Consider the following 111,271-nt stretch of genomic DNA (forward strand, 5'->3'; position numbering starts at 1 on the left):
CTCTCCCGGAACAGCCGCTGTTGCACCCCTCAGTGGTGCCGCTCTCCCCCTCACACCTGAGGCACGGACAGCGCTCCCGGCGTGCTACGGCCCTCGCGCTGCGTCCGCCGCTCTCGCTGCCCGAACGGAGTGACGCCCCGCGGCTTGTACACCGCAAGGATCATGGCGAGCAGCAGCACGACCAGCGCAAGTACGGAGTGCAGCACAGGTGAGAAGTTGCGCACCGAGGACAGCTCGGCATCCGGGTCGGCTGCCATGTGCGCCATCGACCTGAAGGTCTCCATGTAGATCAGCAGTACGACGGTGGCAACCGCGTTGATCAGAAGTTTGAACAGCACCCAGTAGTGCCGGAAGAGGCCCCAGGGCGTACCCAGCGACTGGACGATGCCGGTGAGCAGCGCGGCGAAGGACAGGGGGACAAGGGCGTACCAGGCGGCCGGCTCCATCACGAGGTACACCCCGCGTACCGTCGCCGGGTCCTGGCTGGTCAGGCCGATCACGGACAGGGCGAGAAAGGCAAGGACCGCGCCAAGCCAGCCGACCGAGGACGTGACGTGCACGATGAGAGCCACCTTGCGCAGGCGAGGCGGCATCGTCATCCGGTGCCCCCTGCGGCCGGTCCGGCGGATGCAGTGACGCCGACGAGCGGCGCCTGCCCGCCGAAGTGACGGCCCGGACCGTGGTTGCCCGGGATCAGCAGCATGACCACGACGAGAAGGACCACGACCAGCGCGACAAGCCCGGACACCTTCACCCAGCGCGGCACTCCCCCACTCGGGCCGCTGACGGAAGCCTCACCGGTCTTGTCGCGAGCGTCCGGCTCCTGGGACGAATCCACCACGAGGGGTTCTCCTTGTCTCGCCCAGGCCTGGGCGGCGTGCCGTGTGGAGGACCCCAGATTTATCGATACACATTGTCGCTGTCAAACCATAGTGCCGCACAGTCGGCATCGCGTACGCTTTCCGCGTGCCGAAGCTGTGGAACGAGACGATCGAGGCGCACCGCCGGGACGTGCGCGACGCCATCCTGGACAGCACCGCCGCCCTGGCGACTGAGAAGGGCCCGCTGTCAGTGACGATGTCGCAGATTGCGGAGAAGGTCGGTATCGGGCGGGCCACGCTGTACAAGTACTTCCCGGACGTCGAAGCGATCCTGCACGCCTGGCACGCGCGCGTGATCGCCGGTCACCTCGCCCAACTGACGGAAGTCCGGGACCGCACCGACGGACCCGGTGCCCGCCTCGAAGCGGTGCTGGAGGCCTACGCCCTCATCACCCACGAATCGCACGGCCACCACGACACGGACCTCGGCGCGTTCCTGCACCAGGACAGTGGCAACCACCTGGCCCACGCGCACCAGCACCTTCACCACATGGTCCAAGAGCTGGTGACAGAGGCAGCTGGGGTAGGAGACGTCAGGGGCGACATCCCGCCGGCCGAGCTCACGCGCTTCTGCCTGAGCGCCCTCGCAGCAGCACGAACCCTGCCGTCCGAGGCCGCCGTGCGGCGCCTGGTCACGGTCACCCTCACCGGTATGCGCCCTCCACAGCACTGAGGCCTCCAGGGGAACTCCCTTCTGGTGAACGCCTCTTGGCTCGACTACGTACTGAAGGCATCCGTAGACGGCAGCCAGAGGACGACGCACGTCGACGTGCTCGCGCATACGGCGCGGGGCGATTGCCGGTCGACGCGGAGGGCACCAATGGGAAGTCCCGCTATGACCTGGACGCTGGCGGCGGTGGCCGCACTCGTGGCCGTCGTGAGCGCAGCCCGACTGGCCGCTGCCGACAGCGGAGAGGCCCGGTTCGCCGCCGGAGGCGACGTCCTCATGGCCGGCGGCATGGCTGCGATGTTTCTGCCCGCGACGGCCGCCAGTTTCGGGGACCACAGCCTGCGGTGGGTGGCGGCGTTCGCCGCCGTGGGCCTCGGTGGCGTGGTCCTGGCCATACGCCACGCTCGGCTGCACGGCTGGCGGCACGGCCGCCGCTGGGCGCATCACATCATCGGCAGTGCCGCCATGGTCATCATGACGCTGGCCATGCCGGGCAGCGACTCCGGGCCGGTCCTGGCTCTGAGCGGGCACTCGATGGCCGGCACGGGGCATGGGCAGGGGCACAAGCACGGATCCGCCGGGACAGTCCACGGCCACGAGATGGCGGGCATGGCCGGGGACGCGGGCAGCACTGGCCACTCCTCGGGGATGACCGCCCACGACATGACGACCGGCGCCGCCCAAAGCGCCGCCGCGGGAGGATCGGCCTCTGCGTGGCGTGTGGTAGTGATCGCATTGGCCGTGTACTTCCTGCTCTCGATCGTCGCGTCCGTATGGGCGCGGCTCGTCGGCACCGACCGGCGGGCGGGTGCGGGCCGCGGTACAGGCAGGGGCCGCTGGGCGCGGCACCTGCTCGCCCTGCCCGACGCGATCGTGGTGTTCGTCGCATCCCTGGCCCTCTCCGTCTGGGACAAGGCCCGCCGGGGAAGGACCAAGCGCCGGACACATGCGGCGGAGGGAAACCGGAGCCGCCGTCGCCCTCCCGGCACGTCACCGGGCGCGGCCCTGTCGGCCCACATCGGCATGGGCGGCACCATGTGCACCATGCTCGTCATGATGGCCGCGTGACCCCCGTCGCCCCCCGGCATGACGGCCGGCGGTGTCGTCCTTCTCCGCCCAGACGGCGCCTGACCGCTGCCAACAACCTCATCTCGGTTTGGGCGCAAGGCATGGCGGCCGCGGCCTCCGCGAGGATGCATGGACGTGCCGACCCACGTGCGCGGTCTTGCCGGCGGGTCTGTGCGACGAGTTGTCCCGCGTCGTGCCCGCCCGTCGGGGCTGCCGATGGCGTACTCGGCAGGGCAAGCCTCTGTACCGCCTCGTTTCGTAACATGAGTGCTGTGACAGCCCATGCACAGCACCACCGCGCGCCATCACCCCCGAGGTGGTGGCCGGCGCTGCTGGTGCTCGGGCTGCTGGCCGGCTTGTTCGGCATGCACAGCCTCGCACCGGGCGGGACAACCGCCGCCACCGGTCATCACTGCGCCCACTCCTCCGCCGCGCATCATACGGACCCGGTGGTTCTGACCGCGGAATCCGTCTGCCATGGCGACGGTGACGGCCGCGGGCACGCGGAGCATGCCGATGCGACGTGTTCCTCCGGTGCCGTGAGCGCAGGCCCGGTCCTTCCCGCGCCGACGCTCGACCTCAGCGGTCCGGCAGCGGAACTGGCGGGCAGCCACTTGTCCATGGCGGCCGAACCGGAGGGTGGTCGCGCGCCTCCATCGCTCGCCGAGTTGCAACTCCTGCGGATATAGGCCGAGGGCCAACCGTATCCGTCGCTGTCGCGGGTAACGCGGCCGGCGGTCGTACGGCCCTTCGCCATGTCCCGCGCACTTCGCGCACGCCCTCTCACACATCGCAGGAGTTCCCGCATGACCAGCACCCGTTCCCTGATCCGCCGCGCCGCGCTCGGCACGGCGGCCGTCACCGCTGCTTTCGTCCTCACCGCCTGTGGCAGCGACGACGGCAGCTCCGACTCCGGCTCCGCGGCCAAGGAGTCGGCCTCAGCGAGCACTGAGGCCACCGCCGAGGCACACAACGACCAGGACGTGTCCTTCGCACAGGGCATGATCCCGCACCACCAGCAGGCCATCCAGATGGCCCAGATGGCCGAGAGCCGCGCGTCCTCCAGCGAGGTCAAGGACCTGGCCGCGCGCATCGAGAAGGCGCAGGATCCGGAGATCAGGACCATGTCCGGGTGGCTGAAGGCGTGGGGGGAGGACGTGCCCTCGTCCATGCCCGGGATGGACCACGGAGATTCCGACGCCTCCGGCATGCCCGGGATGATGGGCACCGAGGACATGGACGAGCTGATGGACGCGTCCGGCAAGGGCTTCGACTCGATGTTCCTGACCATGATGGTCGAGCACCACGAGGGCGCCGTGGACATGGCCACCACCGAGAAGGAGAAGGGCCAGTACGGGCCGGCCAAGAAGATGGCCGACGACATCATCACCGCGCAGAACGCCGAGATCGAGGAGATGAACAAGCTCCTCGGCAAGAGCTGACGACACCCGCATCGGGGGTTGGGGCCTGCATCCGCGCAGCCCAGCCCCTGTGCGGGCACGTCCTGCGCCGATTCCTGAGTCCTGCTCGCCACTCCTCCTCGCGCCTCACCGAGAGATCCCCAGCATGGGGATTCCTTCCCGCGCGGCCACTGCCATCACCGCGGCCGTCCTCGCGGCCGTACTGGCCGCGTGCTCTCCCAGCTACGACACCTCGTCCGACACGGCTTCGCCCGACGCTTCCGGCAGCCTCGCCGTCAGCCACGTCCATGGCCTGGGTATCGACCCGGCCGACGGACGCCTGTACGTCGCCACCCACGAAGGCGTCATCGCCGTGGCCGACAACGGTACCGCCGAGCGGGTCGGTGACACGGCCGACTACATGGGCTTCACCGTCATCGGCCCGAAGACCTTCCTCGGCAGCGGCCACCCGGCCGAGGGCAGCGGCGGCCACGGCAACCGCGGCCTGATCCGGTCCACCGACACCGGCAGGACCTGGAAGACCCTCTCGCTGGGCGGCACCACCGACTTCCACTCCCTGGAGTACGCGAACGACACCGTCTACGGCTACGACAGCACCCGCGGCGTGCTGCGGGCGGGCGGCCCCAGGCCCTGACCGCCGTCGACGCCAAGCGCATCCTGGCCGCGCCTCAGGACGGCGTGTACGAATCCCGCGATGGCGGCAGGACGTTCAGCGGACGCCTGCCCGTGTCCACCACGGTCGGGCACTGAACGCCGGGGAATGCGGCATCAGGGTCTTTCCATGCCGAGGCCGCTGAGGGCCATGAGCGCAGGGTCTATGCGAAGAGCTGGAAGAACGGGGGGAAGGTTCCGAGGATCCCGAGGGCGATGAGCACGAGGCTGATGAGGAGGGCGCGCACGGTTTCGAACGGCTTGTTGCGCAGTGCGGCATGCAGGACGGCCCAGGCCAGCAGCCACACGACGACGGCCAGGATGGCCTTGCCGGACAGTGGGCCGACCGAGTCGCTCCACTCCAAGCCGTCGTGCACCGCCGTGCTGGCCTCGGTGAGCGTGGTGAGGACGCCCAGTGCGGTGCATCCCACGCCTGCGGCGATGATCGCTGCCGAGATCGGCCCCTCCACCTTCTCGCTACGGGGAAAGTCCTCTTCCCGTCCGCCTCCGGACGGTGTTGCCGCGTTCTTGGCTTCCATGTCGGCGGTCTCCTTTCAGAGTCTGGTCACAGGACGGGTTCCACCTTGGTGATGAAGGCGCCGAATGCCCCGGCCACCGCCGCGAAGGCGAAGGCGAGGACGAACAGGGTGATGGTGGTACGGCGGACCCGGTTGTGCCGGATCAGGCCGGGGCCGTAGTACCAGACGATGAAGACGACGGCGGTGGCCAGGATCGGGCTGAGCCAGGCGATGTGCTCCTTCCACTCCATGCCGAACTCGTGCCAGTCCGCCGTGTCCGGATCGGCGAGCAACTGTGACCTGGGGCTGTCCGGGGTCCTCTCCCGGTACCAGGGATAGACGACCCAGGTGCCGGTGATCACGGTCGCCCATGCCGCCACCGCCATGGCGGTGACACCGATCCGCACCCGCCGCATCCGCTCCACCACTCCCACGCGCGTCATCAGGGCGGGCTTGAGGCTGTACAGCTCGGCGAGCCCGCCGGCGAAGGCGAGCAGGAAGGCGGCGCCGAGGATCATGCCGTGGACGAGGGTCCACCACTCGCGCTCGGTGAAGTTCACAGCCCATCTCCTCGCTTCGGCACTGATGGAAAAGTGGCAATTTGCTCAAATGAGAGAGCAGTGATGACGTTATCGCCATGGTTCAGCTCAGCTGTGCGGGCGCGCCGCGACTACCGTGAGAAGAGGCGGGCCACCGTTGCGCCAGGCCGGCCGACTCCCCCGGAGGGAGGCCCCGGTGTCACCCCGTAACCCAGACCAGGGGCGGCGTACGGCGATGAGGGCCCAGAACCACGTGTCGCGCGCCCTGCAGGTTCGTCGGGCTGAAGGTGAAGTTCTCGATCACAATTCTTGTCCCGCCAGGGACGACACTGCGGGGTTGTTACTGTCACCGTTCGAGCAGCCGACCAGGGTGAGCAGAGCACAGACGTTTCCCATGGCGAGTGCGGTGCGGCCCCGGTGTGGCGAGGTGAGTGACATGCGGGGCCGGCCTTTCGATTCGAGGTTGTCGTCGGCTGGGTGCAGCCGGAGGCGGGCTGGGCGTACTCAGGTTCGCCGTACTTGGGGGCGCCCGCCACGGCGCTACCGCCAACCGCCTTGCGGTTCATCTGAAGGACAACCCGAAGCCGTCGTGGGTGCGGGGGTGTCATCGGGGGGTGGAGGTGCGGCGGAACAGGACGGCCGCTGCGGTGGTGAGGGCGGCCAGCCATGCGAGGGCGATCAGTAGGGGGCCGGTTTCGTCGAAGGTGGGGGTGAGAGCGGCGTCGATCACGACCCGGCTGGCGCCGTAGCCGGGCAGTGCGTGGGCCCAGCCGGGCGGGGCGGAGCGGAGCATCGGGCTTTGTTCGATGCCGAGGTCGATGAAGGGCAGCAGGAAGGCGATGAGTACGCCGCCGACCCGGCCGAAGAGCGGGCCGAGCAGGACGCCGATGAGGGCGTAGGTGAGCGCGATCAGGACGCTTGCGGCGATGTACAGGCTCCATTGGCGGGCATCGAAGACGGTGGCGGTGACGGCGAGGGACGCGGCGGTCACCAGCAGCCCGCCGAGTGCGACGACGGCCAGGCGGGAGGCGAGCAGCGTCAGGGGGCGGAAGCCCGCGAGGGCCAGGCGCCGGTCTCCGGAGCGGGCGTCCAGCACGGTGAACAGCCCGGCCAGCGTGGCCAGGGAGGCGATGGCGATCGGGGCCATGACGCCACCGTGGATGTCGGGCAGCCACGCCTCCTGGGAGAGGGTGCGGCCGCTTTCACGCACGGTCAGGGTGGTGGACTCCTGGGGGGTGGTGGCCACCGCGAGGAGAACGAAGACGACGGGTACGGCGATGAGCAGCGCCCACAGCACCCGGTTGCGGGCCGCTTCCCGCAGCCCCGTCCGCACCCCGACGGACAGTTGTCCCGCAGCTGACCCGGGCCGGGTGCGGTGGCGGGACCGGGCGGTGCGGCTGGCGGCAGTGATCACTGTCCAGCTGATCACCATGGCGGTTGCAGCCCAGGCCAGGGCCCAGCCGAGATCTCCGATGCGTCCGCTGTGCCGGGAGGGCAGCTCCACCATCCACAGGGTCACGAAATGCGTCGGCAGGACACGGGTCACCGGACTGTCGGCCGCGCGCAGCACGGGGCCGAAGAACACATCGAGGATCCACACGAACAGCACCAGCACGGTGCCGTTGACCGGGCTGCTGACCAGGGTGCCGACCAGTGCCCCGATCGCCAGGTAGATCACCGCGTACATCAGCGTTCCGGCCAGGACCCGCCCCGGATCGTCACCGATTCCGGTGCGCGCCGTCAGAGCGAGCAGGGCCGCCGCTGTGGCGATCAGCGCCAGGCCCAGGCCGGTCGTCAGGCGGGCTGCCACCAGCCGTGCAGGGGTGAGCCCGGCCAGGACCAGGCGGCGGTCGGCGGCGCGGGCGGCGCGCATCTGGAAGTACATGGCGATCGCGGCGATGAACCCCGCGGCCCATCCGGCCGTGGCGGTCTGCAGGGCCGGCCCGCCGGGGCCGCCGAGCAGTTCGGCCGCGTCAGCCAAGGGGCGGGCGGCCATCACGACGAACACCACCGGCACCAGGATGAGCACCAGCAGGTTCACGGGGGTGCGGGCGGCCTCGGCCAGGAAGCGCCGTTCGAACAGCGTGGTCGTCATCGGCGCACCGCCCGTCCGTCCCGCAGCTGAATGATCCGGTCGAAGCGTTCTTCGTCGGTAACGAAGTGACTGATGATCAGCACTGAGCGTCCCGTCCGGCGGCGTTCGCCGACCAGCTCCCAGAATCTCAGGTAGGTGTCGAAGTCGAACCCGGCGTACGGCTCGTCCAGCAGCAGCACCTCCGGGTCGGCCAGCAGCGCCAGGGCCAGGTTCAGCTTGGAGCGGGTCCCGCCGGACAGGCGGTCGGTGCGCGTGGGGGCGTACCGCTCGAACCCCAACGCTTCATAGAGCTTCCGGCGAGCGCGGCGCTCGACCTGGTCGGTCAGACCGTAGGCGCGGCCGAAGAGTTCGAAGTGTTCGTCGCAGGTGAGGCGTTCGTAGACGACCGGCTCCTGCGGACAGTAGCCCAGCCGTCCGCTGCGGGTCACCGTGCCGGCGTCGGCGGACAGGGCCCCGACCAGGATCTTCATCAGGGTGCTCTTGCCGGACCCGTTCTCCCCGACCAGGCCGACCACCTCGCCGGGGGCGAGCGCCAGGTCAACCCCTTGCAGCACCCGCACCTGCCGCTGGGCGGGCCACACACCGCGCCGGTAGGATTTCTCTATCCCGGCCGCCACCAGTACCGCCCGGTCGTCAGGTGGCCCGTCGTCACGACGGGCGCCGGCTTCGTTCATGTGTGACCTCCGGACCGGATGACCTCGCCGCCCCTTCACAGACCGGGGGCGCCCCACAGCGGGAACCAGCGGCTCAGGTCCTGCTCGATGCGCAGGTCGTCCTTGATCACTGCCTTGACCTGCAGTTCCAGCGGGTTGTCGCGTTTCTCGCCGGGCAGCGGCGCGAAGGGGTAGAAGGTGCCGCGTTTGTAGAGGTAGACCAACGCCATGGGGCGCAGCTCGGCGTCGCGGAAGGAGACCAGGGAGCACAGCAGTTGCGGTCCGAAGCCACTGTCCTGCAGCGCGGTGTTCACCGCGTGCAGATCGCCCACCAGCGCGGGCAGGTTGTCGGGATCCCGGCGAGAGAGCAGCCATGAGTACCCGTAGTCGTCACGACTGAACTCCACCGGTGCACCAGCCCGTTCGGAGTCCGCGTCCAGCAGGGCCCGTACCTCCTGCTGGACTTGTGCGAAGGCCCCGCCCTCGACGGAGGCGAAGCACACCGAGCCCGCACCGGTCGGGGTGAGACCGATGGCCGCCTGGAGCGTGATCGCCGCCGAAGGCAGGCCGAAGAGTTGGTCCAGGTCGGGCTTGACCGGCTTGGACCGGCCGAGCAGGGAATCCAGGAAGCCCACGGGTTCTCAGCTCCTTCTCATGACGTCCGGCTGCCCGGTTCGCCCAGCTCGGCGGAGATCTCCGCGAGGGCCTCCAAGCGGCGTTCCAGGCTGGGGTGGGTGGAGAACAGGTTGGCCACCACGGTCCCGGGGCCGAGGGCGGGGGTGAAGAAGAACGCGTTGAACGCCTGGGCGGTGCGCAGGTCCTGGCTGGGGATACGGGCGATGTCCCCGCTGACCTTGGTGAGAGCCGAGGCCAGCGCGGAGGGCTTCGCGGTCAGCATGGCTGCGGCGCGGTCGGCGGCCAGTTCGCGGTAGCGGGAGAGCGCTCGGATGAGCAGGAAGCTCAGCGCGTAGACGAGCGCCGAGACCGCCATGACCGCTGCGAGTGCGGCGGCGGTGTTCTGGTCCCGATTGCGTCCGCCGAACAACTGGGAGTAGAAGGCGAAGCGGACGACGAGTCCCGCGATCACCCCCAGGAACGAGGCGATGGTGATCACCGCCACGTCACGGTGCGCGACATGGGAGAGTTCGTGGGCGAGGACGCCTTCGAGTTCCTCGGCCGTCAGGCGGCGCTGCAGTCCGGTGGTGACGCAGACTACGGCGTGGTCGGCGTTGCGGCCGGTGGCGAACGCGTTCGGCAGGTCCAGCTCGGAGAGGGCAACCTGGGGTTTGGGCATGTCCGCGGTGGCACACAGCCGGTCGATGACGCCGTGCAGTTGGGGTTGTTCCTCGGCTGTGACGAGTCGGCCGCGCATCGCGTAGAGGGCGATCCGGTCCGAATACCAGTACTGCGCGGCCAGCAGCCCGGCGGCGATGACGACCACCAGGACAACGGACTTGAGCAGCACGATCAGCGCGGCGATGAACGCCACGTACACCAGCCCGAGCAGGAACATCGTGGCCACCATGCGGGTGGTCAGCTGCCGGTCGGGCTCAAAGCGGCTGCGCATCGCGTCCTCATCCCGGGATCAGGCCCTCGTCGGACAGCAGTTCGCGTACTTGCGTGAGGCTGGTGTCTCCTCGCGCGGGTCCTCGGCCCGGTCCAGCGCCTTGTTGGCCTTGATCCGGAACAGGGCGGCGATGCGGTGAGTGATGCTGGTCATGACAACAGCCTTCCTTTCGCCTCTCCGACTCTGGGTGATAGGGGAGAGACCGGCCGGGCCGTCTGCGCGAACCTGCGCGACGGCACCTGCCATCGCGGCTCACAGCACCGACCATGGTTCTTCCATTGTCGGGGCACACTCCCGGCCTGGCAGCTCCACCCGCCCCGGCCGGTGCGTGCCTCGGGCCGGTCACGGCATCCTCCCGGCCGCTGCCGCGCCCTGCGCGGCGCGGGTATCACGCAGAGTTGTCGTAGACGATGCCCGCCAGGATCAGCGCCCCGGCCAACGATGCGATCACAGCCGCCATGGGCACTCGCCCCCCTTCCCGGGCCGGGCGGTCAGGGCCGCCCGGGCCCGGTGTGGTGGTCGTGCTTGCGCAGCGGGTCCTCATCCCGCTCGTCACGGTGCTGGTCGTGTGCGCCGTGCATGCCCTGGCCGTGCATGCCCTTCATCATGAAGAACATCATCAGCGGGCAGGCAGCGACGAGGGCGAGCCAGACGAGGCTTTCCAGCGATACGCCGACGGTCAGGGCGCCGACGACGACGATCGCAGCGGCGAGAGCGTACATGCCGTAGTTGCGCTTGTCGTTCATGACGGGCCTCCTTCAGGGGGCCGAGGCCACGGGGTGCGGCCGTGTTCAGGGTCGGGTGAGAGGGCCGGCGTGTATCGCGTTCAGGCGACGCCGGTACTCCTCTTCGTCGATCTCCCCGCAGGCGAACCGCTCGCTGAGGATCTGCTGCGGTGTGGGTGCGGCGGGGGTGTGGGTGTGTTCGTGGGACCGGTTGGCGGCACGGAAGACCAGGACAAGTGCTGTGATGATCAGCGCCCAGAACAGGAGCATGCCGATCGACATCCCGAACCAGCCCCACCCGCTGACGTCGTGGTCGTACCAGAACATCATCGCCACTCACCTGCTTCGGCTCTTGTCGGCGGCTGGTACGGGCGCGGAGCCCGCCGTCCGGGGCGAGCTGCTGCTGCCCTCACCTCCATTGTTGTCCCTAACAGGTGGCGCACTTGGGCCGGACGGTCCAGGACCGGCGGGCCGTTCAGCCCCTACCCGGCAGGGGTACAGAAGCGCAGGCTGGACAGTGACCCGCCGAGGGAGGCGAGAAGACCATGGGTGCCGTCGACGTCGCAGTGATCCTGGCCTCGACCGTGCTGGTCGCTGTGCTCGGCTGGTTCTTCTTCGGAACCCGCCGGGCCGGCGCCGCCCGCCTGGAAGGCGGCGTGCAGCGGGTAGAGGTGACAGTGCGGGGCGGCTACAGCCCCGACCTGATCAAAGTCCGTGAGGGGACACCTGTGGAGCTGGTCTTCGACCGGCAGGAGGCCGGCGAGTGCACCTCCCGTGTCGTCTTCCCCGATCTCAAGGTTGGGGCCGGGCTGCCGGCACACGCACGAACCACCGTGCGGCTGAACCCGGACCGGCCGGGCTCCTTCGGTTTCGCCTGCGGCATGAACATGATCCACGGCACGCTGCTCGTCGAACCCGCAGAGGGCTCCGCACCGCCCACCCCGGACGGCGCCGGCACCACGGCTACCCCTCCTCCTGCTCCTCCGACCGGCGGGCCACCTCCGGATGAGGAGCGCACGGCGGCCGAGGCGGAGGCCGCGGACGCCGCCGAACGACAGACGGAAATCAAGGACCTCACCCGCCGGGTACTGCTCGGCGCAGTGCTCACCGCCCCGGTGCTGTTCGCCGTGATGGCGCACGAACTCTTCGGTGCGGACTGGGTGCCGGAATGGATGCTGAACCACTGGCTGCAGCTGGCGCTGATCACACCGGTGATGTTCTACACCGGGTGGCCGATCCATGTGACGGGCTGGCTGACCCTGCGCCACCGCGCCGCCGACATGAACTCCCTGATCACCCTCGGGACGAGTGCCGCCTACGGCTACAGCCTCCTGGTCACCCTCGCCCCCGGCCTGCTGCCCGAGGCCGTGCGCGAGGTCTATTACGAGGCCGTCGGCGTGATCCTGACCCTGATCCTGCTCGGACGGTTGCTGGAGGCGCGCGCGAAGGCCGGCACCGGCGAGGCCATTCGCGCCCTGCTGGGCCTGCAGGCGCGCACCGCACGAGTGGTGCGCGACGGCGCCGAGTCCGAGATACCCATCGAGGACGTCGTGGTCGGGGACGAGATCGTCATCCGTCCCGGAGAGAAGATCCCCGTCGACGCCGAGGTGCTCTCCGGCTCCTCCGCGGTCGACGAGTCGATGGTCACCGGCGAGCCCATGCCGGTGACCAAGCACGCCGGGGACACGGCCATCGGGGCCACCGTCAACGGCACCGGCTCGCTACGGGTGCGGGCGGCCAAGGTCGGCTCCGACACGATGCTCGCCCAGATCATCCGCCTCGTTCAGCAGGCCCAGGCGTCCAAGGCCCCCATCCAGCGGCTCGCCGACGCCGTGTCCGCATACTTCGTGCCCGCGGTCATCGCCATCGCGATCGGCACCTTCGCCGTCTGGTTCACCCTCGGACCGTCGCCCGCGCTGACCCTGGCGCTGGTGTCGGCGGTCGCGGTGCTGATCATCGCCTGCCCGTGCGCGCTCGGCCTCGCCACCCCCCTGTCGGTGATGGTCGGCACCGGCAAGGGCGCCCAGGCCGGCATCCTGATCCGCTCCGCCGAAGCCCTGGAAACCGCACACAAGCTGGACACCGTGGTCCTGGACAAGACCGGCACCGTCACCGAGGGCAAGCCCGTCCTGACCGACATCCACACCGCCGACGGATTCGACGAATCAGAACTGCTGCGCCTGGTGGCCGCCGCGGAGACCGACAGCGAACACCCCCTCGCCCAGGCCATCGTCACCGGCGTCCGCGACCGCGGCCTTCGCCCACCGACGGCGACCGGCTTCGACTCGGTCACCGGCAAAGGCGTCCAGGCCACCGTCGACGGACGCGCCGTCCTGGTCGGCACCGCCCGGCTGCTGGGCGACGTCGGCATCGACACCACCGCCCTGACCCCCGTCGCCGCCCGCCTGTCGGCCGAGGGCAGGACCCCCGTGCTCGCCGCGGTGGACGGACGTCCCGCCGGTGTTCTGGCCGTCGCCGACACCGTCAAGGACGACTCCACCGCCGCCATCGCCGCCCTCCAGCGCCTGGGCATCGACGTCGTCATCATCACCGGAGACAACGCCCGCACCGCTGCCGCGATCGCCGCCCAGGTCGGCGTGGACCGGGTGCTGGCCGAGGTGTTGCCCGAGCACAAGGCCGACGAGATCCGCCGCCTGCAGGGCGAGGGCCGCACCGTCGGCATGGTCGGCGACGGCATCAACGACGCACCCGCCCTGGCCGCCGCCGACGTCGGCCTGGCCATCGGCACCGGCACCGACGTGGCCATCGAGGCCGCCGACATCACCCTGATCTCCGGATCCCTGAGCGGCGTGGTCACGGCGATCCGGCTGTCGCGGGCGACGATGCGCAACATCCGGCAGAACCTGTTCTTCGCCCTGGTCTACAACGCCGTCGGCGTCCCCCTCGCCGCAGGCGCCCTGTACCCGCTGTGGGGCCTGCGCCTGAGCCCCATCATCGCCGCCGCGGCCATGGCGCTCAGCTCCCTGTCGGTCGTCACCAACGCCTCCCGGCTGCGCCGCTGGCACCCCCAGCCGCTGCCCGACGCCCAACTCGATGGCGTCCGGCCCCGGGTCGAGACCTTCGCCGACCGTGCCCCGGCCGAGAGCACGGCCGCCATGGCGGAGCCCGGCCATCACCCTGCCCCAAGGAGCGACGGCGACAGCATGGTCGCGGACCCCGTGTGCGGCATGCAGGTGGACAAGGCGACCGCCGCCGAACACCGGCAAACCGAGCACGGCACCTACTACTTCTGCTCCGCCCAGTGCGCCGCCACGTTCGATGGCGACCCGGACCTCTATACGGCCCCCACTTCCGGCGGTATGCAAGAGGGAGGCGAACCCCGATGACCACGACTCCAGCCACCCCTCGCCACGCGCACGAACGGCACACCGAGGCACCCGGTTACGCCGACAACAAGGCCGACCACCTGGCTCGCCTGCACAAGATCGAAGGCCAGATACGGGGCATCTCCCGCATGGTCACCGACGACCGCTACTGCATCGATGTCCTCACCCAGATCAGCGCCGCCGGCCACGCCCTGCAGGAAGTCGCCCTGGGCCTCCTCGACGACCACGTCCGCGGCTGCGTCACCGACGCCGCCCGCACCGACACGGTCCACGCTGAGGAGAAATTCGTAGAACTCAACGCCACCTTGCGCCGTGCACTGCGTCTGTAGCCCGCGTCATCATGGGTGTTCGCACCTCGCCACTGCCCAGTCGCCCATCTACCCCCAATGCTTAAACGGGTAGGCGATCATCGTGCCGACGGCCAGCAGCAGCGCAGCAAGCGTCGGCGGCCCGCGCGAGCAGCCACAGCCCGACCCTGGACTCCGGTACGGGCACGGCGGTGGCCGGCAGCAGAGGCAGGAAGGCCAGGCCCATGACCGCCAACCCACGCACGAGCGCCTGCCCGGGCTCGTACCGTTCCTTGCACCACGCCGTGAGCCGCGTCTGACCGATGATCGTGCTCAGCCCGGAAACAGCAAAGAGCACCGCGACCGCCGCCGTGCCGAACTCCCCGCCCCCGCCGAGCCGGCGCACCTCCAGCGGCAGCGCCCGTTAGACCTGGAAGGACAGGACGTACGAGCCGATCATGGCGACGGAGAAGAACAGGAACGGCCGGTTGGCGAGGATGCCGCGCCACTGGGCGAGCACACCCTGACCGCCGTCGCTCCCTTGCCGCTTGGTGTCGTGGGCCCGCCGGGCCGGCAGCGCACGGATCTGTACGACGCTCAGCAGCGTGAAGATGCCAGCCGCCACCAGGCAGGTGACACGGAAGTCCACCCCGGTCAGCACCATGCCCACCAGCGGGCCCAGCAGGATGCCCGCCTGGTAGAACACGTTGAACAACGCGAACGCCTCGACCCTGCGCTCCCCCGCGTCGGCCGCGAGGTACGCCCGTACGGCCGGGTTGAACAGCGCACCGGCCAGCCCTGTGGCCGCGGAGGCGGCGAGCAGTGCGGGAAGGGAGTCGACGAGCCCGAGCGTGGCGAAGCCGAGGGTGCGCAGCACGCAGCCGGCGACGATCATCGGCTTGTAGCCCAGCCGGTCGGCGAGCGTACCGCCGACCAGGAACATGCCCTGCTGGCTGAAGTTCCGTACGCCAAGGACGAGTCCCACGATCCAGCCGGCCAGGCCAAGCGTGCACCGGGTCCAGCGGGTGACCTCCTTCTCGTCCAAGCGGCCGATCAGCTCCGGTTCGGGCGCCGGAGGCGAGTCCAGCAGGCCGTGGGCAGCGCAGTAGTCGTCGTCGTAGACCGTTCCCAGGTAATGCTGCGGGCCGTCGGGGAAGATCGCGACGATCCGTGCGTCCGCGGGCATCGTCTGGGCCAGCCAGCCGGCCACCAGCGCGGAAAAAATTGCCTCTGACCTGCGGAAATGCAGAGCGGCAGACGAGTCGGGCTGTACGCCGGGTTCTGTTCCCCGGTTCCCTCGCGGGAGCCGGGGCGACGGCCATCCATCTAGGGCCGGTGTTGCCACCGGCCTCGTGCGGTCTACCCGCGGACTCGGGCGGGCAGCCCTCGAACGTCCGCGCAGAGACGCTTCCGAAGAGGCGTCTCCTCTTGACCTTGCTCCGGGTGGGGTTTACCGAGCTGCCCAGGTCACCCTGGGCACTGGTGGTCTCTTACACCACCGTTTCACCCTTACCGAGGACCGAGGTCCCCGGCGGTCTGCTTTCTGTGGCACTGTCCCGCGGGTCACCCCGGGTGGCTGTTGGCCACCACCCTGCCCTGTGGAGCCCGGACGTTCCTCGGGAAGCCCCCTAGGGGGACTCCACGCGGCCGTCCGCCCGGCTCGTCTGCCGTGTCGACCATGGTACCCGGCGCGGCACCGGCTTCGGTGCGGCGGCCGTGGCCAGGACCGAGCCCGCCAGGATCAGGGTGAAGGCGGCCAGCACCGTCCCGGTCAGGCGTTCGTCCAGGAAGACGGCTCCCGCCGCCACGGCCACCGCCGGGTTGACGTACGTGATCACCGACGCGCGGGTCGGGCCGACCTCCTTGATCAGTTCCAGGAAGGCCACGAAGGCGATCGCCGTGCAGACGATGCCCAGGGCGGCCAGGGCGGCGAGGGTTTCGGCCGCGGGGAGGGCCGCCGGGCGGGTCGCGATCGCCGCGGGGGCGTACACCAGGGCGGCCAGGGCCAGGCAGGGCGTGATGAGGTGCAGGGTCGGGACGTCCTTGAGGTGGCGGCCGGCGATCAGGGGCGCCGTGGCGTAGCCGACGGCCGTCAGCAGTACCTCCGCCAGGGAGAAGGCGTCACCGCCGGTCAGGTGGGGGACGGTGAGCACGGCCACGCCGCCGAGGCCGAGGGCGAGGCCGCAGACGCGGCGGGCGCCCAGGGACTCGGCCGCGCCGAAGAAGCGTGACACCAGGACGGCGGTGATCGGTACGCCCGCTATCAGCAGTCCCGCGGTGGAGCTGGACAGGTGGCGTTCGGCGTCGGTCAGGGTGTACCAGGGCCCGACGATCTCGATGACCGCGAACGCCAGCATCGGCTTCCAGTGCCTGCGCAGGGTGCGGGCGAGGCCCGGCCGGCGCAGGGCGAAGGGGAGCAGGAGGACGGCGCCGAGCGCGCACCGCGCGAACACCACCGTCGACGGGGACAGCTCGTCCACCGCCACCTTGATCAGCAGATAGGGGACGCCCCAGACGACTCCCATCAGGGAGAACAGCAACCAGCCGCGTGCAGTCATGCGGTGAGTGTCGGCCGGTTCAGCGTGCGGCGTCTTGAACGCTGTTGCGGTACGCCGCCGGGGTCACCCCGAGCACCCGCCGGAACCAGCGGGTGAGGTGCGCCTGGTCGGCGAATCCGACGAGGCCGGCCACCTCGGCGGGGCGCAGGCCGGCCTCCAGCAGGCCGCGGGCCCGGGTCACCCGGTACTGGGCGAGCCAGGCGTACGGCGGCACGCCCATCGTCGTACGGAACGCGCGCAGCAGTTGGTACCGGGACAGGCCGAGGCCGGCGGCCAGGGCGGCGAGGGAGGGCGGGTCGAGCAGTTCGTCGGCGAGGCGGTCGCGGACGGCCCGGGCGATGTGCCCGGCGCCGGGCACGGTGTCGTCGCTCGCGCGGGCCGTGGAGTGGCGGCGGGCGAGGGCGGTCAGCAGCCAGGGCAGCCGGGACTCCGCCTCGAGCGGGTCGGGGCAGGCGCTGACGTCGGTGTGGGCGAGGCGGAGGGCGGCCGCGAGCTCCGGGTCGTCGAGCACGGCGTCGCGGAAGTGCGGGACGCCGGGGCCGAGGGTGCCCTCGGTGAGGAGGGCGGAGTCGGCGTACAGGGCGCGGTAGGCATAGCCGTCGGGGGCGGCGGGGCCGCCGGTGTGCATCTCGCCGGGTTCCAGGACGACGATCGAGCCGGGGCCGGAGTGGATCCGGCTCCCTCGGTAGGCAATGACCTCCAGGCCGCCGACGGTCACGCCGATGGTGAACTCGTCGTGGGCGTGGGGCGCGTACTGGTGCCGGCTGAAGCGGGCGGTGAGCAGGTCGACCGGGGGCCCGCAGCGGCCGAGCCGCGCCCTGGCCCAGCGGGCCTGTTCCCGTACGTCCGCGTCCGCGTCTCCGTCTGCGTCTGCCTCTGCGCTCATTCCTCGCACCCCCGCCCCACAGGGGGGCACGCCCCCAGCCACCGGGAGCAACCCCCGCCCACAGGGGATCAGAGGAAGTCGCCGGTGTCCAGGTCGAAGGCGAAGGGCTCGGCGCCCGTCACGGGCGGGGCTGCTCCCTTGACCCTGCCGCGACGTCAACGTCTCTACTGGTCCCATGCGGATCGGAGAACTCGCCGACGCCGTCGGCGTCACCACGCGGACCGTGCGGCACTACCACCATCTGGGGCTGTTGCCCGAGCCGGAGCGGCTGGCGAACGGGTACCGGGACTACACCCTGCGGCACGCCGTCGTGCTGGCGCGCATCAGGCGGCTGACGGAGCTGGGGCTCGGGCTCGCGGAGGTGCGCGACGTCCTCGCGGAGGACGCCGGGAAGGACCTCGTCGAGGTGCTGACGGAGCTGGACGAGGATCTGGCGCGGCAGGAGGCGGCGATCCACGACCGGCGGGCGCGGCTGCGGGCCCTGCTGGGGACGGAGGGCGGACTGACCGCCGAGGGGCCGGTCTCCCCGGAACTGGCCGCGCTGTTCCGGGAGATGGCGGACCTCTCCGACTCCCCGATGGCCGCCAGGGACCGGGAGATGCTCGCACTCCTGGAGACCGCGGCGCCCGCGCAGGAGCGGCAGCGGCTGATGGAGCTGCTGAGCGCTGCCCTGGAGGCGCCGGGCGGGGTGGAGCGGGCGCTCACCGCCTACGCACTGCTGGACGCGCTCGCCGACGCCGACCCGGACGACCCGCGGGTGGAGGAGGCCGCCCGCGCCCTCGCCGGGTGCGTTCCGCCCGAGCTGGTGCCCGAGGTGCCGGGCCTCGACCGGGACCGCAGCTTCCTGCGGGCCTTCTACGCCGACTTCCCTCCGGCCCAGGCGGAGGCGATCCGCCGGACGCTGCGGATCGTCACGGAGGGACGCTCGTGAGGGGGTTGGGGGTGGTCTCGGATCTCGTGCGGCACGAGGTGCGGCTTCTGGTGAGCCTGGGGCTGTGGATCGTCCGGCGTGCGCCCGTCCAACCCGCCGGGGGCAGGGCCTTCGGGTACGCGAGGGGGCAGGGGGCGACGACGTTCGCGTTGGCGTTCGTGTGCGCGGTCGAGACCGCGGCGATGTCCGTGCTGCTGAGCGACTGGCCCACGGTGCACGCGGTGGTGTTCGTCCTGGACGCGTACACCGTCGTCTTCGTCGTCGCGCTGCACGCCGCCGGCGTCGTCCGCCCCCATGTCCTGGACGCGGGTGCGCTGCGGATCCGGCGGGGCGTGCACGTCGACCTGCGGGTGCCACCGGCGCGGATCGCCTCCGTCCGCCGTGAGCTGCGCATGACCCACGAGCGGGCCGAGGGCGAGCTCGACCTCGCCGTGGGGTCGCGGACGACCGTCACGCTGGAGCTGGCCGAGCCCGTCACGCACGTCACCCTTCTCGGGGGCCGCCGGGCGGTGCGCGTGGTCCGCTTCCACGCCGACGACCCGGACACCCTGGTCAGGGCGGTCGCGGAACTCACCCGGGAGCGCGAAGGGAGCGCCTCCGCTTGACCGGGCTCCGCCGTACGCTGTTCGGCGGAGCTCTACCGAAGGAGTACGTGTGCTTGTCCTGCTGCCGCCGTCCGAAGGCAAGGCCGCTTCCGGCCGCGGTGCCCCGCTGAAGCTCGAGTCGCTGTCGCTGCCGGGGCTGACCGACGCCCGGGAGGCCGTGCTCGCCGAGCTCGTGGAGCTGTGCGCCGGTGACGAGGACAAGGCGCGCGAGGTGCTCGGACTGAGCGAAGGGCTGCGGGGCGAGGTCCCGAAGAACGCGGAGCTGCGCACGGCCGGGGCACGGCCCGCCGGGGAGATCTACACGGGCGTGCTCTACGACGCCCTCGACCTGGCCTCCCTCGACGCCGCCGCGAAACGGCGCGCGGCCCGGTCCCTGCTGGTGTTCTCGGGGTTGTGGGGTGCCGTCCGGATCACCGACCGGATCCCGTCCTACCGCTGCTCGATGGGTGTGAAGCTGCCCGGTCTCGGCGCGCTGGGCGCGCACTGGCGGGCGCCGATGGCCTCGGTGCTGCCCGAGGCCGCCGGTGACGGACTGGTGCTGGACCTGCGGTCGGCGGCGTACGCGGCGGCCTGGAGGCCCAAGGGCGCGGTGGCCGGGCGGACGGCGACCGTGCGGGTGCTGCACGCGCCGACCCGGAAGGTGGTCAGCCACTTCAACAAGGCGACCAAGGGGCGGATCGTCCGGAGCCTGCTGTCGGACGGGGTGGCCCCCAAGGACCCGGCCGGGCTGGTCGAGGCGCTGCGGGACCTGGGGTACGTGGTGGAGGCCGAGGCGCCGGCCCGGACGGGGGCGGCGTGGGCACTGGACGTGCTGGTGACGGAGGTGCACTGACGCACCGGCCTCCTGGCACCGGCTTCCTGCTACGGCGCGAGGGCTCACCCGTTGCAGGATGCGCAATGACCTTTGCTGCATGCGCGTCGTGGGCGGCAGGATCTGCGGCATGAGTCTCCCCCTGCCCGCTCAGCCGCTCCCCTCGGTTCTGGACCTCGCCCCGGTCGTGCCCGTCGTCGTGGTCGAGGACGCCGCCGACGCCGTGCCGCTGGCCCGGGCGCTGGTCGCCGGGGGGCTCCCCGCGATCGAGGTGACGCTGCGGACGCCTGCCGCGCTGGACGCGATCCGGGCCGTGGCCGGTGCCGTGCCGGGGGCGGTGGTCGGGGCCGGGACGGTGATCACGCCGGGGCAGCCGGCCGAGGCGGTGGCGGCCGGGGCACGGTTCCTGGTGAGCCCGGGGTGGACGGACGCACTGGTGGCGGCGATGCGGGCGTCGGGGGTGGCGTTCCTGCCGGGGGTGTCGACGGCGTCGGAGGTGGTGGCGCTGCTGGAGCGCGGGGTGCGGGAGATGAAGTTCTTCCCGGCGCAGGCCGCGGGCGGCACGGCCTTCCTGCGGTCGCTCGCCGGACCACTGCCGCAGGCCCGCTTCTGCCCGACCGGCGGGATCGGCCCGGACTGCGCCCCGGACTATCTGGCGCTGCCCAACGTCGGCTGCGTCGGCGGGAGCTGGATGCTCCCCGCGGATGCGGTGGCGGGCCGGGACTGGGCCCGGGTCGAGCGGCTGGCGCGTGCGGCGGCGGGGCTCAGCGCAGGTGCGAGGTGTCGTTGAAGAGCCGGACGCTGGCGTTGCCGTCGGAGTAGTACGCCACGGCCGACAGCGAGGCCGCGGACAGCTCCATGCGGAACAGCGACTCGGGCGGGGCGCCCAGGGCCAGCCGTACGAGGGTCTTGATCGGCGTGACGTGGGTGACGAGCAGGACCGTGCGCCCCGCGTACGCCGCGATCAGCTTGTCCCGGGCGGCGGCGACCCGGGTGGCGGTGGCCGCGAAGCTCTCGCCGCCGCCGGTGGGTTCGGCGCCGGGGTCGGACAGCCAGGTGTTCAGGTCCTCGGGGTGGCGTGCGCGGACCTCGCCGAAGGAGAGGCCCTCCCAGGCGCCGAAGTCGGTCTCGCGCAGCCCGTCGTCCACGGTCACGTCGAGGCCGAGGCGGGCGGCGACGATGCCGGCGGTCTCGCGGGTGCGGGCGAGGGGGGAGGACACGATCGCCTGGACCGTGCCGCGCCGGGCGAGGGCGGCCGCGACCCTCTCGGCCTGCTCGCGGCCGACGCCGGAGAGGGAGGGGTCGCTGCCGCCGCTGCCGGAGAAACGCTTCTGGGGGGTCAGCGGGGTCTCACCGTGCCGCAGCAGGACGAAGGTGGCCGGCGGGCCCATGTCGGCGGGGGCCCATCCCGCACGGGGCGTGGCCACGGCCTGCGCGGCCCGCACATCGGCGTTCGCCCGCCCGGTGCCGTCCGCGGCGGCCCCCTGCGGCGTACCGGCCCCGGCGGCCCCGGGCACGTCCGTGACCGCGGCCGCACGAGTCGCGGGCGCCGTCGGTCCGCTCGCGAGGTCCGCCGTGGACGCCGGGGCCGTCCACCGCTCCCCCCGGCTTCCCGCGTCCATCGCCTCGTTGGCCAGCCGGTCCGCGTGCTGGTTGCGGTCGCGCGGGATCCACTCGTAGGTCACCCGGTCCGGCGGGAACACGCGCGCCGCCTCGGCCGCCAGCGGCTTCATGTCGGGGTGCTTGATCTTCCAGCGGCCGGTCATCTGCTCGACGACCAGCTTGGAGTCCATCCGGACGTGCACCGCGGCCTCCGGGTCCAGCTCGCGCGCGGCGCGCAGCCCGGCCAGCAGGCCCCGGTACTCGGCGACGTTGTTGGTGGCGACGCCGAGGTACTCGGCCGTCTCCAGCAGCGTCTCCCCGGTCGCCGCGTCACTGACCACGGCCCCGTACCCCGCGGGCCCCGGGTTGCCCCGTGAGCCGCCGTCCGCCTCGACGATGAACTCCCGCACCGGTGACCGACCGCCCCTACAGCCCCGACTCGGACGTGCGCACCAGGATGCGGCGGCAGTTCTCGCAGCGGACCACCGTCTCGGGCGCGGCCTTGCGGATCTCGTTCAGCTCGGTGATGGCGAGCTCCTGGCGGCAGCCCTGGCAGGTGCGGGCGTACAGCTTGGCCGCGCCGACGCCGCCCTGCTGCTCGCGCAGCTTCTCGTAGAGCTTCAGCAGGTCGGCGGGCACGGACCCGGCGACGACCTCCCGCTCCTTGGTGACCGAGGCGGCCTCGCCGTCGATCTCCTCGAGGGCCGCGTCCCGCCGGGCGGTGGCGTCGTCGATCTTCGACTGGACGGAGGAGACCCGGTCGGTGAGTTCTCCGACCCGCTCCTGCGCGGACTCGCGGCGCTCCATGACCTCCAGGACGACGTCCTCCAGGTCGCCCTGCCGCTTGGCGAGCGAGGCGATCTCCCGCTGGAGGTTCTCCAGGTCCTTGGGCGAGGAGACGGCACCGGAGTCGAGGCGCTTCTGGTCGCGGGCGGCGCGCTGGCGCACCTGGTCGACGTCCTGCTCGGCCTTGGTCTGCTCGCGGGCGCAGTCGCTCTCCTCGGTCTGCGCGGCGACGAGCAGGTCGCGCAGCTGGGTGAGGTCCTTCGTCAGCGACTCGATCTCGGCGTGCTCGGGGAGCGAGCGGCGCTTGTGCGCGAGCTGCTGGAGGCGGACGTCGAGGTCCTGGACGTCGAGGAGTCGGATCTGGTCGGCGGGCGCGGCGTTCAGTTGGGGGCTCCAGATGGATCGGTGGCGGAGGAGGCCGCGTGGGCGGTCCAGGGGTCGGTGACCGTCCGGGAGACGTGGACCCTCAGGTCCCATCCGTGGCGGTCGGAGATCTCGTCGAGCTGGGCTGCGGCCAGCTCGCACCAGGGCCACTCGGTGGCCCAGTGCGCCGCGTCGAGCAGCGCGAGGGGACTGTGGGCGACGGCTTCGGAGGCCGGGTGGTGACGCAGGTCCGCGGTGAGGAAGGCGTCCACACCGGCGGCGCGTACGGCGTCGAAGAGGCTGTCGCCGGAGCCGCCGCTGACGGCGACCGTGCGCACCGGCGCCTCGGGGTCGCCGGCGACGCGGATGCCCTGCGCGGTGGCGGGCAGCCGGGCGGCGGCCCGGGCGGCCAGGTCACGGACGGTCAGCGGGTGGTCGAGTTCGCACACACGGCCGAGGCCGCGGCGGCCCTCGGGGTCGGTGGGGTCCGGCACCAGGGGGCCCACGACCCTCAGGTCGAGCGCGCCCGCCAGCGCGTCGCTGACGCCCGGGTCCGCCGTGTCGGCGTTGGTGTGGGCGACGTGCAGGGCGATGTCGTTCTTGATGAGGGTGTGCACCACGCGGCCCTTGAAGGTGGAGGCCGCGACCGTGGTGGTGCCGCGCAGGTACAGCGGGTGGTGGGTGACCAGCAGGTCGGCGCCCAGCTTCACCGCCTCGTCGACGATCTCCCGCACCGGGTCGACGGCGAACAGGACCCGGGTGACCTCTTGGTCCGGATCGCCCACGACGGTGCCGACCGCGTCCCAGGGCTCGGCCCGTTCGGCGGGCCACAGGTTCTCCAGCGCGGCGATGACTTCAGACAGACGGGGCACGGGTGCAAGGCTACCTGGCTGTTCGGCGCCGCAGCACCGGCTCGGTCCACCGGGACGGGTGCCGGGGCCCGGCCAGCACACGCGCCCCGGCTCCCTCAGGCGAATCGTTCCTGGAACACCCTTATGTGTGAAGTGGGCTCCCGCCGGTCCCCGGTCTCCGGGTACGAAAACTACGGTCTTCGCCGGAGGTGACCGAACGATGACGGTCTGTTCCATCGAACCTGCCACGGAACACGCGGACACAGCCGCTGCGGCGGGCTGCACCATCACCGCGGACGGCTCCTACGCCGCCCGCCTCGCCCTCACCACCGGACCCGGTGGTCCGGCTGGCTCCGGCGGGGCCCGCTTCCCGGAGCGCTGGACCCTGGACGGCCCCGAGCCGTACGCCGTGCCGCTGCCCGGGAACCGGCCCGAGGAACCCGGGACCGAGGTGCAGCCGATGGGCGACGGGCGGGTTCTCATCCACCGGGTGGCGGACGGACGGCACGCCTTCTCGCTGCTGTACCCGACGGGTCCGGGCACCGGTGAGCTGCCGCTGGGCACGGTCGAGTGCCCGGACGAGGACACCCGGCTGCGGCTGCTGCCCCCCGCACCCGGGGGCGAGCGGGCGTACGCGCTGGCCGTGGGACCGCGGTCGACGGCGGTGTGGCTGGTGGCGGGCGGCGGCTGCGGCCCCGAACACCTGACCGAGATCCCTGGTCGCTGTTCGGGCGGGGTGTGGCTGGACCACGTGGGCCGGATGCTGGCCGTGGACCGGGAGACGGGCGGGCGGACCAAGGCGGTCGTGGTGGACCTGGAGCGCGGCGGCGAGGTGTCCCCCCTGCTGCAGATCGCCGCCGAGAGCGACGACCGGGTCCTGCTCGCCGCCCCGGACAGCGGGCTGCTGCTGGTGCGCTCGGACGCGCCCTCGCCGGGGCACGACCGGTTGGGCTGGGGGGTGCTGGGCAGCACGCTGCCGGTGCGCTTCCCGGAGTGCCTGCGGCTGCCGGACTGCCGGGTCACGCCGTTCGCCGTCCAGCCGGGGCAGGTCCTGACGCCGGAGGGGTGCGCGGTGGCGCTGCGCATCGACGGCCCGGCGGGCACCTGGCTCGGGGTGTGGCGGCCGGCCGAGCGCCGGGTGCACCATCTCCCCGCGCCCGAGGGTTGGTTGACCGGCACCGGGCTGTGGACGGCGGACGGGGTGCTGCGACTGCCGTACGCCACCCGGTCGGTGCCGTGCGGCGTGGCGCGGCTGATCCCGCCGGCGCAGCAGGGACAGCCGGAGGCGGAGGGCGGCGGCGCCCGGCACGGGACGGGGACGGAGGAGCCGGCGGAACCGGAACTCCCGGATCCCGGCGGGCCGGAGGACTCCCCCACGGCCCGTCCGGTGCCGCTCCAACAGGCGCCTTTGGGACAGCTTGTAACGAAGTAGTGGCGGTTGGCGTGGCCGCCTGGATTCGGCCCGTGGTGCACCGGTTACACTCGCCCGGCTGTACGAAAGATCATGTTTACGGGGTGAATTCCTTCCGATGAGCGACACCATGACGAACCAGCCGCAGAGCGCCGAAGGCGGACGGGCCGCGCCCGGGCACGGCAGGCACCGGGGACCGGTCTCCACGCAGGACGCCGAGACGGCCCCGCGGGGCCGGCACCGCCGACCGGCGCAGGAGAACGAGCCTGCGGAAGCGGCCGCCTGACGACACGTCAGACGCGCCACTCGGCGACCGCAACCGGCCCCGCCCGTCGACGACGGGCGGGGCCGTCCGCGTTCAGCGGGGCCGTCCGCGTTCAGCGGGGCCGTCCGCGTTCAGGCGTGCGCGACGACGGTGCCGGCGAGGACGGGAGCGTCCCCCCTGTCGACGGCGGTCACGGTCACGCGCACCTCGTCGGGCCCACGCCACATGCCGACGCGCAGGGTCTCGCCCGGGTACACGATCCCGGCGAACCGGGCGGTGCAGGAACGGACGCGGGTGACGTCGCCGCCGAGCAGGGTGTCGACGACCGCCTTCAGGGTCATGCCGTAGGTGCACAGGCCGTGCAGGACGGGCCGCTCGAAACCGGCGCGCCCGGCGAAGCCGGGGTCGGCGTGCAGCGGGTTCCAGTCGCCGCAGAGGCGGTAGAGCAGGGCCTGGTCCTCCCGGGTCGTCCGCTCGACGGTCCGGTCCGGCGCCCCGGTGGGTTGCTCGTGCCGCGCGGACGGGCCCCGGTCGCCGCCCCAGCCGCCCTCGCCGCGCACGTGGATCCACGCGTCGGTGGTCCACAGCGGGCCCGCGGCGTCCGCTGCCTCGGTGCGCATCACGAGGAGGGCCGCCTCGCCCTTGTCGTACGCGGCGGTGATGCGGTCGGTGAGGGTGGCGGTGCCCTCGGCGGGGACGGGGCGGTGCAGGGTGAGCGACTGGCCGCCGTGCAGGACGCGGGCCAGGTCGACCTCGACGCCGGGCATGGACAGCGCGCCGATCACCCCGGGGGCTCCGCCACCCGCCACGGTGGCGAAGCTCGGCAGGACGTGCAGCCGGGACTCCAGGGTGTAGCGCAGTTCACCGGGGTCGGTGGCGGGGCGGCCCGCGCCGATGCCCAGGTGGTAGAGCAGGACGTCCTTCCGGTCCCAGGAGATCTCCTCGGTCCGGGGTGCGGCGGAGAGGGCCTTGGCGGCGTCGATGGGCATCGGTCTCCTGATCGCCGGAAGCACTTGGCGTCGAGGCTGCCACAGGGAAAGGCAGGGGTAGGGCACCGGGGCAACGGGGCGGCACCGGAGGGCGCCGCGGCGAACCACGATCCCGAAAGCAACGGAAGGAGCGACGGGCACCTACCGGGTGCACGCGCACCCCTGCGGCCTACGCTGCTGTCGTGAACGAAATGCCCCGCGAGTACCGGCCCGCCGGATCCGTCCGGGTTCTGCTCGCGGAGGGACGGGGGGTGGGGCGCGGGGCGCTCGCCGTGCTGCTGGGGATGGAGCCCGGGCTCGAGGTCGTGGCCCAGGTGACGGAGGCCGACGCGCTCGTGGACGCGGTGCTCGTCAACCGCCCCGACGTCGCCCTCCTGGACGTCGAACTGCCGGGCCGGAGCGGCGCGGACGGCCGGGACGGCCTGGACGCCGCCGCCGAGCTGCGCGAGCAGGCGCCCGGCTGCCGGGTGCTGATCCTCACCACGTTCGCCCGCCCCGGCCACCTGCGCCGGGCCCTGGCTGCCGGGGTCGCCGGTTTCCTGGTGAAGGACGGCCCCGTGGGGGAGCTGGCGGCCGCGATCCACCGGGTGCTGACCGGGGAGACGGTGATCGACCCGGTACTCGCCGCGGCCGATCCCGGCACGACGCCCGCCCCGCTCACCGTCCCGGACGACGCGGTGGAGGCGAACGGCCGGGAACCGGCCTGACGCCGGTCGGGTGTCGCGGCGCACCCGCCCCTCCCGCGCCGCGCCCCCAAGCCGCCTACCGCCCCAACACCCGAACGCCGGCTGAACCCCCTACGCCCCTACGCCCCTACGCCACCCTCCCGCCGGAACAGTGCTGTCCACAGGAAGCCCTCGCCGAAGGCCGGCGCGTCCTCGGATTCGTCGCGCATGCGGCGCAGTTCGACCTCCGTCAGGTCGGTGAAGATGCCGCGCAGGGAGTCGTCGGTGTAGGCGAGACCGCCGTGCAGACCGGCTCCGACTCCCCGGTAGAAGGCTGCGTCGGGCAGTTCGGAGCCCATGGCGCCGGCCGCGAAGCAGGTGAGGGCGAACCGGCCGCCCGGTGCGAGGACCCGGTCCAGCAGGGCGAGGTAGCTGATGCGGCGGTGCGGGGGCAGGTGGTGGAAGCAGCCGGAGTCGTAGACGAGGTCGTAGGGGCCGGTGAGTTCCGTGCACGTGAGGGCGAAGGCGTCCCCGCAGTGGAAGCGGACGCCCCGCGTCCCGGTGGTGGCGGCCCGCTCCCGCGCCCAGTCGACCGCTGCCGGGGAGAGGTCGACCGCGTCGACCTCGAATCCGCGTGCCGCCAGGTACAGCGCGTTGCGTCCGGGGCCGCAGCCCAGGTCGAGCGCGCGGCCCGACGCGGGGAGCAGTCCTCGGTCGAGGTAGGACACGAGGTTCTCGTCGGGTTTGGCCACGAAGAACGGCACCGGCCGGGAGCGGTCGGCATAGAAGTCGTCCCACCAGCCCGCGCCGCGCTCCGTCCAGCGATCGGCCTCCGGTGCGAACAGGCCGTCCAGCAGGCTGAGCACGTCGTCGACGGTGCGCACGTTCCGGTCCATCCGAAACCCCCTTCCGTGTCCCCCGAGCGTAGCCGTGAGGGCAACGAAAGCCCAGGTCAGAGCGGGTTCACGGGTGCGGCGGGAGGTGATGGGCGGGCCACTGGACCGCCCGCGCCGACCCGCGAGGGGCACCACACCGACCCCACGGGGAACTGCCCTTCCACACCCCGTCCCAGGCCGTCAGGGCCCTCCTGGGCCGCACGCGGGCCGCGGTTTCTCCGCGCGTTCCGCAGTGCCCCCGCCTCCACTGCTCCCCGCTTCTTCTGCTCCCCGCCTCTCCTCGCGCCCCGGCACTCTCCTCGCTTCTCCGTGCTTGTCCGTGCCTCATCCGTGCTTGTCCGTGCTTCTCCGTGCCCGGGCTCAGTGACCCCCGGCCGCCTTCCGCGGCAGCCACACCCACATCAGCACCGCCCCGACGCCCAGCACGACGGCTCCGGTGCGGAAGGCCAGCGCGTACCCCTCGGTGAGCGCCTCCGGGGTGGCACGGCCGCCCGTACGGGCCGCCGCGATGGTGGACATGACCGCGAGCCCGAGCGAACCGCCCATCGTGCGGGAGGTGTTGACCAGGCCGGAGACCAGACCGGCTTCCTGCGGCGCGGCGCCGGAGGTGGCGAGCGCGGCCAGCGGGGTGGCGGCCAGGCCGCCGCCGAGCATCATCAGGATGCCCGGGAAGAGGATCGCGGTGGGATACGTCCCGTCCGCGCTCATCGTCGACTGCCAGCCGAAGCCGGCCACCGCGATCAGGGTGCCGAGCACGGCCACGGCGCGCGGCCCGGCCGAGCGCATCAGGCGGGGCGCGAGCTGGGAGCCGATGATCACGGCGAGCGAGCTGGGCACCAGCGCGAGTCCGGCCTCCAGGGCGGAGTAGCCGAGGACGTTCTGCGCGTACAGGGTCATGAAGAACCACATGCAGAACATCGCGGCCCCGCACAGGAACATCGCCACGTTCGCCGACGACACCGCCCGTAGCCGCAGCAGCCCCAGCGGCATCAGCGGGGCCCTGGTCCGCGCCTCGACGAGCAGGAACAGCGCGACGAGAGCGGCTCCGGCGAGCAGCGGCACGAGGGTGGCCGTCGCGGTCCAGCCCTCGGCCTCGGTCTGCGAGATGCCGAAGGCCAGAGTGGCGAGGCCGGCCGTCACCAGGAACGCGCCGGGCAGGTCGAGCCGTCGGCCGTCGCCCGCACGGCTCTCGGCGAGCCACAGAACCGCCCCGGCGAGCACGACGGCGCCGATCGGTACGTTGATCAGCAGCACCCAGCGCCAGGACAACACGTCCACCAGCGCGCCGCCGACGAATCCGCCGGCGGCGCCGCCGCCCGCGCCGACCGCGGTCCAGGTGGCGATGGCCCGGGCGCGGGCCGCGCCCTCGGGCACGGAGGCGGTGACGATGGTCAGCGTGGAGGGCGCGAGCACGGCGGCGCCGAGGCCCTGCACCGCCCGCGCGAGCAGCAGCTGCCAGCCCTCCTGGGCGAGGCCGCCGCCGAGCGAGGCGACGGTGAACAGCCCGAGGCCGACGAGGAACATGCGCTTGCGCCCGTAGAGGTCGCCGGCGCGTCCGCCGAGCAGCATGAAGCCGGCGAAGGCGATGGCGTAGGCGTTCACCACCCATTGAAGGCCCTGCTCGCCGAGCCCGAGGCCGGTGCGCATCGACGGCAGCGCGACATTGACCACGGAGACGTCGAGCACGACGAGGAACTGCCCGGCGCACGCGAGCGCGACCAGCAGCCAGGCGGGTGGTGCGCCGCGACGGGTTGTTCGGTGGGCGGTGTCCTGGGCTTCGAGCATGAGCGTCATGCTCTCAACAGCCGGGCGCGCCTCGCACGGGGATTCCGAGCGGCGGCTCGCTGCTGCCGCGCCCCGGCGCCACCAGGTGTTACTCCCCGGTACCCCCGGTCGTCCGCCCGCCCGGGGGTAGGGCAGCATAGGACCGGTCGGAGTCCCGGACGCACGTACGGCCGTACGGTGCCGCGCGTACGTCTCCGCGCTCCCGGCCCCGCACAGGGCGGGACCCACGGCCCAGGAACCCAGCGAAAAGGCAGGCCCCCATGCCCCCGGCACCCGCGCCCGAGATCCTCGCCGCGTTCGAGGCGGCCAAGGGCTTCATGCCCGTGGACGAGGGCCTGGCCCTCTACGCGGCGGCCGTGGAGGCGGGGCGGCTCGGCCTGCCGCTGCTGGAGGTCGGCACGTACTGCGGCCGCTCCACGATCCTGCTGGCCGACGCCGCACGCGCGGCGGGGGTCACCGCGCTCACCGTGGACCACCACCGGGGCAGTGAGGAGCAGCAGCCCGGCTGGGAGTACCACGACCCGGAGACGGTGGACCCGGAGCTGGGCCTGATGGACACCCTGCCGGCCTTCCGCCGCACCCTGCACGGCGCGGGCCTGGAGGACCACGTGGTCGCCCTGGTCGGCCGCTCCCCCGTGGTCGCGTCCCTGTGGAACTCCCCGCTGGCCCTGGTCTTCGTCGACGGCGGCCACACCGACGAACACGCCACCGCCGACTACGAGGGCTGGGCCCCGCACGTCGCCGAGAACGGCCTCCTGGTCATCCACGACGTCTTCCCGGACCCGGTGGACGAGTTCACCGGCCAGGCCCCCTACCGGGTCTACCTCCGCGCCCTCGCCTCCGGCGCCTTCACCGAGACCTCGGCCACGGGCTCCCTGCGGGTCCTGCGCCGCACCGGGGCCGGCACCTGACAGCGCCGTCGACGGCTCGGCCCGCCTTCTTCCGGGGCTTGCACCCCGTGGTCCGGAAGGCCTCGTCGCTCGCAGAGACGGTCACGGTCGTCGGTCCGGCGGTGTTGGCGTTGGCGATGGCGATGGCGATGGCGATGGCGATGGCGATGGCGATGGCGATGATCTCGTCGAGTTCGCCCGAGGTCCCGCTGAGCCGCGCCCAGTAGCAGTTCGGGAAGGCCAAGTCCTCGGGGCTGTCGGTGCGGTACGTACCCGGCCCGATGTCCTCGCCGAAGAGGTGGGTCCCGTCGCCGGGGACCTCATCCGTGGACCCCTGCTGGACGTTCCACTCGCCGGCGGTCTCTCGTCCCTCGGCCGGCGCGGAGGTCGCGGTGGCGTCACGGCGGCCCCCAGCGGCCCGAGGCGTCATGACCGTTCATGGGTTCGGCGTGCGCCGACTCGGGTCGGCTCGCACGGCGGCGAGGGCCGCTGGCGTCCGGCGCGGGAACCCGGTCGGGGTGAGCGGGCCGGTGGATCGTGGCGTGGCCGCTAGGGTGGCACCGTGTCGTACACAGGACCGGACGTCGATCCGCCCCGGCCGCGTCGGTCGCGGCGTCCCGTGGTCGTGGCGTTGGCCGCGCTGGTGCCGGGGGCGCTGCTCGGGTGGGCGGCGTACGCGGCCGTGGGCGGGGCGGGCGACGACCGGGGCGGTGCGGCACGGGCGTCCGCGTCGGGGGTGTCCCGGGCGCCGGGGTCCGTGAGCGCCTCGCCGTCGCGCGGGGACGACGACGGCAGACCGAGCGCCTCCCCGGGCACCGGCGGCTCCTCCTCCGCGGCCCCTCCCTCCGCTTCCGGGCCGCTCGAGGGGAAGGTCGTGGTCATCGACCCGGGGCACAACCCGGGCAACGTCCGGCACACCGACGAGATCAACCGTCAGGTCGACGTCGGAACCCACCGCAAGGAGTGCGACACCACCGGAACGTCCACCAACGACGGTTACACCGAGGCGGAGTTCACGCTGGACCTCGCCCACCGGATGCGCGAACTGCTGCGGAAGCAGGGCGCCACGGTGCGGTTGACGCAGGACGCGGACCGGCCGTTCGGCCCGTGCGTGGACGAGCGGGCGCGCATCGGCAACAGGGCGAAGGCCGATGCGGTGGTCTCCCTGCACGCCGACGGCTCGGGCGCAGGCAACCGCGGCTTCCACGTGATCCTGCCCGCCGCGGTGAACGCGGGCGCCGCCGACACCCGGCCCGTCGTCGGGCCCTCCCGCGACCTCGGCGAGCGCATCGCGGGCCACTTCGTGCGCGTCACCGGCACTCCCCCCTCCAACTACGTGGGTGACGGCACCGGACTCGTCACGCGCCGGGACCTGGGCGGTCTCAATCTGTCAACGGTTCCCAAGGTGTTCGTCGAGTGCGGCAACATGCGCGATAGCAAGGACGCGGCGCTGCTGACCAGCGGTGCCTGGCGGCAGAAAGCGGCGCTGGGGATCTCCGAGGGAATCGTGAGCTTCCTGCGCGGGTAGAGGATCGGCACCTTGATCCCGGCGGACAGCCCGAGTGTGCGGACGATAGTGTCGTCCCCACGACGAGGGGCCACCCCCGCGCTTCACACCGGGCCCGAGGGCGACATGGTGACAGCGAGCCTCTACCGACGACGAGACGACCTACGAAGGACCTGAAGTGAATATCCGCTCCCTCACTCGAGGCGACGGCGTGGTGATCGGAGCAGCGGTGTTGCTGTTCATCGCGTCGTTCCTCGACCTCTACTCGTTCGACGGCGCTTCGGACGACGCCGACATCCCCAGCCTGTGGGGCAGCGGGCCGGTCGTGCTCGGTGTCGTCCTCGCGGGCATCATCGGCGCCGCACTCGTCGTCGTGGCTCGGGGGCTGCCGCAGCCCAAGAAGCTCGCGGGTCTCGAGCTCGGTCAGTTCGGCGTCGCCTTCACCGTCTTCGCCGCCTGGTGCGCACTCGGCAACATCTTCGACCCACTCGGCGGCTTCGACAACGACGGGAGCGGCTTCGCCGACCGGATCGGCGCGGGCACGGGCCTCATCATCGCCCTCATCGCCACGCTGGTCATGGCCGCCGCCGCCATCGCCACCCCCCTGGTCCCCGCCCTCAAGGGCTCCCTGATGCCGGCCGCCCGCCCCGCGGCCCCGCAGCCCTACGGCGCCCAGCCGCCCGGCGGTTACGGCTACCCGGGTGCGCAGCAGCCGGCCGGCTTCGGCGGCCAGCCCCAGCCGGGGCAGCAGCAGGGCCAGCCCGGCCAGCCCTTCTCGGGTCAGCCGCAGGGACAGCCGCAGGGGCAGCCGGCCCAGCCGCCCGCCGGTGACTTCTCGCCGTTCTGGTTCGCGGTGCCGGTGCCCCGGCCGCTGTTCCCGGAGGACGGCTCGCCGACGCCGATCGCCGAACTCGCCCCCGGCACCTGGTACCTGGCGGTCGAGCAGCGCGGCGCGGCGCTCGTCGCCCAGACCCAGGACGGACGCCGCGGTGTGCTCCAGGACACCTCGGGGATCCAGCGCGGCTGACCCAGCGCCGCTTCGTCACGGCCCCTCGCCCTCCGGGCGGGGGGCCGTTGTCGTGCAACGACACTCCCCGCCCGGAAGCACTCCCCTGTGCGGTGTGGCGGTCCGCGGAGCAGCCCGGCTAATTTACACAGGACCCGGTGTTAAATACCAACTCTGATTGGTATTACTCTTCCGGCAAGACGGGACCCCACTCCTCGGGCGTCCGATCTTGAGAAGGGCATGACACATGGGAGCATCAACGACCGGGGGACCGTCCCCCGCGAAGACCGGGGGCAGAGCCCCGGGAGGCGGCGGCACGCCCCCCGGAGGCAGGCGGACACGGATGATCGCCAAGGGCTGGGTCCAGGCGGCGATCCTCGTCACCCTCGGCGGGTTCTTCGTCCTGGGTTTCCTGGCGTTCCGGACCTACGAGGCCCAGCCGCCCATCCCCGACCGCACGGTCACCGCCTCCGGCGAGGTGGTCTTCACCGGTGAGGACGTCCGCGACGGTCAGAAGGTGTTCCTGCGCACCGGCCTGATGCAGTACGGCTCGATCTACGGCCACGGCGCGTACCTGGGCCCGGACTTCACGGCCGACTACCTCAACCGCAGCGCCACGATGGTGCGCAAGTCCTACGGCGGCGAGAAGTCGGCCGACGCCTCCGAGCGCACCGTCGAGGACTACCGCACCAACCGCTACGACGACAGCACCGGGACCCTGGTGTGGAGCGACGCCCAGGCCGCCGCCTTCACCGAGCTGACCGAGCACTACGCCGACATCCTCGGCCGCCCGGACGGCAAGCAGGGCCTCAGGCCGGACGCGATCACCGACCCCGGGGAGATCCACGACGTCACGGCCTACTTCGCCTGGACCGCCTGGACCGCGGCGGCCGAACGCCCCGGCCACGACTACTCGTACACCAACAACTGGCCCTCCGAGCCCCTGGTCGACAACGAGCCCACCGGCCACACCGTCACCTGGAGCGTGCTGTCGCTGATCTTCCTGCTGGTCGGGGCCGGCGCCCTGTTCGCCGCCTTCGGCCGCTGGAACTTCCTCGGCTGGCACCACCGCGACCACCGCGAACTGCGCTTCCACTCCCCCGACCGGGTCCGGCTCACCCCGGCGCAGCGCACCACCGCCTGGTTCTTCCTGGTGATGGCCGGACTGTTCCTCGTCCAGGTGCTCCTCGGCTCGGCCGCCCAGCACTACCGGGCGGACCTCGGCAGCTTCTTCGGCATCCCGCTCGACCGCTGGCTGCCGTACAACCTGGCCCGCACCTGGCACACCCAGCTGTCGATCTTCTGGGTGGTGACCTCCTTCCTCGCGATCGGCATCTTCATCGCCCCGCTGATCGCCCGCGGCTGGGAGCCCCGCAAGCAGGCCCTGCTGAGCCGGCTGCTGCTGGGCGCGCTGGTCGTCGTGGTCGTCGGCAGCCTGCTGGGCGAGCTGGCCGGACAGCGCGGCTGGCTCGGCGACCTGTGGGCCGTGCTGGGCAACCAGGGCTGGGAGTACCTGGACCTCGGGCGGCTGTGGCAGGTCCTGCTGACCGTCGGCATGATGATCTGGGTCGCCATCCTCTTCCGCGGACTGCGCCGCAGGCTCCAGCAGGAGAGCGTCGCCAACATGCCGTGGCTGTTCTTCCTGGCCGCGCTCGCCCTGCCCGCGTTCTACGCCGTCGGACTGCTGGCCACTCCCGACACGCAGTTCACCGCCGCCGACTTCTGGCGCTTCATCGTGGTGCACCTGTGGGTCGAGGACTTCCTGGAGCTGTTCACCACCGCCACCGTCGCCTACCTCTTCGTGCTGCTGGGCGTCGTCCGCGAGCGCGTGGCGCTGTCGGTCATCTTCCTCGACATCGTGCTGTACGGCGCGGGCGGGGTGATCGGCACCATGCACCACCTGTACTTCTCGGGCGAGCCCGCCGAACACCTCGCGCTCGGCGCGACGTTCTCCGCCCTCGAGGTGGTGCCGCTGCTCTTCCTCACCGTGGAGGCGTGGGGCTTCCTCCAGATCGGCGCCCGCCGGCACAGCCCGTCCGGCACCCCGTTCCCGCACCGATGGGCCGTCATGTTCCTGGCCGCGGTGGGCTTCTGGAACTTCCTGGGCGCCGGGGTGTTCGGCTTCCTGGTCAACCTGCCGATCGTGTCGTACTACGAGATGGGCACGGGCCTGACGGCCAACCACGCGCACGCCGCGATGATGGGGGTCTACGGCATGCTCGCCATCGGTTTCGCGGTGTTCGCGCTGCGCTACCTCATCCCCGAGGACAAGTGGTCGGACCGCTGGCCCCGGATGGCGTTCTGGTCGCTCAACCTCGGCCTCGCCTGGATGTCGTTCGCGACCCTGCTGCCCAGCGGCGCCCTCCAGCTCTACAAGGTCGTCGAGAGCGGCTACGCGGACGCCCGCAGCCTCGGTTACCTCCAGGGCGACACCAACGTGTTCCTGGAATGGCTGCGTCTGCCCGGTGACGTGGTGTTCCTGGTCGGCGGCGTACTGCCGCTGCTGTGGATGACCTGGCTCGGTGTGCGCCACCGCATCGGCCGCACCAGACAGCCCGGGGACGCCGAGCTGACCCTGCTGTTCACCGAGGTGGACGACGACGAGACGCCCAAGACCGGCGAGGAGTCCGAGGCGGTGGCCCCGTGAGCGGGGAGACCCTGCTCGCCGCCGGGTACGTGACGGTCCTCCTGCTGGTGGTGATCGGCCTGGACGTCTACGGCCGGCAGAGCACCGGTGCCTGGGAGTCGCGTATCTTCACCGGGTACCACCGGGCGGTACGGCAGACGCCGCGGCGGGTCGGCCCCGACGAGTGGCCGCACTCGGAGGTGCACCGCTTCCACCGGGCCGTCTCGCTGTTCGTCTCCGTGGTCGCGATCGTGCTGGCGGGCGCGGAGGCGGTCCGCCACCACGCGCCGGCGGAGGTCGCCCTGCTCGCGGCCGTGGCCGTCCCGCACGGGGTGCTGCTGGCCCTGCTGGGCCGCAGGCTGCGCCGGGCCAAGGTCTCGCCGCCGGAGTAGGCAGACCTCCGGCCCGCACCGTAGGGGTTAGAGACAGAACTTCCTGTTTCTAACCCCTACAGCTGTATCATCCCCGTATGACCCCACGGCGACAGCTCACCGACCCCGGCACCGGCGCCACGGCACAGCGGGGGCGGCGCGCCGCCGTCCTCCAGGTGCTGCGGGAGGCGGACGGCCCGGTGGGCGTCGCCGAGGTCGCCGAGCACGTCGGCATTCATCTCAACACGGCCCGCTTCCACCTGGACGCGCTCGTCGCCGAGGGGACGGCGGCCCGGGGGACCGCGCCGCGCGACGAGCCGGGGCGTCCGAAGGTGGTCTACTCGGCCGTAGCCGGTGAAGGGCCGGACGGCTCCCGCAGTTTCCGGCTGCTCTCCGACATCCTGCTCGGGGTGGTCTCCGCCTCGGTGGAGGACCCGGTGGCCGCCGCGACCCGGGCCGGCCGCTCGTGGGGCGCCTATCTGACCGACGCTCCCGCACCCACCGAGCGCGTCGGCGCGGAGGAGGGGGAACGCCGGCTGGTGGCACTGCTGGAGGACGTCGGCTTCGTCACCGAGGTCGAGGACGCGGAGACGGGGGACGCGGAGGCCGGGAGCGAGCAGGGCGGGGACGTGCGCGCCGGGGACGTGCAGAGCGTGGGCGCACACGGCGGGGGCGCCCCGGGCGGGGACGTACGGGCCGGGAGCGCGCAGGGCGGTGCCGGTCGGCGGCTGCGGCTGCACCACTGCCCGTTCCGTGAGGTGGCCGAGCGCCGCCCGGACATCGTGTGCGCGATCCACCTGGGCCTGATGCAGGGCACGGTGGAGACCCTGCGGGCCCCGCTCGCCGCGGAGAGCCTCCAGCCCTTCGTCACGCCGCACGTGTGCGTGGCGACCCTGCGCCGCACCGGAGCCGCCTGAGGGTTCGCCGGAGCCTCCCGAGGGCCCGCCGGGGCCCCGGGCCGGGCGGGTGTCAGCGGCCGGCGGGCTCCTGGGCCCCGGCGGACTCGGCGGACTCGGCGGCCCCCGCGGGCGCGTCGTTCCGTGCGGGCGCGTCGTTCCTCGCGAACTGCCCGTTCGTGAAGGGCTCGGGCGCGGCCGGGAGTTCCTCCGTCTCCTGCGGCGCCCGCCGCGTCTCCTCGGTGATGCGGGCGATCAGCCCGTCGAGGACCCGTTCCGCCTGCTCCGGGTCGAAGTCCTCCCCCAGCCGCTTGCGCACCCCGTCGTCGCTGAGCAGATGGTGCACGGTCGGGGTCACGCCGTGCCGGGCGAGGCAGTTGCGGGCGCACTGGAGCACGCATCCGTCGATGGCGACGACCGGGCGGTCGCTGCGGGCCTTGCGCACCAGGCTCGGTACGTCCCCGCCCACACCCGCGATGCACGACATCTCGGCGATGCCGCGCCGGTCGAGCTGGACGGCGATCCAGTTGGTCATCTGGGCCGCGCTCGAACAACCCGAGCAGGAGTAGACGAGCGGTAGATCACGGCGGCGTTTCAATGGGGGGCCTCGCTCACAACGGCAGGGATCGCACGGTGCGTACCCGGCGAGCCTAGGCCGGTGCCCCGACGGGCGCTTGGGCCCATCGGGGCACCGGCCAGGGCCGTTCGGCACCGGTCAGCGCACCCGGAACACTCCGTGCGCACCGCGCTCGGCGTCGGTCATGGCATGGGTGACGAACGGGTAGGTCCCCGCCTCCGGGAAGGACATCTCGACGAAACCGCCCGACGCGGGGGCCAGGTCGAGGACCTGGGCGCCACCGCGCTCGGCACCGCCCGGCCGCAGGTCGTAGGCGCCCTCGCGGAAGACCGTGTCGAACTGGCCGCCCACCACGTGGAAGGCGCTGGACACGTTCGGTCCCGCCGTCAGCACCCAGATCCGCACCCGTTCACCCGTCCTCGCGGTCAGCGGGTCGTGGTCGTACTGGTTGGCGTAGCCGTTGAAGGCGACCATGTCGGGCTCCTTGGCGTTCACCTTGTCCGGGTCGGCCGTGCCGTTCTGCTCACCCAGGTAGAACTCGGACTGCACCAGCACGTATTCACGGTCCACCTTCGGCAGGTCGGGCGGGTCGATGATCACCGCGCCGAACATGCCGTTGGCGATGTGCAGGGACATCGGCATGGTCGAGCAGTGGTACATCCACACGCCGCTGCGGGTGGCCTTGAACCGGTACGTCAGTGACTCGCCGGGCTGGATGGTGCGCATCGGCCGGTCCGGGGCGAGCGCTCCGGCGTGGAAGTCGACGGAGTGACCGATCGTCCCGTCGTTGACGAGGGTGATCTCGAAGGTGTCGCCGACCCGGCCGCGCAGGACGGGCCCGGGTGCCGTCCCGTTGAAGGTCCACAGCGTCTGCCGCACCCCTGGGGCGACCTCCGCCTCGGCCTCCTTCACGGTGAACGTCTTCCTGTGCAGCCGGGGGCCGGACCCCTCGGCCGCGGGCGGGAGTGCGGCGTCGCGGGCGGTGAAGCCGTCGGCCGGCTCGGCCATCGGGTCGAAGGCGTCCGCGGCGGACGTTCCGGTGCCCTTGTCCGCGGCCCGGCCGTGGTCGTGGGCGGTCCCGTGCTCCCTGTCCGATCCGGCGGCGTCCGCCGGGTCCGAGTCCTTGCCCGATCCGGCGGCGTCCGCGCCGGTGGCGCGTACCGCGAAGACCATTCCCATCTGCCGGTGGCCGACCACCGAGCACCAGCCCGACAGGTCCCGGCCGACGACCCCCGCGTCCAGCGTGCCGCGCCTGCCGGGGCTGAGCCGGTCGGTGCGGGCGCCGCTGTCGAGGACCAGGTCGTGCGTGTCGGTGCCGGTGTTGTGCAGCTTGAGCACCAGGCGGTCGCCGGCGGGGACGTCGACGGAGGCCGGGGAGAAGCGCATGCCGCGGACCGTCACGTCCACCGTGGTGGTCCGGCCGGTGGGCTTCACTTCGCCCACGCCGTCCGCGCTCGTGGCGGCGGACCGTTCCAGGACGGGCAGCGACCGCACGTCCACCGCTCCGCCCCCCGCGACCGCGAGCACCACGACCGCGAGCCCGAGGGCCACACCGCCGAGCACCCGGTGCGGGGCCGGCGCCGTCTCGGCGGCGGGTGCCGGGACCGGGGCGGGCGCGGTGTCCCCGCGGGCCGCCCTGCGGCGGTCGCGCAGGCCCCGTACGACCGTGAGCAGGAGCAGGACGAGGAAGTACAGCAGCATCACCAGCAGGAGCAGCGAGCACACCACCCGGACCATGGACGGCACCGGGAGCACGCACAGCAGCAGTGCCGCGTTGGTGATGGCAAGCCGGGCGGGCCAGGCGCGTTCGAGTCCCGCGGTGGCGGCGCGCACGGCCGTGGGGCCACCACCGAGGACCACGGGGACGAGGAAGCTGAGCGCACCGAGCAGCACCTGGGCGATCCAGCCGGCGGCGAGCGGGGCGGTGAGCAGCGAGGTGCGCTCGGCCACCGTGATCCAGGAGGTCGTGGACAGGAGGATGCCGGCCAGGACGGTCAGGGATCCGGTGAGCCAGAGGCAGCCCGCGGCCACCGACCAGGCGGCGAAGGAGCGCGGCGTCTTCGCGCGGGCCTCGCGCAGCCAGGGCCGCCCGGCGACCACGAGTCCGGCGGCGTAGACGGCCACGCCGGGCGCGGCCAGCGGCGGCGGGGCGAGCAGGGCGGCGGCGACGGCCGCGGCGAGCCCGCCGAGCAGGACGGGCAGCGCGGTGCGGCCCGCCCGTTCGGCGCCGTCCGCCACCCGGGTGCGCAGCATCGTCGGCCACAGGGTGATGAGCGTTCCGGCGACGGTCAGGCCGACCCAGCCGAGCAGGTTGATCATCTCGTGGGCCAGCAGCAGGCGGTCGGGGAGGTCGCCGGTCAGGTCGCCGCGGGCCATCAGGACGCCGAGGCCGGCGCCGACGGGCAGCAGGGCGGAGGCGGCTATGTAGTAGCGCACGGTCATGGAGAACCGGCCGGGCAGCGCCCGGCGCAGCAGCCGGACCAGCCACACGGCGTGGGCGGTGACGGCCGCGGCGACCAGGCAGCCGCCCACGAGGACCACGTGCCACCGGTCGACGAGCATGCCGCCGATGACGGCGACGGCACCGGCGTTCAGACAGACCAGCCGCAGCGCGGCCGGGGCGCCGCGGTTCGCCTCCGGCAGCCGCAGCACGGACGCGGCGAAGTGCCCGGACCAGATGACGACCGCATTCGTGACCGCGCCGAGCAGCAGCACGTGCACGAGCAGCCAGAAGGCGTGCGGGAGGAAGTGGTGGGCGGTGGCGACCGCGGCGAACAGCCCGAGCCAGGCGACCACGACCGCGTTCACGCCGAGGTGCCAGAGGGTGCGCGGGGAACGCCCGGGAGGCTTGGGGGCGGGGCCGCTCGCCGTGGGCGGGGACAGGTGCGTGGTCACCGGGGGTTCCTCGGGGTGTCGGAGACGGAGGCGGATGACGCGGGGGCAGGGGCGGCGGTCTCGCCGCGGGTGGGCGCGGATGCCTCACCGGAGGCAGGCTCCGAGGCAGCGCCGCGGGCGGGCGCGGAGGCACCACCGGGGGCCGGGGACGGGGACCCGGCAGGGGCCCCGGCATCGGACCCGGGCGTCGGCGCGGCGGCAGGCGCGGGCTCCCCGGCGAACGCGGACTGCTCAGCAGGCGCGGGCTCGCCTACGGACGCCGACTCCCCTGCGGACGCGGTGCGGGTCGGCCGGGTGGAGGCGGGGCCCGGCGTCCGCACTGTGTGGCGGGTGGCGGCAACGGACGTCGCCGCCGCCGTCAGGACGAACAGCAGGACGGCGGCGATGTTCAGTGCCCCGCCGAGCTGCCACGCCCCCCTGACGTCGCGCAGGTCGCCGATCAGCACGCGGACGGCCAGGGAGAGGTGCAGCAGCCAGGCCGCGACCGCCAGCCCCGGGTGGTAGGGCAGGGGGCGGCGCAGCACGGCGGGCAGGATCACCGGGGCGTGCGCCATGATCATCGACATCACGAAGCCGAGGAAGACGCAGTGCACCACGGCGTCGTAACCGGTGCCCTCGGTGACCGGTCCGTCGAGCAGCCACAGGATGCCCGCGAGGCCCAGCCAGGCGTATCCGGCGAGCAGGCAGGCCGCGGTGAAGCGGGGCAGCCCGGTGGCGCGCAGCAGCCGACGGGCGACGTCGTGGACGACGAGCCAGGCGACGAGGGCGAGCAGGGCGGCGCCGAGGAGCAGCGTGCCCGGGGCGGGCCACATCAGGGTGGTGACGACACCCGTGAGAACGGCCGCGACGCACGCCAGGAAGGTCGGTTCGGCCGCGGGGGTCAGGGCACCCACCCGGGCGAGTTCCAGCCGCTCCCCCGCGATGGTCAGGACGAGGAACGCGACCAGCCAGGGCAGCATCCGCGGGACGTCGAGGCCGCCCAGCCACAGCAGTGCCGCACCGAGGGCCGCCACGGCGCCGGCGCCCTGGGCGAGCAGGGCGGCGCTCGGCTGCCGCTGCCAGAAGCGCAGGTACAGGGCGACCAGCGCGGCGGATCCGGCGACGAGCAGCAGCCGCGGCACGACCGGACCGACCGGGGTGAGCAGGAGCAGGCCCCCCGTGCCGAGGAGGGCGGGGGCGAGGAAGGGCAGGCGCCCGCCGAGGGCGACGGCGCGTTCGAGGGCCACCAGGGTGCCGGCGAAACCGAGGACCAGCAGGACCCCGTGCACCGCGGGGAGCCGTTCACTGGTGACCGGGGCGGGCAGCCCGAGCAGCTGGAGCGCGGCGTCGAGCCCGGCGAGCAGGCAGAGTCCGGCGGCCATCAGCAGCGGCGCCCGCCGCGCACCCGCACGCCGAGCGGCGGCCCGGCCGGCGACGGGGGTCACCGGTCCTCCCCGGACGCGGCGCGGCCGGGACGCCCGGCGGTCCCCGGACCGGTGCCGGCGTCGCCGGCCCGCACGTCGGAGCCCCGCACGTCCCGGACCCCCGTGTCCAGGTGGAGCCGGCACGCGTCCGGGTCGGCGAAGGGCAGCAGTTCGATGTCCTGGGGCGTCTCGCCGAGCGCGGCGAGGCTCGCGCGGGCCAGGCCCTCGTGGACGCCGCAGATGACGCCGGGGTGTTCGCGGGCCGTCTCGACGAAGGGGCAGCGCCGCAGCCGCACCCGGCGGGCGTCCGGGTCCGCCTCGGGCGCGAAACCGATCTCCTCGAGGAGTTCCAGCAGCCGGGCGCGGGCCAGTCGCGGATCCGCCGTCGGCTCCCGGCCGGCGGTGAGCACGCGCCCCCAGTCCTCGCCCGCGGCGAGGGCGTCCGCGCGCGGATCGGTGCTGGAGCGGGCGATCTGGGCGGCGAGCACGGCGGCGAGCCCGGCGTATTCGCGGGCCGGGGACTCCTGCGGCGGTCGGGCCCGGTAGCGCCAGGCGGGACGGCCGCGCCCCGAGGGCGCCGACCGTTCGCGCACCGCGAGACCGTCGTCCACCAGGGCGTCCAGGTGCTCCCGGACGGTGTTGACGTGCAGCGCGCACACCTGCGCGAGCGCGGTGGCGGTCACGGGGGCGGCCTGGCCGCGCAGATACTGGAGGACACCGCGGCGCTGCCGGGACAGCGGTACGCGGTTCGATCCGCTGCCGGGAAGCGGCCCGTTATTTTCCACGGTCATGCCCGTACTATATTGCAGGTATCGGCCCGGTCCGACCGGGACGGGCCGTCTACTGCTGGAAGGACGTCCCCCCATGAGCACCCTGACCATCGCATCGGACCCCCAGGACGCGGCGGCCGCCGAAGCCGTCGAGGCCCACCACACCCAGCTCGCGGGTGAGCTGGCAGGGCGGGTGGCCATGCTGATCGCGGCCGCCGAGCGCGACCCGGCCGCCGCCGGGGCCGTCCGTTCCGGACTGGTCGAGTTCTGCGACCGCGACCTCGTCCCGCACGCCGCGGCCGAGGAGGAGACCCTCTACCCCGTCGCCCGCGACCTGCCCGAGGCCCGGCTGCTGATCGACGGCATGCTCGGCGAGCATCGCCGGCTGATCGCGCTGGTCGAGGCGTTGCGCGGGGCGAACTCCGCCGTGCAGGCGGCGGCCGACGGCCGGGCGCTGCAGGTGCTGTTCGAGGAGCACCTGGAGAAGGAGAACAAGCTGATCCTGCCGCTGCTGGCCGGCTCCGCGGACATCTCCCTCGCCGGTCTCCTCGCGGGCATGCACGAACTGCTCGGCCATGAGCACGGCGAGGAGGGCACGGCCGGGTCCGGCGGCGGCTGCGGCGGCTCCTGCGGCTGCGGCGGCTCGGACGAGACCGACGTGCCCGAGCTGGACGTGCGGGACGTCCCGCACTCGCTGCGGCACGCCACGGTCTTCGGCGCGATCGCCGCCGTGCCCTCCGGGCGGGCCATGATCCTGGTCGCGCCGCACGACCCGCTGCCCCTGCTGGCCCAGATCGAGGACCGCCACCCCGGCGCGTTCGCGGTCGAGTACCTTCAGCGCGGCCCGGAGGCGTGGCGCCTGCTGCTCACCCACCGCTGACCGCGGCGGACCGGCGACGACGGCCGCGCGGGCGCTCCTGGGAGGGCGGTGCACCGCCCAACTCCCGCGGGCGCCCGGGCCCTTACGGGTTTCGACCGGGGATCGGCGGCAACCCGCAGGGTATGTCCCCTCGATATCACAGCGGCGCCAGCCAGGCGGGACGCGTGGTCGCGATCATCGCCGACGTCATGGCCCTGATCCTGGGCCTGTGGATCCTGATGTACCTCCTGGACGCCAACCGCGCCAACGACTTCGTGCAGTTCGTCCACGACACGGCACGCTGGCTCGCGGGCTGGTCCCACGACCTGTTCACCTTCGACGAGGCCTGGGCCCGGGTGGTCGCCGGCTACGGACTGGCCGCGGTGGTCTACCTGTTCGTGGGCCACGCCGTCGCGGGCCGCCTGCACCGGCACTGAGCAGCGGGCCGCCCGCACCGGCACCGGGCAGCCGCCGGACCCGCCGGTTCAGTCGCAGCAGTCCGGGTCCAGTCCGGTCGGCAGGTGCTCCCCGCCGAACACGGCGCAGGTGGCCTCGTGCCCGCCGAGCGCGGCCACCGCGAGCAGCAGGGAGCCCGCCGTCCACGTGGTGAGCTCGCGCGGCCAGACCGCGTCGTCGTCGAAGACGTAGCCCGTCCAGTACAGACCGGACTCCGGGTCCCGCAGGTGCTGGATCGACTGGAGTATCTCCAGCGCGCGGTCGGACTCGCCCATCGCCCACAGCGCCAGGGCGAGTTCGGCGGACTCGCCGCCGGTCACCCACGGGTTGGGAACCACACAGCGCACCCCGAGCCCGGGCACGACGAAGCGCTCCCAGCCCTCCTCGATACGGGACTTGGCCTCGGCGCCGGTCAGCGCACCGCCGAGCACCGGGTAGTACCAGTCCATCGAGTAGCGGTCCTTGTCCAGGAACCGCTCCGGGTGCCGCCGGATCGCGTGCCGCAGCGCACCCGCCGCCAACTCCCAGTCCGGCTGGGGCTCTTCGCGCTGCTCGGCAAGGGCGAGCGCGCAGCGCAGCGCGTGGTGGACGGAGGAGGAGCCGGTGAGCAGCGCGTCCGCCGTGGCGGTGCCGTCGTCGTCGCGCCGCCAGCCGATCTGCCCGCCCGGCTGCTGGAGCCGCAGCACGAACTCCACCGCCGCGTACACGGTGGGCCACATGCGGTCCAGGAACGTGTCGTCCCCGGTGGACAGGTAGTGGTGCCACACGCCCACGGCGATGTAGGCGACGAAGTTGGTCTCCCGGCCGCGGTCGGTGACGTCGGCGAAGTCCCCGTCGGCGTAGGCCGCGTACCAGGAACCGTCCTCGTTCTGGTGCCGGGCGAGCCACAGGTAGGCCCGTTCGGCGGCCTCGTGCTCTCCCGCGGTGTCCAGGGCCATCGCGGCCTCGGTGTGGTCCCACGGGTCGAGGTGGTGACCGCGGAACCACGGGATCGCGCCGTCCACCCGCTGCACGCGGAGGATCCCCGCGACGGTCGCGGCGGCCTGCTCGGCGGTGAGGACCCCGGGCAGGACGAGGTGTTCCGTCCGGGGAGTGGTCACGTGGCGTCCGCCTCGGCCTCGGCACGCGGCAGGTGCGGCTTGGTCGCGTACGCCACGAAGCTCTTGCCGATCAGCGGGTTCAGCGCCCGCTCGGCGACCCGGGTGGCCAGCGGCTTCTTCATGATGTCCCAGACCAGCAGCTTGTGGTACGCCCGCACCGGCAGCGCCTTGTCGTTGTCCACGCCGAACGCGCACTTCAGCCACCAGTACGGCGAGTGCAGCGCGTGCGCGTGGTGCGTGCCGTAGGGGCGCAGACCGGCCTCGCGGATCCTGGCCAGCAGCTCGTCCGCCCGGTAGATGCGGATGTGCCCGCCCTCGACCTCGTGGTAGGCGTCGGACAGGGTCCAGCAGACCTTCTCGGGGCCGTAGCGCGGCACGGTGATCGCGATCCGGCCGCCGGGCTTGAGCACGCGGACCATCTCGGCGAGGACGCCCTTGTCGTCCGGGATGTGCTCCATCACCTCGGAGATGATGACCACGTCGAAGGACTCGTCGGGGAAGGGCAGCGCCAGGGCGTCGCCCTCCATGGCGGTGGCGGTGGCCCCGGCGGGCGCCTCACCGGCCTCCTTCATCGCGGCGAACCACTTGGCGACCTCGCGGATCTCCTCGCCGTTCTGGTCCAGCGCCACGACCCGCGCGCCGCGCCGGTAGCACTCGAACGCGTGCCGGCCGGCCCCGCAGCCGAGGTCCAGGACACGGTCGCCCGGGGCGAGCGGGAACCGGGAGAAGTCGACGGTCAGCACGTGGCCCTGCTTTCGGGAGAGACGGCTTCGGGGTGGGGGGAGGCTGCTGTGGTGGCACCGAGGACGGCCACGTCCTCGGTGGCGGCCGTGGAGCGGCCGGGCGGTGGGGGCGCGGACCGGCCGGGGGCGGCCGGCGCGGGGCCGCCGGGCGGGGTGGGTGCGGAGCGGGTCATCGCCTCGCGGTAGTGGGCCACCGTGCCCTCCGCGGCCCGGGCCCAGGTGAAGCGCTGCAGGACCCGCTCGCGGCCCGCCGCGCCCAGCCGCGCCCGCAGCTCCGGGTCGCCCAGCAGCCGGCCCAGCGCGGCGGCCAGTGCCCCCGCGTCGCCGGGCGGCACCGCCAGGCACGTCTCGCCGTCGCGGCCGGCGACCTCAGGGATGGCGCCGCCGGTGGTGGCGACCAGCGGCGTGCCCGTGGCCATCGCCTCGGCCGCCGGGAGCGAGAAGCCCTCGTACAGCGACGGCACGCACGCGACCTGCGCCGAGCGCACGAGGTCGACCAGTGCCGCGTCCGAGATGCCCTTCACGAACTCGACGGCGCCCTCGAGCCCGTACCGCTCCACCGCCTGCGCGACCGGGCCCTCCCCGGGCCGCTTGCCGACGACGACGAGGTGGGCGTCCGGGTGCTCCACGCGGACCTTCGCCAGCGCCTCGACGAGGAAGACCAGGCCCTTGAGCGGCACGTCCGCGCTGGACGTGGTCACGATCCGGCCGGGCACGACGGGCACCGAGGGGTCCGGTGAGAACAGGTCGGTGTCGGCGCCGATGTGGACCACGTGCACGCGGTCCCGGCGTACGCCGAGGTGGTCGGTGATCTCCTGGCGGGAGGTGCCGGAGACGGTGAGCACGGACGGCAGGCGGCGCGCCACCCGCTTCTGCATCCGCGTGAAGGCGTACCAGCGGCGCACGGAGCAGCGCCGCTTCCAGTTCCCGGCCGCGTCCAGCTCCAGCTGCCGGTCCACGGTGATCGGGTGGTGGATGGTGGTCACCAGGGGCGCGCCGAGGTCGCCCAGCAGCCCGTAGCCGAGCGTCTGGTTGTCGTGCACGACGTCGAACTCGCCGCGCCGGGCGCGCAGATGGCGCCGGGCGCGCAGGGAGAAGGTGAGCGGTTCGGGGAAGCCGCCGGTCCACATGGTGGCGACCTCGAGCGCGTCGATCCAGTCGCGGTACTCCTCGCGCCGCGGGGTGCGGAAGGGGTCCGGCTGGCGGTAGAGGTCGAGGCTGGGCAGTTCGGTGAGGCCCAGTCCGCCGAGGCCCTCGTCGAGGACGGGGTACGGCTGGGATCCGATGACCTCGACGCGGTGCCCGAGCCGGGCGAGTTCACGCGAGAGGTGGCGTACGTAGACGCCCTGGCCACCGCAGAACGGGTTTCCCTTATAGGTGAGGAGTGCGATGCGGAGCGGTCGCAAGCCGTCGGCGGCGGGACCCTCCGGGGGCCCGGCCTGACTGGCCTCAGCGGTCACCCTGGGCCCCCTTCTCCCTGCACTGTCCCGCGAGGTTACGCCGGGACGCTAATGTAGAACAAGTTTCAGAGTTGATCGTTCAGGAGCATCCGAATCTACCGGCAGGTAGGGGTGCTGTGAGCAGTGGATCAGGTGATTCACGCCACGGCGGGCGGCGTGCCATGCTGTCCGGTCATCCACCCTCACCGACTGTCACGGAACGGGACCCATGCCTGCGGAAGCCAGCAGCCACAAGGCACCTTCCCCGGCCTCCCCGCTCACCGAGCGGCAGGAGGCACGTCGGCGCCGCATCCTGCACGCGACCGCCCAGCTGGCCGGCCGCGGCGGTTTCGACGCGGTGCAGATGCGCGAGGTCGCGGAGTCCTCCCAGGTGGCGCTCGGCACCCTCTACCGCTACTTCCCGTCCAAGATCCATCTCCTGGTCGCCACCATGCAGGACCAGCTCGAGCACCTGCACACCACGCTGCGGAGGAAACCACCGGCCGGCGAGACGGCGGCCGAGCGGGTCGCCGGGACCCTGATGCGGGCGTTCCGGGCACTCCAGCGCGAACCGCACCTGGCCGACGCGATGGTCCGCGCCCTGACGTTCGCGGACCGCAGCGTGAGCCCGGAGGTCGACCAGGTCTCCCGCCAGACCACGGCGATCATCCTGGACGCCATGGGTCTCGAGGACCCCACCGCGGACCAGCTCTCGGCGGTCCGCGTCATCGAGCACACCTGGCACTCGGCGCTGATCACCTGGCTCTCCGGCCGTGCGTCCATCGCCCAGGTCAGGGTCGACATCGAGACGGCGTGCCGGCTGATCGACCTGACGGACCCGGACCGGGGCGACCCGTAGCGGGCACTGCCGAGGCCCGGCCGGCCGGCCCGCACCGCGACTCCCGCGGCGGCGTGAGCCGTTTCACACCGCCGGCTTCCGCTTCCCGACGCGCGGCAACTCCTCGACGCCGCCCGGGATTCACCCCGGCAGGGGCCCCAAGTGGCCCCCGGAGCACCTCCCTACGGGCGGGTAGAGTGACCGCGTCGTCATCACACCCGTACGGGGGGAAGCCGGTGCAATTCCGGCGCTGACCCGCAACCGTGAGCCGCCCGCCCGGGCGGTGAGCCGGACTGCCCCACACGGTTCGTGACCGGCTCACGTGCCCGGCGCGCGCCGGAGCACGGCACCGTCGAGGTATACGGAGCCGAGCCGCCGGGGTGTCCCGAGCTGCCCGACTCCCTGCAGGGAGAGGCATCCACCCGTCATGAACGTCCGCCGCAGCGCAGCGGTCCTGGCCGCCGTCGCCGTGTTCGGCGCCGCCGCACCGGCCGCCGCCGACTCGTCCCCGTCCCCGTCGCCGTCCCGGGCGCTCCCGTCCGCCCTGTACGGCGACGGCGACCCGCAGTACGACGGCGTGTGGCGCCAGTCGCTCGCCCTCCTCGCGCAGGACGCGGTGGGCGTGAAGCCGCCCCGCTCCGCCGTCGGCTGGCTGACCGGACAGCAGTGCGCCGACGGCTCCTTCGCCCCCTACCGCGCCGACACCACCGTGCCGTGCGACGCCAAGACGATGGTGGACACCAACCAGACCGCCGCCGCCGTGCAGGCCCTCGCCGCGCTCGGCGGGCACGACGCCGTGACCGGCAAGGCCGTCGCCTGGCTGAAGTCCGTGCAGAACAAGGACGGCGGCTGGGGCTACCTGGCGGGTGGCGCCAGTGACGCCAACTCCACCTCCGTCGTCGTCGGCGCGCTGGCCGCGGTGGGCGAGAAGCCGGCCGGAGTCAGGAAGGGCGGCAAGTCGCCCTATGACGCCCTGCTGAAGCTGGCGCTGCCGTGCGTCGGCGACGGCGCGGGCGCCTTCGCCTTCCAGCCGGACAAGAAGGGCGGGCTCGCGGCCAACGCGGACGCCACGGCAGCAGGCGTGCTCGGCTCCCTCGGCAAGGGCCTGGTGGCCGAGCCGGGCAAGGCCGGTGCGGCAGCCGCAGGGTGCGAGAAGGCCGGCACGCCCGCGCGGGCCGCGGCCAACGGCGCCGCGTACCTCACGAAGGCGCTCGCCGAGGACGGCCACCTCACCTCGGCGCTCCCCGGCTCCGAGGACCAGCCCGACCACGGCAACACCGCCGACGCGGTGGTCGCGCTCGCCGCCCTGGGTGCCACCGGGCCGGCGGAGAAGTCCCTGGCCTGGCTGGAGAGGAACTCCGCCGACTGGGCGGCGCAGAGCGGCCCCGCCGCTTACGCCCAGCTGATCCTCGCCGCCCGCGCGACCGGCGCCGACCCGCGCGACTTCGGCGGCACCGACCTGGTGCGGCAGCTCACCGCGACCGGCCCGGCCGGGACGGCCGCGAAGGGCGGCGAGGCGGTGCGGGCCGACGAGGAGGAGAAGGACGACTCCGGCTTCGGCGTCTGGTGGTACGTCGGCGTCTTCCTGGTCGCGGGCATCGGCATCGGCTTCCTGATCAGCGGCCGCGCCAAGAGGCAGCAGCCGTGACCCGACGGATGGTCGTGCTGTTCCTGGCCGCGCTCCTGCCGTTGACGGCGGGCGCGGGCCGGGCGGAGGCCGCCGGCTACCGCTACTGGTCCTTCTGGGAGCGCGACGGCGGCTCGTGGACGTACGCCACCCAGGGCCCGTCCACCGCCCGCCCCGCGGACGGCGACGTCCAGGGCTTCCGCTTCTCGGTCAGCGAGGACTCCGCCGACGCGGCGCGGCCCCGGGGGACCGCCGGCTTCGACGCCGTCTGCGCGAAGACCCCGGCGAAGGACGGCACCAAGCGCGTGGCCCTGGTCCTCGACTTCGGCACGCCCGCCGACGCGCCGTCCGGCGAGACCCCGCCCGCCGGCCGCACGGCCTGCGCGCGGGTGCCCGAGGACGCCACGACGGCCGAGGCCCTGGCCTCCGTTGCCGGGCCCCTGCGCTACGGCTCCGACGCCCTGCTGTGCGCGATCGCCGGTTATCCGGCGAAGGGCTGCGGCGAGCGGGTCCCCGGCGACCGCGAGCCCGTTCCCGGAAAGCAGGAGCGGCAGCGGGGGGACAGCGCGCCGGACTCCTCCGGCGGCGGCCCGTCCCTGGGTCTGTTCGCCGGGATCGCCGCGGTGGCGGCCCTGGGCGCGGCGGCGGCCTGGCAGGTACGCCGTCGTGGTTAGGGGGTGCCCCGCGGGTCCCGCCGGGGGCGCGCGGGCCGGCGCCGGCCCGATCCTGCGGTGGGGCTTCGGCGGCGCCCGACCGCGGCACCGCACCGGCACCGGCACCGCGCGGGTGCCGGTGCCGCCCGGCGCCCCCGCCACCGGGCGGCGGACCGGCACCCCGCTCCACCCCGGCGCCTGGTGGCTGTGGGCCCTCGCCCTCGGCACCGCGGCCACCCGCACCACCAACCCCCTGCTGCTCGGTCTCCTGGTAACCGTGTCGGCGTACGTCGTCGCCACCCGCCGCCCGGACGCCCCCTGGGCCCGCTCCTACGGCGCGTTCGTCAAGCTCGCGCTCGCCGTCCTCGTCGTCCGGCTGCTGTTCGCGGTCGTCCTCGGCTCGCCCATTCCCGGCACCCACGTACTCGTCGAGCTGCCCGAGGTGCCGCTCCCCGGCTGGGCACAGGGCATCCGCCTCGGCGGCCGGGTCACCGCGGAGGGCCTCGCCTTCGCCCTCTACGACGCCCTGCGGCTGGCCGCGCTGCTCATCTGCGTCGGCGCCGCGAACGCGCTCGCCAACCCCTCCCGGCTGCTGAAGTCGCTGCCCGGCGCCCTGTACGAGATGGGGGTGGCCGTCGTCGTGGCGCTGAGCTTCGCCCCGAACCTCATCGCCGACGTCCAGCGCCTGCGCGCCGCCCGTCGGCTGCGCGGACGCCCCGACCGGGGCGTCCGCGGCCTGCTGCAGGTGGGACTTCCGGTCCTGGAGGGCGCGTTGGAGCGTTCCGTGGCCCTCGCCGCCGCGATGGACGCCCGCGGCTACGGCCGTACCGCCGAGGTCCCCGCCCGCGTGCGCCGCACCACCGCCGCTCTCACCCTCGGCGGGCTGCTCGGCGTCTGCGCCGGCACGTACGGGCTGCTCACCGCGGCGGGGGGCACCTACGGCCTGCCCGTCCTGCTCGCCGGGCTCGCCGCCGCCCTCGCGGGTCTGTGGCTGGGCGGCCGGCGCACCGTGCGCACCCGGTACCGTCCGGACCGGTGGGACGCCCGCGCCTGGCTGGTCGCCGGCTCCGGCGCGGCGGTCGCGGCCCTGCTGACCGTGGCCGCCACGCGCGATCCGGCGGCGCTGCGCCCCGGCGTGGTACCGCTGGTCGCGCCCATGCTCCCCCTGTGGCCCGCGGCGGCGGTGCTGATCGGCCTGCTGCCCGCCTTCGTCACACCCGCACCCGACGACCGCCGCGAGGAGCCGTCGTGATCCGCTTCGAGAACGTCTCGGTGACCTACGACGGCGCCGCCGAACCCTGCGTGCGCGACGTCGACTTCGAGGTCCCCGAGGGTGAACTGGTCCTGCTGGCGGGCCCGTCGGGCGTCGGCAAGTCCACCGTCCTGGGCGCGGTCGGCGGCCTGGTCCCGCACTTCACCGGCGGCACCCTGCGCGGCCGGGTCACGGTGGCCGGGCGCGACACCCGCACCCACGAGCCGCGCGAACTGGCCGACGTGGTGGGCACGGTGGGCCAGGACCCGCTCTCCCACTTCGTGACCGACACCGTGGAGGACGAACTCGCGTACGGCATGGAGTCGCTGGGCCTGCCGCCGGACGTGATGCGCCGCCGGGTCGAGGAGACCCTGGACCTGCTGGGCCTGGCCGGACTGCGCGACCGTCCCCTGTCCACCCTCTCCGGCGGCCAGCAGCAGCGCGTCGCGATCGGCTCCGTCCTCACCCCGCACCCCCGGGTGCTGGTCCTGGACGAGCCGACCTCCGCGCTGGACCCGGCGGCGGCCGAGGAGGTGCTCGCGGTGCTGCAGCGTCTGGTCCACGACCTCGGCACGACGGTGCTCATGGCCGAGCACCGTCTGGAGCGCGTCGTCCAGTACGCCGACCAGGTGGTCCTGCTCCCGGGCCCGGGCGAGCCCCCGCTGCTCGGCCCCCCGGCCGAGGTGATGGCCGTCTCCCCCGTCTTCCCGCCGGTCGTGGACCTGGGCCGGCTGGCGGGCTGGTCCCCGCTGCCGCTGACGGTCCGCGACGCCCGCCGCCGGGCGGCCGCCCTGCGCGAACGACTCGCCGACGCGGCACCGCCGGCACGGCGGCCCCTGCCCGGCCCCCCGGCCACCCCCGCCCCCACCCGCACCCGCACCCGGCTCCTCCGCCGCACCGCGGGCGACCGCACGACCGCCACCCCTCCCCCCGTGGCCGAGGCACGCTCCCTCGCCGTCCGCCGGGGCCGTGTCCAGGCCCTGCGCCACGTCGACCTGACCGTCACCGCGGGGGAGACCGTCGCCCTCATGGGCCGCAACGGCGCCGGGAAGTCCACCCTGCTGGGCGCCCTGGTCGGCCTCGTCGAACCCGTCTCCGGAACCGTCCGCACCGGCGACGCGGTGCCCCACCGCACCCGCCCCCGTGACCTCGTGCGCCGCGTCGGCCTGGTCCCGCAGGAACCCCGCGACCTGCTCTGCGCCGACACGGTCGCCGCGGAGTGCGCCGCCGCCGACCGGGACGCCGAGGCCGAGCCGGGCACGTGCCGCGCGCTGCTCTGCGAGCTGCTGCCGGGGGTGGCGGACGACACCCACCCCCGGGACCTGTCCGAGGGCCAGCGGCTGACCCTGGCCCTGGCGGTCGTCCTGGCCGCCCGCCCGCCCCTGCTCCTGCTGGACGAGCCGACCCGCGGGCTGGACTACGCGGCCAAGGCCCGTCTGGTCACCGTCCTGCGCGGGCTGGCCGCCGAGGGCCACGCGATCGTCCTGGCCACGCACGACGTGGAACTGGCCGCGGAGCTCGCCGACCGCGTGGTGCTGCTGGCCGAGGGAGAGGTGATCGCCGACGGCCCGGCGGCGGAGGTGGTCGTGGCGTCCCCGTCCTTCGCGCCGCAGGTGGCGAAGATCCTGGCGCCGCGCCCGTGGCTCACGGTCACCCAGGTACGGGAGGCACTGTCATGACCGGCACCGGTGTCCAGCGCCAGGCCCGGCCGGTCCGCCTCGGCCCCCGCTCGCTGACGGCACTCGTCCTGGTGAGCGCGGTGGGCGTGGCCGGTTTCGGCTGGCCCTTCCTCGCCCCGCCCGCCTCCACGGTCAACGCCCACGCCCAGGACGCGCCGTGGCTCTTCGCGGGCCTGCTGGTGCTGCTGGTCGCGGTCATGGGGGCGACGATCGCGGAGTCGGGGCTCGGTCCCAAGGCGGTGGCGATGCTGGGCGTCCTCGCCGCGACCGGAGCGGCCCTGCGCCCCATCGGCGCCGGGACGGCCGGTCTGGAACCCATGTTCTTCCTCATGGTCCTCAGCGGCCGGGTCCTGGGCCCCGGCTTCGGCTTCGTGCTCGGCTCGGTGACGATGTTCGCCTCCGCGCTGCTCACCGGCGGGGTCGGACCGTGGATGCCGTTCCAGATGCTGGCGATGGGCTGGTTCGCGATGGGCGCGGGCCTGCTCCCCGGCGCCGACCGCCTGCGGGGCCGTGCCGAGGTACTGATGCTGGCGGCGTACGGATTTCTCGCCGCGTTCGTCTACGGCACGGTGATGAACATGCAGGGCTGGCCCTTCATGAACCGCCTCGCCTCGAACATCGCCTTCGACCCGGAGGCGGAGGTGCCCGCGAACCTGGTCCGTTTCCTGGCGTACTGCCTGGCCACCTCCCTCGGCTGGGACCTCGGTCGGGCCCTGCTCACCGTCGTGCTGACCCTGGCCCTCGGCGCCCCGGTCCTCAAGGCACTGCGCCGGGCCACCCGGAGGGCGGCTTTCGAGGCGCCCGTCACCTTCGGTCCGCACCCCTGAGTGGGCGGTCGTACGCGGTCCGTGGCGACGAGGGTGAAGCACCCCACATGACCTGGATCACGTACGAAGCGCGACCGTAGCCGCGCACCCCGCCCCTCGACCCCGGGTCCGCCGTCCTGACCTGCGTCTCCATCCCCGGCTCCGGAACGGGCGGGAACCCCCGAATGCGACCAGGGCTAGTAAAAGGGGTCTTTGCGGACACACTCCGGACCTGTTTCCGTGGGACGCGTCGCCAGGCGCCGACGTGCCCCCCGGGGCCGCGGCGCCTACGTATGCCCCGCCGCCCAGGACGCGGCAAGGGCCTGCCGCGACCCCACCGCTCCCGACCGAAAGGCCGCCCGTGTCCGCCGCTTCCCTCCTCCGCACCCTCGCCACCCCGAAGAAGGCCCTCGCCGGTGCCGCCCTCGCCGCCGCTGCCTGCGGCACGCTGATCGCCGCGCCCGCACAGGCCGCCACCACGGGGGCCGCCTCGGCCCAGGCGACCGCGAAGAAGATGATCGGCAACTCGGCCCAGTACCAGTGCTTCTCGAAGATCGTGCAGCACGAGAGCAACTGGGACGTCAACGCCACCAACGCCTCCAGCGGCGCCTACGGCCTGGTCCAGGCTCTCCCCGCCTCCAAGATGGCCTCGGCCGGTGCCGACTGGCGCACCAACCCCGCCACCCAGATCGAGTGGGGCCTGGACTACATGAAGGACCGTTACGGCAGCCCCTGCGGCGCCTGGAACTTCTGGCAGTCCAACGGCTGGTACTGATCCCGGCCCCACCCCCCGTACCGAAGGCGGCGGCCCCCTGATCCCCGGGGCCGCCGCCTTCGCCGTACCCGGGCACCGGCCGGGCCGCCAACCCGCCCGCCCCGCGATGAACGCCGCCGCCCCGTTCCACGTCTACGCAACCGTGCCCCCTGCCGAACTCACCCTGATCCAGCGCGCGGACACGGCCACTCGGCGGAACCACCCCCTCCGCCAGCTGTACCGACGTCATCGCGTCCCCCTGCTGGCCACGCTGTCGACGCTCCCCCTCTACGCCGTGTGGTGGGCGTTCCTCGCCACCGGCGGCGGGGACCTCGCCGCCCAGTACGCGTGGGCCGGGTTCGCCGCACGGCACGGGGACTCCGCGTACGGCCTCTTCTGGTACGGCGGGATGCACACCGCCAACTACAGCGTGCTCTCGCCGTACCTCATGGCCGCCCTCGGGGTCCGGACGGTCACCGTGCTCTCCGGGGTCGCCGGCGCGTGGCTCGCTGCCGTCCTCGTCCAGCGGAGCCCGGTGCGAAGACCCCTCGGCCCCGCTCTCCTCGCCTCCCTCGGCCTGTGGTGCAACGTCGCCTCCGGGCGGACCACGTTCGCCCTCGGGGTCGCCTTCGGGCTGGCCGCCTGCCTCTTCCTCACCGGCCGGAAGCGGCTGGTGCTCACCGCCGGGTACGCCGCCCTCGCCACCATGGCGTCGCCGGTCGCCGGGCTGTTCCTCGCCGTCGTCGGGGCCGGTTTCCTGCTCGACCGGCGGCCGGCCCGCGCGCTCGTCCTGCTGCTCCCGCCCGCCGCCGTGGTGGGGGCGACCAGCCTGCTGTTCCCCTTCGACGGCGAGCAGCTCATGCCGGCGGGCCGCATATGGCCGCCCGTGCTGCTGGGCCTGGCCGTCACCGCGCTGGCCCCGCCCGCCTGGCGCGTGGCACGGTGGAGCGGGGTCGTCTACGCCGCGGGGACCGTGCTCGCCTACCTCGTCCCCTCCCCCGTCGGCACGAACATCGAGCGGTTCGCCGAGTACGCCGCACCGGTCGTCCTCCTCGTCGCCCTCCTCGCCCAGCCCGGCCTGCGCGCCCTGCGCCGCGGCCTCCTCGTCGCCGTCCTGGTCTTCTCCGTCGGCTGGACGGGGCAGAAGACCGCCGACGACCTGACGGTCTCCACGGCCGTGCCCGCATGGGCCGCGAACACCCATGGGGTCGTGCGTGCCCTCCACGGGCTCGGCGCGGACCGCACCCGCGTCGAGGTCGTGCCCGCACGCAATCACCGCGAGGCCGTCGCGCTGGCCCCGCACGTGCCGCTCGCGCGGGGGTGGAACCGTCAGCTCGACATGGAGCGGGCCCGGCTGTTCTACGACGGTTCGTTCTCCGCGGCGACCTACCGCGCGTGGCTGGACCGGTGGGCGGTCGGGTTCGTCGTGCTGCCCCGTGCGAGGCCCGACGGGTACGCCGCGGCGGAGGCCCGGCTGGTGCGCGACGACCGTCCCGAGTGGCTCGTCCCCGTCTGGCGGGACGCCCACTGGCAGGTCTTCCGCGTACGGGACGCCGTGCCGCTCGTCTCCGCGCCGGGGACCGTCGTACGGACCTCCCGCGCCGACCTCGTCCTGCGGGTGTCCCGGCCGGGTCCGGTGACCGTGCGGATCGCGTACTCGCCCTGGCTGCGGGCCGACGGCGGATGTCTCTCCCGCGCGGGCGGGTTCACCCGGCTCACGGTGTCCGCGCCCGGCGAGTACCGGATCAGCTCGGAGTACGGTCCTTCTCCCGTACCACCGGGCCGCTGCTGACCTCGGTGGCGACGGTCGCCGTGACCGCGCGGGCGCGCGGCCCCTGGAACAGGTACGCCAGCCCGAAGCCGGCGCCCACGACGATCGCGCCGCCCACCGCGTCCAGCACCCAGTGGTTTCCGGTCGCCACGATCGCGGCGGCCGTGCACAGCGGGTGGAGCAGGCCCAGCGCCTTCATCCAGGTCCTCGGCGCGATGATCGCGACGATCAGACCGCACCACAGCGACCAGCCGAAGTGCAGCGACGGCATCGCGGCGTACTGGTTGGTGAGGGCGGTGAGGGTGCCGTAGTCCGGCTCGGAGAAGTCCTGCACGCCGTGGACCGTGTCGATGATGCCGAGCGTCGGCATCAGACGCGGCGGGGCCAGCGGGTAGAGCCAGAAGCCGACCAGGGCGAGCAGCGTGGTGAAGCCGAGAGCGGCGCGGGCCCAGCGGTAGTCGACGGGGCGGCGCCAGTACAGCAGGCCGAGCACGGTCAGCGGGACGGCGAAGTGGAACGACGTGTAGTAGAAGTCGAAGAAGTCCCGCAGCCAGCCGACCTTCACCACGGCGTGGTTGACGGCGTACTCGATGTCCAGCCGGAGCACGCGCTCGAGGTCGAGGATCTGGTGCCCGTGCTCCTCGGCCCGCGCCCGGCCGGCCGAGTTGCTGCCGCCGGTGGCCGCCAGCCGCACCTTGGAGTAGGCGGCGTAGGTGACGCGGATCAGCAGCAGTTCCAGCAGGAGGTTGGGACGGGTCAGCACCCGGCGCAGGAACGGCACCAGCGGGACGTGCGGGAAGCGGGCCGGGACCGGTGGGGCGTACCGGGTCGGGACCGGCCTGTCGAAGTACGGCGAGGTGGTGGAGAGGAACGGTACGAAGGTGGCGGCGGCGAACGCGGCGAGCAGCACGACGTTGTCCCGCACGGGGTACAGGAATTCCACGTTCGGCAGCATCATCTTGGCGGGCAGCGTCATCACCAGGACGACGGTGACGGGCCACACCGGCCGGTCGGAGGCGCGGCTGCCGACCCGGCCGACGACGGTGAGCAGCATCCACAGCAGTTGGTGCTGCCAGGCGGTCGGGGAGACGACGACGACGGCGCAGCCCGTGACGGCGACCGCGAGGAGCATCTGCCCGTCGTGCGCGTAGCGCACGGCCCGGCGCAGGCCGAGTGCCGCGACGGCCGCGCCGAGCAGCAGGAACAGGCCGATCTCGAGCGGCCCTTCGAGGCCGAGCCGCAGCAGGGCGCCGTGCAGGGACTGGTTGGCGAGGCCGTCGGCCCGGCCGCCGAGGCCGACGCCGGCCATGTGGTGCACCCAGTAGGTGTGGGAGTCGCGCGGCATCGCGGCCCAGGCGAGGGCGGTGCTCGTGGCGAAGGTGACGCCCGTACTGAGGGCGGCCGGGCGGCGGCCGGTGAGCCACAGCAGCGGAGCGAACAGCAGCAGGGTGGGCTGGAGGGCGGCGGCCGCGCCGATCAGGACGCCGCAGGTGCGCTGTCCGCGCGCGACGAAGCAGCCGACCAGGACCAGGAGGACCGGGACGACGCTGGTCTGGCCGAGCCAGAGGGTGTTGCGCACCGGCAGGGACAGCATCAGCAGGCTGACGGCGATCGGCGCGGCCAGCAGCGCGGTGCGCCGCCCGACCGGCCGGGGCAGGGCCCGCACGGCGACCAGGCCGAGGGCGACCACCAGCAGCAGCGTGCCGAAGGTCCAGCCCCAGCCGAGGGCCTGTTCGGCCGACCGGGTCAGGGGTTTGAGGACGAGCCCGCCGAAGGGGGTGCCGGTGAACCGGGTGGAGTCGTAGAGCGAGCCGTTGACGTGCAGCACACCCTCGGGCCCGACCCAGGTCTCCAGATCGGTCAGCCGTTCCCCGCGCGGGCTGCCCAGGACGACGGCCACCTGCCGTACGGCGAGGACGGCGGCGAGCAGCCACAGTCCGAGGCGGGCCGCGCGAAGGCGCGCCCCGGTGCCGCCGACGGCCGTCGCACCCAGTGCTTCCCCCGGTCGCCCGCTGTGCTCCGCATTCACCACGCCTCGTCGGCCTCCCACCCCGGTCGTTCCCCACGTTGTGCGTGCGGGGGATCACTCAACGGACCCGTGCGGCCCGCACCCCCCGTACGAAGACGCAGGCAACCCCTGCTTCACCTGTCGTCCGTCCCGCTTTTGTCCGAATGACGATAGTCCGCGAGGGGCCCGGTTGCCCGTCGCGGACGCGAGATGACTCGCAGAAAGACGCGGCCGAGGACTGCGGACCGGGCCCTGCGCGCCTGCCCCATGACGGCGGCGGCCGTGATCGCGGGTGCGCGGTGTGGCGCGTGCCCGAGTCGGCGGGACGCCCGCTGCCCGGTTCGCCCCGGCGCCGGAGGCGGGGCGGGAGACCGGCCCACGACCGTGACCGGGACCGGGACCAGCACCGCGACCGGTGGCGGGGGCGGCGCCGCGACCGTGACCGCGACCGGGACCGGGACCAGGGACGGCTCCGCGACCGAGTGGGGAGCCCCGGACCGGACACGCTCGGGGTCGGCGGGAATTCCCTGTCGGGCGACCGGCGCGCCACTATCTTCGTTGGCGACGCCAGTTGAGAGCCTGACCGGCCCGACGGAAGGTACAGGTGCATGAGCGAGTCGCAGCTCTGGCACGAGGTGGACGACTACTTCGCCGCCCGCCTCGCGCCCGACGACGAGGCCCTGGCGGCCGCCCTGCGCGACAGCACGGCCGCCGGTCTCCCGCCCATCGCCGTCGCGCCCAACCAGGGCAAGCTGCTCCAGTTGCTCGCGCAGATGCAGGGAGCCCGCCACGTCCTGGAGATCGGCACGCTCGGCGGCTACAGCACCATCTGGCTGGCGCGCGCCCTCCCGGCCGACGGGCGGCTGATCACCCTGGAGTACGACCCCTGGCACGCCGAGGTCGCCACCCGCAACATCGCCCGCGCGGGCCTGGACAGGATCGTCGAGGTGCGGGTGGGCGCCGCCCTGGAGTCGCTGCCCGGCCTGGCCGACGAGAACCCGCCGCCGTTCGACCTGGTCTTCATCGACGCCGACAAGGCCAACAACGCGCGCTACGTGGAGTGGGCCCTGAAGCTCACCAGCACCGGCAGCCTGATCGTGCTCGACAACGTGGTCCGGGGCGGCCGGGTCGCGGACCCCGACAACACCGACCCCGACGTGGTGGGCACCCGCGCCGCCCTCGACCTGATCTCCGCACACCCGCGGCTCAGCGGCACGGCGGTGCAGACCGTCGGCACCAAGGGCTACGACGGATTCGCACTGGCCCGCGTCCTGGAGTGAGGCCGGCCGCGGGACTCACACCTCGTGGTAGAAACCCACGTTGACGCTGCGCGGGGCGGCGCGGTCCAGGATGACGACCTCGCCGCTGCCGCCCCGGGGCAGCGGCACGGTCCCGCCGTACGGGACCGGGTGGGCGTAGTCCCCGAGGCTCAGTCGGACCTCGGAGGACGGCTCGGGCAGCGAACCCCGCAGCCAGGTCAGCTGCCAGGTGCCGTCCTGGCCGCACCGGAACTCCAGGTGGACCCGCGAGACGAACAGCCAGTCGTCCGGCGTCGCGAGCCGGCACGCCGACCGGTCCCGGCCCACCCGCAGCACGGCACCCGGCTCGCTGGGCGCGTCGGCCATGAGCATGCCGGCCGTGGCACCCGCTTCCGCCGCGGACACGGCGGCCATGGTGAGTTCGAGCACGTGCGCTCCTCCTGAGACGTCCTGGCGGGCCGAGCGACACCCGGACCCGTCGGCCGGAACGGCCTTGAGCGGCGGCCGGTTCGACTCGCTGCCGCCGCATGATAAATCGCCCGGCCGTGCGGCGTCCGGCACAATGGCTGCATGACCGAGCGGAAGCCGCCCGGCGTCGACTTCGGAACCTGGGCGGAGAAGCAGATCCGGGACGCGGCGGCACGGGGCGAGTTCGAGCGGTTGCCGGGGGTGGGCAAGCCGCTGCCCCGCGAGGTCGAGGCCACGTACGACGAACTGTGGTGGGTCAAGCGGAAGATGGCCCGCGAGGGGATCTCGATGCTGCCGCCGGCGCTGGCCCTGCGCAAGGAGGCCGAGGACGCGCTGGCGGCGGCCTACGCGGCGCCCTCGGAGCGGGTGGTCCGGAAGATCCTCACGGACATCAACGCCAAGATCCGCGACATGATGTTCAAGCCGCCGCCCGGCCCCCCGCTGGGCAGGAAGCCGTACGACGTCGAGGACGTCGTACGGCAGTGGCGGGAACGCCGGGCGGCGGGCGGGTCAGACCTGTAGCAGCCGCTCCGCCAGCTCGCGGTAGTCCCGCAGGGCCAGGCGCAGCTGCTCGGTGTCGGTCGCTGCGGCGGCCCCGCCCGCACCGGCCGCCTGCCAGGAGCGGCGCAGGGTGCGGCGCCGCTCGGTCACCGCGTCGGCGAAGCGCGCGGTGATCTCCTGGAGCACGTGATCGGCCTCCTCCACGGCATCGCGCGGCGCGTCGACGAACCCGGCCACCGCGTGCTGCAACTGCGCGGCGAGCTTGTCGGTGTCGTCGTGGGACAGGAGGCGGGAGCCGATGCCGGTGCCCGTGCCGTCGTGGCGGGGCTCGTGACCGACCGGCATGTCCCCGGTGGCCACGGTGTCGGCGGCGCCCGGGGTGCCGGTGGGGTCGCCGCCCGTGGCGCGGGCGCCGGCCGGCTGCGGCTGTGCGGCCGACCGGGGCTCCTCGCCACCGGTGCCGGGGGCGGTGCCGCCGGTCCCGGGGGCCGGCTCGCGCCTACCGAAGGCGCGGGTGCCGTCGCCGGAGCCGGAGGGGCCGGTACCGGTGCCGATGCCGGTGCCGGTGCCGGTGCCGGTGCCGGTGCCGATGTCGGGTGCGTCGGCGGCGGTGCGGTCGCGCTCGGGGGGCAGTTCGTCGCCGGTGCGCCGGGTCAGGTCGGACATGCGGCTCAACTCTCCTTCGCCTGGTGCCGGTGGAAGAGCGACGGCGCGTGCCCGCGCCCGGACTTCCGGCGTTCGCCGTCCGTCGTGACGGCGCGGTGCCGTCCGCCCTCGTGGTGGGACGGCTGGACCAGATCCTCGAACAGGGCGCGGGCGTCGACCATGGCCTCGCGCATCTCCTCGGTCCCCGCGCCGTCAGCGTGCGCCTGCGCCACGCGGTGCACGCGCCGGTAGCCCTCGACGTGGTGGGCGTGGTGCACCGACAGCGCGGCGAGCTGCTCCTCGTAGCGCCCGCCGTCGGGGAAGCCCCGGGCGCCGGCCACCTCGGCGATCAACCGGTCCGCCTCGGCCACCGCGTCCTGCGGCGAGTCGACGAACCGCTCCTGCACGGCCGTCCAGCGTGCCTCGTACTGCTCCCGCTCGGCGGGCTCCAGCGGCCGTGCCCGAAGGTCGCCGTGGCGCTCCACGCGTTCGGTGAGCTCACGCTCGGCCGCCTTGGTGTCGCCGTCGTGCCGGGCGACGGCCCGGTCGTACTCGGGCCCGAAGCGCCGCTTCAGGTTCGTGCCGTGCCGCGGGCCACGGGCACGCAGGGTCAGAACGGCCGCGACGACAACGACCGCAACAATCACGATCAAAGCAATGATCAGGCCTGTGGACATGGGTGCCTTCCGGAGTCTGGGCCCAACCGGCTCTCCTCGCAAGCCGGCCTGCCGATACGGGTTGCCCGCAGTCCCACCGCCAAACGGCCCCCGGATGCGCCGGACCCGGCGTGTCGATCCGCGCCCCGCCCGGTCGACGCAAGGGTGAAGGTGCGCAGAAGCGCCCCGATCGATCCAGGAGGTCGTCATGAGCGAGGTCGTCGCCCAGCTGTCCATGTCGCTCGACGGGTATGTCACCGGGCCCGACCCGGGGCGCGCACACCCCCTCGGCGTCGGTGGGGAGCGGCTGCACGAGTGGGTGTACGGGCTGCGGTCGTGGCGGGCGGCGCACGGCCTCGACGGTGGCGCGGGCGGTCCGGAGGACGAGCTGGTCGCCGAGTGGACGGCCCGGCCCGGCGCCGTCGTGATGGGCCACACCATGTACGTCTGCGGCGAGGAGCCGTGGGGCGACAACCCTCCGTTCCACATGCCCGTCCACGTCGTCACCCACCATCCGCGCGAGACGCTGGTGAAGGAGGGCGGCACCGCCTTCCACTTCGTCACCGGGGGCCCCGAGCGGGCGCTGGCCCTCGCCCGGGCGGCGGCGGGCGACCGGGACGTGTCGCTGGCGGGCGGGGCGGACCTCGTGCGGCAGTTCGTCCGGGCCGGTTGGCTCGACGAGCTGCTGCTGCACATCGTGCCCGTGCTGCTGGGCGGCGGGCGGCGGCTGTTCGACGGGCCGCTGGACGGGCCTGCGGGCACGCCCGTGGAGTGGCGCAGGACGCAGGTGTTGGACGGGACCGGCGCCACGCATATTCGGTTGCGCACCCGGTGACGGCTGCCCGCAGAATGCGGTCATGACCTGGACCGTCGCCCCGGAACCGTACGACTCCCCCGTGGCCGCCGCCCTGTGGCGGGCCTACTACACGGAGGTCAGCGACCGCTGGTACCTGCTGCACGAGGGACGCCGCACCGACCCGGCGGAACTGGAGCGCGAGATCGCCGCCCGGCCCGGCACCGACCTGGCGCCGCCCCGGGGCCTGCTGCTGGTGGCGCGGTACGCGGGCGAGCCGGCGGGCAGCGCGGGCATCCGGCTGCTGGACGAGTCGACCGCGGAGCTGACCCGGGTGTTCCTGTACGCGGGGCTGCGCGGCAAGGGCGGCGCGGCGCTGCTGGTGCGGGCCGCCGAGGAGGCGGCCCACGCGTCCGGCGCCACCCGGATGATCCTCGACACCCGCGGCGATCTCGTGGAGGCCCGCGCCCTGTACGCACGTCTCGGCTACACGGAGACCGCCCGCCACAACGACGACCCGCACGCCGAGCACTGGTTCACCAAGCCCCTCACCCGGCCGGCGGCCGGCCGGGGGCGGGGCCCGGTGTCACCGCGCGGAGCCGCACGGCCGAGGTGAGCCCACAGCCCCGCTCGCACGATGCGCACGCGGCACCCGTTGGGCACCCCGGCACCCCCAGTGACTCACCCCACCGCCCGCCGTCTCCTGCCGCTCCGTCATGCCGTGCGCGTCCCCGGCCGTGAAGACCTCCCGTGCTTCCGTGTCCCCACCATCGTGATCGGTGTGACCCGGTATGGCCTGTTGGGTCCCCGCGGAAGTCCACATTCCGGGGGCGCCCGGACCGGGGTGTGGAGATGATCTGCATAATCTCTGGAGTTCGTGAGGGGGGACGCAGCGTGGAACAGCCGAACGGGATGCCGTGCCCGGAGTGCGGTGCGCCCAGGAACCGGGACAACACTCCCTCCTGCACCTGTGCTCTGCGCGCGTCCGACGCCCTGCGCGACGCCCGCACGGCCGAGGCGGCGGCGGCCGAGGACTTCGACCCGCTGCGGATCCGGCCGTACGTCGAACTGAGGGGCCGCAGGGGGCGCACGCCGGCCGACGCGGCCCCCGAGGCGCGTGGTGAACACGTCAACGACCCCGCGGACGGGGGCTGTTCACTGACCGAGCCGGGCCCTGCCGGGCAGACCCCGCGGTCGCCCGGCGCCCGGGGCCCCGCGCAGGCGGCCGACGCCACCGTGCCCCTGCGCGCCGTCGCACCGGGCGGACCGGGAGCCCCGGACCCGGTCCCCGGGACATCCGGTGCCGAGGACGCCACCTCCGTGCTGCCCACACCGCTGGCGCCCTCGGCGGCCCGGCCGAGCGACACCGATCTGCACCTGTTCGAGGCCGCGCGCCCGGCCGGGACGGGTCCCGCCGCGCCGCAGACGGGGGCGGGCGGCGGCGACGGGACCGGCGGGGGGCCGTCGCGCCGCCGACGGCGTGCCGCGTTGCTGGTGACCGCCGGGGCCGTCGTCGCGGTGATGGGAGCGGCCGGGCTGGCGAGCGGGCTGTTCGCCTACGAGACGCCGTCACGCGACAGCGCGCTGCCGGACGACATCAGGGCCCGCGTCCCGGACCCCGCGTCGGTCGTGCCCTCCGCGGTGCCCTCGGCGAGCGCGTCGCCCACCGCGTCGGCGTCCGCCTCCTCCTCGGCCTCGCCGTCCGCGAGCGCGAGCCCGTCGGCCTCGCCGTCCTCCTCGGCGTCCAGCGCCTCCCCGAGCCCTTCGGCGACCGCCGAGCCGTCCGACACACCGACGACCTCCGTGCCCACCGGCACCCCCGCGCAGTCCGACGAGGGGCGTGAGGACTCCGGCCCCGTGCTGCGGCGCGGGGACCGGGGTGGCGAGGTGGCCGAACTCCAGCACCGGCTGCGGCAGCTGTACCTCTACAACGACGAGATCAACGGCAACTTCACACCTCCCGTCGAGGACGCCCTGCGCAACTACCAGTGGTCCCGCGGCGTACGGGGCGACGAGCTCGGCGTCTACGGCCCGGAGACCCGCTCCCGCCTGGAGTCGGAGACGCGGGAGCCGTAGCCGGCGGCGGGCGGCGCGGGCGCCGTTGGCCGGAGACCCGGGAGCCGCAGCCGAAGCCCGGGGGCCCAGCCGGGGCTCGGGAGCCGCAGGCGGCGGCGCGGGTGCCTCTGGCCGCACGCGGAAGCCGCAGCCGGAGCCCGGGAACCGCAGCCCTGGCCACGGGAGCCGCAGCCGACGACGCGGGCGCCGTCAGCCGGAAACGCGGAAGCCGCAGGCGGAGCCAGGGGAGCCGCAGCCGAAGCCCGGGAGCCCAGCCGGGGCTCGGGAGCCGCAGGCGGCGGCGCGGGTGCCTCTGGCCGCACGCGGAAGCCGTAAGTCGGAGCCCGGGAGCCGCAGTCGGCGGTGCGGAAGCCGTGCGGGGAGTGCGGAGCACGGGAGTCGCAACGGGAGCGCGGGGGCCGTGACGGAGCCCGGAAGCCGCGACGGCCGCCGCTTCGCGTGCGGGCCCCCGGGCCTCACCGGCGCTGCGCGTCCGGGTCCTCGCCCTCTGTGACGGACAGCCGGATCGTCCCGTCGTCCGCCGCCTCCACGCGCACCCGGGTCAGGTCGCGCACGACCACGTCCGGTGCGTGGACGGCGGCCCGCGGCCCGATCCCCACGACCTTCATCCCGGCCGCGCGCCCCGCGGCGATGCCCGCGCCGGAGTCCTCGAACACCACGCAGTCCTCGGGGGCGACGCCCAGTTCCGCCGCACCCTTGAGGAAGCCCTCGGGGTCCGGCTTGCTCGCGCCGACGGACTCCGCGGTGATCCGCACCTCGGGCAGGTCCAGCCCGGCGGCGGCCATCCGCGCGGTGGACAGCGCGACGTCGGCGGAGGTCACGAGCGCGTGCGGCAGGCCCGCGAGCGAGGCGAGGAACGCACGCGCCCCGGGGATCTCGACGACGCCGTCGGTGTCCGCCGTCTCCTCGGCGAGCATGCGGGCGTTGTCCGCGTGGTTCTGCGCCATGGGCCGGCCGGGCAGCAGCAGGGCCATCGAGGCGTATCCCTGGCGGCCGTGCACCACCTTCATGACCTCGTCCCCGTCCAGCCCGTGGTGGTCGGCCCAGCGCCGCCAGACGCGCTCGACGGAGGCGTCGGAGTTGACGAGGGTGCCGTCCATGTCCAGCAGGAGGGCGCGGGCGGTGAGTACGGCGGTGGCCGTCATCGGCAGCTCCAGGGCGCGGAGGGGAGGCGGGCCGGGCGCGGGGCCCGGGCGGAACAAGGCGGCCCCGCCCGCCGGTCAGGGAAAACGGGCGGGAGCCACTTTGTTCATCCACGGTACAAAACAAACCGGTCCTCGCGCCACCGCAGGCGCCGGTTTTCGCCGACCGTTCACCATCCGCCGGCCCGCGCCCGCCCCGGCGGGCGGCATCACGCGGTGACCGCCTCCCACAGGCTCCACACCCCGAGGCCCAGCATCAGCAGCGCCGCGATCTGGGTGATCAGCCGCAGCGGCACCTTCTTCATCAGCGCCTTTCCGCCGACGATGCCGAGCGCGGCCACCGACCACAGGGCCAGCACCGCACCCAGGCCGACGGAGAGCGGGTCGTCGTAACGAGCGGCGAGGTTGGCCGTCATGATCTGCGTCAGATCACCGAACTCGGCCACCAGGATGAGCATGAATCCGGCACCGGAGACCTTCCAGAAGGACTGGTTCTCGGGCTTGCGGACCTCCTCCTCGTCCTCGTCCTTCTTGAACAGCAGCATCGCCGCGCCGCCCAGGAAGAGCACACCCGTGAGCGCGTGCACGATCTGCTGCGGCAGCAGCGTCAGCACGCTTCCGGCCGCCACCGCGAGCGCCACGTGCAGCGTGAAGGCGGCGGCGACGCCGGCGAAGACGTAGGAGGCGCGGTAGCGGGTGCCGAGGACGAGGCCGGCGAGCGCGGTCTTGTCCGGCAGTTCGGCGAGGAAGACGACGCCGAAGACGACGGCCGTCACGGTCAGGCTGATCACGGTTCCTCAATCGGTCGGGGCCGCCCCACCGAGAGTGTTGTGCGATCCACGGGACACCTCGGCGCGGCAGCACACACGGGACCCGTGCCGTACGGCACGGGCGTGCACTGCTTTGCCGAAGGTCTCGCCGGCCGACCCCGCGGGTACGGGGTCCGCCTCCGGGCGCCGGCTCAGGCGGGCTGAGCAGTATGTCGACGGTCCGGCGAAGGGCTACTCCCCTTCTGCGCCCCCCATGGTACGCGAGCCCCGAACGCACCGGTGGACACCCGTGCGCCCCCGCCCCGGCATAGACGTGTCATGCACACGTCACTACCTTCTTACCGAGGACACACCCGTCCGCAACTCGGCGTGGTGAGTATTCCCCTGCTCATCTTCCCAACGCCCCCATCCCACAAGGAAGTTCACACATGAACAGATTCTACGCGCGTCGACGACTCGGCACGGTCGCGGCGATCACCGCCTTCATAGCCTCCGTCGGGCTGTTCAACGGCCCGAGCGCCTCGGCCGCGCTGCCCACGCCGATCAGCGGCGCCACCGCCCGCAGCTACCTCGCCACGCTCACCGTGGCCACCGAGGACCGCACCGGCTACAGCCGGGACCTGTTCCCCCACTGGATCACCATCAGCGGCTCCTGCAACACCCGCGAGACCGTCCTCAAGCGCGACGGCGCCAACGTGCAGACGGACTCCTCCTGTTACGCCACCAGCGGCAGCTGGTACTCCCCCTACGACGGCGCCACCTGGTACGCCGCCTCCGACGTCGACATCGACCACCTGGTGCCGCTCGCCGAGGCCTGGGACTCCGGCGCCGACTCCTGGACCACCTCGCGCCGCCAGGCCTTCGCCAACGACCTGACGCGCCCTCAGCTCCTCGCGGTCACCGACAACGTGAACCAGGCCAAGGGCGACCAGGATCCGGCGACCTGGATGCCCTCGCGCACGGCCTACCGCTGCACCTACGTCCGTGCCTGGGTGCAGGTGAAGTACTACTACGGCCTGTCCGTCGACTCGGCCGAGAAGTCCGCGCTCCAGAGCCACCTCGCGAACTGCTGAGTGCGGAAATCTCCCCGCTGACCTCCGTCGTTCCGTACCGTACGGGGCGACGGAGGAAGGGGTCACCATGACCGGACTGCGCCTCGGGCCACTGCTCAGGTACGTCGACGGCACGTCCGCGACCATCTGGGTCGAGACCGCCCGCCCCGGCACCACCGAGGTGCGCTGCCCGGGCGGGGCCGGCGGCAGCGCCGGCACCTTCCAGGTCGCCGGGCACCACTACGCCCTGGTCCCGGTCACCGGCCTGACGCCGGGCACGGCGACGCCCTACGAGGTGTTCCTCGACGGCACCCGCGTATGGCCGCTGCCCGAGGACCCCTACCCCTCCCTGCCGCCCTCCGTCATCCCCACCCCCGGCGGCGACACCGTGCGCGTCGCCTTCGGCTCCTGCCGCTGGGCCGCCCCGCCCACCGGCGAGCACGACCCGGTGGGCCCCGACGCGCTGGACACCCTCGCCGCCCGCATCGCCGCCGACCCCGGCGGGGAGCGGCCCGACGTCCTGCTCCTGCTGGGCGACCAGGTGTACGCCGACGAGACCTCCGACGCCACCCGCGCCTGGCTGGCCGCCCGCCGCGACCTGGGCGACCCACCCGGCAGCCAGGTGGCGGACTACGAGGAGTACACCCACCTCTACTACGAGTCCTGGCTCGACCCCCAGGTGCGCTGGCTGCTGTCCACCCTCCCCACCTGCATGATCTTCGACGACCACGACGTGATCGACGACTGGAACACCTCCGCGTCCTGGGTCGAGGACATGCGGGCCACCTCCTGGTGGCGTGAGCGGGTGCTCAGCGGCCTGACGTCCTACTGGGTGCACCAGCACCTCGGCAACCTCTCACCCCGGGAACTGGCGGCCGACGCGCTGTACGCCGCCGTCCGGGAGACCCCCGACGCGACCGACCTGCTGCGCGCCTTCGCCGCCCGGGCCGAGGCCGACGCGACCTCCGTGCGCTGGAGCTACCGGCGCGACTTCGGCCGGGTCCGCGTGCTGATGGTGGACAGCCGCGCCGCGCGCGTCCTGGAGGAGGGCAGTCGCTCCATGCTGGACCCGGGCGAGGCGGCCTGGGTCCGCGAACAGGCGCTCGACGACCGGGGCTCCTACGACCACCTCCTGATCGGTACGTCCCTGCCCTGGCTGCTCCCCCACCTGGTGCACGACATCGAGGCGTGGAGCTCCGTGCTGTGCCGCGGCGACAAGGGCCCGCGCTGGGCGCGCCTCGGGGAGAGGCTGCGGCGCGGGGCGGACCTGGAGCACTGGGCGGCGTTCCCCGAGTCGTTCGACGCGCTCGCGGACCTGATCGCGGAGGCCGGCACGGGGCCGGACGCCCCGGCGACGGTGTGCGTGCTCTCCGGGGACGTCCACCACGCCTATGTGGCCGAGGCGGGTCGGCCGGGTGCCGCGTCCGACGCGCGCGTGGTGCAACTGACCTGCTCCCCGGTGCACAACTCCATTCCGCTGTCGATAAGGCTCGGCTTCCGCTTCGGCTGGAGCGCGAGCGCCCGCCTCCTGGGCCGCGCCTTCGCCCGGCACGGCGGCTGCGGGCGGCCGTCGGTCGGCTGGCGCAGGACGGGCGGGCCCTGGTTCGGCAACCAGCTCATGACGCTGACCATGCGCGGGCGTTCGGCGATGCTGCGGCTGGAGCACGCGGTGGCGGGCGAGGAGGGTGCACGGCTGCGGACGGTGACGGAGACCGAGTTGAGCCGCTGAGCACCGCGAAAACCCATTGCGAACAGGACCCTGACACGGTGTGGGGTCCGTCACGTCGTTGAGGGCGGGACGGGCCGCTTCCGTACGCACCGGGAGTGGCCGTCGGGCGCCCATCGGGTCGGGGGCGCCCCCATGGCCGAATGTTGAACTTGCAAGTATGGGTTAGGGAGACCTAACGTGGGGCCATCGACTCGGTTCCGTTTCCACCGGACCGGCCCCGCCGGGTCGGACCCGACCGAAGGAGACCCGCCACATGACCGGCTTGACCGGGCGCCTCGACGGCGCACAGCCGTATGCCCTCGGACTGTTCCGCATCGTCGTCGGACTGCTCTTCGCCTGCCACGGCGCCGTCGCCCTGCTCGGCGTGCTCGGCGGCGTGGACGGCAAGGGCGGCACCGTCGCCACCGGCACCTGGCCCAACTGGTACGCCGCCGTGATCGAACTCGTCGGCGGCAGCCTCGTGATGCTCGGCCTCGGCACCCGGGCCGCCGCGTTCGTCTCGTCCGGCGCCATGGCGTACGCGTACTTCAAGGTCCACCAGCCCGAGGCGCTGTGGCCCCTGCAGAACGACGGCGAAGGCGCGGCCCTGTACTGCTGGGCCATGTTCCTGCTGGTCTTCACCGGCTCCGGGGCCTTCGGCCTGGACCGGCTGCTCTCCCGGCGCACGGCGGCGGAGGAACGACGACCGGCGGACAAGAGCCCGGTCACGGCCTGAACGCACACCGCACCGTGCCCTCCCCGCCCGGGGAGGGCACGCGTCGTTCCGGAGGAGACGGATGCCCCTGCCGGGAGGGCAGGCGGCTTCCCGGCAGTACCCGCCACCTGCCTCGACCCGGCGAACGCGGGGCTCCGGACACCCGAACACCGCACGAACCCCCCGTGACCCTTTCGTCACTGACCACGCGTACGCTGTATGGCTGTCATGGGCCACTCCTGCCGCTCCCCCCGCGACACCGCGGCAAGGTCTGGCCCACGGGGGAGTCACGGGGAGTTCGGGTGGATGATTTCGGGTCGCTGATCGGCAGCCCATGGATCTATGCGGTGGTGGCCCTCTCGGTCCTCCTCGACGTCTTCCTTCCGGTACTGCCCAGTGGGGTCCTGGTGATCACCGCGGCCACGGCGGCGGCCGCGGGCACGGCGACCGACGTCCCCGACATCCTCGTCCTGACCCTCTGCGCCGCGACGGCCTCCGTCCTGGGCGATCTGGTGGCCTACCGGCTCGCCTGGCGCGGCGGCGCCCGCCTGGACCGGGCGATCGCCCGCTCGCGCCGGCTGACCACCGCGCAGGAACGTCTCGGCGCCGGGCTGGCACGGGGCGGCGGCGCCCTGGTCGTCCTCGCCCGGTTCGCCCCGGCGGGCCGCTCGGTGGTCTCCCTGGGCGCCGGCGCCGCGCGCCACCGGGCCCGCGACTTCCTCCCCTGGTCGGCCCTGGCCGGCCTGGCCTGGGCCGCCTACAGCGTGGCCCTCGGCTACTTCGGTGCCCACTGGCTGGGCGCGACCTGGCTGGCGACGGCGGTGTCGGTGGGCGCGCTGTTCGCGGCGGGCGCGGGCGCGGCGTACCTGGTGCGCCGCCCCCGCCCCTCGGAGGTCTCCTAGCGCGGAGGTCTCCCAGGAGGATCCCCGGCGGGACGTGCGGTCGCGTACGGCCCGCTATCCCGCCCGGCGCGCCGTCCCCGCGCCCCGTACCTCCAGGCCGGCCAGCAGGTCGGCCGTGGCCTCGGCGACGGTGTCGACGGCGCGGTCGAAGACCTCGCGGTTGTGGGCGGCCGGCATGCGGAAGCCGGACACCTTTCTGACGTACTGCAGGGCGGCGGCCCTGATCTCCTCCTCCGAGGCCTCCTCGGGCAGCACGGGCGGGCGAAGGGTCTTGATGCTCCGGCACATGCCCCCAGTCTCACCCAAGGGGCCCTTGCGGACCAGGAGTCCGAAGCCTGCGATGATCCCCGCAGGCGGCCACCGTCCTGGGGCCGACCGACGAGAGGAGCCTCTCCATGACGAACGCACTCACCGTGGCCGTGCTCGGCCCCGGCGGCGTGGGCGGTCTGCTCGCCGCGCTGCTGAGCCGGGCCGGCCACCGGGTGATCTGCCTGGCCGGCGACGAGACCGCGGCGACCCTGCGCGCCGACGGCATCGCGGTCCGCAGCGAGCGGTTCGGCGACTTCACCGCCGGTGTCGAGGCGGACACCGAACTGCGGGAACCCGTCGACGCCTGCCTGATCACCGTCAAGCACACGGCGCTCGACACCGCGCTGTCCCGCGTCCCGGCACCGGTTCTCGGCGACGGGCTCGTCGTCCCGTTCCTCAACGGCGTCGAGCACCCGGCCGCCCTGCGCGCCCGGCACCGCGCCGACCGGGTCGCCCCCGCCGTCATCCGCGTCGAGTCCACCCGGGTCGCCCCCGGTGTCGTCGAGCACGGCAGCCCGTTCGCGGAGATCGACCTCACCGGTGATCCCGTGCCCCGCGCCCGGCTCGACGCCCTGGCCGCCGCCCTCACCGGTGCCGGACCCGCCACCCGAGTCCTGGAGGACGAGACGGCGGCCCTGTGGGCCAAGATGTCGTTCCTCGCCCCGCTGGCCCTGCTGACCACCCTCCACGGCGTACCCCTGGGGGACGTGCGGACCCGGCACCGGGAGGAACTGACCGCCCTGGTGACGGAGACGGCGGCGATCAGCCGTGCCTGCGGTGGCCCCGCCGACCCCGCGCAGGCCCTCGCCCGCTACGACGCCTTCCCGGCGCGGACCAGGTCGTCGATGCAGCGCGACGCCGAGGCCGGGCGACCCCTCGAACTGGACGCCATCGGCGGCGCGTTGCTGCGCGCGGCCGAGCGCCAGGGCGTGCCGGCCCCCGTCACGGCGCGCGTGGTGGCGCGACTGGCCCGGACCGCCGCGTAAGGGCCCCCGGTCCCCCGGCGTTCGGGCCGGGCCGCCCGGGTTCGATGCCCCTCGCGCGCCGCCGTGGTCGCGGTCTTCCACGATCGGATGAACCGTGGTGGAGACCCTTCCGCACCGCGCGAACCAAATTCGAACAGGCGTATTATTGGACCGTGGCTGCGACCTATGACTTTCCGAGTGACCTCCTCGCCGGTCAGGAGGAACTGCATCAGGTCCGGGCCGAGCTGTCGGCCCTGCTGAAGCGGCTCCCCTGGTCGGTCGAACCCCTCGACGGCTTCAGCGACGACAACAGCTGGCGCAAGGTCGAGCGCCCCGCCTCCCCCGGCTGGTCCGCCGACGAACAGGCCGAGGTGGAGAAGCTGCGGCGGCGGGAACACGAACTGGCGGTGTTCGTCAGCACCCACCGCTACTGGTCCGAGCTCACCGGCCCCGACCGGGTGCGGGCCCGGTCGGGGCTCAAGCACGCCCACGAGGATCCCCCGGACGGGACGTCCGACTCCCCGTGACGGGCGCCGTACCCCGGCCGGGACGGAAGGACCTTCCGTCCCGGCCGGACGGGCGGCGGCTCGGACTCAGCCCTTGCCGAGCAGCTCGTTCATCTCGGTGATCTCCGCCTTCTGCGCGGTGATGATGGCGTCGGCCAGGTCCTTCGCCGGTCCGTGGCGGCCCTTGGTCTTCTGGACCTCGGCCATGTCCACGGCGCCCTCGTGGTGCTCGACCATCAACTCCAGGAACGCGGCGTCGAAGTCCTTGCCCGTGGCCTTCTCCAGAGCGCCCATCTCCTGCTCGCTCATCATTCCCGGCATGCCGCCGTGGCCCGATGCCGAGTGGTCCGTGCCGTGGCCGCCGTGCGCGCCGGCGTCGGCGGCCGGGACGTCCTCGCCCCAGCTCTCCAGCCAGCCGGTCATGGTCGTGATCTCCGGGTCCTGGGCCTTCTCGATCCTCCGGGCGAGGTCCTTCACCTCGGCGGAGGAGGCACGGTCGGCGGCCATGCGGGCCATCTCCAGCGCCTGCCGGTGGTGCGGGATCATGCCCTGCGCGAAGGCGACGTCCTGCGCGTTGTGCGCCCCGGCCGTGGCCTCGGCGCTCGCGGAGGACCCGTCGCCCGAGGCGGCCCGGTCCTGCGTCCCGCCGTCGCCACCACAGGCGGACAGGGCGAGCGCGGCAGTGGCCGCCACCACTCCGAGGGCGGCACGGCGGGCGAGGGTACGCGTACTGGTCTTGCGGGTCATACGGGGAACTCCTGTGGTGCGGAGGGATGTGCGGACACGTCGGTGCGCCACGCCTCCGGCCGGGGGCGCGGTGCCGAGCGGTGTCTAGATCCGCAGCAGCTGAAGTTCGGCCAGCGACGGCGGGGCGCGGGCCCCGTCCGGCTCCCCCGACGGGTAGGCCCGGAGTGCGTCCTGGTCCGCGGGGAGGACCGACGGGGCGGCGAGGGGGGCGGGCAGCACCGGCGGGCCGCTCACGGCGGCCGCCGCGCAGGTGGGATCGGCGTGCTGGAGGTGGCCGCCGCCGTGCCCGTCGTCGTGGCACACGCCGGGGCCGGCCGCCGCGAGTGCCTCGGCCCGCGCGTGGTGGGCGGGGTGGGTGTGGCCGGGGGCGGCGGCGCCGGGCACCAGGCCGTGCATCCCGAGCAGTCCGGCCAGCAGCGCGAGCACGCACAGCGCCCGGGGCGACCACCGCACGGGGGATCGCCGGACACGTCGCTCGAAGCCGCTCACGGCCGCCAGCTTAGGGAACGGCACACTCGGGCACCCGCAGGGGTCCCCGTACGGGTGACGGCGCGGCGGATCGGCGGCGGGACTCACCACCACAGGTACGAAAGCGAGGGCCCCCGGTGCTCACCGGAGGCCCTGTTCCGTCCCGACGTCGTCCGACGTCCTCGGTCACGGTGGGCGCGGACGGTTTCGAACCGCCGACATCCTGCTTGTAAGGCAGGCGCTCTACCCCTGAGCTACGCACCCGGGTCCCGGGCGGCGCGCCCAGGTCGAGTGGACAGCCTACATGGCCCGTGGCACGGTCCGGCACACCCGTGTCCCCGGGTACGGCCGGGGGTTGTCCCCACCCCTGGTCCGGGAGCTTCCCGGATCCCCCGGTGGCCCCCGGATCCGTACGGTCGAAGAGCGCCACGGGGCGCCACCGTCCGTACCGAGGGGGAGACCGCCATGGCCCGCAGCACCCGCACCGCACGCACCGCCGCGCCGGCCGGCCCCGCACGCACCACCACGCACCGGCGCGCGGTCGCCGTCGCCGGGGCCGCCGTGGTGCTGGTCGCCGGGCTGAGCGCGTGCGGGGCCTCGGCCGGGGACGACGAGGACCCCGAGCACCGGTCCTTCGACCTGCCGAGCCGCACCCTCACCGTCGACTCCGACGACTCCGCGCTCGAGATCGTCGCCGCCGACTCGGCACCGTCGGGCAGGGTCGAGGTCACCCGCTGGTTCGAGGGCACCGTCGCCGTCGGCAAGGACCCGGAGGTCACCTGGTCCCTGGACGGCGACCGGCTGGTGCTGCGGACGGACTGCACCGGCATCGTCGCCGACTGCTCCGCCAGGCACCGCATCCAGGTCCCCCGCGGTGTCACCGTCACGGTGGAGGACGGCGACGGCAGCGTGCGGGCGCGGGGCTTCCGGGACGCGCTGAGCATCCGAACGACGGACGGTTCCGTCCGCGTCACCGACTCCACGGGACCGCTGGACCTGCGCACCGGCGACGGCTCGGTGCGCGCGGAGGTCTCCTCGCGGCAGGTGCGGGCCCGGTCCGGCGACGGCTCGGTCCACCTCGAACTCGGGGCCGTACCGGACCTGGTGGAGTCCAGCAGCGGCGACGGATCCCTGACGATCGACCTGCCCCCGGCCGCCTACAGGGTGACGACCGGGACGGGTGACGGCGCCGAGGACGTGTCCGTGCCCCGCGACGACTCCAGTCCCCATGTGGTCACCGCACACACCGGCGACGGCAAACTCACCGTCCGCACGGTGAACTGACCGCCCCGTGTGTTCGTCCTCTACCGGTGGGAGAATGACACCGGGCAGGGCGAACGACAGTACGGGAGAGGGATGTGACGGCGACACCAGCGCAGCCGCACTCGCCGTCGCTCTCGCGCGTGCCCCGCGCACGCATGCGGCAGGCCCGCAGGACTCCTCCCGGAGCCCTGCGCGACGCGCTCGCCCTGGTCGCGCTGCCCCTGGTCGCCGTGCTGGTCCTGCCCGCGGCGTTCACCGGTGGCGGCACCCGGCGCTGGTTCGGCGGACGGGCCGACAACCAGCGGGCCGAGGCGCAGGCGGCCAAGGACGCGGCCGCCGCCGCGTTCTACGAACTCGACACCGCCCAGCGCGATCTGCGGATCTCCATCGAGACGATCACCGCGGTCGACGACTCCCCCGCCGCCCGCCGCGCCGTCGAGGGCTTCGAGGCCCTCGGGCGGCGCATCGACGAGGCCAGTCACCGCTACATCGGCGCCGTCGACGCCCATGACCTCGACCGCGACGACCTGGAGGCCGCGACCGCCTCCCGTGCCCGCGCCGAACTCACCGCGGCCAGGGAGGAGCTGGACCGGGTCAAGCAGGAGCTGGACCGCTTCGCCGACGGCCTCGGGCCCCTGCTCGGCAAGGCCGAGACCCAGCTGGCCCGGCTCGCGCCCGCCGTCGAGCGCGCCCGCCAGTCCCTGCTCGCCGCCTCCAACGCCCTCGACACCGCCCGCGGCACGGGTCTGAGGGCCGACGACCTCGCCGCCCGGCTCGCCGCGCTCTCGCCGGAGCTGACCCGGCTGAACCAGGGGGCGGGGCAGCACGGCGTGCCGCAGACCCTGGAGCGGGCCGAACGCGTCACGCGCGAGGCCGAGGCCGTCCGGGCGGAGGCCGAACGGCTGCCGGAGCGGGCCGCCGAGATCGACCACCGGCTGGTCTCCCTGCGCACCCGCGCCCAGGCCCTCACCACCCGCTCCGAGCAGGTCGAACCGGTGCTGAGCGAACTGCGCCGACGCTTCACCGCCGCCTGCTGGCAGGACCTGCAGCACGTCCCCGAAGTGGCCACGGAGAACGTCCGCCGGGCCGAGGCGAAGCTCGCCGAGGCGCGGGCCGCGCGCGACGAGCAGCGCTGGGCGGACGCGACCGCCCTGCTGTCGACCGCACGGGCGCTGCTGAACACGACCGACGAGGCGGTGTCGGCCGCCGGTGACCGGCTGCGGCGGCTGAACGCCGTGCAGAAGGACCCGGGGCAGGAGATCGAGCGGACCCGCTTCGCCATCCGCGACGCCCAGCGCCTCGCCATGGCCGGACGCAACACCCCCGACCCGCGCCACGCCCGCCCCCTGGACGACGCGGTGGCCCGCCTGGAGCGCGCCGTCGCGGCCCTGGAGGGCCGTCACCCCGACTACTGGCACTTCCTGACCGAGACGGAAGCGGTACGGGGCGCGGTGGCCCGCGTGGTGGCCCGGATCCGCGAGGAACGCGGCGCGGCGGCCCACTGAGCCGCCCGGGCTCGTCCGCCCATGGTGCGCCGCGCCCGCGGAAAAGGTCTCCGTACGCATCCGCGTGACGCGTCCCCGCACCACGCACCGCGTGCCGCGACCGGTGAACCGCTGTGCCCGCGCCGGTTAACCTGTGCCCATGCCTCGCTACGAGTACCGCTGCCGGACCTGCGGCGACACCTTCGAACTGAACCGCCCCATGGCGCAGTCCTCCGCCCCCGCGTCGTGCCCCGCGGGCCACGACGACACGGTGAAGCTGCTGTCCACGGTCGCCGTGGGGGGCACCGCGTCCGCCCCCGCCCCGGCCCCCCGCGCGGGCGGCGGTGGCGGCGGCTGCTGCGGCGGGGGCTGCTGCGGCTGACGCTGCGGCGCAGGTGAGCGCGCGGCGCCCGCCCGCGCGCCGGCCGGCCCTCAGCGAATCTTCAGGTCCGGTTTCCTACCGTGCACGGCATGACAGCCGTCTCGACCGGACCGCAGTGGGTCGACGACCTCATGGACGCCATGGGCGCTCCTGGGGCCGGCCTCGCCATCGCCCTGGAGAACCTCTTCCCTCCCCTGCCCAGCGAGGTGATCCTGCCGATGGCGGGTTTCGCCGCCGCCGGTGGACGGATGGGCCTGCTCGCCGTGCTGCTGTGGACGACGGCCGGGTCGGTGGCCGGCGCGCTCGCGCTGTACGGGCTGGGCGCGCTGCTCGGCCGGGACCGGACGGTGGCGGTCGCGGCGCGGCTGCCGCTGGTGAGGCTCGCGGACATCGAGCGGACGGAGGCGTGGTTCCTGCGGCACGGGACCAGGGCGGTGTTCTTCGGACGGATGATCCCGGTGTTCCGCAGTCTCGTCTCGGTGCCGGCCGGTGTGGAGCGGATGCGGCTGCCGGTGTTCCTCGCTCTGACCACGCTGGGCAGCGCGGTGTGGAACACGGCGTTCGTGCTGGCGGGCTACGCGCTGGGCGACAACTGGGAGCGGGTCGCGGCCGTCGCCTCGGCGTACTCCACGGTGGTCCTCGGTGCCGCGGCCCTGGCGGTGTCGGCGTTCGTGGTCGTACGGCTGCGCCGCCCGGGGCCCGGGCGGCGGCGTGCCGGGCGGAGGAACGCGCCGGACGCGGTGGCCGGGGCGGACCGCCGCCGGTGACGTGTGCCCCGCCCGGGTGGGGGGCGGGGCGCACCGCGCCCTGACGCGGTCAGGTGGCCGAGCGCACCGTCCGCAGGAACTCGCGCAGGATCCGCTCGCCGGCCAGGACGCCCCGCTCGGGCAGTGACCTGATCGTGGGGGCCGACCAGCCGGCGTCGGCCAGCTCGCCGTGGCCCGGGCGCCAGCCCTGGTCCGCGGCCAGCAGCAGGTCGGCGTCCAGGAGGGAGTCGCCGGCGGCGAGGGTGAGACCGGCCCCGGTGCGGCGGGCGACCTCGTGCAGGGCCGCGCTCTTGGTGAGCGGCCCCGGCACGGCGTAGATCTTGCGGCCCTGGAGCGAGACCGTCCAGCCGCGGTTCCCCGCCCACACCGCGAGCTCCTTCACCCAGTCCTCGGGCAGCAGTTCGCGCTCGACGACGAGGTAGGCGAAGAGGTCCTCGGCGACCCGGTGCTTGCGGACCCAGACCGGGTCGGCGGTCCGCAGCAGGTGCTCCTGCACCTCGGCCAGCGGGGCGCACTCGTCGGCCAGCCGCGCGGTCACCCGGGCGTGCCAGTCCGGGTCGGAGACGCCGTCGACCAGGATGTGGCCGCCGTTGGCGCAGATCACGTAACCCGGCGGCGGTCCGGGCAGGTTGATGCGCTGGTACTGCTTGCGGGTCCGGGTCGTGGACGGCACGAACAGCGCCGCGTCGCCGAGTTCGGTGAGCAGGTGGGCGGCCGTCTCGGTCATGAATGACAGCGGGCGGCTCTCGTGGACCTCGACGCACAGCAGCCGGGGCGCCCGCGCGTCCGGCATCGTCAGGGCGAGGGCGGCGGCGGAGTAGATGAGGGTGCGGTCGAGGTCGCTGGCGACGAGGACGGGCATCACGACGTCACCGCCCGGCCGTCGGCACCGGTCGCGCCCCGGGTGTAGCGGGGGTGGATGAGACCGACGCAGGTGTACGGGAGGTCGGCGACCTCCTCGACGGGGACGCCCCGCTGTTCGGCCAGCAGGCGCACGTGGTCGAGGTCGCGGCCCGCCCCGGACCGCGCCAGCACCTTCCACGGCACGCGGCGCAGCAGGACGCGGGTGGTCTCGCCGACGCCCGGCTTGACGAGATTGACGTCGTGGATGCCGTACTCCTCGCTGATGCGCTCGACCGCGGCCCAGCCCTCCCAGGTGGGGGTGCGGTCGGTGGCGACCAGGTCCTTGGCCTGGGCGCAGGCGGCGTCCGTGACCTCGGGGAAGCGGTCGGAGACGGCGTCCAGGAAGGCCACCGAGACGTCGGAGCCGGCGAGTTCGCGGTAGAACTTGGCGCCGTGGAAGTCGTGCGGGCCGACCAGGTCGGCGCGCAGCACGGTGCGCGATATCAGGCCGGAGACGGTGGAGTTGAGGCAGGCGGAGGGGACGAGGTAGTCCTCGCGGGTGCCGTAGGTCCGCACGCAGGAGCCCGGGTCGGCGAGGACCGCGATCTCCGGGTCGAAGCCGGTGATGCCCTCTTCCTTCTCGAACTCCTCGACCGCCTGGGCCAGTTCGCGAGTGATGGCGCCCTTGCCGGTCCAGCCGTCGACGAAGACGACGTCGCGGGGATCATGGTGCGCGGCCAGCCAGCGCAGGGCGTTGGCGTCGATGCCCCGGCCGCGGACGATGGAGACGGCGTAGTGCGCGAGCTCCAGCTGGTGCCGGTACTGGGCCCAGCGGCGCATCAGGATGCCTACGGGGGTGCCCGCGCGGGCCAGGGAGACCAGCACCGGTCGGGGGGACCGCTCGGCGAGCACCGTCTCGGTGACCACGCCGACGGCGTGGGCCACGCGGTCCGCGGAGCTCTCCAGGGCCGCGGAGAACAGTTCCTGGTACTGCGCGGTGGGCTGGTACTCGACGGGCAGCGACTCGGCGTAGTGGGCACCGCCGCTCTGGACGGCCTCCTCGCGCTCCTCGGTCGGCGCCTCCAGCGTCACGTCCGAGAGGTCCTGGAGCAGCCAGCCGACCTCCTCGGGCGCGTACGAGGAGAATGCGGGGCCTCTGAGGGGCTCGGGCAGCATGGTGGCGGGCCTTTCGGGGGCGTCCGGTGGATCCGGCGCGATCCTGGCAGCGGGTACGTACGACGGTACGACCGCGAGGAGGACCTGCGGGGTGTGGGCGGCGAGCCGGGCCAGTAGGCCGTCGGGCGCGTGCAGTTCCGGCGTGTCGGCGACCGAGTCGACGACGGCGACGACGGTGTCGAAGCCGGCCCCGGCGACGTTGTAGGCGTACCGCTCGCCGGGGCCGTCGGCCGGGTCGTCGTGGGCGGGGAAGACCAGGCGGGTGCGTATCGCGTAGCCGGGGTCGTCGACCGCGAGGACGGGCGAGCGGGTGGTGGTGGAGTAGCGCACCTCGGTGCCGGTCGCCCGCTCCTCCAGCGCGTGGGCGAGGCGGAGCGGGGCGTACATCAGCTCCTCGAAGCCGAGGACCAGTACGCGGCGGGCGTCGGCGGGCAGCGCGCCGGCGAGCCGCGCGGCCATGGCGGGCAGCGTCCCCTCCAGCCGCGCCCGGTGGGCGGGGGTGAAGCCGTGCCGCCCGCCGTCGGGCAGACCTTCGGGCCAGCCCAGCTCGACCCGCGTGATCACCCCGGGCGGGCCCGCGGGCACTTCGGGGCCCGGCCCGGCCGCCTCCTGGCGGGCGACCAGTTCGCGGCCCTTCTCCAGGACGTTCCCGGGCAGCCGCACGGTGCCCGAGCCGGTCGCGACCAGATCGACGCGGGCGCCGATCTCCCCGGCGAAGGCCTCCAGACGTCCGGCGTCGGCGGGCGAGCGCATGTCGACCAGGGCGACCACCACGTACCGGCGTCGCGGATACCGTCCGTGGAGGTCGCGGACGGTGTTCAGCACCGTGTTCCCCGTGGAGAACTCGTCGTCGACCAGCACCAGTGGGCCGTCGCCGGCCAGCAGCCGGGGGTTCTCCGGGAGCAGCAGGTGGGAGGTGGCGTGGGAGTGCGACTCCTCGAAGCCGCCCGCCGCCGCGACTCCGGGAACCGGACGGCGGGTGGAGTGCAGGTAGGGCGCCACGCCCAGACCGTCGGCCACCGCGTGGCCGAGTCCGGTGGCGGTCTCCGCGTAGCCGAGGACGACCGCGCCGTGCGCCTCCTCGCCCAGCAGCTCGCGCACCCGGCGGCCGAGCGCGACGCCGTGGCCGTACACGACGGACGGCGACTGCGGCACGTGCTTGCCGAGGACGTTGGACACCAGCAGGTGAGCCCGCTTGGGGTTGCGGCGCAGGGCCAGCCCCAGCAGCTCGGTGAGCCGGTCGTCCCCGGTCAGCTCGACCCCGAGCCGCTGCGCGACCCAGCTCCCGGACCAGACGTCGCCGCCCGTCCGGGCCCCGTCGCGCACCTGCCGGCGCGCACCCTCGTTCACTGCCTTCTCCATGGATTCCTTGCGGTCGATGCGGTCGGTCCGGCCGGTGCGACCGGTTCCGGGCGGGCCGTCGGGCCGTCGGTCACTCCCCGAGGCCCGCGGCGAGCAGTTCCACGAAGCCGATGTCCTCGTGGGCCACGCCGAAGACCTCGGCGCGCAGCAGGGTGCGCTCGGCCCAGGCGCGGTGCGGCTTCACCTCGTTCATCTTGTTCGTGTACGCCGACCTCAGTACACCCCCACCGCCGCGTTCCGGCCGGAGGATGTCCTGGGCGTCGCTGAACTCCTCGTGGCTGACGACGGACAGCGCGTGCACCGGCAGCACGTGGGAGGGGTGGATGCAGGTCTTGCCCAGCAGGCCGTTGGCCTGGTCCAGGGAGATCTCGCGCAGCAGGCCGTCCATGGCGTGTTCGATCAGCTTCTCGCGCAGCTCGACGGCCTGCACCTCGAGGAAGGGGCTCTGCCGCAGCAGCGGCTTGAACATGCGCTCCTGGACCCGGAAGTACTCCCACACCGGCCCGGTGACCGTGAACCCGGTGCCGTCGGCCCGGCCCAGCATGTTCACCACGTCGGCGATCACGGAGGCGACGATCTGGACGTCGTACGCCGTCATGTCGGGGCCCCGGCGCAGCCCGTAGGAGGAGCAGAAGTCGGTGACGCCGAGGCGTAGGGCGAGGACGCGGTCGCGGTACTTGTCGACCGCGCGGACGATGCCCTCGAGGGTCTCCACGCGCGTCTCCCGGTAGAGCAGCTCGGGAGACTCCAGCACGGGCATGGCGAACAGCCGGCGGCCGCAGGCGTTCTCGGCGGCGTCCAGCGCCTCCAGGTAGGGCATGCCGCGTTCCTCGGTGAACTTCGGCAGTACGAAACCGGACAGCAGCCGGACGGAGGGGCCGAGACGCCGCACCAGGTCGGGGATCTGCCCCGGGGCCCGGACCCGGATGAACAGCAGCGGGGGATCCGCGTCCGGGCGGGCGGCGAGGGCGGTGAGCTGCCGTACGAGGTTCTCCTCGCCGTCGCTCACGTCGGCGTCGTCGATGGAGTCCTCCAGGCACAGCACCATGGAGACCACCCCGCGTGCGGCCTGCTTGACGATGTCGTCGGCGAGGCGGGGGCGGGTGGCGGGGCTGTAGAGGGTGGCCCCCAGGGCCGCGGACAGCAGCCGGGCCGGTGAGTCCGGGGTGAAGGCGGTCGGCTCACGACAGAAGAGACGTTTCCGCACCGCAGGGGCTATGTGCCCGAAATGACGCATTGAACTCCCCCGTGGGTGCTGGGCAATCCGTGGAATGTCGGCAGGTGGCCGGTAATAGTACGTAGAGATCGATGTCGGAGGTTCCCGTCGGGCATGAACTTCAGGTAACCCCGCCGTGGCGGGCCCACACCCGCGGCCGTGGCGGTGCCGCACCCCGCGTTGTCGTGACCAGGACGGAGAGGGCAGGATGACCGCATGACGCACGCGATGCTGAAGGGGTCGAACGTCCCTCTGGAAGCCACCACGGTACGCGCCGTGCTGCGCTGGTCGCCCGGGCAGGGGGTTCCGGACGTCGACGCCTCCGCGCTGCTCCTCGGCCTCGACGATCGTGTGCGCTCCGACGAGGACTTCGTCTTCTACAACCAGCCCCGACACCCCTCCGGGAAGGTCTGGCGGCTCGGCAAGAAGCGGGTCGCCGAGGGCCTCACCGACACGATCCAGACAGATCTCGTCGGTGTCGAGTCCGGCGTGGGCCGGATTCTGCTGGTCGCGTCGGCGGACGGCGTCACGTTCGACCGCGTACGGGCGCTGCGCATTCTGCTGTACGACGCGCAGGCCGCGGACGGGGAAGCGCTGGCGTATTTCGACATCAAGCCGGAGACGGGCCGGGAGACGGCGCTGATCTGCGGGGAACTGTACCGGCGCGGGGACGGGTGGAAGTTCCGGGCGCTGGGCGAGGGCTACTCGAACGGGCTGAAGGGCCTGGCGACGGACTTCGGCATCTCGGTCGACGAGTCGGAGGCGGCGGAGGAGCCCCAGCCCGCGGAAACCCCCCGCCAGTCCCCCGCACCGGACACCCGGGCGACGCCGACGCCCTCCACCGCACAGCCGCCGTCGCGGCAGCAGGTGCAGCCCGAGGCGCCGACGCAGCCGCACGTCCCTGCGGCGGCCCCGCCGGCACCTCCCGAGACCTCCCGCCCGCTGCCGCCGGAGCAGCCGGCCGGCGTCCCGGCCCAGCCCGGCTACGGCTATCCCCCGCAGCAGTCGGCCGCCGCCCAGCCGGCCTACGGCTACCCGCAGCCGGCCGCGCAGCCCGCCTACGGCTACCCGCAGTCCCCGCCCGCGACGGCCGCCGCCCAGCCCGCCTACGGCTTCCCGCCGGCCCCGGCGCCCCTGGACCCGGACTTCCGCCTGCCTCCCCAGGGCCCCCAGTTCGTCGGCCGCTGAAGGCGCCGCCGCGGGGCCGGGGCCCGGCGGCTCACCGCTCCCCGCGGCGCACCGTGCTGCCGAAGCCGGGTGGTCCGCAAGGCCCGGCCCGCAGGCCACCGGGAAGGTCACCGGTGGCCCACGGCCCCGCTCCTCGGGGCAGCCGACGCCGCGGCCCCGGGAACCGGTCGCCCCTCGGCCGCGGGGCGGGCGAGCCCCTCCGGGGTACGGGCCCCCACTACGGCCGCCCGGAACTTCAGACGCCCGGCGGGATCCCCCGCGCCCGATCCCCCCACCGGCTCCCGGCCCCGCGGCGTCCGCGATGCCGGCCCGGCCCGCGCCGGAGGGGCACTGGCACCGGCGTGCGCGCCCCTCCCCGGGGCCCCCGGTGCCCGGACCTCACCGGCCCGCGGGGCCGGTGAGATACGTCCCGCACCCCGCGGGGGCGGGTCCTCAGCGTTCCACCTTCGTCTTGAAGCCCCGGCCCCACTGGAGGCCCCAGCCGTAGAGGCGGTCGAGTTCGGCCTGGAATCCGTAGACGAACTTCACCTCCCGGCGCACGATGATCTCGTTCTTCACGTTCTCGATCATCACGACGGCGCAGGAGCGGGCCTGGGGATGGCGTTCGTCGAGGCCGATCTCGATGCGCGGGCCGTTGCTCGGGTAGAGCGTGACCATGGCCTGGGTGCGGTCGAACGCGGGGGTCTGGTCGTAGATGTAGGCGAAGACCAGCAGGCGCTTGATCTTCTCGCGCTGGTCCAGGTTCACGTAGATCGTCTCGCCGGACGCCGAGCCGAACCGGTCGTCGCCGCTCAGCTTCACGTACGGCGGCGCGTTGACCTCGCCGAGGAGCCCCCCGAGCGGCTGCACCACGCCCTTGGTGCCGTCCTGCAACTCGTACAGGCACCCGAGGTCGAGGTCGACGTTGACCATGCTCTGGCTGTGGCCGATGACCTCCGGCGGCTTCAGTGCCCTGAAGGGGTGCCGCAGCAGGCTCTCGCGCTGCGAGCCGCCGAAGTCGGAGGTCCGCATCCGCCAGCTCAGATTGATCCGCAGATGACCGGTGGCCGCCCCCTGCTTCGTCAGGGACACCTGACCGTGCCGCTTGGTCAGCTCGATCGCGTTGGTCGCCGCGCTGCCCGAGTCGAAGTCGGTCCCGCGTCCGCGCCACAGTCCGTCCAGGAAACCCATTCCCGCCCCAAGTCCAGTCGTCGAACCCCGCCCGGGCCGCCCGCGGCCCGAAGAGGGCCGGACGGCCGACGGGGCGGCCCCGAGGAGTGGTCCTCGGAGGCCGCCCCGTCCAGAGCGTTCCTCACCCGGGGTGTCGTCACACCCCGGAGGAGACCTCGGTCTTCTCGTCCGCGTCCCGCTCGGCCGCCGCCAGCGCGCGGTTGCGGCGCACGGAGGACCAGAAGGACCAGCCGATCAGGACGACACCGATGAGACCGGTGATGATCTCGTTGATCTCGTACTGGATGGTGACGAGCAGGATCATGGCCAGGGCACCGATCGCGTAGTGCGCGCCGTGCTCCAGGTAGACGTAGTCGTCCAGGGTGCCCTGACGGACCAGGTACACGGTGAGCGACCGGACGTACATGGCGCCGACACCCAGGCCCAGGGCCATCAGGACGATGTCGTTGGTGATGGCGAAGGCACCGATCACGCCGTCGAAGGAGAAGGACGCGTCCAGGACCTCGAGGTAGAGGAACATGAAGAACGCGGCCTTGCCGGCCAGGGCGACCGCCGAGCGGGGCTTCCCGGCGCGCTCGGCCTTCTCCTCCTCCTCGTGCTCGCGCTCCTCCTCCTCTTCCAGCTTGTCCTCGAAGAAGCCGGACAGACCGCCCACGATCATGTAGGTGATCAGACCCGCGATACCGGAGAGCAGGACCGTGTCCGCCTTGTCGACGTGCGTGCCGCCGTGCTGGTGGGCCTGGGTGGCGAAGGTCATCGCGGAGATCAGCAGGATGATCAGCGCGATGCAGACCGACAGCATGTCGATCTTGCCGAGCTTGGCCAGCGGGCGCTCCAGCCAGCCGAGCCACTTGATGTCGCGGTCCTCGAAGATGAAGTCGAGGAAGATCATCAGCAGGAACATGCCACCGAACGCGGCGATCGCGGGATGCGCGTCGGTGACGAGCTCCTGGTAACGGTCCTTGTCGGTGAGCGCGAGGTCGACGGCCTCGATCGGCCCGAGCTGGGCGCTGACGGCGACGATCACCACGGGGAAGACCAGTCGCATGCCGAAGACGGCGATCAGAATGCCGATGGTGAGGAAGATCTTCTGCCAGAAGGCATTCATCTTCTTGAGGATGCCGGCGTTGACCACCGCGTTGTCGAAGGACAGCGAGATCTCGAGGATGGAGAGGATCGCCACGATGCCGAAGGCGGTCCACCCCCCGTAGAGGACCGCTGCGACCAGGCCGAGCGCGGTGACCGCGAACGACCAGCCGAAGGTTTTCAGAACCACTGGCTACCCCATCATGTCTGTACGGGTCTCCCCCGCCGCCGTGATCGGCTTTACGAAACGTTGACTCCGAAGTCTAGAGCGATGCCCCGCAGTCCCGACGCGTACCCCTGACCCACGGCACGGAACTTCCACTCGCCCTGGTAGCGGTACAGCTCGCCGAAGATCATCGCGGTTTCGGTGGAGGCGTCCTCACTCAGGTCGTAGCGGGCCAGTTCCTGGCCGTCGGCCTGGTTGACGACGCGGATGAAGGCGTTGCTGACCTGTCCGAAGGTCTGGCCCCGCTCGTCCGCCATGTGGATCGAGACCGGGAAGACGATCTTGTCGCACTGCGGCGGGACCTTGGACAGGTCGACCAGCAGGGACTCGTCGTCGCCGTCGCCCTCGCCGGTGAGGTTGTCACCGGTGTGCTCCACCGAGCCGTCCGGGCTCTTGAGCTGGTTGTAGAAGACGAACCACTCGTCGCCCATGACCCGGCCGCCGGTGCACATCAGCGCGCTGGCGTCGAGGTCGAAGGGGGCTCCGGTGGTGGAGCGCGCGTCCCAGCCGAGCCCGACCATCACCTGAGTGAGGTTCGGTGCGGCCTTGGACAGGGAGACATTGCCTCCCTTGGCGAGCGTGACGCCCATGATGCTGGTCCCTCCCCGGGTGGTGTTTCTCAAGGTGGTCCTGCGCGTCCGGCGCCGCACGCAAACCGTGCGGCGCCGGACAGTACGGCCGTGCGCGGCGGTCACGCCCGGGCGTGACCGCCCGGGACGTGACCGTCTCAGACGTTCACACCGAAGTCCTGCGCGATGCCGCGCAGGCCCGAGGCGTAGCCCTGGCCGATGGCCCGGAACTTCCACTCGGCGCCGTGCCGGTACAGCTCGCCGAAGACCATGGCCGTCTCGGTGGAGGCGTCCTCCGAGAGGTCGTAGCGGGCGATCTCGGCGCCGCCGGCCTGGTTGACGACGCGGATGAACGCGTTGCGCACCTGACCGAAGGACTGCTGGCGGTTCTCGGCGTCGTAGATCGAGACCGGGAAGACGATCTTCTCGACGTCCATCGGGACGGTCGCGAGGTTGACCTTGATCTGCTCGTCGTCACCCTCGCCCTCACCGGTGAGGTTGTCACCGGTGTGCTCGACGGAGCCGTCCGGGCTCTTGAGGTTGTTGAAGAAGATGAAGTGCTGGTCGCTGGCGACCTTCCCGGAGTTGTTCAGCAGCAGCGCGCTGGCGTCCAGGTCGAAGTCGGTGCCGGTCGTGGTGCGGACGTCCCACCCCAGACCGATGATGACCGCGGTCAGGCCCGGCGCCTCCTTGGTCAGCGATACGTTGCCGCCCTTGCTGAGGCTGACTCCCACGAGTCCTCCATTGGTGTCCAGGGGCGGGATGCCCCGTAGTGCGTGGATGTCGGATCAACGAGTCGATCCTAGTGACGGGTTCCCGGGACCCGCAGGCCCGCGGGGCGAAGAATCACAGGGTGTCGGGCCGGATCACAGCGTGTCGAGCGCCTTGATGTACTCGTTCAGGTCACGCGCGTCCGGCAGGCCGTTGACGACGGTCCACCGCACGACGCCCTCCTTGTCGATGACGAAGGTGCCGCGCACGGCGCACCCCTTGCCCTCGTCGAAGACGCCGTAGGCGCGCGAGACGTTGCCGTGCGGCCAGAAGTCCGACAGCAGGGGGTACTCCAGGCCCTCCTGCTCGGCGAAGACGCGCAGGGTGTGGATGGAGTCGTTGGACACGGCGAGCAGCTGGGTGTCGCGGTCGGAGAACTGCGGCAGGTTGTCGCGCAGCTCGCACAGCTCGCCGGTGCACACACCGGTGAACGCGAACGGGTAGAAGAGCAGCACCACGTTCTTGGAACCGCGGAAGTCGGACAGCCGCACGGTCGCGCCGTGGTTGTCCTTGAGCTCGAAGTCGGGGGCCTTCTCGCCGACCTGGATCGCCATCGTCGTGTTCGTCCCTTCGGAGGTGTTCGGTTCGCGAGAACACCCTACGCAGGGTGCACGACACGCCGACGGACGGGCTGACGCGGTCAGCCCGTCCTGGTGCGGCTCCGGGGGGCGAGGGCAGGGCCCTGCCGGGCGCCGTGCGGCGCCGTGTGGCCCGATCTACCTCTTGGCCTTGGCGGACTTCGGCGTGGCCAGCCGGCTGCCGCTCCAGTCCTTGCCGACGCTGACGCTCTTGGACGCGGTGAGACCCGCCGTCGTCGCGGCTTCCGAGATGTCGCTCGGCTCCACGTATCCCGCCCGGCCGGTCTTCGGCGTCAGGAGCAGGATCGCGCCGCCCTCCTCGATGTACGTGGTGGCATCCACCAGCGCATCCGTAAGGTCGCCGTCGTCGTCACGGAACCACAGCACAACGGCGTCGGCCACGTCGTCGTAGTCCTCGTCCATGAGGTCGCCCTCGATGGCTCCCTCGATGGCCTCGCGGAGGTCCTGGTCGACGTCGTCGTCGTAGCCGATCTCCTGGACCACCTGCCCGGGCTGGAACCCCAGCCTGGCGGCAGGGTTCGTCCGCTCCTCCGCGTGGTCCGCGGTCGCGCTCACGGGTTGCCTCCTGATCATGTCTTTGGAAATAACTCAGCCACGCGCGTGCGCGAAGCATTGGCCGTAGTCCACACGTGCGGGACGGATCGCGCAAGTACCCGGCCGTTCAGACCGCCGAAACGGTGACGATCCTGGCCGCTTCACCGCAACTCCAGGCACACCATCCCGACCTTTGGTGACATACACCACTCCCTTCTGCCCTCTTTGGGTCTTCGGGAACCGTCTGCGGGTACGGGAGTCGAACGACATCACCCCACGGTGCGAGGTGTCCCGTGATGCGCTGCGCCGATCGGGTTACCGCTCGGTAGAGATGACGTTTGCGGCGCCGAGGTAGACCATGGGGAGCGGCGCATACCCGGCCATTCAGTGAAACCGCGGCCCCTCACGGCCCTCTGACAGTTAAGGAACAGCGTGGCTTCCGCATCCGATCGCAACCCGATCATCATTGGCGGCCTTCCGAGTCAGGTTCCTGACTTCGATCCCGAGGAAACCCAGGAGTGGCTCGACTCCCTCGACGCCGCCGTCGACGAGCGCGGCCGGGAGCGGGCCCGCTACCTGATGCTGCGGCTGATCGAGCGGGCCCGCGAGAAGCGTGTGGCCGTGCCCGAGATGCGCAGCACGGACTACGTCAACACGATCCCCACCCGCGCCGAACCGTTCTTCCCGGGCAACGAGGAGATCGAGCGCCGGATCCTCAACGCCACCCGCTGGAACGCCGCGGTGATGGTCTCCCGCGCGCAGCGGCCCGGCATCGGGGTCGGCGGGCACATCGCCACGTTCGCCTCCTCGGCGTCGCTGTACGACGTGGGCTTCAACCACTTCTTCCGCGGCAAGGACGAGGGCGACGGCGGCGACCAGGTCTTCTTCCAGGGGCACGCCTCACCGGGCATCTACGCCCGCGCGTTCCTCCTGGACCGCCTCTCCGAGCGGCACCTGGACGGCTTCCGGCAGGAGAAGTCCAAGGCGCCGTACGCCCTGTCGTCGTATCCGCACCCGCGGTCGATGCCGGACTTCTGGGAGTTCCCGACCGTGTCGATGGGCCTCGGCCCGATCGGCGCGATCTACCAGGCGCGGATGAACCGCTACATGCACGCGCGCGGGATCGCCGACACCTCCGCGTCGCACGTGTGGGCCTTCCTCGGCGACGGCGAGATGGACGAGCCGGAGTCGCTCGGTCAGCTCACCCTCGCCGCCCGCGAGGGCCTGGACAACCTGACCTTCGTCGTCAACTGCAACCTCCAGCGGCTCGACGGCCCGGTGCGCGGCAACGGCAAGATCATCCAGGAGCTGGAGTCGGTCTTCCGCGGCGCCGGGTGGAACGTGATCAAGCTGATCTGGGACCGCTCCTGGGACCCGCTGCTCGCCCAGGACCGGGACGGCGTCCTGGTCAACAAGATGAACACCACGCCGGACGGCCAGTTCCAGACCTACGCCACCGAGACCGGCGCCTACATCCGCGACCACTTCTTCGGCGACGACCACCGGCTGCGCGCGATGGTCGACGGCATGACCGACCACCAGATCCTCATGCTGGGCCGCGGCGGCCACGACCACCGCAAGATCTACGCGGCGTACAAGGCGGCGGTCGAGCACAAGGGCCAGCCGACGGTGATCCTCGCCAAGACGGTCAAGGGCTGGACGCTGGGCCCGAACTTCGAGGGCCGCAACGCCACGCACCAGATGAAGAAGCTGACGGTCGACGACCTCAAGCGCTTCCGGGACCGCCTCCACCTGCCGATCTCCGACAAGGACCTGGAGTCCGGCCTGCCGCCGTACTACCACCCCGGCCGGGACTCCGAGGAGATCCAGTACATGCACGACCGCCGCAGGTCGCTCGGCGGTTACGTGCCGACGCGCGTGGTGCGGTCCGAGCCGCTGGCCCTGCCGGACGACAAGACGTACGCGACCGTGAAGAAGGGCTCCGGCCAGCAGTCCATCGCGACGACCATGGCCTTCGTGCGGCTCCTGAAGGACCTCATGCGGGACAAGGAGCTCGGCAAGCGGTTCGTGCTGATCGCGCCGGACGAGTACCGCACCTTCGGCATGGACTCGTTCTTCCCGAGCGCGAAGATCTACAACCCGCTCGGCCAGCAGTACGAGGCCGTGGACCGGGACCTCCTGCTCGCCTACAAGGAGGCGCCGAACGGGCAGATGCTGCACGACGGCATCTCCGAGGCCGGCTGCACGGCCTCGCTGATCGCCGCCGGCTCGGCGTACGCCACGCACGGCGAGCCCCTCATCCCGGTGTACGTCTTCTACTCGATGTTCGGTTTCCAGCGCACGGGCGACCAGTTCTGGCAGATGGCCGACCAGCTGGCGCGCGGTTTCGTCCTGGGCGCGACCGCGGGCCGCACGACGCTGACCGGTGAGGGTCTCCAACACGCGGACGGCCACTCCCAGCTGCTGGCGTCCACGAACCCCGGCTGTGTCGCCTACGACCCGGCCTTCGGCTTCGAGATCGCGCACATCGTTAAGGACGGCCTGCGCCGGATGTACGGGCCGGACAGCGAGGACGTCTTCTACTACCTGACCGTCTACAACGAGCCCATCCAGCACCCGGCCGAGCCGGAGAACGTGGACGTCGAGGGCATCCTCAAGGGCCTGTACCGCTTCGCCGAGGGCACCGCGGGCTCGATCCCCGCGCAGGTCATGGCCTCCGGCGTCGCCCTGCCGTGGGCGATCGAGGCGCAGAAGATCCTCGCCGAGGAGTGGAACGTGAAGGCCGACGTCTGGTCGGCGACCTCCTGGAACGAACTGCGGCGCGAGGCCGTGGCCTGCGAGGAGCACAACCTGCTGCACCCGGAGGAGGAGCAGCGCGTGCCGTACGTGACGCGGAAGCTGGCCGGGGCGCAGGGCCCGGTGGTGGCCGTGTCCGACTGGATGCGCTCGGTGCCGGACCAGATCGCGCGCTGGGTGCCGGGGACCTACCAGTCGCTCGGCGCCGACGGCTTCGGCTTCGCGGACACCCGCGGCGCGGCACGCCGGTTCTTCCACATCGACGCGCAGTCGATCGTGGTGGCGGTGCTGACCGAGCTGGCCCGGGAGGGCAAGGTCGACCGCTCGGTCCTGAAGCAGGCCATCGACCGCTACCAGCTCCTCGACGTGGCGGCGGCCGATCCGGGGGTGGCGGGCGGCGACGCGTAGCGGTCCACGGGGTGCGGGGGGGGGCGGGCGGCCCGCCCCCCGCACCGTCCGCGCTCAGGCGCCGTCGTCCGGTGATTCCGCTGCGTCGGCGCCGCTCCGGCCGTCGTCCCCCTGACGCGGCGGCGCGGCCTCGTCGTCCGGGGCGGCTCCCTCCGGCCCGGCGGGCCCGAGGGCCGTGCGTTCCGGTTCGTCCCGGCGCCATGTGACGCTCACCTTCAGGGTGGCCTTGGCGCCCAGGTCCGTCAGCACGCTGACCAGCTTCCCGCTCTTGCCGACGACTTCGATGCCGAACTCGAGCGACACCTCGTCGGGTGCGGCTGCCCGAAGTCCCTCCCGCACGCTCCGGGTGACCGCCTCCAGCGTCCCGGGCAGATCCTCCAGCCGTCGGGCAACCGACTGGCCGAATCCCGTGTCCCTGGGTCCGTCTTCGTCGTCATCGACACGTACCCACACGGCGGCGCCGTCGGACAGGACCGCCTGGACCAGGTCGGACATCCGCGTCTCTCCCTCCCGGCGCGACGCACCGGCTCCCTACTGATCATTTACGGGTTCCCAGCATGCCCCAAGACGGCAGACGCGCAGTGCGTTTTCTCCCTAGAATCAAGCGAGTTGGGCTGCGACGAGGGGGCGGGGACCATGGCCGAAGCGACATCTGTGCCGGTACTGGAGAAGGTCTACCTCTCCGACGTCGAGATCCACCGGCAGTCCCCCATCGCCAGCGCCGAGGACCTGCGCGCCCGTGTGCTGTTCCACGTCCTCTTCTCCGACGAACTGCTGATCGGGGACGCCCAGTGCCTCAACACCCCCTTGTTCCGTGCTCTGGTCCACCCTCCCGAGGCGTCCGCGACGTCCGTACGGGCCGACCTGGGCGTCCTCCTCGACAACGGCCGCATCCGCGTGGCCGTGCGCGAGGGCATGACCCTGCGTGAGGTGAGGGACTCGCAGAAGTCACGGGACGTGGAGCACGTTCCCGGGCTCGCCTACGCGGAGGAGATGGACCGCCGGACACGGCGGTATGCCGTGCCCTACAGCTTCGGAGCGGTCAGCGGGGCTTTCAAGTCCGTGCTGCTGTCCCTGCTGGAGGAGCACCTCGCACGCGCGGAGGGCACCACCCGCCGGGTTCTTGAGGAGTCACGGGAGTGGATCCGCGGGCAGGAACCGCTCTACTACAAGTCGTTGCGCGAATGGGAGGCGGAGTATCCCCGAGACGCGCACGGCACACCCACCGAGATCGTCCTGGTGCTGGACGCCATCGACCGCGCCGCGGGAGAGGCCTACCGTCGGGCCCTGCCGACCGCCCTGGGCGCCGCCACGGCCGCACCTCGCGGTGGAACCACCCTCACGGCCCCCGCCTCGCGCCGGCTCCTGGCGGAGCGGATCGCACTGCCCGCCCACATGCTCGACCCGTTCCTCCTCGGCCGCCTGCCCGTCGACGTGCTCCTGGAGGCCACCGAGCAGCCGTCCCGGACCGCCCTGGTGCAGGAGCTGTCCGTCCTCCGGAGCGGGGCGGAGCCGGACCTGGGACTCCTCCAGGACGCGGTGGAGGAGTTCAGCGGGTGGATCCAGGCAGCGTTCGAGCGGACCTTCCGCGACACGGACGAGAGCGCCTGGGCGGTCCTCGGCCGGCAGCGCAACCTCATGCGCTTGCAGGTGAGCGAGGACATGCTGACGGGGACGCTCGGCGTCGGCTTCGACATCCCCCCGGAGGACGAGGAGGACGGCTACCTCGACGTGCACTTCGCCGAACGCGGGCTCCCGGACACCTACGGCTACGACCCCGACGGCGACGCGGGGAACCCTCGGGCACTGCTGCGCCGGACCGTCCTCGGAGCACCGGTCGGCTGACCGGACGCGGCCCCGGGCCGGTCCGTCAGCGGCCGACCTGGCCCCCGCCCCCGTCCTGCGCGAGGGCCAGGGCGAGCGCCGCCAGGGTGACCGCACAGGTGATCCGGCCGGAGCGGAGCCACCGGTGCACCTGGTCGTGCGGGACCCACACCGGATCGGTGAGGGACTCCATGGTCTCGGGCCGTGCCGCCACGGCCGCGGTCCGTTCCACCTCGGCGATGAAGACATGGATGCCCGACTCGATCAGCCCCGTGTCGGCGTGCAGCACGCCCAGCGGCCGGAGCGAGGATTCGGTGCAGCCGTATCCCATCTCCTCCTCCAGTTCCCGCACCGCCGCGATCCGCGGGTCCTCGCCCGCCTCACAGCCTCCCCGGGGGAATTCGAGGGAGACCTTCCCCACGGGGTACCGGAAGGCGGGGACGAAGGCCCAGCCGCCCGGGCCCGTCGGCACGACGACGACCCCCTCCTGGGACCACTTCCACCGCAGGTACTGCCCCGGCGAGCCGCCCGGTGAGACGACGTCGTCGTTGTAGAGCGTGCCGAACCGGTTCCGGAAGACCTCCACGGCCCGGCTGCGCCTGATCGGTGGGGGACAGGCCGGAACGGACGGTCCGTCACTGATCGGCATGACGCTCCCAGGATGCCTCGGAGCTGTCCACGGCGGACAGCATCTGCACCCAGGATGATCTTTCGTGGCTCATTTCGTCCAACTCTTCGCTGAGTCGGACGAGAACGGTCAGCACACGGCGCTGCTCCTGCAGTCCGGCGGGATGGTGCCGTACCAGCAGCGCGCGGCGCCGGGCCGCTTCGCGCAGGGCGAGGTACGCCTCCTCGCTGCGGCCCGCTCCGGCGAGTCCCAGTCCGTGGCGCTGCAGGACGTCCGGCAACCGGGCGAGGTAGCGCGCGGGCTGCCGTTCGGCGAGATTCCTCACCAGGTCCACCGCCTGACGGGACGCCGCGAGCCCGGGCTCGATCCGGCCGGTGCGGTGGCGGCACTGGGCCAGGACCTCGAGGCACAGCAGCAGGACGTCCTGCTGTCGTGGGCTCGCACCGGCCTCCTCGCAGCGGATGACCCCCTCGGCGGCGTCGGCCGCGGCACCGTTGTACTGGTGGTCGTCGAGCCGCAGCAGCGCCAGTGTGCTCAGGGCCGCCGCGGTGTCCAGTAGGCGCTGTCGGTCGTGGGCGCCGGCGCGCTCCAGGAGCCTTCGGTTGAGGACGACCGCTTCGGCGGCCAGTTCCAGGGCCGCGTCGGTTTCTCCCGTCCGGCGGCGCATCAGGCTCAGGTTGACGAGCGCGGCGGCGTAGTCGCGCTCGTGGCGCTCCGACCGGCGGACCAGGTCACGGCTGAGCAGGACCGCCTCGTACGCCGCGTCGAGAGCCTCTGCCTGGCGTGCCGTCTCCTCCAGGCGCCGGCTGTAGCGGACCAGCCGGCGAAGCCGTGTCAGCAGGTGGTCCTCACCGTCGTTCGCGTCGGGACCGGCGAGCAGCCGCCCGAGGACCAGTGCCCCGATCACGGAGAGTCCACCCGGGTGGCCGGGCAGGCACTTCTCGGTGCGCAGGAGGATGTCGAGGTCACAGCTCTCCGCGACCGGCCGCATCACCTCGGCCAGAGGTTCGGCGTGCGGCACCCTGCCGCCCACGGTGGCGAAAGCGGGCAGGAGCGCGGGGTCCCCCGCGAGCACCTCGCCGAGCACCCGGTCGAGAACGGCGTGCGCCGGGTGGTCCGCGAGGCGGCCCGTGGCCGTGCAGCCGCGCGCCCTGGCCAGGGCGTCCAGCGTCTCCAGCACGGCGTCCGTCCGCCGTGCCCCGGGCAGCCCGGAGACCTCGAGCACCGCCGAGACGTACGCCCGCCCGCCGTCCCCGCCGGAACTCTCCGGCTCGCTGAGCACCCGGCGGATCAGGATCTCTCCGATCCGGTCCGGTTCCAGCGGGGCGACGCCGTCGGGTTCCGCGGGGTAGAGCATCCGCAGGCAGGTGTGCACCGCCGTCCAGTTGAGCGGCGCCTGGCCGGGGAACCCCGCCTCATGCGTCCTGCGCAGCAGCGTCGTCAGCTCCGGTCCGGTCCGGCCGCGCGCCAGTGTGGGCACGAGCAGCAGTCCCTGCGACAGGAGCGGACCGGTACGGCCGGAGAGGGGGCCGTGGGCGCCGACGCGGTCCGTGAGGGTGGTGTGCCATCCGCGCGTCTCGTGCCGGCAGACGCGCACCAACGGGTCGTCGCCCTCCGCCCAGGTGTCTCCCTGCTTCAGGGTGAGGACCGCGTCCAGGGCGCACGCCAGCACCCCGAGCACGGTCCTCTGGGCACGGGCGCGTTCCTCCAGTTCGGCCGGCACCGGCAGCCACGAGCAGTCGAGTCGACGGGAGAACTCGTCGAACGCCCGGGCGGCGAGCGCTCCGGGCTCCGTGCCGCCGAGTCGGCTCGCCAGCCGGTGCACACTCGCCCCGCCCAGGGCCCAGTCCTCGATGTCGAGGTCCTCCAGCTGCTCACGGAGCGTCTGCCACAGCGGCTCCGCGGACCGTGCGAGCAGCAGGACCCGCAGGCTGCTCCCGCCCGCCCGGCGGCGCACGTGTGCCAGCAGGTCACAGATGTCGTCCTGGCGGGCCTGTGCGTAGTCGAACACCGCCAGGACGGAGTATCCGGCGTCGAGGGCCGACGTCAGGTCGTCCAGCCACCGGGCCCGACGCACAGGGTCGCGGAAGGCGTCGCGTTCCACGAAGCCCGCGAGCCACCCGTGCTCGTCGAGCCGACGGCACAACTCCGCCGCGAGCCTGGTCTTGCCGGAACCGCCCGGGGCGTGCAGGAGCCGCAGCAGGAAGTCCGGTGCTTCCAGGCACCAGGCCTGCAGATGGGCGAGCTCGGGCCGGTCCACGAAAGGCATCGCTCCATGGGCGAGCATCTGCGCCGGCGTCGTCCGCGTGTTCCCGCCGTCGCGGACCTCGCCGAAGAGAGCGGACCGCAGTGCGCGCCAGCCGCGCACCAGGTCGTACCACCCGGTCCCCGGCCGGTGCGCTGCGGCGTTGCGCCCGAGGAGCCCGGGCGAGCACAGCTCCACGGCATCGACGGGGACGAGCCAGCCTCCGAGCACCGCCTTCTCGCTCCGGGAGGCCTTGAGGACTCCGCAGATCCTGCCCGTGCGGAGACTGAGGACGGGGCTGCCACTCAGCCCCTGGACGACCTGGTCGTCCTGGAGTCGCACGAACCGCCCGCTCGGACCCACCACCCGCAGATGCAGGCTGTCGGGCTGGATCCCGGATTCCAGGGTGCGTCCGCTGAAGCCGGAAACGGCGACGTACTCGCCGGGGGCCGGCGGCTTCTCGTCGAGCCACACACCCTCGTGCCGGAGCGGTTCGCAGAGCCGTAACTCCGCGAGGTCGGGGAAGGCGTGCACGGGCTCCTCTCCGGGATCTTCGGGTTCCGCCCGGACGACGACGGCGGTCAGTTCCACGTCCTCCGCGATGACCCCGAGCGGTGCGCCCGCACGGCCCCGGACGACGTGGGCGCACGTCACCACGGTGTCGGCCGAGACCAGGAAACCGGTACCCAGGAAGGACGAGCCGGAGTGGAGGCGCACCACGTGCCGTGCGGTCAGGGCCAGCAGTTCCCGCACTGTGGTCTCGTCCGTTCGTCCGGACCGGTCCGTCAGCACCCTGCTCCCCCGCTTCGCGTGTCCTGGCGGCACTCCGGCGCACAGTATCCCGTGCCCGCACACCGCCCGTGCGCGGCCACCCCCGGCAGTCTTCCTACCATTGCGGCCATGAAAGAGCAGCCGGCCCGCATACGGTGGGAACAGCAGACGCAGCGGCCCCTCCTCGGTCTGGCCGTGGCCTTCGCCGTTGCCTACGCCGTGCCGATCGTGCGGCCCGACGCGGGCGAGGACGTCGTGGCCGCCTGCGCCGCGGTCGAGTGGATGGTGTGGGGGGCGTTCGCGCTGGACTACGGTGTCCGGGTCGCGCTCGCCGAGCGGAGGCTGGAGTTCGTCCGCGCCCACTGGCTGGACCTGTGTGCGGTGCTCCTGCCGCTGATCCAGCCGCTTCGGCTGCTGCGGCTGGTGTCGACGCTGCTGCTCGTCGGGCAGCGGGCGCGCATGGCGTCGCAGATCCGGCTCACCACGTACGTCGCCGGATGCGTGGTCGGGCTGATGATGTTCGGGTCGCTCGCCGTGCTCTCCGTGGAGAGGGACTCGCCGGACGGGAACATCCGGAACCTGGGCGACGCCGTGTGGTGGTCGTTCACCACCATGACGACCGTGGGCTACGGGGACCACGCGCCGACGACCGGCCTGGGGCGGGTGCTGGCGGTGGGGCTGATGCTGGCCGGGATCGCGCTGCTGGGTGTGGTGACCGCGAACATCGCCGCGTGGTTCATCGCGCGGTTCGAGAAGGACGACCTCGAGGAACGGCGGCAGACCGAGGCGATCGAGCTGCTCACCGAGGAGGTACGGGCGCTGCGGGCCGAGGTGGCGGCGCTGAAGGCGACCGCGGAGCCGTGACGGCGCCCAGGGGCGGGCCCCCGGTGGGACCGCCGGCCGGGGGCCCGTGACCGCTGGTTCCCCGGGTCACATCATGCCGTAGCCCGGGGTCGCCCCGGCCAGCCAGATGACGGCCAGGAGCGTGTCGATGGCGCCCAGGACGAGGGCGACCACGGCCGTGACCGGGCGGGAGCCCGCCCAGGTGCGGCCCATGGCGAGCCAGCCGCAGACGATCGCCGCGGGTCCGAGAACGATCCCCAGTACGAAGAATCCGGCGACCGCGCAGATGACTCCGATGATCCCGAGTGTCGCGCGATCCGGCCCGGTCCGTGACCACGTCCGGCCACGTGAGCGGGGGTGCCTGCGCGTACCGTGTCCAAAGCTCGCCATCATCAACTCCCTGAACCCCTTGGTTGGTTGGGGGTGCTCGGGGTTCCTCGTGATGGCGGGTACCCCCGCTTCGGCGGTGAATTCACGCCCACACGGCGGCCGTGGCCCTGCGCCGCCGGTGCGCTGCCTCTGCGGCAGCGCACCGGCGGTTCGCCTCGACGAGCGGATCCGGGCCGGGGCGGGCGGACGTGGCGGCCCGTCAGATGTGGCCGACGCCGGCACCGGCCTCGGCGTTCTCGCCGCGCTTGGTGAGGAAGGCGACCAGCACCGCCACCGCGGCGACACCGGCGGCCACCAGGGACGCCAGGCTCATGCCGGAGATGAAGGTGTCGTGGGCGACATCGGTGATCTTCGCGGCGATCGCCCCGGGCGTGCCCTCGGGCACCGGGGGCACACCGACCTGGACGGCCTCGGAGGCCTTGCCGAGCTGTTCCGGGGTGAGCGGCGGCAGACCGGCCTCCTTCCAGTTGCCCTCGAGGTCGCTGTCGACCTTGGAGGCCATCACGGCGCCGAGCACGGCCGTGCCGAGGCTGCCGCCGATCTGCATCGCGGCCTGCTGGAGACCTCCGGCCACACCGGACAGCTCCATCGGCGCGTTGCCCACGATGACCTCGGTGGCGCCGACCATGACGGGCGCGAGGCCGAGGCCCAGCACGGCGAACCAGAGCGACATGACACCGCTGCCGGTGTCCGTCTCCAGCGTGGACATGCCGTACATGGCGACCGCGGTGAGCACCATGCCGCCGGCCAGCGGAACCCGGGGCCCGAACTTGGTGATCATGATGCCCGCCAGCGGCGAGCCGACGATCATCATGCCGGTGAGCGGGAGCAGGTGCAGACCGGCGTCGATCGGGCTCATGCCGTGCACGTTCTGGAGGTAGAAGGTGACGAAGAACAGGCCGCCCATGAAGGCGATGGCCATGAGCACCATGAGCGCCACACCCGCGGACAGCGGGACGGAACGGAAGAGCCCGAGCGGGATCAGCGGCTCCTTGACCTTCGTCTCCCACAGGGCGAAGACGGCGAAGCCGGCGAACGAGACGAGGACGAACCCCCAGGTCCAGATGTCGCCCCAGCCCCACTCTGGGGCTTTGATGAGGGCCCAGACCAGGCAGAACATCGCCCCGGACAGCAGCGCGATGCCGGGCACGTCGAAGGAGCGCGGGGCGTTCTCCGCGCGGTGGTCGAGCAGGATCCACACGCCGAGGACGACGGCGAGGACACCGACCGGCACGTTGATGAAGAACACCGACTGCCAGTTGACGTGCTCGACCAGGACACCGCCGAGGATCGGGCCGCCCGCCGTGGAGGCGCCGATGACCATGCCCCAGATGCCGATCGCCATGTTGAGTTTCTCGGCCGGGAAGGTCGCGCGCAGCAGGCCGAGCGCGGCCGGCATCAGCAGCGCGCCGAACAGGCCCTGGAAGACGCGGAAGGTGACCACCAGCCCGATGCTGCCGGACAGGCCGATGGCACCGGAGGCGGCGGCGAAGCCGACCACGCCGATGAGGAACGTCTGCCGGTGGCCGAAGCGGTCGCCCAGCTTGCCCGCGGTGATCAGGGAGACCGCGAGGGCGAGGAAGTAGGCGTTGGTGATCCACTGGAGCTCGGCCAGGCTGGCCTTCAGGTCGTCACCGATGGCCGGGTTGGCGATGGCCACGATGGTGCCGTCGAGGGCCACCATCATGACCCCTACGGCAACGGTGACGAGGGTGAACCAGGGGTGGCCGCGCAGGCCCCTGCCCGGTACCGGGCCCGCCGTGGCCGCGGCGGCCTCGTCGCCCGGGCCCGTCGTGTCGATGGTGGTCTGACCAGTCATGTGTTCGAGGTTAGTGACAGCCGCTGACACTTGACAAACGAATTCAGAAGTCGGTCACTGACATGAGGTCCGGGGGTACTGCCCTATAGCCTGAGCTGGAGGAAGGCTCGAGGAGGCCACATGGAGACGACGGTCGACGCCGACCGGGCGGCGCCGCGGCCGGGTCTGCGGGAACGCAAGAAGCGGCGCACCCGGGACGCGCTGCTGCGGGCCGCCCTGGAGCTGTTCGTCACCCGGGGGTACGAGGGGACGACCGTCGACGACATCGCCGCGGCCGTGGACGTGTCCCAGCGCACCTTCTTCCGCTACTTCGCCAGCAAGGAGGACGCGGCGTTCTTCGTGCCGAGGCTCGCGGAGTCGCAGGTGATCGGGGCGGTGCGGGCGCGCCCGCCCGGCGAGCCCCCGCTGGAGGCGCTGCGCCGGGCCGTGCTGGAGAGCTGGGAGACCATCAACGAGTCGGTCGAGCAGCTCGTCCCGCTGGAGCTGCACATGCGGGTCTACCGGATGATCGAGTCGACGCCCGCGCTGCTCGCCGCCCATCTGCGGCGCGCCACGGAACTGGAGGAGGAGCTGGCCCGGATCGTCGCCGAGCGCGAGGGCCTCGACGTGGACGCCGACCCCCGGCCGCGGATCCTGGTCGCCGCCTTCGGTGGGGTGATCCGGGTGACGGAGCGGATGTGGTCCACCGGGGACGACACGACCCTCACGGCGCTGCGCGACCTGGTGGGGACCCACCTCGACCTGGTGGGACCGGCGCTGGCGGGAGACTGGCGGGAGAACTGACGCGCGGCCACTCCCCGAAACGGCGCACCGAAACGTGATCCCCATCACTTGATTCACGCGAGACCCTCTCGTTCTCCTAGTGTGTCCTTTCAGTGACTTCCTTCGACACCCCCCCGCACCTGAACGTCTCGCGTGCCCTGCTCGCGCTCGTCGTGGTCTTCGTGATGCTGGCGACCACCGGCTGGACGGCGCTGCGCAACCAGCGGGGCCCGGCTCCGCTCGAGGCCTCGCTGAGCGCCTGGGAGCACGGCACCCTCGGCGGGCGCCCGCTGCCCGATCCGCGGTCGGCGTCCACCCGGCTGGCCCGGTTCTTCGCCTCCCTCACCGAGGGGCAGCGCGTGAGTCTCGCCCGCCGCTATCCGCTCGCCGTCGGCAACATGAACGGCGCCCCGGTCGAGCTGCGCTACCGGGCCAACCGCTTCGCGCTGGGGGACGCCCGCAAGGTCGAGCTGGAGCGGATCCGGGACAAGCGCCTCACGCCCTCCGGCCAGCAGCAGGCGAGCCGCCGGCTGGACCGCATCGAGGCGCTGCTGCGCCCGGGCCGCCGCATCCTCGCCTTCGACCCGTCGGGGCCGGGCCGGGTCGCCGAGGTCCTCGGCGACCTGCGCCGGGCCGAGCGGGTCTCGGTCGTCGTCCCCGGTGTCGACACCCGGCTGCTCACCTTCCAGCGCAGCCACCGCAAGTACTCGGCCCCCGCCGGCATGGCCGAGGCCCTGTACGCCGCCGAGCGCGAGGCGGCCCCCGGGACCCGTACGGCCGTGATCGCCTGGGCCGACTACACCGCGCCCAGCGGGCTCGGCATGGACGCGGCCACGGCGATGCGCGCCGAGGACGGTGCCGTACGGCTGAACTCGCTGCTCCACGGGCTGCCCGGGAAGGCGCCCGTCTCGCTGTTCTGCCACAGCTACGGTTCCGTGCTCTGTGGGCTGGCCGCCCCCTCACTGCCCGGACGGGTGAGCGACATCGCGGTGGCCGGCAGCCCCGGTATGCGGGTGGAGCGGGCCTCGCAGCTGCACACCTCCGCGCGGGTGTGGGCGATGCGGGACGCCGACGACTGGGTGCAGGACGTGCCGTACCTGGAGGTCGGCGGGCTGGGCCACGGGGCCGACCCGGTCTCCGCCGGGTTCGGCGCACGCGTGCTGTCGGCGCGGGAGGCGGAGGGGCACGGCGGCTATTTCGAACCGGGTACGGACAGCCTGCGGAACTTCGCCGGGATCGGCGTCGGCGCGTACCGCGCGGTGCACTGCGCGGCCGGGGACGACGCCTGTCTGGCCGGTTTGTCCGGCACGGCGGCGACCGGACGCGCGTAGAGGCGGAGAAACCGCGGTCCGCGCGGAGAGGGGACGATGAAGCTCGTGCCGCATACGATGAGCCGCATGGGTGACGTACTGGCCGGATTTCATGCCGCCTGGGAGTTCGAGTCCGACTCCGTGCTCATCCGTTACGAACGGGGGATTCGAACACCCAAGCTGTTCCAGGCACTCGGGGAGCGTCGCATACCGCTGGAGGCGCTCGAGGGGGTCACCCTGACCCCCGGGAAGCGCGGCACCGTCGTGCTGCGCGCCGAGCCGCGGACCGGTGCGGATCCGCTGATGGAAGCGGCCGCCGGGCAGCTCAAGGAGAGCTGCGACCCCTATCGCCTGGTACTGCCCGCCGAACGCGAGATGCTCGCCGAGTACTACGCCGACGAACTGCGCGCCCGCCTCACCGAGTCGGGTCCTTCCGAACGGCACCTGGTGGCCGCGCCCGAGGCGCCGCTCCAGTTCAAGGCGTACGACGGCAAGGCCGCCTTCGACGGTACGGCGGTGTCGTTCCGCTGGTTCTGGACGGGCGCGTCGTCGGCCAAGTGGAAGGCGGGCGACCAGCGTTTCCCGGTCGCCGACCTGAGCGGGGTCGAGTGGCGCTCCCCCGAGGTGTTCGAGGGTCATCTGCGGCTGCTGCGCCGGGACGCGGAGGCGCCGGCGCAGCCGGACCAGGACCCGGCCGCGGTGGTGTTCGGGCTGGGGTACGGGCCGGTGCACGAGTCGCTGCCGTTCGCGGCGGCGGTGCTGGCCGCCGTGCGGACCTGCGGGCCGGTGCCGGCCATGTCCGCGGGATCGCGGCGCGACCCCGCGGACATCGCGGAGCGGATTCGTCACCTCGGGGAACTGCACCAGGCGGGGCTGGTGACGGACGAGGAGTTCTCCGTGAAGAAGGCGGAGTTGCTGGCCGAGCTGTAGCCGTCCTTCAGGCGGAGTCGTAGCGGCGCTTCAGGGGGAGACCTAGCGGCCCTTCAGGCGGCGCTCTCTCCCCTCCCGGCGCTACTCCCTGCTCGCGGACGTGAACGTCATGTCCCCGTAGCGGTTGCCCGCCACCTTCGAAGCGATCGGCTCCAGTCGGGCCAGTTCGTCCTCCGTGAGGAGGATGCGGGTCGCCGCCGTGTTCTCCTCCACCCGGGTCGGTTTGCGGGTGCCCGGGATGGGGACGACCGGGAGGTCGTGGACCGTGGCCCGCTGGTGGACCCAGGCCAGGGCGATCTGCCCGGGGGACGCACCGTGGGACTCGGCGACCGCGCGGACCGGTTCGAGCAGGGCGGCGTTGGCCGCGGCGTTCTCCCCGGTGAAGCGGGGCAGTTGACGACGGAAGTCGTCGGCGGTCAGCTCGCGTTCGGCGTCGGTGAAGGAACCCGTCAGGAAGCCCCGGCCGAGCGGGGAGTACGGCACCAGGGTGACGCCCAGTTCGCGCGCCGCCGGGACCACCTTCTCCTCGATGTCCCGGCTGAACAGCGACCACTCCGACTGCACCGCGGCGATGGGGTGCACGGCGTGCGCGGCCCGCAGTTCACCGGCCGTCACCTCGCTCAGTCCCAGCTGCCTGACCTTGCCCTCGCGCACCAGCTCGGCCATGACGCCGACGCTCTCCTCGATCGGCACGTTCACATCGCGCCGGTGCATGTAGTAGAGGTCGATGACGTCGACGTCCAGACGCCTCAGGCTCGCCTCGACGGCCTCGCGGATGTACGGTCCGTCGTTGCGGATGATGCGCCGTGTCGGGTCGTCCGGTGGGACGGACAGGGCGAACTTGGTGGCGATGACCACCTCGTCGCGGTGCGCCTTGAAGAACGGGGCGAGAAACCGCTCGTTCTCCCCCGCGCCGTACGCGTCCGCCGTGTCGTAGAGCGTGACGCCGAGTTCCAGTGCCCGCTCCAGGGTGGCCCGTGACGCGTCCGCGTCCGCGGGGCCGTAGGCGAAGCTCATGCCCATACAACCCAGGCCCTGCACGCCCACCTCGGGGCCGCCCCTGCCCAGTGCCGCCCGTGTGATCCTGCCGTCCGTCATCGGGACCCCTCCGACGCCAGGGCGCGCCCGGCGTCCGCGTAGAAACTGATCTTCCGGTCGAGCACGGCGAGCGTGCCCTGGAGCTCGGCGATCCGGGACAGCACGTCCTCACGGGTCGCCTTGAGCAGTTCGAAGCGCTCGGTGTACGTGTGGTCGCCCTCGCGCACCAGTTCCGCGTACCGCACCATGTCGGCGACCGGCATACCGGTCAGCCGGAGCTTGCCGACGAGGGCGAGCCAGTCGAGGTCGCGGTTGCTGTAGCGGCGCTGGCCGGTGTGGGACCGGTCGATGTGCGGCATCAGCCCGATGCGCTCGTACCACCGCAGTGTGTGTGCCGTGAGCCCGGTGAGGGCGGCGACCTCGCTGATCGTGTACTTGTCCTCGCCGTCCGGTCGCCCCTCGCGCCGCTGTGCCGGTCCGGCGCAGGTGTCGGTCCTGGTACCCGTGGTCTCCGTCACCGTCATGAGCCACACGCTAGGACCCTTGAGTGCACTCCAAGCAAGCGTGGGTGGCAAGAAATCGGCAGGACGGCCCCGCTGCCGGCCGACTGGCGTGCCGGCATGGTCTCCGTACCGACCTCCGTACCGGTCCCCGTGCGCCGCGCGGTGCCCGAGGACGCGCGGGAAGTACTGCGGCTGCGCCAGGTGATGCTCGACTCGATGGGCCGCACCGGCTCCACCCACCGCGTGGCAGGTCGCGTCCCTCCCGCTGCTGCGCCGCAGACTGGCCGACTCCGACGGGGACTTCGCGGCGTTCGTCGTGGACCACCCCGTGCGGACGGGCGCGTCGGCCGCGCTGGTGGCCGGGACCGTCGAGTACCGCATCGGCGGTCCGAGCGATCCGCACGGCACCGTCGGCCATGTCTTCAGCGTCGCCACCGACCCGGACGCCCGCCGCCGGGGTTACGCCCGGGCGTGCGTGGAGTCCCTGCTGGAGTGGTTCCGCGGGCGCGGGGCGCGGCGGGTCCGGCTCACCGCGTCGGCCGAGGCCGCGCCGCTGTACGCGTCCCTGGGCTTCCGCCCCAGGCCGGACCCCTTGCCGGAGCTGTCCCTGTCAGCGCTTAGGCTCGACGCCATGTCGCTGAAGAGCCTCGCGCTGATCGAGAACTGGCCGGTTTCCACCGCCGCGGCGGGTGTCGTACGGGCGGACGGCACCGTGCTCGGCACCCACGGCCCGGAGGGTCAGCGCTTCCCGCTGGCCTCGGTCACCAAGCCCCTCACGGCGTACGCGGTGCTGGTGGCGTACGAGGAGGGAGCGGTCGAGCTGGACGAGCCGGCCGGCCCGGAGGGCGCCACGGTCCGGCACCTGCTGGCGCACACCTCGGGGCTCGCCTTCGACGAGCACCGGGTGACCTCGGCGCCCGGGGAGCGGCGGCTGTACTCCAACGCCGGGTTCGAGCAGCTCGGGGACCATGTCGCGCGGGCGACGGAGATCCCGTTCGCCGAATACCTGCGGCAGGCGGTGCTGGAGCCGCTGGCGATGACGGCCACCTCGCTGGAGGGTTCACCGGCGAAGGACGCGGTGTCGACGGTCGCGGACCTGCTCGGGTTCGCCGCCGAGATCCAGGCGCCGCGGCTGCTCGACCCGCGCACGGTCGCGGAGGCGATGACGGTGCAGTACCCGGGCACCAAGGGCGTGCTGCCGGGCTACGGCCATCAGAACCCCAACGACTGGGGCCTCGGCTTCGAGATCCGCGCCTCCAAGTCACCGCACTGGACGGGAGGTTCGTCCTCGCCGCGGACCTTCGGCCACTTCGGCCAGTCCGGCACGTTCCTGTGGATCGACCCGGCCGCCGGTGCCGCCTGCGTGGCGCTCACCGACCGGGCCTTCGGGCCGTGGGCGGTCGAGGCGTGGCCGCCGTTCACGGACGCGGTGCTCGCGGAGCTCTGAGGGGCTCCACGGGCGCCCGCATCTCCCACAGCAGCAGCTCGGCGGCGGTCACGGCGACCGCCTCCGCCTCCCTGGCGTCCGTGATCCGGGCCGCGTCCCCCGCGCCCAGCGTCTCGCCGCCCAGGGTGACCCCGCCGCGCACGACGTGGGCGTACACGTACGCCGCGTCCGGCACCGCGGTCCGCTCCCCCGCGGCGAGCCGTCGCACGTGCAGCATCGCTCCCGCCTCCGGGACGGCGTAGGGCGTGGAGTCGGCGATGCCGCGCACGACCTCGTAGGAGGGTTCGCCGCCGGGCCGGAGCGGGGCCAGCCACATCTGGAGGAAGGTCAGGGGCGCGGTCCCGTCGTTGCGCTCGACGTGCCGCACCCCGGACGCGGCGCTCAGACGCTGCACGTCACCGGGGCGGACGGTCGTCTCGTGGCCCGTGGAGTCACGGTGCGTCAGCTCGCCCGCCACCACCCAGGTCACGATCTCGGTGTGGCTGTGCGGATGTTCCTCAAAGCCGGCGCCGGGCGCCAGGTGCTCCTCGTTGCAGGCGATCACCGCGCCGAAGCGCAGGTTGTCCGGGTCGTAGTGGGCCCCGAAGGAGAACGCGTGCCGCGTCTCGATCCCGGCCGCCGGATCACCGCCCTGGTAGCGCTCGTGAGCGCGCCGTACGTCCATCACCCGACCCACGGTAGCCCCGCCCACGACCGCCCCGGACCGGCATGCGGCAACGGCCCACCGACGCCCACCGTCCCCACGCGCCGGCCGCGGGGGAGCCGCAGGGGGCGCGCCGGTGCCGAGAGGGCATGGGGCACCTCCCGCTCGAGCGAAGCCGAGAGTGGGGAGCGCGGAGGCGCGCAGCACCGAGCACGGCCGCCGTCTCGGCACCGGAGCACGGCGCCCCCGAAGGCGACCGAGCCATCGAACACGGCCCGAGTCGTCAAACACAGCCCGAGTCATCAAGCACAGCCCCGGCGACACGCCCGCCCGTCCCGATAAGGCAGTCTTGTCCACGTGCCCGAACCAGAAACCAGTACGACCGCACCCGCAGCACGCCCCGCCCATCCGCATGCCGCGACGCTGAAGCGGCTGGAGAAGTCCTCCGGCAGCCTCGCCGCCCAGGCCATCGCGCGGATGGACGAGACGCTGCCCTGGTACCGGGCCATGCCCCCGGAGAACCGTTCCTGGATCGGGCTGGTCGCCCAGGCGGGCATCGCCGCCTTCACCGAGTGGTTCCGGCGCCCCGACGCCCCGCAGGCCATCTCGACCGACGTGTTCGGCACCGCGCCGCGGGAGCTGACGCGGGCCATCACGCTGCGGCAGACCGTGGAGATGGTGCGGACCACCATCGAGGTCATGGAGTCCGCCATCGACGAGGTGGCGGCGCCGGGCGACGAGTCCGTGCTGCGCGAGGCGCTGCTCGTGTACGCGCGGGAGATCGCCTTCGCCACCGCCCAGGTGTACGCGCAGGCCGCCGAGGCACGCGGTGCCTGGGACGCCCGCCTGGAGTCCCTGGTGGTGAACGCCGTCCTCAGCGGCGAGGCCGACGAGGGCGCCGTCTCGCGCGCCGCAGCCCTCGGGTGGAACTCGCCCGAGCACGTGTGCGTGGTGCTGGGCACCGCGCCCGACGGCGACTCGGAACTGACCGTGGAGGCGATCCGGCGGGCCGCCCGGCACGCCAAGCTCCAGGTCCTCACCGGGGTGCTGGGCGACCGGCTGGTGGTGATCGCGGGCGGCAGCGACAACCCCATGGGCGTCGCCAGGTCGCTGATCGGGCCGTACGCGCCGGGGCCCGTGGTGGCCGGCCCGGTGGTGCCGGACCTGCTGGCCGCGACCCGGTCCGCGCAGGCCGCCGCGGCGGGCCTGAAGGCGTGCTTCGCCTGGCAGGACGCCCCGCGCCCGGTGCTGGCCGACGACCTGCTGCCGGAGCGCGCGATCGCCGGGGATCCGTCGGCCCGCGAGCAGTTGGTGGAGGAGATCTACAGACCGCTGGAGGAGGCGGGGGCCGCACTGCTGGAGACGCTCAGCGTGTATCTCGAGCAGGCGAGCAGCCTCGAGGGAGCGGCGCGGATGCTGTTCGTGCACCCCAACACCGTTCGTTACCGGCTCCGACGTGTGACTGACGTCACCGGCTGGTCGCCGTCGGATGTACGCTCGGCCTTCGCCCTGCGGATCGCGCTGATCCTGGGGCGTCTGGCCGATGCCGATCTTCAGCCCTAGTCTTTTGTCGGGGCTCCACAAACCCCGCCCGTGTTCTTCGTCCCTGTCCCCACGGGCGGCTTCGCCCGTACCCAAGAGAGAGTGTGAGAGTGCTCGTACTCGTCGCTCCCGGCCAGGGCGCCCAGACGCCCGGCTTCCTGACTGAATGGCTCGACCTCCCCGGTGCCGCGGACCGTGTCGCCGCCTGGTCCGACGCCATCGGACTCGACCTCGCCCACTACGGCACGCGGGCCGACGCGGACGCGATCCGGGACACGGCTGTCGCCCAGCCGCTCCTGGTGGCGGCCGGGCTGCTGTCCGCCTCGGCACTCGGTGACATCGCGGACCTCGCCCCCGGTGCGGTCGCCGGCCACAGCGTCGGTGAGATCACCGCCGCCGCCTTCGCGGGCGTCCTCGACGACACCGCCGCGCTCGGCCTGGTCCGCAAGCGGGGTCTGGCCATGGCCGATGCCGCCGCGATCACCGAGACCGGCATGGCGGCGCTGCTCGGCGGCGACCCCGAGGTGACGGTGGCCCACCTGGAGAAGCTGGGCCTGACCCCGGCGAACATCAACGGCGCGGGCCAGATCGTCGCGGCCGGCACCGAGGAGCAGCTCGCCGCGTTGGAGGCGGACAAGCCCGAGGGCGTGCGCCGGGTCGTCCAGCTCAAGGTCGCCGGCGCCTTCCACACCCACCACATGGCTCCCGCGGTCGACACGCTGGCCCGGGCCGCCGAGGCCCTGACGCCCGCCGACCCGAAGGTCACCTACGTCTCGAACAAGGACGGCGCGACGGTCGCCTCCGGCGCCGAGGTGCTCGAGCGCCTGGTCGGCCAGGTCGCGAACCCGGTGCGCTGGGACCTGTGCATGGAGACCTTCCAGGAGCTCGGTGTCACCGCCCTGCTCGAGGTCTGCCCCGGCGGTACCCTGACGGGCCTCGCCAAGCGGGCGCTGCCGGGCGTCAAGACGCTGGCGCTGAAGACCCCCGCCGACCTCGACGCGGCCCGCGAGCTCGTCGCCGAGCACGCCTGACGCCTTTAAGGAGCCGACCGCATGGCGAAGATCAAGCCCAGTAAGGGCGCCCCGTACGCGCGCATCCTCGGTGTGGGCGGCTACCGTCCCACCCGGGTCGTGCCGAACGAGGTGATCCTCGAGAGGATCGATTCGTCCGACGAGTGGATCCGCTCGCGTTCCGGTATCGAGACCCGGCACTGGGCTTCGCCGGAGGAGACCGTCGCGGCGATGTCGATCGAGGCCTCCGGCAAGGCCATCGCGGACGCCGGGATCGACGCCGAGCGGATCGGCGCCGTGGTCGTCTCGACCGTGTCGCACTTCAGCCAGACCCCGGCCGTCGCCACCGAGATCGCCGACCGGCTGGGCACGGACAAGGCCGCCGCCTTCGACATCTCGGCCGGTTGCGCGGGCTTCGGCTACGGCCTGACCCTCGCCAAGGGCATGATCGTCGAGGGTTCCGCGGAGTACGTCCTCGTCATCGGCGTGGAGCGGCTGAGCGATCTGACCGACCTGGAGGACCGGGCCACGGCCTTCCTGTTCGGCGACGGCGCGGGCGCGGTCGTGGTGGGCCCCTCGCAGGAGCCGCACATCGGTCCGACCGTGTGGGGCTCGGAGGGCGACAAGGCCCAGACCATCAAGCAGACGGTGCCCTGGACCGACTACCGCGACGGCACGGTCGAGCGGTTCCCCGCGATCACGCAGGAGGGCCAGGCGGTGTTCCGCTGGGCCGTGTTCGAGATGGCGAAGGTCGCCAAGGAGGCCCTGGACGCGGCCGGGATCACCTCGGACGACCTGGACGTCTTCATCCCTCACCAGGCCAACGAGCGGATCATCGACTCGATGGTGAAGACTCTCAAGCTGCCGGAGCACGTCAAGGTCGCCCGCGACGTGCGCACCACCGGCAACACCTCGGCCGCCTCGATCCCGCTCGCGATGGAGCGGCTCCTGGCGACCGGCGAGGCGAAGAGCGGCGACACCGCGCTCGTCATCGGCTTCGGGGCGGGTCTCGTCTACGCAGCGACGGTCGTTACTCTCCCCTAGGCACTCCGTGCCGGATCATCCGGTCCGGCACGGGCACCGCAACACCTGCCGCTGAAGCGGCGGGCGCCACACCCTCTGGAATCACAACGAAGGAGCGCCACCATGGCCGCCACTCAGGAAGAGATCGTCGCCGGTCTCGCGGAGATCGTGAACGAGATCGCCGGCATCCCGGTTGAGGACGTCCAGCTGGACAAGTCCTTCACCGACGACCTGGACGTCGACTCGCTGTCCATGGTCGAGGTCGTCGTCGCCGCCGAAGAGCGCTTCGACGTCAAGATCCCGGACGA

The 111,271-nt window shown here is 73.0% G+C and carries 106 protein-coding genes, 1 tRNA gene, 1 other RNA gene, 6 pseudogenes and 1 riboswitch (1 of these 115 only partly in view); of the genes and pseudogenes, 58 read left to right on the top strand and 56 right to left on the bottom strand.

What is annotated here, in order from left to right; all coding sequences use genetic code 11:
• Positions 1–50: 50 nt before the first annotated feature.
• The gene (locus tag ACFYOV_RS01995; RefSeq protein ID WP_389081602.1) at positions 51–599 is read right to left on the bottom strand and encodes a hypothetical protein; all 549 of its coding nucleotides are present in this window, start codon (positions 597–599) and stop codon (positions 51–53) included.
• Positions 596–841, bottom strand: a complete 246-nt coding sequence (locus tag ACFYOV_RS02000) for a hypothetical protein (RefSeq protein WP_389081604.1) — start codon at positions 839–841, stop codon at positions 596–598. Before ACFYOV_RS02000 ends, ACFYOV_RS01995 begins: the two co-directional genes overlap by 4 nt.
• Positions 842–966: 125 nt before the next feature.
• Between ACFYOV_RS02000 and ACFYOV_RS02005 the strand changes: the two genes are divergently transcribed.
• The 5 genes from ACFYOV_RS02005 (at position 967) to ACFYOV_RS02025 (ending at position 4,674) form a co-directional block, all read left to right on the top strand.
• The gene (locus tag ACFYOV_RS02005) at positions 967–1,554 is read left to right on the top strand and encodes a TetR/AcrR family transcriptional regulator (RefSeq protein ID WP_389081607.1); all 588 of its coding nucleotides are present in this window, start codon (positions 967–969) and stop codon (positions 1,552–1,554) included.
• A 147-nt stretch (positions 1,555–1,701) separates the two neighbouring features.
• Positions 1,702–2,619 carry a DUF5134 domain-containing protein gene (locus ACFYOV_RS02010; protein WP_389081609.1) on the top strand — a complete coding sequence of 306 codons (918 nt, stop codon included), beginning with the start codon at positions 1,702–1,704 and terminating at the stop codon, positions 2,617–2,619.
• Between the two features lie 365 nt (positions 2,620–2,984).
• Positions 2,985–3,308: a DUF6153 family protein gene (locus ACFYOV_RS02015; protein ID WP_389082423.1), complete on the top strand. Its 324-nt coding sequence runs from the start codon at positions 2,985–2,987 to the stop codon at positions 3,306–3,308.
• A gap of 117 nt (positions 3,309–3,425) precedes the next feature.
• Positions 3,426–4,061, top strand: coding sequence for a DUF305 domain-containing protein (locus tag ACFYOV_RS02020; protein ID WP_389081612.1), 636 nt, complete (start codon positions 3,426–3,428; stop codon positions 4,059–4,061).
• 124 nt (positions 4,062–4,185) lie between these two features.
• The gene (locus tag ACFYOV_RS02025) at positions 4,186–4,674 is read left to right on the top strand and encodes a hypothetical protein (protein WP_389081614.1); all 489 of its coding nucleotides are present in this window, start codon (positions 4,186–4,188) and stop codon (positions 4,672–4,674) included.
• 181 nt (positions 4,675–4,855) lie between these two features.
• On the opposite strand, the gene ACFYOV_RS02030 is transcribed toward ACFYOV_RS02025, so the two are convergent.
• From ACFYOV_RS02030 to ACFYOV_RS02070, 9 genes and pseudogenes are all read right to left on the bottom strand, one after another.
• Positions 4,856–5,230 (bottom strand): hypothetical protein, encoded by a 375-nt coding sequence (locus ACFYOV_RS02030; RefSeq protein ID WP_389081617.1) that lies wholly within the window; start codon positions 5,228–5,230, stop codon positions 4,856–4,858.
• A 26-nt stretch (positions 5,231–5,256) separates the two neighbouring features.
• Entirely contained in the window at positions 5,257–5,769 is a 513-nt protein-coding gene (locus tag ACFYOV_RS02035; protein ID WP_389081619.1) for a hypothetical protein, read from the bottom strand.
• A 583-nt stretch (positions 5,770–6,352) separates the two neighbouring features.
• The gene (locus ACFYOV_RS02040) at positions 6,353–7,843 is read right to left on the bottom strand and encodes an ABC transporter permease (protein WP_389081621.1); all 1,491 of its coding nucleotides are present in this window, start codon (positions 7,841–7,843) and stop codon (positions 6,353–6,355) included.
• Positions 7,840–8,517 (bottom strand): ATP-binding cassette domain-containing protein, encoded by a 678-nt coding sequence (locus tag ACFYOV_RS02045; RefSeq protein WP_389081623.1) that lies wholly within the window; start codon positions 8,515–8,517, stop codon positions 7,840–7,842. Before ACFYOV_RS02045 ends, ACFYOV_RS02040 begins: the two co-directional genes overlap by 4 nt.
• Positions 8,518–8,552: 35 nt before the next feature.
• Positions 8,553–9,131, bottom strand: a complete 579-nt coding sequence (locus ACFYOV_RS02050) for a hypothetical protein (protein ID WP_389081625.1) — start codon at positions 9,129–9,131, stop codon at positions 8,553–8,555.
• 17 nt (positions 9,132–9,148) lie between these two features.
• Positions 9,149–10,063: a zinc metalloprotease HtpX gene (gene htpX / locus ACFYOV_RS02055; RefSeq protein ID WP_389081627.1), complete on the bottom strand. Its 915-nt coding sequence runs from the start codon at positions 10,061–10,063 to the stop codon at positions 9,149–9,151.
• A gap of 69 nt (positions 10,064–10,132) precedes the next feature.
• Positions 10,133–10,216 (bottom strand): annotated as a pseudogene (locus tag ACFYOV_RS02060) (PspA/IM30 family protein); the annotation flags it as partial.
• 338 nt (positions 10,217–10,554) lie between these two features.
• Positions 10,555–10,809 carry a DUF2933 domain-containing protein gene (locus ACFYOV_RS02065; protein ID WP_389081629.1) on the bottom strand — a complete coding sequence of 85 codons (255 nt, stop codon included), beginning with the start codon at positions 10,807–10,809 and terminating at the stop codon, positions 10,555–10,557.
• 45 nt (positions 10,810–10,854) lie between these two features.
• Positions 10,855–11,118: an SHOCT domain-containing protein gene (locus tag ACFYOV_RS02070; protein ID WP_389081632.1), complete on the bottom strand. Its 264-nt coding sequence runs from the start codon at positions 11,116–11,118 to the stop codon at positions 10,855–10,857.
• 215 nt (positions 11,119–11,333) lie between these two features.
• On the opposite strand from ACFYOV_RS02070, the gene ACFYOV_RS02075 reads away from it, so the two are divergent.
• Entirely contained in the window at positions 11,334–14,135 is a 2,802-nt protein-coding gene (locus tag ACFYOV_RS02075; RefSeq protein ID WP_389081634.1) for a heavy metal translocating P-type ATPase, read from the top strand.
• Positions 14,132–14,464 carry a metal-sensitive transcriptional regulator gene (locus ACFYOV_RS02080; protein ID WP_389081637.1) on the top strand — a complete coding sequence of 111 codons (333 nt, stop codon included), beginning with the start codon at positions 14,132–14,134 and terminating at the stop codon, positions 14,462–14,464. The genes ACFYOV_RS02075 and ACFYOV_RS02080 overlap by 4 nt, the downstream gene beginning before the upstream one ends.
• A 60-nt stretch (positions 14,465–14,524) precedes the next feature.
• Here ACFYOV_RS02080 and ACFYOV_RS02085 read toward each other — a convergent pair.
• From ACFYOV_RS02085 to ACFYOV_RS02100, 4 genes and pseudogenes are all read right to left on the bottom strand, one after another.
• Positions 14,525–15,431 (bottom strand): annotated as a pseudogene (locus ACFYOV_RS02085) (MFS transporter); the annotation flags it as partial.
• A 245-nt stretch (positions 15,432–15,676) separates the two neighbouring features.
• An RNA gene (gene rnpB, locus ACFYOV_RS02090) (RNase P RNA component class A) lies at positions 15,677–16,085 on the bottom strand.
• A 115-nt stretch (positions 16,086–16,200) separates the two neighbouring features.
• Positions 16,201–16,980, bottom strand: a pseudogene (locus ACFYOV_RS02095) (DMT family transporter); the annotation flags it as partial.
• Between the two features lie 19 nt (positions 16,981–16,999).
• A complete protein-coding gene (locus ACFYOV_RS02100) occupies positions 17,000–17,866 on the bottom strand; it encodes an AraC family transcriptional regulator (protein ID WP_389081639.1) in 867 nt (288 codons plus the stop codon).
• A 175-nt stretch (positions 17,867–18,041) separates the two neighbouring features.
• Between ACFYOV_RS02100 and ACFYOV_RS02105 the strand changes: the two genes are divergently transcribed.
• The 4 genes from ACFYOV_RS02105 (at position 18,042) to eda (ending at position 21,003) form a co-directional block, all read left to right on the top strand.
• A complete protein-coding gene (locus ACFYOV_RS02105) occupies positions 18,042–18,797 on the top strand; it encodes a MerR family transcriptional regulator (RefSeq protein WP_389081642.1) in 756 nt (251 codons plus the stop codon).
• Between the two features lie 5 nt (positions 18,798–18,802).
• Positions 18,803–19,402, top strand: a complete 600-nt coding sequence (locus ACFYOV_RS02110) for a hypothetical protein (RefSeq protein WP_389082425.1) — start codon at positions 18,803–18,805, stop codon at positions 19,400–19,402.
• A gap of 49 nt (positions 19,403–19,451) precedes the next feature.
• Complete coding sequence (gene yaaA, locus ACFYOV_RS02115) at positions 19,452–20,234, top strand: peroxide stress protein YaaA (RefSeq protein ID WP_389081644.1); 783 nt, start codon at positions 19,452–19,454, stop codon at positions 20,232–20,234.
• A 109-nt stretch (positions 20,235–20,343) separates the two neighbouring features.
• Entirely contained in the window at positions 20,344–21,003 is a 660-nt protein-coding gene (gene eda, locus ACFYOV_RS02120; RefSeq protein ID WP_389081647.1) for a bifunctional 4-hydroxy-2-oxoglutarate aldolase/2-dehydro-3-deoxy-phosphogluconate aldolase, read from the top strand.
• On the opposite strand, the gene ACFYOV_RS02125 is transcribed toward eda, so the two are convergent.
• From ACFYOV_RS02125 to ACFYOV_RS02135, 3 genes are read right to left on the bottom strand one after another with little or no spacing between them, the layout of a single operon-like run.
• A complete protein-coding gene (locus ACFYOV_RS02125) occupies positions 20,978–22,225 on the bottom strand; it encodes a bifunctional RNase H/acid phosphatase (RefSeq protein WP_389081649.1) in 1,248 nt (415 codons plus the stop codon). The genes eda and ACFYOV_RS02125 overlap by 26 nt on opposite strands.
• 16 nt (positions 22,226–22,241) lie before the next feature.
• A complete protein-coding gene (locus tag ACFYOV_RS02130; RefSeq protein ID WP_389082428.1) occupies positions 22,242–22,985 on the bottom strand; it encodes a zinc ribbon domain-containing protein in 744 nt (247 codons plus the stop codon).
• Positions 22,982–23,836 carry a Nif3-like dinuclear metal center hexameric protein gene (locus tag ACFYOV_RS02135; protein ID WP_389081652.1) on the bottom strand — a complete coding sequence of 285 codons (855 nt, stop codon included), beginning with the start codon at positions 23,834–23,836 and terminating at the stop codon, positions 22,982–22,984. Before ACFYOV_RS02135 ends, ACFYOV_RS02130 begins: the two co-directional genes overlap by 4 nt.
• A 199-nt stretch (positions 23,837–24,035) precedes the next feature.
• On the opposite strand from ACFYOV_RS02135, the gene ACFYOV_RS02140 reads away from it, so the two are divergent.
• Together ACFYOV_RS02140 and ACFYOV_RS02145 are read left to right on the top strand one after the other, a co-directional pair.
• Positions 24,036–25,247, top strand: coding sequence for a hypothetical protein (locus ACFYOV_RS02140; RefSeq protein WP_389081654.1), 1,212 nt, complete (start codon positions 24,036–24,038; stop codon positions 25,245–25,247).
• Between the two features lie 97 nt (positions 25,248–25,344).
• Positions 25,345–25,512 (top strand): hypothetical protein, encoded by a 168-nt coding sequence (locus ACFYOV_RS02145; RefSeq protein WP_389081656.1) that lies wholly within the window; start codon positions 25,345–25,347, stop codon positions 25,510–25,512.
• 110 nt (positions 25,513–25,622) lie between these two features.
• On the opposite strand, the gene ACFYOV_RS02150 is transcribed toward ACFYOV_RS02145, so the two are convergent.
• Positions 25,623–26,480 (bottom strand): MaoC/PaaZ C-terminal domain-containing protein, encoded by an 858-nt coding sequence (locus tag ACFYOV_RS02150; protein WP_389081659.1) that lies wholly within the window; start codon positions 26,478–26,480, stop codon positions 25,623–25,625.
• 182 nt (positions 26,481–26,662) lie between these two features.
• Between ACFYOV_RS02150 and ACFYOV_RS02155 the strand changes: the two are divergent.
• Positions 26,663–27,166: pseudogene (locus tag ACFYOV_RS02155) on the top strand (response regulator); the annotation flags it as partial.
• Between the two features lie 119 nt (positions 27,167–27,285).
• Here the strand turns inward: ACFYOV_RS02155 and ACFYOV_RS02160 are convergent.
• The gene (locus tag ACFYOV_RS02160) at positions 27,286–28,041 is read right to left on the bottom strand and encodes a class I SAM-dependent methyltransferase (protein ID WP_389081661.1); all 756 of its coding nucleotides are present in this window, start codon (positions 28,039–28,041) and stop codon (positions 27,286–27,288) included.
• A gap of 360 nt (positions 28,042–28,401) precedes the next feature.
• Positions 28,402–29,835, bottom strand: a complete 1,434-nt coding sequence (locus tag ACFYOV_RS02165; protein WP_389081664.1) for an MFS transporter — start codon at positions 29,833–29,835, stop codon at positions 28,402–28,404.
• A gap of 251 nt (positions 29,836–30,086) precedes the next feature.
• Between ACFYOV_RS02165 and ACFYOV_RS02170 the strand changes: the two genes are divergently transcribed.
• Positions 30,087–30,737: a class I SAM-dependent methyltransferase gene (locus ACFYOV_RS02170; RefSeq protein WP_389081666.1), complete on the top strand. Its 651-nt coding sequence runs from the start codon at positions 30,087–30,089 to the stop codon at positions 30,735–30,737.
• On the opposite strand, the gene ACFYOV_RS02175 is transcribed toward ACFYOV_RS02170, so the two are convergent.
• Positions 30,676–31,146 carry a hypothetical protein gene (locus ACFYOV_RS02175; RefSeq protein ID WP_389081668.1) on the bottom strand — a complete coding sequence of 157 codons (471 nt, stop codon included), beginning with the start codon at positions 31,144–31,146 and terminating at the stop codon, positions 30,676–30,678. The two genes, ACFYOV_RS02170 and ACFYOV_RS02175, sit on opposite strands and share 62 nt — an antisense overlap.
• 132 nt (positions 31,147–31,278) lie before the next feature.
• Between ACFYOV_RS02175 and ACFYOV_RS02180 the strand changes: the two genes are divergently transcribed.
• From ACFYOV_RS02180 to ACFYOV_RS02200, 5 genes are all read left to right on the top strand, one after another.
• Positions 31,279–32,244 carry an N-acetylmuramoyl-L-alanine amidase gene (locus tag ACFYOV_RS02180; protein WP_389081671.1) on the top strand — a complete coding sequence of 322 codons (966 nt, stop codon included), beginning with the start codon at positions 31,279–31,281 and terminating at the stop codon, positions 32,242–32,244.
• A gap of 157 nt (positions 32,245–32,401) precedes the next feature.
• Positions 32,402–33,250, top strand: coding sequence for a hypothetical protein (locus ACFYOV_RS02185; protein ID WP_389081673.1), 849 nt, complete (start codon positions 32,402–32,404; stop codon positions 33,248–33,250).
• A 322-nt stretch (positions 33,251–33,572) separates the two neighbouring features.
• Entirely contained in the window at positions 33,573–35,876 is a 2,304-nt protein-coding gene (locus ACFYOV_RS02190; protein ID WP_389081675.1) for a nitric-oxide reductase large subunit, read from the top strand.
• A complete protein-coding gene (locus ACFYOV_RS02195) occupies positions 35,873–36,247 on the top strand; it encodes a hypothetical protein (RefSeq protein WP_389081677.1) in 375 nt (124 codons plus the stop codon). The genes ACFYOV_RS02190 and ACFYOV_RS02195 overlap by 4 nt, the downstream gene beginning before the upstream one ends.
• Before the next feature lie 77 nt (positions 36,248–36,324).
• On the top strand, positions 36,325–37,143 hold the full coding sequence (locus tag ACFYOV_RS02200; protein WP_389081679.1) for a helix-turn-helix transcriptional regulator: 819 nt from the start codon (positions 36,325–36,327) through the stop codon (positions 37,141–37,143).
• 52 nt (positions 37,144–37,195) lie between these two features.
• Here the strand turns inward: ACFYOV_RS02200 and ACFYOV_RS02205 are convergent, their stop codons facing one another.
• From ACFYOV_RS02205 to ACFYOV_RS02220, 4 genes are read right to left on the bottom strand one after another with little or no spacing between them, the layout of a single operon-like run.
• Positions 37,196–37,834, bottom strand: a complete 639-nt coding sequence (locus tag ACFYOV_RS02205) for a putative zinc-binding protein (protein WP_389081682.1) — start codon at positions 37,832–37,834, stop codon at positions 37,196–37,198.
• 3 nt (positions 37,835–37,837) lie between these two features.
• Positions 37,838–40,594 (bottom strand): multicopper oxidase domain-containing protein, encoded by a 2,757-nt coding sequence (locus tag ACFYOV_RS02210; protein ID WP_389081684.1) that lies wholly within the window; start codon positions 40,592–40,594, stop codon positions 37,838–37,840.
• Positions 40,591–42,018, bottom strand: a complete 1,428-nt coding sequence (locus ACFYOV_RS02215; RefSeq protein ID WP_389081686.1) for a hypothetical protein — start codon at positions 42,016–42,018, stop codon at positions 40,591–40,593. The genes ACFYOV_RS02210 and ACFYOV_RS02215 overlap by 4 nt, the downstream gene beginning before the upstream one ends.
• Positions 42,015–42,788, bottom strand: coding sequence for a helix-turn-helix transcriptional regulator (locus ACFYOV_RS02220; RefSeq protein WP_389081688.1), 774 nt, complete (start codon positions 42,786–42,788; stop codon positions 42,015–42,017). The genes ACFYOV_RS02215 and ACFYOV_RS02220 overlap by 4 nt, the downstream gene beginning before the upstream one ends.
• Positions 42,789–42,861: 73 nt before the next feature.
• Here ACFYOV_RS02220 and ACFYOV_RS02225 point away from each other — a divergent pair, with 73 nt between their 5' ends.
• Together ACFYOV_RS02225 and ACFYOV_RS02230 are read left to right on the top strand one after the other, a co-directional pair.
• Complete coding sequence (locus ACFYOV_RS02225) at positions 42,862–43,647, top strand: DUF2249 domain-containing protein (protein ID WP_389081690.1); 786 nt, start codon at positions 42,862–42,864, stop codon at positions 43,645–43,647.
• 122 nt (positions 43,648–43,769) lie between these two features.
• The gene (locus ACFYOV_RS02230) at positions 43,770–44,063 is read left to right on the top strand and encodes a hypothetical protein (RefSeq protein WP_389081693.1); all 294 of its coding nucleotides are present in this window, start codon (positions 43,770–43,772) and stop codon (positions 44,061–44,063) included.
• Between the two features lie 48 nt (positions 44,064–44,111).
• Here ACFYOV_RS02230 and ACFYOV_RS02235 read toward each other — a convergent pair whose 3' ends face one another.
• The 3 genes from ACFYOV_RS02235 to ACFYOV_RS02245 are packed head-to-tail and all read right to left on the bottom strand — an operon-like array spanning position 44,112 to position 47,385.
• Positions 44,112–45,182: a prenyltransferase gene (locus tag ACFYOV_RS02235; protein WP_389081695.1), complete on the bottom strand. Its 1,071-nt coding sequence runs from the start codon at positions 45,180–45,182 to the stop codon at positions 44,112–44,114.
• A complete protein-coding gene (locus ACFYOV_RS02240; protein ID WP_389081698.1) occupies positions 45,179–45,925 on the bottom strand; it encodes a methyltransferase domain-containing protein in 747 nt (248 codons plus the stop codon). Before ACFYOV_RS02240 ends, ACFYOV_RS02235 begins: the two co-directional genes overlap by 4 nt.
• Entirely contained in the window at positions 45,919–47,385 is a 1,467-nt protein-coding gene (locus ACFYOV_RS02245; RefSeq protein WP_389081701.1) for a glycosyltransferase family 4 protein, read from the bottom strand. Before ACFYOV_RS02245 ends, ACFYOV_RS02240 begins: the two co-directional genes overlap by 7 nt.
• 208 nt (positions 47,386–47,593) lie before the next feature.
• Here ACFYOV_RS02245 and ACFYOV_RS02250 point away from each other — a divergent pair, with 208 nt between their 5' ends.
• The 8 genes from ACFYOV_RS02250 (at position 47,594) to ACFYOV_RS02285 (ending at position 56,765) form a co-directional block, all read left to right on the top strand.
• Positions 47,594–48,223 carry a TetR family transcriptional regulator gene (locus ACFYOV_RS02250; protein WP_389081703.1) on the top strand — a complete coding sequence of 210 codons (630 nt, stop codon included), beginning with the start codon at positions 47,594–47,596 and terminating at the stop codon, positions 48,221–48,223.
• A 205-nt stretch (positions 48,224–48,428) separates the two neighbouring features.
• Positions 48,429–48,501: riboswitch (cobalamin riboswitch) on the top strand.
• Positions 48,502–48,629: 128 nt separating this feature from the next.
• On the top strand, positions 48,630–49,850 hold the full coding sequence (locus ACFYOV_RS02255; protein ID WP_389081706.1) for a prenyltransferase/squalene oxidase repeat-containing protein: 1,221 nt from the start codon (positions 48,630–48,632) through the stop codon (positions 49,848–49,850).
• Complete coding sequence (locus tag ACFYOV_RS02260; RefSeq protein ID WP_389081708.1) at positions 49,847–50,503, top strand: SCO2322 family protein; 657 nt, start codon at positions 49,847–49,849, stop codon at positions 50,501–50,503. Before ACFYOV_RS02255 ends, ACFYOV_RS02260 begins: the two co-directional genes overlap by 4 nt.
• A 112-nt stretch (positions 50,504–50,615) precedes the next feature.
• Positions 50,616–51,734, top strand: a complete 1,119-nt coding sequence (locus tag ACFYOV_RS02265) for an energy-coupling factor transporter transmembrane component T (protein WP_389082430.1) — start codon at positions 50,616–50,618, stop codon at positions 51,732–51,734.
• Entirely contained in the window at positions 51,731–53,413 is a 1,683-nt protein-coding gene (locus ACFYOV_RS02270; protein ID WP_389081710.1) for an ABC transporter ATP-binding protein, read from the top strand. The genes ACFYOV_RS02265 and ACFYOV_RS02270 overlap by 4 nt, the downstream gene beginning before the upstream one ends.
• Positions 53,410–54,240 carry an ECF transporter S component gene (locus tag ACFYOV_RS02275; RefSeq protein WP_389081712.1) on the top strand — a complete coding sequence of 277 codons (831 nt, stop codon included), beginning with the start codon at positions 53,410–53,412 and terminating at the stop codon, positions 54,238–54,240. The genes ACFYOV_RS02270 and ACFYOV_RS02275 overlap by 4 nt, the downstream gene beginning before the upstream one ends.
• Positions 54,241–54,580: 340 nt before the next feature.
• Positions 54,581–54,994: a transglycosylase SLT domain-containing protein gene (locus tag ACFYOV_RS02280; RefSeq protein WP_389081714.1), complete on the top strand. Its 414-nt coding sequence runs from the start codon at positions 54,581–54,583 to the stop codon at positions 54,992–54,994.
• Between the two features lie 106 nt (positions 54,995–55,100).
• Positions 55,101–56,765, top strand: a complete 1,665-nt coding sequence (locus tag ACFYOV_RS02285) for a hypothetical protein (protein ID WP_389081716.1) — start codon at positions 55,101–55,103, stop codon at positions 56,763–56,765.
• Here ACFYOV_RS02285 and ACFYOV_RS02290 read toward each other — a convergent pair.
• Positions 56,719–58,776 (bottom strand): phosphatase PAP2 family protein, encoded by a 2,058-nt coding sequence (locus ACFYOV_RS02290; protein WP_389081718.1) that lies wholly within the window; start codon positions 58,774–58,776, stop codon positions 56,719–56,721. The two genes, ACFYOV_RS02285 and ACFYOV_RS02290, sit on opposite strands and share 47 nt — an antisense overlap.
• A 584-nt stretch (positions 58,777–59,360) precedes the next feature.
• Here ACFYOV_RS02290 and ACFYOV_RS02295 point away from each other — a divergent pair.
• Positions 59,361–60,032, top strand: coding sequence for an O-methyltransferase (locus ACFYOV_RS02295; protein WP_389081720.1), 672 nt, complete (start codon positions 59,361–59,363; stop codon positions 60,030–60,032).
• A 15-nt stretch (positions 60,033–60,047) separates the two neighbouring features.
• On the opposite strand, the gene ACFYOV_RS02300 is transcribed toward ACFYOV_RS02295, so the two are convergent.
• Positions 60,048–60,440, bottom strand: a complete 393-nt coding sequence (locus ACFYOV_RS02300; protein ID WP_389081722.1) for an FHA domain-containing protein — start codon at positions 60,438–60,440, stop codon at positions 60,048–60,050.
• Between the two features lie 141 nt (positions 60,441–60,581).
• Here ACFYOV_RS02300 and ACFYOV_RS02305 point away from each other — a divergent pair, with 141 nt between their 5' ends.
• Positions 60,582–61,001 carry a DUF1992 domain-containing protein gene (locus ACFYOV_RS02305; protein WP_389081725.1) on the top strand — a complete coding sequence of 140 codons (420 nt, stop codon included), beginning with the start codon at positions 60,582–60,584 and terminating at the stop codon, positions 60,999–61,001.
• Here ACFYOV_RS02305 and ACFYOV_RS02310 read toward each other — a convergent pair.
• Both ACFYOV_RS02310 and ACFYOV_RS02315 read right to left on the bottom strand, forming a co-directional pair.
• Positions 60,990–61,646 (bottom strand): hypothetical protein, encoded by a 657-nt coding sequence (locus ACFYOV_RS02310; RefSeq protein WP_389081727.1) that lies wholly within the window; start codon positions 61,644–61,646, stop codon positions 60,990–60,992. The two genes, ACFYOV_RS02305 and ACFYOV_RS02310, sit on opposite strands and share 12 nt — an antisense overlap.
• Before the next feature lie 5 nt (positions 61,647–61,651).
• Positions 61,652–62,302 carry a hypothetical protein gene (locus ACFYOV_RS02315; protein WP_389081729.1) on the bottom strand — a complete coding sequence of 217 codons (651 nt, stop codon included), beginning with the start codon at positions 62,300–62,302 and terminating at the stop codon, positions 61,652–61,654.
• 187 nt (positions 62,303–62,489) lie between these two features.
• Between ACFYOV_RS02315 and ACFYOV_RS02320 the strand changes: the two genes are divergently transcribed.
• From ACFYOV_RS02320 to ACFYOV_RS02330, 3 genes are all read left to right on the top strand, one after another.
• A complete protein-coding gene (locus ACFYOV_RS02320; protein WP_389081732.1) occupies positions 62,490–63,116 on the top strand; it encodes a dihydrofolate reductase family protein in 627 nt (208 codons plus the stop codon).
• Positions 63,117–63,138: 22 nt separating this feature from the next.
• On the top strand, positions 63,139–63,690 hold the full coding sequence (locus ACFYOV_RS02325; protein ID WP_389081734.1) for a GNAT family N-acetyltransferase: 552 nt from the start codon (positions 63,139–63,141) through the stop codon (positions 63,688–63,690).
• 278 nt (positions 63,691–63,968) lie between these two features.
• Positions 63,969–65,150, top strand: coding sequence for a peptidoglycan-binding protein (locus ACFYOV_RS02330; RefSeq protein WP_389081736.1), 1,182 nt, complete (start codon positions 63,969–63,971; stop codon positions 65,148–65,150).
• Positions 65,151–65,605: 455 nt separating this feature from the next.
• Here ACFYOV_RS02330 and ACFYOV_RS02335 read toward each other — a convergent pair whose 3' ends face one another.
• Both ACFYOV_RS02335 and ACFYOV_RS02340 read right to left on the bottom strand, forming a co-directional pair.
• Positions 65,606–66,295, bottom strand: coding sequence for an HAD-IA family hydrolase (locus tag ACFYOV_RS02335; RefSeq protein WP_389081738.1), 690 nt, complete (start codon positions 66,293–66,295; stop codon positions 65,606–65,608).
• 206 nt (positions 66,296–66,501) lie between these two features.
• Entirely contained in the window at positions 66,502–67,083 is a 582-nt protein-coding gene (locus tag ACFYOV_RS02340; protein ID WP_389081741.1) for a TMEM165/GDT1 family protein, read from the bottom strand.
• A 407-nt stretch (positions 67,084–67,490) separates the two neighbouring features.
• Between ACFYOV_RS02340 and ACFYOV_RS02345 the strand changes: the two genes are divergently transcribed.
• The 4 genes from ACFYOV_RS02345 to ACFYOV_RS02360 all read left to right on the top strand — a co-directional run bounded on the left by ACFYOV_RS02345 (position 67,491) and on the right by ACFYOV_RS02360 (position 71,439).
• Positions 67,491–68,135 carry an HNH endonuclease family protein gene (locus tag ACFYOV_RS02345; RefSeq protein ID WP_389081743.1) on the top strand — a complete coding sequence of 215 codons (645 nt, stop codon included), beginning with the start codon at positions 67,491–67,493 and terminating at the stop codon, positions 68,133–68,135.
• Between the two features lie 67 nt (positions 68,136–68,202).
• Complete coding sequence (locus ACFYOV_RS02350) at positions 68,203–69,843, top strand: alkaline phosphatase D family protein (RefSeq protein WP_389081745.1); 1,641 nt, start codon at positions 68,203–68,205, stop codon at positions 69,841–69,843.
• A gap of 262 nt (positions 69,844–70,105) precedes the next feature.
• Entirely contained in the window at positions 70,106–70,558 is a 453-nt protein-coding gene (locus ACFYOV_RS02355; protein ID WP_389082432.1) for a DoxX family protein, read from the top strand.
• 281 nt (positions 70,559–70,839) lie between these two features.
• On the top strand, positions 70,840–71,439 hold the full coding sequence (locus ACFYOV_RS02360) for a DedA family protein (RefSeq protein WP_389081747.1): 600 nt from the start codon (positions 70,840–70,842) through the stop codon (positions 71,437–71,439).
• Between the two features lie 54 nt (positions 71,440–71,493).
• Here the strand turns inward: ACFYOV_RS02360 and ACFYOV_RS02365 are convergent, their stop codons facing one another.
• Positions 71,494–71,727, bottom strand: a complete 234-nt coding sequence (locus ACFYOV_RS02365; protein ID WP_389081749.1) for a DUF2277 domain-containing protein — start codon at positions 71,725–71,727, stop codon at positions 71,494–71,496.
• Between the two features lie 107 nt (positions 71,728–71,834).
• On the opposite strand from ACFYOV_RS02365, the gene ACFYOV_RS02370 reads away from it, so the two are divergent.
• On the top strand, positions 71,835–72,734 hold the full coding sequence (locus ACFYOV_RS02370; RefSeq protein ID WP_389081751.1) for a ketopantoate reductase family protein: 900 nt from the start codon (positions 71,835–71,837) through the stop codon (positions 72,732–72,734).
• Between the two features lie 152 nt (positions 72,735–72,886).
• Positions 72,887–73,240 carry a hypothetical protein gene (locus ACFYOV_RS02375; protein WP_389081753.1) on the top strand — a complete coding sequence of 118 codons (354 nt, stop codon included), beginning with the start codon at positions 72,887–72,889 and terminating at the stop codon, positions 73,238–73,240.
• A gap of 66 nt (positions 73,241–73,306) precedes the next feature.
• On the opposite strand, the gene ACFYOV_RS02380 is transcribed toward ACFYOV_RS02375, so the two are convergent.
• The 3 genes from ACFYOV_RS02380 to ACFYOV_RS02390 form a co-directional block, all read right to left on the bottom strand.
• Entirely contained in the window at positions 73,307–73,966 is a 660-nt protein-coding gene (locus tag ACFYOV_RS02380) for a DUF305 domain-containing protein (protein ID WP_389081755.1), read from the bottom strand.
• 84 nt (positions 73,967–74,050) lie between these two features.
• Positions 74,051–74,455 carry a DUF6153 family protein gene (locus ACFYOV_RS02385; protein ID WP_389081758.1) on the bottom strand — a complete coding sequence of 135 codons (405 nt, stop codon included), beginning with the start codon at positions 74,453–74,455 and terminating at the stop codon, positions 74,051–74,053.
• A 171-nt stretch (positions 74,456–74,626) separates the two neighbouring features.
• A tRNA-Val gene (locus ACFYOV_RS02390) sits at positions 74,627–74,698 on the bottom strand.
• A 201-nt stretch (positions 74,699–74,899) separates the two neighbouring features.
• On the opposite strand from ACFYOV_RS02390, the gene ACFYOV_RS02395 reads away from it, so the two are divergent.
• From ACFYOV_RS02395 to ACFYOV_RS02410, 4 genes and pseudogenes are all read left to right on the top strand, one after another.
• Positions 74,900–75,718, top strand: a complete 819-nt coding sequence (locus ACFYOV_RS02395) for a DUF4097 family beta strand repeat-containing protein (RefSeq protein ID WP_389081760.1) — start codon at positions 74,900–74,902, stop codon at positions 75,716–75,718.
• Between the two features lie 74 nt (positions 75,719–75,792).
• Positions 75,793–77,202 carry a hypothetical protein gene (locus tag ACFYOV_RS02400; protein ID WP_389081762.1) on the top strand — a complete coding sequence of 470 codons (1,410 nt, stop codon included), beginning with the start codon at positions 75,793–75,795 and terminating at the stop codon, positions 77,200–77,202.
• 139 nt (positions 77,203–77,341) lie between these two features.
• Complete coding sequence (locus ACFYOV_RS02405) at positions 77,342–77,563, top strand: zinc ribbon domain-containing protein (protein ID WP_389081764.1); 222 nt, start codon at positions 77,342–77,344, stop codon at positions 77,561–77,563.
• 89 nt (positions 77,564–77,652) lie between these two features.
• Positions 77,653–78,462, top strand: a pseudogene (locus ACFYOV_RS02410) (DedA family protein).
• Here the strand turns inward: ACFYOV_RS02410 and ACFYOV_RS02415 are convergent.
• The 3 genes from ACFYOV_RS02415 to ACFYOV_RS02425 all read right to left on the bottom strand — a co-directional run bounded on the left by ACFYOV_RS02415 (position 78,380) and on the right by ACFYOV_RS02425 (position 82,948).
• Entirely contained in the window at positions 78,380–79,192 is an 813-nt protein-coding gene (locus ACFYOV_RS02415) for an HAD family hydrolase (RefSeq protein ID WP_389081766.1), read from the bottom strand. The pseudogene ACFYOV_RS02410 and the gene ACFYOV_RS02415 overlap by 83 nt on opposite strands.
• Complete coding sequence (locus tag ACFYOV_RS02420; protein WP_389081768.1) at positions 79,192–81,711, bottom strand: phosphoribosyltransferase; 2,520 nt, start codon at positions 81,709–81,711, stop codon at positions 79,192–79,194. Before ACFYOV_RS02420 ends, ACFYOV_RS02415 begins: the two co-directional genes overlap by 1 nt.
• A gap of 70 nt (positions 81,712–81,781) precedes the next feature.
• Positions 81,782–82,948 carry an HpcH/HpaI aldolase/citrate lyase family protein gene (locus ACFYOV_RS02425; protein WP_389081771.1) on the bottom strand — a complete coding sequence of 389 codons (1,167 nt, stop codon included), beginning with the start codon at positions 82,946–82,948 and terminating at the stop codon, positions 81,782–81,784.
• 195 nt (positions 82,949–83,143) lie between these two features.
• On the opposite strand from ACFYOV_RS02425, the gene ACFYOV_RS02430 reads away from it, so the two are divergent.
• Complete coding sequence (locus tag ACFYOV_RS02430; protein WP_389081773.1) at positions 83,144–84,115, top strand: TerD family protein; 972 nt, start codon at positions 83,144–83,146, stop codon at positions 84,113–84,115.
• Positions 84,116–84,547: 432 nt separating this feature from the next.
• Here ACFYOV_RS02430 and ACFYOV_RS02435 read toward each other — a convergent pair whose 3' ends face one another.
• The 6 genes from ACFYOV_RS02435 to ACFYOV_RS02460 all read right to left on the bottom strand — a co-directional run bounded on the left by ACFYOV_RS02435 (position 84,548) and on the right by ACFYOV_RS02460 (position 89,091).
• Entirely contained in the window at positions 84,548–85,285 is a 738-nt protein-coding gene (locus ACFYOV_RS02435) for a Tellurium resistance (RefSeq protein ID WP_389081775.1), read from the bottom strand.
• 136 nt (positions 85,286–85,421) lie between these two features.
• The gene (locus ACFYOV_RS02440; protein WP_389081778.1) at positions 85,422–86,561 is read right to left on the bottom strand and encodes a DUF475 domain-containing protein; all 1,140 of its coding nucleotides are present in this window, start codon (positions 86,559–86,561) and stop codon (positions 85,422–85,424) included.
• 50 nt (positions 86,562–86,611) lie between these two features.
• A complete protein-coding gene (locus ACFYOV_RS02445) occupies positions 86,612–87,187 on the bottom strand; it encodes a TerD family protein (RefSeq protein WP_389081780.1) in 576 nt (191 codons plus the stop codon).
• Positions 87,188–87,324: 137 nt separating this feature from the next.
• On the bottom strand, positions 87,325–87,900 hold the full coding sequence (locus ACFYOV_RS02450) for a calcium homeostasis/redox stress adaptation protein (RefSeq protein ID WP_389081783.1): 576 nt from the start codon (positions 87,898–87,900) through the stop codon (positions 87,325–87,327).
• A 132-nt stretch (positions 87,901–88,032) separates the two neighbouring features.
• Entirely contained in the window at positions 88,033–88,491 is a 459-nt protein-coding gene (locus tag ACFYOV_RS02455; RefSeq protein WP_389081785.1) for a peroxiredoxin, read from the bottom strand.
• Positions 88,492–88,653: 162 nt separating this feature from the next.
• Positions 88,654–89,091: a DUF3052 domain-containing protein gene (locus ACFYOV_RS02460; RefSeq protein WP_389081788.1), complete on the bottom strand. Its 438-nt coding sequence runs from the start codon at positions 89,089–89,091 to the stop codon at positions 88,654–88,656.
• A 411-nt stretch (positions 89,092–89,502) separates the two neighbouring features.
• Here ACFYOV_RS02460 and aceE point away from each other — a divergent pair, with 411 nt between their 5' ends.
• The gene (gene aceE / locus ACFYOV_RS02465; protein ID WP_389081790.1) at positions 89,503–92,235 is read left to right on the top strand and encodes a pyruvate dehydrogenase (acetyl-transferring), homodimeric type; all 2,733 of its coding nucleotides are present in this window, start codon (positions 89,503–89,505) and stop codon (positions 92,233–92,235) included.
• A gap of 54 nt (positions 92,236–92,289) precedes the next feature.
• On the opposite strand, the gene ACFYOV_RS02470 is transcribed toward aceE, so the two are convergent.
• Entirely contained in the window at positions 92,290–92,730 is a 441-nt protein-coding gene (locus ACFYOV_RS02470) for a CU044_2847 family protein (RefSeq protein ID WP_389081793.1), read from the bottom strand.
• Positions 92,731–92,871: 141 nt separating this feature from the next.
• Here ACFYOV_RS02470 and ACFYOV_RS02475 point away from each other — a divergent pair, with 141 nt between their 5' ends.
• The gene (locus ACFYOV_RS02475) at positions 92,872–94,080 is read left to right on the top strand and encodes a hypothetical protein (protein ID WP_389081796.1); all 1,209 of its coding nucleotides are present in this window, start codon (positions 92,872–92,874) and stop codon (positions 94,078–94,080) included.
• A gap of 25 nt (positions 94,081–94,105) precedes the next feature.
• Here the strand turns inward: ACFYOV_RS02475 and ACFYOV_RS02480 are convergent, their stop codons facing one another.
• Entirely contained in the window at positions 94,106–94,645 is a 540-nt protein-coding gene (locus ACFYOV_RS02480) for an NUDIX hydrolase (RefSeq protein WP_389081798.1), read from the bottom strand.
• 49 nt (positions 94,646–94,694) lie between these two features.
• Positions 94,695–97,724: a serine protease gene (locus tag ACFYOV_RS02485; RefSeq protein WP_389081801.1), complete on the bottom strand. Its 3,030-nt coding sequence runs from the start codon at positions 97,722–97,724 to the stop codon at positions 94,695–94,697.
• A 108-nt stretch (positions 97,725–97,832) separates the two neighbouring features.
• Between ACFYOV_RS02485 and ACFYOV_RS02490 the strand changes: the two genes are divergently transcribed.
• A complete protein-coding gene (locus ACFYOV_RS02490) occupies positions 97,833–98,567 on the top strand; it encodes a potassium channel family protein (protein WP_389081803.1) in 735 nt (244 codons plus the stop codon).
• A gap of 66 nt (positions 98,568–98,633) precedes the next feature.
• Here the strand turns inward: ACFYOV_RS02490 and ACFYOV_RS02495 are convergent, their stop codons facing one another.
• A complete protein-coding gene (locus ACFYOV_RS02495; protein WP_389081805.1) occupies positions 98,634–98,939 on the bottom strand; it encodes a small hydrophobic protein in 306 nt (101 codons plus the stop codon).
• A gap of 196 nt (positions 98,940–99,135) precedes the next feature.
• The gene (locus tag ACFYOV_RS02500) at positions 99,136–100,755 is read right to left on the bottom strand and encodes an MFS transporter (RefSeq protein WP_389081808.1); all 1,620 of its coding nucleotides are present in this window, start codon (positions 100,753–100,755) and stop codon (positions 99,136–99,138) included.
• 120 nt (positions 100,756–100,875) lie between these two features.
• Between ACFYOV_RS02500 and ACFYOV_RS02505 the strand changes: the two genes are divergently transcribed.
• The 3 genes from ACFYOV_RS02505 to ACFYOV_RS02515 all read left to right on the top strand — a co-directional run bounded on the left by ACFYOV_RS02505 (position 100,876) and on the right by ACFYOV_RS02515 (position 103,757).
• Positions 100,876–101,538, top strand: a complete 663-nt coding sequence (locus tag ACFYOV_RS02505; RefSeq protein ID WP_389081810.1) for a TetR family transcriptional regulator — start codon at positions 100,876–100,878, stop codon at positions 101,536–101,538.
• Between the two features lie 92 nt (positions 101,539–101,630).
• Positions 101,631–102,848 carry an alpha/beta hydrolase gene (locus ACFYOV_RS02510; RefSeq protein ID WP_389081813.1) on the top strand — a complete coding sequence of 406 codons (1,218 nt, stop codon included), beginning with the start codon at positions 101,631–101,633 and terminating at the stop codon, positions 102,846–102,848.
• Positions 102,849–102,914: 66 nt separating this feature from the next.
• Positions 102,915–103,757: a DUF4429 domain-containing protein gene (locus tag ACFYOV_RS02515; RefSeq protein ID WP_389081815.1), complete on the top strand. Its 843-nt coding sequence runs from the start codon at positions 102,915–102,917 to the stop codon at positions 103,755–103,757.
• An 81-nt stretch (positions 103,758–103,838) separates the two neighbouring features.
• Here ACFYOV_RS02515 and ACFYOV_RS02520 read toward each other — a convergent pair whose 3' ends face one another.
• Positions 103,839–104,855, bottom strand: coding sequence for an aldo/keto reductase (locus tag ACFYOV_RS02520; protein WP_389081818.1), 1,017 nt, complete (start codon positions 104,853–104,855; stop codon positions 103,839–103,841).
• Positions 104,852–105,319, bottom strand: a complete 468-nt coding sequence (locus ACFYOV_RS02525; RefSeq protein ID WP_389081820.1) for a MerR family transcriptional regulator — start codon at positions 105,317–105,319, stop codon at positions 104,852–104,854. The genes ACFYOV_RS02520 and ACFYOV_RS02525 overlap by 4 nt, the downstream gene beginning before the upstream one ends.
• Positions 105,320–105,566: 247 nt before the next feature.
• Here ACFYOV_RS02525 and ACFYOV_RS02530 point away from each other — a divergent pair.
• A pseudogene (locus ACFYOV_RS02530) lies at positions 105,567–105,818 on the top strand (GNAT family N-acetyltransferase); the annotation flags it as partial.
• 111 nt (positions 105,819–105,929) lie between these two features.
• Positions 105,930–106,745, top strand: a complete 816-nt coding sequence (locus ACFYOV_RS02535; RefSeq protein WP_389082435.1) for a serine hydrolase domain-containing protein — start codon at positions 105,930–105,932, stop codon at positions 106,743–106,745.
• On the opposite strand, the gene ACFYOV_RS02540 is transcribed toward ACFYOV_RS02535, so the two are convergent.
• A complete protein-coding gene (locus ACFYOV_RS02540) occupies positions 106,717–107,409 on the bottom strand; it encodes a pirin family protein (RefSeq protein ID WP_389082437.1) in 693 nt (230 codons plus the stop codon). The two genes, ACFYOV_RS02535 and ACFYOV_RS02540, sit on opposite strands and share 29 nt — an antisense overlap.
• 336 nt (positions 107,410–107,745) lie before the next feature.
• On the opposite strand from ACFYOV_RS02540, the gene fasR reads away from it, so the two are divergent.
• The 4 genes from fasR to ACFYOV_RS02560 all read left to right on the top strand — a co-directional run.
• Positions 107,746–108,951: a fatty acid biosynthesis transcriptional regulator FasR gene (gene fasR / locus ACFYOV_RS02545; RefSeq protein WP_389081823.1), complete on the top strand. Its 1,206-nt coding sequence runs from the start codon at positions 107,746–107,748 to the stop codon at positions 108,949–108,951.
• Between the two features lie 89 nt (positions 108,952–109,040).
• Positions 109,041–109,961, top strand: a complete 921-nt coding sequence (locus ACFYOV_RS02550) for an ACP S-malonyltransferase (RefSeq protein ID WP_389081825.1) — start codon at positions 109,041–109,043, stop codon at positions 109,959–109,961.
• A 21-nt stretch (positions 109,962–109,982) separates the two neighbouring features.
• Complete coding sequence (locus ACFYOV_RS02555; protein WP_389081827.1) at positions 109,983–110,984, top strand: ketoacyl-ACP synthase III; 1,002 nt, start codon at positions 109,983–109,985, stop codon at positions 110,982–110,984.
• Positions 110,985–111,086: 102 nt separating this feature from the next.
• Positions 111,087–111,271, top strand: the 5' portion of a protein-coding gene (locus ACFYOV_RS02560) for an acyl carrier protein (protein WP_004931691.1). Its footprint extends 64 nt past the window's final position; only the first 185 of its 249 coding nucleotides appear in the window; the start codon lies at positions 111,087–111,089; its stop codon lies off the right edge, out of view.

This window comes from Streptomyces sp. NPDC005931, from assembly GCF_042871235.1.
Classification (GTDB): domain Bacteria; phylum Actinomycetota; class Actinomycetes; order Streptomycetales; family Streptomycetaceae; genus Streptomyces.

Coding starts and splice junctions, on each gene's coding strand:
- ACFYOV_RS01995 (WP_389081602.1), bottom strand. CDS start 599: ATGACGATGCCGCCTCGCCTGCGCAAGGTGGCTCTCATCGTGCACGTC.
- ACFYOV_RS02010 (WP_389081609.1), top strand. CDS start 1,702: ATGGGAAGTCCCGCTATGACCTGGACGCTGGCGGCGGTGGCCGCACTC.
- ACFYOV_RS02015 (WP_389082423.1), top strand. CDS start 2,985: ATGCACAGCCTCGCACCGGGCGGGACAACCGCCGCCACCGGTCATCAC.
- ACFYOV_RS02020 (WP_389081612.1), top strand. CDS start 3,426: ATGACCAGCACCCGTTCCCTGATCCGCCGCGCCGCGCTCGGCACGGCG.
- ACFYOV_RS02025 (WP_389081614.1), top strand. CDS start 4,186: ATGGGGATTCCTTCCCGCGCGGCCACTGCCATCACCGCGGCCGTCCTC.
- ACFYOV_RS02030 (WP_389081617.1), bottom strand. CDS start 5,230: ATGGAAGCCAAGAACGCGGCAACACCGTCCGGAGGCGGACGGGAAGAG.
- ACFYOV_RS02040 (WP_389081621.1), bottom strand. CDS start 7,843: ATGACGACCACGCTGTTCGAACGGCGCTTCCTGGCCGAGGCCGCCCGC.
- ACFYOV_RS02045 (WP_389081623.1), bottom strand. CDS start 8,517: ATGAACGAAGCCGGCGCCCGTCGTGACGACGGGCCACCTGACGACCGG.
- htpX (WP_389081627.1), bottom strand. CDS start 10,063: ATGCGCAGCCGCTTTGAGCCCGACCGGCAGCTGACCACCCGCATGGTG.
- ACFYOV_RS02065 (WP_389081629.1), bottom strand. CDS start 10,809: ATGAACGACAAGCGCAACTACGGCATGTACGCTCTCGCCGCTGCGATC.
- ACFYOV_RS02070 (WP_389081632.1), bottom strand. CDS start 11,118: ATGATGTTCTGGTACGACCACGACGTCAGCGGGTGGGGCTGGTTCGGG.
- ACFYOV_RS02075 (WP_389081634.1), top strand. CDS start 11,334: ATGGGTGCCGTCGACGTCGCAGTGATCCTGGCCTCGACCGTGCTGGTC.
- ACFYOV_RS02080 (WP_389081637.1), top strand. CDS start 14,132: ATGACCACGACTCCAGCCACCCCTCGCCACGCGCACGAACGGCACACC.
- ACFYOV_RS02100 (WP_389081639.1), bottom strand. CDS start 17,866: ATGAGCGCAGAGGCAGACGCAGACGGAGACGCGGACGCGGACGTACGG.
- ACFYOV_RS02105 (WP_389081642.1), top strand. CDS start 18,042: ATGCGGATCGGAGAACTCGCCGACGCCGTCGGCGTCACCACGCGGACC.
- eda (WP_389081647.1), top strand. CDS start 20,344: ATGAGTCTCCCCCTGCCCGCTCAGCCGCTCCCCTCGGTTCTGGACCTC.
- ACFYOV_RS02140 (WP_389081654.1), top strand. CDS start 24,036: ATGACGGTCTGTTCCATCGAACCTGCCACGGAACACGCGGACACAGCC.
- ACFYOV_RS02145 (WP_389081656.1), top strand. CDS start 25,345: ATGAGCGACACCATGACGAACCAGCCGCAGAGCGCCGAAGGCGGACGG.
- ACFYOV_RS02150 (WP_389081659.1), bottom strand. CDS start 26,480: ATGCCCATCGACGCCGCCAAGGCCCTCTCCGCCGCACCCCGGACCGAG.
- ACFYOV_RS02160 (WP_389081661.1), bottom strand. CDS start 28,041: ATGGACCGGAACGTGCGCACCGTCGACGACGTGCTCAGCCTGCTGGAC.
- ACFYOV_RS02165 (WP_389081664.1), bottom strand. CDS start 29,835: ATGACGCTCATGCTCGAAGCCCAGGACACCGCCCACCGAACAACCCGT.
- ACFYOV_RS02170 (WP_389081666.1), top strand. CDS start 30,087: ATGCCCCCGGCACCCGCGCCCGAGATCCTCGCCGCGTTCGAGGCGGCC.
- ACFYOV_RS02175 (WP_389081668.1), bottom strand. CDS start 31,146: ATGACGCCTCGGGCCGCTGGGGGCCGCCGTGACGCCACCGCGACCTCC.
- ACFYOV_RS02190 (WP_389081675.1), top strand. CDS start 33,573: ATGATCGCCAAGGGCTGGGTCCAGGCGGCGATCCTCGTCACCCTCGGC.
- ACFYOV_RS02200 (WP_389081679.1), top strand. CDS start 36,325: ATGACCCCACGGCGACAGCTCACCGACCCCGGCACCGGCGCCACGGCA.
- ACFYOV_RS02220 (WP_389081688.1), bottom strand. CDS start 42,788: ATGACCGTGGAAAATAACGGGCCGCTTCCCGGCAGCGGATCGAACCGC.
- ACFYOV_RS02225 (WP_389081690.1), top strand. CDS start 42,862: ATGAGCACCCTGACCATCGCATCGGACCCCCAGGACGCGGCGGCCGCC.
- ACFYOV_RS02230 (WP_389081693.1), top strand. CDS start 43,770: ATGTCCCCTCGATATCACAGCGGCGCCAGCCAGGCGGGACGCGTGGTC.
- ACFYOV_RS02250 (WP_389081703.1), top strand. CDS start 47,594: ATGCCTGCGGAAGCCAGCAGCCACAAGGCACCTTCCCCGGCCTCCCCG.
- ACFYOV_RS02255 (WP_389081706.1), top strand. CDS start 48,630: ATGAACGTCCGCCGCAGCGCAGCGGTCCTGGCCGCCGTCGCCGTGTTC.
- ACFYOV_RS02275 (WP_389081712.1), top strand. CDS start 53,410: ATGACCGGCACCGGTGTCCAGCGCCAGGCCCGGCCGGTCCGCCTCGGC.
- ACFYOV_RS02285 (WP_389081716.1), top strand. CDS start 55,101: ATGAACGCCGCCGCCCCGTTCCACGTCTACGCAACCGTGCCCCCTGCC.
- ACFYOV_RS02295 (WP_389081720.1), top strand. CDS start 59,361: ATGAGCGAGTCGCAGCTCTGGCACGAGGTGGACGACTACTTCGCCGCC.
- ACFYOV_RS02305 (WP_389081725.1), top strand. CDS start 60,582: ATGACCGAGCGGAAGCCGCCCGGCGTCGACTTCGGAACCTGGGCGGAG.
- ACFYOV_RS02310 (WP_389081727.1), bottom strand. CDS start 61,646: ATGTCCGACCTGACCCGGCGCACCGGCGACGAACTGCCCCCCGAGCGC.
- ACFYOV_RS02315 (WP_389081729.1), bottom strand. CDS start 62,302: ATGTCCACAGGCCTGATCATTGCTTTGATCGTGATTGTTGCGGTCGTT.
- ACFYOV_RS02320 (WP_389081732.1), top strand. CDS start 62,490: ATGAGCGAGGTCGTCGCCCAGCTGTCCATGTCGCTCGACGGGTATGTC.
- ACFYOV_RS02325 (WP_389081734.1), top strand. CDS start 63,139: ATGACCTGGACCGTCGCCCCGGAACCGTACGACTCCCCCGTGGCCGCC.
- ACFYOV_RS02335 (WP_389081738.1), bottom strand. CDS start 66,295: ATGACGGCCACCGCCGTACTCACCGCCCGCGCCCTCCTGCTGGACATG.
- ACFYOV_RS02345 (WP_389081743.1), top strand. CDS start 67,491: ATGAACAGATTCTACGCGCGTCGACGACTCGGCACGGTCGCGGCGATC.
- ACFYOV_RS02350 (WP_389081745.1), top strand. CDS start 68,203: ATGACCGGACTGCGCCTCGGGCCACTGCTCAGGTACGTCGACGGCACG.
- ACFYOV_RS02365 (WP_389081749.1), bottom strand. CDS start 71,727: ATGTGCCGGAGCATCAAGACCCTTCGCCCGCCCGTGCTGCCCGAGGAG.
- ACFYOV_RS02370 (WP_389081751.1), top strand. CDS start 71,835: ATGACGAACGCACTCACCGTGGCCGTGCTCGGCCCCGGCGGCGTGGGC.
- ACFYOV_RS02380 (WP_389081755.1), bottom strand. CDS start 73,966: ATGACCCGCAAGACCAGTACGCGTACCCTCGCCCGCCGTGCCGCCCTC.
- ACFYOV_RS02395 (WP_389081760.1), top strand. CDS start 74,900: ATGGCCCGCAGCACCCGCACCGCACGCACCGCCGCGCCGGCCGGCCCC.
- ACFYOV_RS02405 (WP_389081764.1), top strand. CDS start 77,342: ATGCCTCGCTACGAGTACCGCTGCCGGACCTGCGGCGACACCTTCGAA.
- ACFYOV_RS02415 (WP_389081766.1), bottom strand. CDS start 79,192: ATGCCCGTCCTCGTCGCCAGCGACCTCGACCGCACCCTCATCTACTCC.
- ACFYOV_RS02420 (WP_389081768.1), bottom strand. CDS start 81,711: ATGGAGAAGGCAGTGAACGAGGGTGCGCGCCGGCAGGTGCGCGACGGG.
- ACFYOV_RS02425 (WP_389081771.1), bottom strand. CDS start 82,948: ATGCGTCATTTCGGGCACATAGCCCCTGCGGTGCGGAAACGTCTCTTC.
- ACFYOV_RS02430 (WP_389081773.1), top strand. CDS start 83,144: ATGACGCACGCGATGCTGAAGGGGTCGAACGTCCCTCTGGAAGCCACC.
- ACFYOV_RS02435 (WP_389081775.1), bottom strand. CDS start 85,285: ATGGGTTTCCTGGACGGACTGTGGCGCGGACGCGGGACCGACTTCGAC.
- ACFYOV_RS02445 (WP_389081780.1), bottom strand. CDS start 87,187: ATGGGCGTCACGCTCGCCAAGGGAGGCAATGTCTCCCTGTCCAAGGCC.
- ACFYOV_RS02455 (WP_389081785.1), bottom strand. CDS start 88,491: ATGGCGATCCAGGTCGGCGAGAAGGCCCCCGACTTCGAGCTCAAGGAC.
- ACFYOV_RS02470 (WP_389081793.1), bottom strand. CDS start 92,730: ATGTCCGACCTGGTCCAGGCGGTCCTGTCCGACGGCGCCGCCGTGTGG.
- ACFYOV_RS02475 (WP_389081796.1), top strand. CDS start 92,872: ATGGCCGAAGCGACATCTGTGCCGGTACTGGAGAAGGTCTACCTCTCC.
- ACFYOV_RS02490 (WP_389081803.1), top strand. CDS start 97,833: ATGAAAGAGCAGCCGGCCCGCATACGGTGGGAACAGCAGACGCAGCGG.
- ACFYOV_RS02495 (WP_389081805.1), bottom strand. CDS start 98,939: ATGATGGCGAGCTTTGGACACGGTACGCGCAGGCACCCCCGCTCACGT.
- ACFYOV_RS02500 (WP_389081808.1), bottom strand. CDS start 100,755: ATGACTGGTCAGACCACCATCGACACGACGGGCCCGGGCGACGAGGCC.
- ACFYOV_RS02505 (WP_389081810.1), top strand. CDS start 100,876: ATGGAGACGACGGTCGACGCCGACCGGGCGGCGCCGCGGCCGGGTCTG.
- ACFYOV_RS02515 (WP_389081815.1), top strand. CDS start 102,915: ATGGGTGACGTACTGGCCGGATTTCATGCCGCCTGGGAGTTCGAGTCC.
- ACFYOV_RS02520 (WP_389081818.1), bottom strand. CDS start 104,855: ATGACGGACGGCAGGATCACACGGGCGGCACTGGGCAGGGGCGGCCCC.
- ACFYOV_RS02525 (WP_389081820.1), bottom strand. CDS start 105,319: ATGACGGTGACGGAGACCACGGGTACCAGGACCGACACCTGCGCCGGA.
- ACFYOV_RS02535 (WP_389082435.1), top strand. CDS start 105,930: ATGTCGCTGAAGAGCCTCGCGCTGATCGAGAACTGGCCGGTTTCCACC.
- ACFYOV_RS02540 (WP_389082437.1), bottom strand. CDS start 107,409: ATGGACGTACGGCGCGCTCACGAGCGCTACCAGGGCGGTGATCCGGCG.
- ACFYOV_RS02555 (WP_389081827.1), top strand. CDS start 109,983: ATGGCGAAGATCAAGCCCAGTAAGGGCGCCCCGTACGCGCGCATCCTC.